Source organism: Actinacidiphila sp. DG2A-62, from assembly GCF_035825295.1.
Lineage (GTDB): Bacteria > Actinomycetota > Actinomycetes > Streptomycetales > Streptomycetaceae > Actinacidiphila.
On sequence record NZ_JAYMGI010000002.1, the window covers coordinates 4296271 to 4411613 of the forward strand.

The 115343-nt window shown below is 73.6% G+C and carries 87 protein-coding genes, 1 tRNA gene, 10 pseudogenes and 5 CRISPR repeat arrays (1 of these 103 running past the window's edge); of the genes and pseudogenes, 48 read left to right on the forward strand and 50 right to left on the reverse strand.

The genetic code is table 11. From position 1 onward, the window contains the following. Positions 1-726 precede the first annotated feature (726 nt). A complete protein-coding gene (locus VSR01_RS19245; protein ID WP_326450436.1) occupies positions 727-1710 on the forward strand; it encodes an LAETG motif-containing sortase-dependent surface protein in 984 nt (327 codons plus the stop codon). Between the two features lie 169 nt (positions 1711-1879). Here the strand turns inward: VSR01_RS19245 and msrA are convergent, their stop codons facing one another. Then, entirely contained in the window at positions 1880-2392 is a 513-nt protein-coding gene (msrA, locus tag VSR01_RS19250; protein WP_326450437.1) for a peptide-methionine (S)-S-oxide reductase MsrA, read from the reverse strand. A gap of 442 nt (positions 2393-2834) precedes the next feature. Here msrA and VSR01_RS19255 point away from each other — a divergent pair, with 442 nt between their 5' ends. From VSR01_RS19255 to VSR01_RS19270, 4 genes are all read left to right on the forward strand, one after another. Continuing rightward, a complete protein-coding gene (locus tag VSR01_RS19255; RefSeq protein ID WP_326453714.1) occupies positions 2835-3860 on the forward strand; it encodes a Dyp-type peroxidase in 1026 nt (341 codons plus the stop codon). A gap of 56 nt (positions 3861-3916) precedes the next feature. Continuing rightward, positions 3917-4711 carry a family 1 encapsulin nanocompartment shell protein gene (locus VSR01_RS19260; protein ID WP_326450438.1) on the forward strand — a complete coding sequence of 265 codons (795 nt, stop codon included), beginning with the start codon at positions 3917-3919 and terminating at the stop codon, positions 4709-4711. Positions 4712-4760: 49 nt separating this feature from the next. After that, on the forward strand, positions 4761-5747 hold the full coding sequence (locus tag VSR01_RS19265; RefSeq protein WP_326450439.1) for an NAD-dependent epimerase/dehydratase family protein: 987 nt from the start codon (positions 4761-4763) through the stop codon (positions 5745-5747). Between the two features lie 176 nt (positions 5748-5923). Further along, the gene (locus tag VSR01_RS19270; protein WP_326450440.1) at positions 5924-6826 is read left to right on the forward strand and encodes a hypothetical protein; all 903 of its coding nucleotides are present in this window, start codon (positions 5924-5926) and stop codon (positions 6824-6826) included. Between the two features lie 5 nt (positions 6827-6831). Here the strand turns inward: VSR01_RS19270 and VSR01_RS19275 are convergent, their stop codons facing one another. From VSR01_RS19275 to VSR01_RS19295, 5 genes are all read right to left on the reverse strand, one after another. Next, positions 6832-7281, reverse strand: coding sequence for a universal stress protein (locus tag VSR01_RS19275; RefSeq protein ID WP_326450441.1), 450 nt, complete (start codon positions 7279-7281; stop codon positions 6832-6834). Positions 7282-7288: 7 nt separating this feature from the next. Then, on the reverse strand, positions 7289-9076 hold the full coding sequence (locus VSR01_RS19280; RefSeq protein ID WP_326450442.1) for an MDR family MFS transporter: 1788 nt from the start codon (positions 9074-9076) through the stop codon (positions 7289-7291). A gap of 73 nt (positions 9077-9149) precedes the next feature. Next, the gene (locus tag VSR01_RS19285) at positions 9150-9638 is read right to left on the reverse strand and encodes an SCO0607 family lipoprotein (RefSeq protein ID WP_326450443.1); all 489 of its coding nucleotides are present in this window, start codon (positions 9636-9638) and stop codon (positions 9150-9152) included. Between the two features lie 305 nt (positions 9639-9943). After that, on the reverse strand, positions 9944-10186 hold the full coding sequence (locus VSR01_RS19290; RefSeq protein WP_326450444.1) for a hypothetical protein: 243 nt from the start codon (positions 10184-10186) through the stop codon (positions 9944-9946). Between the two features lie 340 nt (positions 10187-10526). Then, positions 10527-11609, reverse strand: coding sequence for a hypothetical protein (locus VSR01_RS19295; protein WP_326450445.1), 1083 nt, complete (start codon positions 11607-11609; stop codon positions 10527-10529). 383 nt (positions 11610-11992) lie between these two features. Here VSR01_RS19295 and VSR01_RS19300 point away from each other — a divergent pair, with 383 nt between their 5' ends. Then, positions 11993-12403, forward strand: a complete 411-nt coding sequence (locus tag VSR01_RS19300; RefSeq protein ID WP_326450446.1) for a RidA family protein — start codon at positions 11993-11995, stop codon at positions 12401-12403. A gap of 669 nt (positions 12404-13072) precedes the next feature. Beyond that, a CRISPR array of direct repeats spans positions 13073-15054; the repeat unit is 29 nt; unit sequence GGGAACAGCCCCGCGGGCGCGGGGAGCAC. A 373-nt stretch (positions 15055-15427) separates the two neighbouring features. Beyond that, positions 15428-15700: direct repeats of the CRISPR family, unit length 29 nt. Positions 15701-15845: 145 nt separating this feature from the next. Here the strand turns inward: VSR01_RS19300 and cas2e are convergent. The 8 genes from cas2e to VSR01_RS19340 all read right to left on the reverse strand — a co-directional run bounded on the left by cas2e (position 15846) and on the right by VSR01_RS19340 (position 29307). After that, positions 15846-16223, reverse strand: a complete 378-nt coding sequence (gene cas2e, locus VSR01_RS19305; protein WP_326450447.1) for a type I-E CRISPR-associated endoribonuclease Cas2e — start codon at positions 16221-16223, stop codon at positions 15846-15848. 13 nt (positions 16224-16236) lie between these two features. Further along, positions 16237-17280 (reverse strand): type I-E CRISPR-associated endonuclease Cas1e, encoded by a 1044-nt coding sequence (gene cas1e / locus VSR01_RS19310; RefSeq protein WP_326450448.1) that lies wholly within the window; start codon positions 17278-17280, stop codon positions 16237-16239. A gap of 7 nt (positions 17281-17287) precedes the next feature. Continuing rightward, positions 17288-17989 (reverse strand): type I-E CRISPR-associated protein Cas6/Cse3/CasE, encoded by a 702-nt coding sequence (cas6e, locus tag VSR01_RS19315; protein WP_326450449.1) that lies wholly within the window; start codon positions 17987-17989, stop codon positions 17288-17290. After that, positions 17989-18771: a type I-E CRISPR-associated protein Cas5/CasD gene (cas5e, locus tag VSR01_RS19320; protein ID WP_326450450.1), complete on the reverse strand. Its 783-nt coding sequence runs from the start codon at positions 18769-18771 to the stop codon at positions 17989-17991. Before cas5e ends, cas6e begins: the two co-directional genes overlap by 1 nt. Then, on the reverse strand, positions 18768-20009 hold the full coding sequence (cas7e, locus tag VSR01_RS19325) for a type I-E CRISPR-associated protein Cas7/Cse4/CasC (protein ID WP_326450451.1): 1242 nt from the start codon (positions 20007-20009) through the stop codon (positions 18768-18770). The genes cas5e and cas7e overlap by 4 nt, the downstream gene beginning before the upstream one ends. A 101-nt stretch (positions 20010-20110) precedes the next feature. After that, positions 20111-20800: a type I-E CRISPR-associated protein Cse2/CasB gene (casB, locus tag VSR01_RS19330; protein ID WP_326450452.1), complete on the reverse strand. Its 690-nt coding sequence runs from the start codon at positions 20798-20800 to the stop codon at positions 20111-20113. Positions 20801-20957: 157 nt separating this feature from the next. Then, positions 20958-25367, reverse strand: coding sequence for a type I-E CRISPR-associated protein Cse1/CasA (casA, locus tag VSR01_RS19335; protein WP_326450453.1), 4410 nt, complete (start codon positions 25365-25367; stop codon positions 20958-20960). Between the two features lie 1120 nt (positions 25368-26487). After that, positions 26488-28584: direct repeats of the CRISPR family, unit length 29 nt; unit sequence GGGAACAGCCCCGCTCGCGCGGGAAGCAC. Between the two features lie 351 nt (positions 28585-28935). Beyond that, positions 28936-29307, reverse strand: a complete 372-nt coding sequence (locus VSR01_RS19340) for a hypothetical protein (protein ID WP_326450454.1) — start codon at positions 29305-29307, stop codon at positions 28936-28938. 111 nt (positions 29308-29418) lie between these two features. Here VSR01_RS19340 and VSR01_RS19345 point away from each other — a divergent pair, with 111 nt between their 5' ends. Then, on the forward strand, positions 29419-30342 hold the full coding sequence (locus VSR01_RS19345) for an FkbM family methyltransferase (RefSeq protein ID WP_326450455.1): 924 nt from the start codon (positions 29419-29421) through the stop codon (positions 30340-30342). Positions 30343-30433: 91 nt separating this feature from the next. On the opposite strand, the gene VSR01_RS19350 is transcribed toward VSR01_RS19345, so the two are convergent. The 4 genes from VSR01_RS19350 to VSR01_RS19365 all read right to left on the reverse strand — a co-directional run bounded on the left by VSR01_RS19350 (position 30434) and on the right by VSR01_RS19365 (position 32911). Next, entirely contained in the window at positions 30434-31048 is a 615-nt protein-coding gene (locus VSR01_RS19350) for a DUF6907 domain-containing protein (protein WP_326450456.1), read from the reverse strand. Continuing rightward, complete coding sequence (locus VSR01_RS19355) at positions 31045-31425, reverse strand: ATP-binding protein (protein WP_326450457.1); 381 nt, start codon at positions 31423-31425, stop codon at positions 31045-31047. Before VSR01_RS19355 ends, VSR01_RS19350 begins: the two co-directional genes overlap by 4 nt. A gap of 125 nt (positions 31426-31550) precedes the next feature. Then, positions 31551-32321: a GntR family transcriptional regulator gene (locus tag VSR01_RS19360; protein WP_326450458.1), complete on the reverse strand. Its 771-nt coding sequence runs from the start codon at positions 32319-32321 to the stop codon at positions 31551-31553. A gap of 293 nt (positions 32322-32614) precedes the next feature. Further along, a complete protein-coding gene (locus VSR01_RS19365) occupies positions 32615-32911 on the reverse strand; it encodes a hypothetical protein (RefSeq protein WP_326450459.1) in 297 nt (98 codons plus the stop codon). An 80-nt stretch (positions 32912-32991) separates the two neighbouring features. Here VSR01_RS19365 and VSR01_RS19370 point away from each other — a divergent pair, with 80 nt between their 5' ends. Further along, positions 32992-33747 (forward strand): GntR family transcriptional regulator, encoded by a 756-nt coding sequence (locus VSR01_RS19370; protein WP_326450460.1) that lies wholly within the window; start codon positions 32992-32994, stop codon positions 33745-33747. 120 nt (positions 33748-33867) lie between these two features. Further along, positions 33868-34263: a CRISPR direct-repeat array (repeat unit 29 nt; unit sequence GGGAACAGCCCCGCTCGCGCGGGGAGCAC). Between the two features lie 87 nt (positions 34264-34350). After that, a CRISPR array of direct repeats spans positions 34351-34806; the repeat unit is 29 nt; unit sequence GGGAACAGCCCCGCTCGCGCGGGGAGCAC. A gap of 95 nt (positions 34807-34901) precedes the next feature. Here the strand turns inward: VSR01_RS19370 and VSR01_RS19375 are convergent. From VSR01_RS19375 to VSR01_RS19385, 3 genes are all read right to left on the reverse strand, one after another. After that, positions 34902-35243, reverse strand: coding sequence for a hypothetical protein (locus VSR01_RS19375; protein ID WP_326450461.1), 342 nt, complete (start codon positions 35241-35243; stop codon positions 34902-34904). Positions 35244-35335: 92 nt separating this feature from the next. Continuing rightward, positions 35336-35422, reverse strand: a tRNA-Ser gene (locus tag VSR01_RS19380). A 61-nt stretch (positions 35423-35483) separates the two neighbouring features. Then, entirely contained in the window at positions 35484-37319 is a 1836-nt protein-coding gene (locus VSR01_RS19385; protein ID WP_326450462.1) for a S1C family serine protease, read from the reverse strand. Between the two features lie 506 nt (positions 37320-37825). On the opposite strand from VSR01_RS19385, the pseudogene VSR01_RS19390 reads away from it, so the two are divergent. The 3 genes and pseudogenes from VSR01_RS19390 (at position 37826) to VSR01_RS19400 (ending at position 40864) form a co-directional block, all read left to right on the forward strand. Further along, positions 37826-38748 (forward strand): annotated as a pseudogene (locus VSR01_RS19390) (glycerophosphodiester phosphodiesterase). Positions 38749-38994: 246 nt separating this feature from the next. Then, positions 38995-39636 (forward strand): ATP-binding protein, encoded by a 642-nt coding sequence (locus tag VSR01_RS19395; RefSeq protein ID WP_326450463.1) that lies wholly within the window; start codon positions 38995-38997, stop codon positions 39634-39636. Between the two features lie 223 nt (positions 39637-39859). Beyond that, positions 39860-40864: a DUF5926 family protein gene (locus VSR01_RS19400; RefSeq protein ID WP_326450464.1), complete on the forward strand. Its 1005-nt coding sequence runs from the start codon at positions 39860-39862 to the stop codon at positions 40862-40864. An 865-nt stretch (positions 40865-41729) separates the two neighbouring features. Here the strand turns inward: VSR01_RS19400 and VSR01_RS19405 are convergent. Continuing rightward, positions 41730-42593 carry a bifunctional DNA primase/polymerase gene (locus tag VSR01_RS19405; protein ID WP_326450465.1) on the reverse strand — a complete coding sequence of 288 codons (864 nt, stop codon included), beginning with the start codon at positions 42591-42593 and terminating at the stop codon, positions 41730-41732. A 960-nt stretch (positions 42594-43553) separates the two neighbouring features. On the opposite strand from VSR01_RS19405, the gene VSR01_RS19410 reads away from it, so the two are divergent. Continuing rightward, positions 43554-45002 (forward strand): PP2C family protein-serine/threonine phosphatase, encoded by a 1449-nt coding sequence (locus tag VSR01_RS19410; protein ID WP_442785687.1) that lies wholly within the window; start codon positions 43554-43556, stop codon positions 45000-45002. A gap of 216 nt (positions 45003-45218) precedes the next feature. Continuing rightward, positions 45219-46775 (forward strand): aminopeptidase P family protein, encoded by a 1557-nt coding sequence (locus VSR01_RS19415; RefSeq protein ID WP_326450466.1) that lies wholly within the window; start codon positions 45219-45221, stop codon positions 46773-46775. 136 nt (positions 46776-46911) lie between these two features. Here the strand turns inward: VSR01_RS19415 and VSR01_RS19420 are convergent, their stop codons facing one another. Next, the gene (locus VSR01_RS19420; RefSeq protein WP_326450467.1) at positions 46912-47355 is read right to left on the reverse strand and encodes an ATP-binding protein; all 444 of its coding nucleotides are present in this window, start codon (positions 47353-47355) and stop codon (positions 46912-46914) included. Between the two features lie 266 nt (positions 47356-47621). Between VSR01_RS19420 and VSR01_RS19425 the strand changes: the two genes are divergently transcribed. From VSR01_RS19425 to VSR01_RS19465, 9 genes and pseudogenes are all read left to right on the forward strand, one after another. After that, the gene (locus VSR01_RS19425) at positions 47622-48566 is read left to right on the forward strand and encodes a hypothetical protein (RefSeq protein ID WP_326450468.1); all 945 of its coding nucleotides are present in this window, start codon (positions 47622-47624) and stop codon (positions 48564-48566) included. 329 nt (positions 48567-48895) lie between these two features. Further along, positions 48896-49717, forward strand: a complete 822-nt coding sequence (locus VSR01_RS19430; RefSeq protein WP_326450469.1) for a YcnI family copper-binding membrane protein — start codon at positions 48896-48898, stop codon at positions 49715-49717. A 172-nt stretch (positions 49718-49889) separates the two neighbouring features. Next, positions 49890-50555 carry an SCO family protein gene (locus tag VSR01_RS19435; RefSeq protein WP_326450470.1) on the forward strand — a complete coding sequence of 222 codons (666 nt, stop codon included), beginning with the start codon at positions 49890-49892 and terminating at the stop codon, positions 50553-50555. Further along, positions 50552-51091: a copper chaperone PCu(A)C gene (locus tag VSR01_RS19440; protein ID WP_326450471.1), complete on the forward strand. Its 540-nt coding sequence runs from the start codon at positions 50552-50554 to the stop codon at positions 51089-51091. Before VSR01_RS19435 ends, VSR01_RS19440 begins: the two co-directional genes overlap by 4 nt. A 7-nt stretch (positions 51092-51098) precedes the next feature. Next, positions 51099-53453, forward strand: a complete 2355-nt coding sequence (locus tag VSR01_RS19445) for a copper resistance CopC/CopD family protein (protein ID WP_326450472.1) — start codon at positions 51099-51101, stop codon at positions 53451-53453. A gap of 155 nt (positions 53454-53608) precedes the next feature. Beyond that, positions 53609-54822, forward strand: a pseudogene (efeB, locus tag VSR01_RS19450) (iron uptake transporter deferrochelatase/peroxidase subunit). Between the two features lie 47 nt (positions 54823-54869). Next, positions 54870-55797 (forward strand): annotated as a pseudogene (pheA, locus tag VSR01_RS19455) (prephenate dehydratase). A 578-nt stretch (positions 55798-56375) separates the two neighbouring features. Further along, a pseudogene (serS, locus tag VSR01_RS19460) lies at positions 56376-57673 on the forward strand (serine--tRNA ligase). A 110-nt stretch (positions 57674-57783) separates the two neighbouring features. Continuing rightward, on the forward strand, positions 57784-58587 hold the full coding sequence (locus tag VSR01_RS19465) for an HAD family hydrolase (RefSeq protein ID WP_326453716.1): 804 nt from the start codon (positions 57784-57786) through the stop codon (positions 58585-58587). On the opposite strand, the gene VSR01_RS19470 is transcribed toward VSR01_RS19465, so the two are convergent. From VSR01_RS19470 to VSR01_RS19490, 5 genes are all read right to left on the reverse strand, one after another. Further along, positions 58508-59275, reverse strand: coding sequence for a rhomboid-like protein (locus tag VSR01_RS19470; RefSeq protein ID WP_326450473.1), 768 nt, complete (start codon positions 59273-59275; stop codon positions 58508-58510). The genes VSR01_RS19465 and VSR01_RS19470 overlap by 80 nt on opposite strands. Positions 59276-59346: 71 nt before the next feature. Continuing rightward, positions 59347-60126, reverse strand: coding sequence for an ABC transporter permease subunit (locus tag VSR01_RS19475; RefSeq protein ID WP_326450474.1), 780 nt, complete (start codon positions 60124-60126; stop codon positions 59347-59349). Positions 60127-60141: 15 nt separating this feature from the next. Next, positions 60142-61113, reverse strand: coding sequence for an ABC transporter ATP-binding protein (locus VSR01_RS19480; RefSeq protein WP_326450475.1), 972 nt, complete (start codon positions 61111-61113; stop codon positions 60142-60144). After that, positions 61110-62030 carry an ABC transporter permease subunit gene (locus VSR01_RS19485; protein ID WP_326453717.1) on the reverse strand — a complete coding sequence of 307 codons (921 nt, stop codon included), beginning with the start codon at positions 62028-62030 and terminating at the stop codon, positions 61110-61112. The genes VSR01_RS19480 and VSR01_RS19485 overlap by 4 nt, the downstream gene beginning before the upstream one ends. A 1-nt stretch (position 62031) precedes the next feature. Further along, positions 62032-63081 carry an ABC transporter ATP-binding protein gene (locus VSR01_RS19490; protein ID WP_326450476.1) on the reverse strand — a complete coding sequence of 350 codons (1050 nt, stop codon included), beginning with the start codon at positions 63079-63081 and terminating at the stop codon, positions 62032-62034. A 396-nt stretch (positions 63082-63477) separates the two neighbouring features. On the opposite strand from VSR01_RS19490, the gene VSR01_RS19495 reads away from it, so the two are divergent. The 3 genes from VSR01_RS19495 to VSR01_RS19505 all read left to right on the forward strand — a co-directional run bounded on the left by VSR01_RS19495 (position 63478) and on the right by VSR01_RS19505 (position 67372). Further along, the gene (locus VSR01_RS19495) at positions 63478-65199 is read left to right on the forward strand and encodes an SDR family oxidoreductase (protein WP_442785490.1); all 1722 of its coding nucleotides are present in this window, start codon (positions 63478-63480) and stop codon (positions 65197-65199) included. A gap of 54 nt (positions 65200-65253) precedes the next feature. Next, a complete protein-coding gene (locus VSR01_RS19500) occupies positions 65254-66153 on the forward strand; it encodes a metal-dependent hydrolase (RefSeq protein ID WP_326450477.1) in 900 nt (299 codons plus the stop codon). A 142-nt stretch (positions 66154-66295) separates the two neighbouring features. Then, on the forward strand, positions 66296-67372 hold the full coding sequence (locus tag VSR01_RS19505; protein WP_326450478.1) for a MerR family transcriptional regulator: 1077 nt from the start codon (positions 66296-66298) through the stop codon (positions 67370-67372). On the opposite strand, the gene VSR01_RS19510 is transcribed toward VSR01_RS19505, so the two are convergent. The 3 genes and pseudogenes from VSR01_RS19510 to VSR01_RS37855 form a co-directional block, all read right to left on the reverse strand. Beyond that, positions 67365-68264: an LLM class flavin-dependent oxidoreductase gene (locus tag VSR01_RS19510; RefSeq protein WP_326450479.1), complete on the reverse strand. Its 900-nt coding sequence runs from the start codon at positions 68262-68264 to the stop codon at positions 67365-67367. The two genes, VSR01_RS19505 and VSR01_RS19510, sit on opposite strands and share 8 nt — an antisense overlap. A gap of 219 nt (positions 68265-68483) precedes the next feature. Then, complete coding sequence (locus VSR01_RS19515; RefSeq protein ID WP_326450480.1) at positions 68484-69524, reverse strand: FG-GAP repeat domain-containing protein; 1041 nt, start codon at positions 69522-69524, stop codon at positions 68484-68486. A 127-nt stretch (positions 69525-69651) separates the two neighbouring features. Beyond that, a pseudogene (locus VSR01_RS37855) lies at positions 69652-69744 on the reverse strand (LLM class flavin-dependent oxidoreductase); the annotation flags it as partial. A gap of 262 nt (positions 69745-70006) precedes the next feature. On the opposite strand from VSR01_RS37855, the gene VSR01_RS19520 reads away from it, so the two are divergent. From VSR01_RS19520 to VSR01_RS19535, 4 genes are all read left to right on the forward strand, one after another. Further along, positions 70007-70255 (forward strand): hypothetical protein, encoded by a 249-nt coding sequence (locus VSR01_RS19520; RefSeq protein WP_326450481.1) that lies wholly within the window; start codon positions 70007-70009, stop codon positions 70253-70255. Beyond that, entirely contained in the window at positions 70252-70653 is a 402-nt protein-coding gene (locus VSR01_RS19525) for a PIN domain-containing protein (RefSeq protein ID WP_326450482.1), read from the forward strand. Before VSR01_RS19520 ends, VSR01_RS19525 begins: the two co-directional genes overlap by 4 nt. Positions 70654-70943: 290 nt before the next feature. Further along, a complete protein-coding gene (locus tag VSR01_RS19530) occupies positions 70944-71492 on the forward strand; it encodes a DUF6344 domain-containing protein (protein WP_326450483.1) in 549 nt (182 codons plus the stop codon). Positions 71493-71866: 374 nt separating this feature from the next. Further along, complete coding sequence (locus VSR01_RS19535; RefSeq protein WP_442785491.1) at positions 71867-72742, forward strand: HAD-IIB family hydrolase; 876 nt, start codon at positions 71867-71869, stop codon at positions 72740-72742. 106 nt (positions 72743-72848) lie between these two features. Here the strand turns inward: VSR01_RS19535 and cydD are convergent, their stop codons facing one another. The 4 genes from cydD to hisC all read right to left on the reverse strand — a co-directional run bounded on the left by cydD (position 72849) and on the right by hisC (position 80655). Then, on the reverse strand, positions 72849-76589 hold the full coding sequence (gene cydD / locus VSR01_RS19540) for a thiol reductant ABC exporter subunit CydD (RefSeq protein WP_326450484.1): 3741 nt from the start codon (positions 76587-76589) through the stop codon (positions 72849-72851). Positions 76590-76812: 223 nt separating this feature from the next. Continuing rightward, positions 76813-77817 (reverse strand): cytochrome d ubiquinol oxidase subunit II, encoded by a 1005-nt coding sequence (gene cydB, locus VSR01_RS19545; RefSeq protein ID WP_326450485.1) that lies wholly within the window; start codon positions 77815-77817, stop codon positions 76813-76815. A gap of 19 nt (positions 77818-77836) precedes the next feature. After that, positions 77837-79348, reverse strand: a complete 1512-nt coding sequence (locus VSR01_RS19550; RefSeq protein WP_326450486.1) for a cytochrome ubiquinol oxidase subunit I — start codon at positions 79346-79348, stop codon at positions 77837-77839. A 215-nt stretch (positions 79349-79563) separates the two neighbouring features. Further along, positions 79564-80655 carry a histidinol-phosphate transaminase gene (hisC, locus tag VSR01_RS19555; RefSeq protein WP_442785492.1) on the reverse strand — a complete coding sequence of 364 codons (1092 nt, stop codon included), beginning with the start codon at positions 80653-80655 and terminating at the stop codon, positions 79564-79566. 313 nt (positions 80656-80968) lie between these two features. On the opposite strand from hisC, the gene VSR01_RS19560 reads away from it, so the two are divergent. From VSR01_RS19560 to VSR01_RS19575, 4 genes are all read left to right on the forward strand, one after another. Beyond that, complete coding sequence (locus VSR01_RS19560; RefSeq protein WP_326450488.1) at positions 80969-82069, forward strand: LacI family DNA-binding transcriptional regulator; 1101 nt, start codon at positions 80969-80971, stop codon at positions 82067-82069. Between the two features lie 135 nt (positions 82070-82204). Next, positions 82205-83266 carry a metallophosphoesterase gene (locus tag VSR01_RS19565; protein WP_442785493.1) on the forward strand — a complete coding sequence of 354 codons (1062 nt, stop codon included), beginning with the start codon at positions 82205-82207 and terminating at the stop codon, positions 83264-83266. A 313-nt stretch (positions 83267-83579) separates the two neighbouring features. Then, complete coding sequence (locus VSR01_RS19570) at positions 83580-84500, forward strand: hypothetical protein (protein ID WP_326450489.1); 921 nt, start codon at positions 83580-83582, stop codon at positions 84498-84500. 210 nt (positions 84501-84710) lie between these two features. After that, complete coding sequence (locus VSR01_RS19575; protein WP_326450490.1) at positions 84711-85067, forward strand: hypothetical protein; 357 nt, start codon at positions 84711-84713, stop codon at positions 85065-85067. A gap of 100 nt (positions 85068-85167) precedes the next feature. On the opposite strand, the gene thiC is transcribed toward VSR01_RS19575, so the two are convergent. Further along, a complete protein-coding gene (thiC, locus tag VSR01_RS19580) occupies positions 85168-86925 on the reverse strand; it encodes a phosphomethylpyrimidine synthase ThiC (protein ID WP_326450491.1) in 1758 nt (585 codons plus the stop codon). A 186-nt stretch (positions 86926-87111) separates the two neighbouring features. Between thiC and VSR01_RS19585 the strand changes: the two genes are divergently transcribed. Next, positions 87112-88464 (forward strand): YibE/F family protein, encoded by a 1353-nt coding sequence (locus tag VSR01_RS19585; protein ID WP_326450492.1) that lies wholly within the window; start codon positions 87112-87114, stop codon positions 88462-88464. A gap of 19 nt (positions 88465-88483) precedes the next feature. Here the strand turns inward: VSR01_RS19585 and VSR01_RS19590 are convergent, their stop codons facing one another. Next, positions 88484-88696 carry a DUF5326 family protein gene (locus VSR01_RS19590; RefSeq protein ID WP_326450493.1) on the reverse strand — a complete coding sequence of 71 codons (213 nt, stop codon included), beginning with the start codon at positions 88694-88696 and terminating at the stop codon, positions 88484-88486. Positions 88697-88927: 231 nt separating this feature from the next. Next, positions 88928-89245, reverse strand: a complete 318-nt coding sequence (locus tag VSR01_RS19595) for a cupin domain-containing protein (RefSeq protein WP_326450494.1) — start codon at positions 89243-89245, stop codon at positions 88928-88930. A 78-nt stretch (positions 89246-89323) separates the two neighbouring features. Between VSR01_RS19595 and VSR01_RS19600 the strand changes: the two genes are divergently transcribed. The 5 genes and pseudogenes from VSR01_RS19600 to VSR01_RS19620 all read left to right on the forward strand — a co-directional run bounded on the left by VSR01_RS19600 (position 89324) and on the right by VSR01_RS19620 (position 94303). Continuing rightward, entirely contained in the window at positions 89324-89701 is a 378-nt protein-coding gene (locus tag VSR01_RS19600; protein WP_326450495.1) for a phage holin family protein, read from the forward strand. Continuing rightward, complete coding sequence (locus VSR01_RS19605; RefSeq protein WP_326450496.1) at positions 89698-90909, forward strand: cystathionine gamma-lyase; 1212 nt, start codon at positions 89698-89700, stop codon at positions 90907-90909. The genes VSR01_RS19600 and VSR01_RS19605 overlap by 4 nt, the downstream gene beginning before the upstream one ends. Before the next feature lie 209 nt (positions 90910-91118). Beyond that, positions 91119-91706, forward strand: a complete 588-nt coding sequence (locus VSR01_RS19610) for an NUDIX hydrolase (protein ID WP_326450497.1) — start codon at positions 91119-91121, stop codon at positions 91704-91706. Positions 91707-91833: 127 nt separating this feature from the next. Then, positions 91834-92418 carry a MarR family winged helix-turn-helix transcriptional regulator gene (locus VSR01_RS19615; protein ID WP_326450498.1) on the forward strand — a complete coding sequence of 195 codons (585 nt, stop codon included), beginning with the start codon at positions 91834-91836 and terminating at the stop codon, positions 92416-92418. A gap of 134 nt (positions 92419-92552) precedes the next feature. After that, positions 92553-94303, forward strand: a pseudogene (locus VSR01_RS19620) (MFS transporter). Here the strand turns inward: VSR01_RS19620 and VSR01_RS19625 are convergent. Then, positions 94242-95567 carry a serine hydrolase domain-containing protein gene (locus tag VSR01_RS19625; protein WP_326453720.1) on the reverse strand — a complete coding sequence of 442 codons (1326 nt, stop codon included), beginning with the start codon at positions 95565-95567 and terminating at the stop codon, positions 94242-94244. The pseudogene VSR01_RS19620 and the gene VSR01_RS19625 overlap by 62 nt on opposite strands. Positions 95568-95858: 291 nt before the next feature. On the opposite strand from VSR01_RS19625, the gene VSR01_RS19630 reads away from it, so the two are divergent. Both VSR01_RS19630 and VSR01_RS19635 read left to right on the forward strand, forming a co-directional pair. Further along, complete coding sequence (locus tag VSR01_RS19630; RefSeq protein WP_326450500.1) at positions 95859-99197, forward strand: discoidin domain-containing protein; 3339 nt, start codon at positions 95859-95861, stop codon at positions 99195-99197. Positions 99198-99369: 172 nt separating this feature from the next. Further along, the gene (locus VSR01_RS19635; RefSeq protein ID WP_326450501.1) at positions 99370-100188 is read left to right on the forward strand and encodes a nucleotidyltransferase; all 819 of its coding nucleotides are present in this window, start codon (positions 99370-99372) and stop codon (positions 100186-100188) included. A 21-nt stretch (positions 100189-100209) separates the two neighbouring features. Here VSR01_RS19635 and VSR01_RS19640 read toward each other — a convergent pair whose 3' ends face one another. After that, positions 100210-100995 (reverse strand): hypothetical protein, encoded by a 786-nt coding sequence (locus VSR01_RS19640; RefSeq protein WP_326450502.1) that lies wholly within the window; start codon positions 100993-100995, stop codon positions 100210-100212. Further along, positions 100988-102537 (reverse strand): annotated as a pseudogene (locus tag VSR01_RS19645) (MFS transporter). The gene VSR01_RS19640 and the pseudogene VSR01_RS19645 overlap by 8 nt, the downstream one beginning before the upstream one ends. A 228-nt stretch (positions 102538-102765) precedes the next feature. Here VSR01_RS19645 and VSR01_RS19650 point away from each other — a divergent pair. The 4 genes from VSR01_RS19650 (at position 102766) to VSR01_RS19665 (ending at position 106089) form a co-directional block, all read left to right on the forward strand. Then, on the forward strand, positions 102766-103335 hold the full coding sequence (locus VSR01_RS19650) for an XRE family transcriptional regulator (protein ID WP_326450503.1): 570 nt from the start codon (positions 102766-102768) through the stop codon (positions 103333-103335). Positions 103336-103465: 130 nt separating this feature from the next. Continuing rightward, on the forward strand, positions 103466-104371 hold the full coding sequence (locus VSR01_RS19655) for a class I SAM-dependent methyltransferase (RefSeq protein WP_326450504.1): 906 nt from the start codon (positions 103466-103468) through the stop codon (positions 104369-104371). A 170-nt stretch (positions 104372-104541) separates the two neighbouring features. Continuing rightward, complete coding sequence (locus VSR01_RS19660; protein WP_326450505.1) at positions 104542-105081, forward strand: toxin-antitoxin system HicB family antitoxin; 540 nt, start codon at positions 104542-104544, stop codon at positions 105079-105081. 162 nt (positions 105082-105243) lie between these two features. Continuing rightward, complete coding sequence (locus tag VSR01_RS19665) at positions 105244-106089, forward strand: DUF4097 family beta strand repeat-containing protein (RefSeq protein ID WP_326450506.1); 846 nt, start codon at positions 105244-105246, stop codon at positions 106087-106089. Between the two features lie 181 nt (positions 106090-106270). On the opposite strand, the gene VSR01_RS19670 is transcribed toward VSR01_RS19665, so the two are convergent. After that, a complete protein-coding gene (locus tag VSR01_RS19670; protein ID WP_326450507.1) occupies positions 106271-107107 on the reverse strand; it encodes a helix-turn-helix transcriptional regulator in 837 nt (278 codons plus the stop codon). Between the two features lie 214 nt (positions 107108-107321). Here VSR01_RS19670 and VSR01_RS19675 point away from each other — a divergent pair, with 214 nt between their 5' ends. Next, positions 107322-108395 (forward strand): aldo/keto reductase, encoded by a 1074-nt coding sequence (locus VSR01_RS19675; RefSeq protein WP_326450508.1) that lies wholly within the window; start codon positions 107322-107324, stop codon positions 108393-108395. Between the two features lie 148 nt (positions 108396-108543). Here the strand turns inward: VSR01_RS19675 and VSR01_RS19680 are convergent, their stop codons facing one another. From VSR01_RS19680 to VSR01_RS19690, 3 genes are read right to left on the reverse strand one after another with little or no spacing between them, the layout of a single operon-like run. Then, the gene (locus VSR01_RS19680; RefSeq protein ID WP_326450509.1) at positions 108544-108858 is read right to left on the reverse strand and encodes a hypothetical protein; all 315 of its coding nucleotides are present in this window, start codon (positions 108856-108858) and stop codon (positions 108544-108546) included. 39 nt (positions 108859-108897) lie between these two features. Continuing rightward, the gene (locus VSR01_RS19685; RefSeq protein WP_411075432.1) at positions 108898-109200 is read right to left on the reverse strand and encodes a hypothetical protein; all 303 of its coding nucleotides are present in this window, start codon (positions 109198-109200) and stop codon (positions 108898-108900) included. Positions 109201-109258: 58 nt separating this feature from the next. Continuing rightward, on the reverse strand, positions 109259-109594 hold the full coding sequence (locus VSR01_RS19690) for a hypothetical protein (protein WP_326450511.1): 336 nt from the start codon (positions 109592-109594) through the stop codon (positions 109259-109261). Positions 109595-109738: 144 nt separating this feature from the next. Between VSR01_RS19690 and VSR01_RS19695 the strand changes: the two are divergent. Beyond that, positions 109739-110200: pseudogene (locus VSR01_RS19695) on the forward strand (hypothetical protein); the annotation flags it as partial. Here VSR01_RS19695 and VSR01_RS37860 read toward each other — a convergent pair. Both VSR01_RS37860 and dnaB read right to left on the reverse strand, forming a co-directional pair. Then, positions 110127-110408 carry a hypothetical protein gene (locus VSR01_RS37860; protein ID WP_442785688.1) on the reverse strand — a complete coding sequence of 94 codons (282 nt, stop codon included), beginning with the start codon at positions 110406-110408 and terminating at the stop codon, positions 110127-110129. The pseudogene VSR01_RS19695 and the gene VSR01_RS37860 overlap by 74 nt on opposite strands. Positions 110409-110858: 450 nt before the next feature. Next, positions 110859-112306: pseudogene (dnaB, locus tag VSR01_RS19700) on the reverse strand (replicative DNA helicase). Between the two features lie 586 nt (positions 112307-112892). Here dnaB and VSR01_RS19705 point away from each other — a divergent pair. Further along, a complete protein-coding gene (locus VSR01_RS19705; protein WP_326453721.1) occupies positions 112893-114293 on the forward strand; it encodes an MATE family efflux transporter in 1401 nt (466 codons plus the stop codon). A gap of 116 nt (positions 114294-114409) precedes the next feature. Here the strand turns inward: VSR01_RS19705 and rplI are convergent, their stop codons facing one another. From rplI to VSR01_RS19720, 3 genes and pseudogenes are all read right to left on the reverse strand, one after another. Then, positions 114410-114859 carry a 50S ribosomal protein L9 gene (rplI, locus tag VSR01_RS19710; protein ID WP_326450512.1) on the reverse strand — a complete coding sequence of 150 codons (450 nt, stop codon included), beginning with the start codon at positions 114857-114859 and terminating at the stop codon, positions 114410-114412. A gap of 18 nt (positions 114860-114877) precedes the next feature. Next, positions 114878-115112 (reverse strand): annotated as a pseudogene (gene rpsR / locus VSR01_RS19715) (30S ribosomal protein S18). Between the two features lie 50 nt (positions 115113-115162). Beyond that, positions 115163-115343: the 3' portion of a single-stranded DNA-binding protein gene (locus VSR01_RS19720; RefSeq protein ID WP_326450513.1), read on the reverse strand. 404 nt of this gene lie beyond the right edge of the window; only the last 181 of its 585 coding nucleotides appear in the window; its start codon lies beyond the right edge, outside the window — the gene reads right to left on this strand; the stop codon is at positions 115163-115165.

Consider the following 115343-nt stretch of genomic DNA (forward strand, 5'->3'; position numbering starts at 1 on the left):
CTCCCAGGGGACGAACTGTGCTGTGCGCGGCGGGCGGCCGGCCGACCGCTCCGCCGCTGTGAGGTATTTCCTCGGCGTCGCCAACGGAAGAATTGCCCGGCGCTCGGACCGGAATGCGCCCCCATGATCCTTTTCGCTCGGACGCGTGACGATTCGTCGATAAACCCATGCGCCGCCACGGGTTGAGGCATTTCCGGCGCGGCGCGATCCTGCGCGCGCCCGCCACATCGCTGCCCGGCACAGCCTTCTCACCCGTTCGGCCCCCGCCTTCGCGCCGCCGGCGGGATTCGGCGTGAATACGCACCCCGTCCCGTACAACCATCCGGCGGGCAGGCGAGTCTGCCTGGGTGCCGTCGACGCCGTATGCCCCCAGGTGTGCGCCGACTGCCGTACGCGTGCGCGGAACCGGTGGAACCAGACGCCTTCCGCGCGACGCCGATTCCTGTTGCGCACCCGCCCTTTGCAGCGGGGATCACACTCGGTGAAGCCGCGGACCCGCAGGGTGCGGCTTCAAGCCAGAAGACTGCAAACCCGACGTTTGCGGCTGTACAGAAGTGGGGAGCACGCGGCATACTCGGTCGCCTCGGCTCAACAAGCCGAACCCACACGACTTTTCGGCGGCGAGACGCCTCGCAGGCCACAGGGCACGTCTCCCGTCATACGTGGAACTCCGGCCCGTCCGCCTGCACCTGGCTGCCCGACCAGCATTCAGGGAGCAATACTCAAGTGCGAGCGATAACCAGACGAGCCATAGGCGTTGCAGCGGGCGTCGGCTCTTTCACGGCCGCCATCACTCTCGGCGGAATCGGCACCGCGTCCGCGTACGCGCCGGCCCACAACGGCGGCAGCGGCGGCAACAACGGCGGCGGCAGCGACTGCCGCACGATCGGCATCGAGTACTCCCTCGACGGCGGTCACACCTGGACCACCGACGGCCGCATCAACGGCGACACGCCGCCGACCACCGTCACGGTGAAGATCAGCGGCGCGTCCAAGGGCTGCGAGTACAACATCTCGCTCGCCTCCTACAGCACCGAGGGCCCGTCCTGGGAGAACTCAGGCCACCAGGACTTCCTGGGCTGGGACACCACCACGCTCAGCAAGAACAAGAAGACCGACACGCTGGACATCAGCGGTGTCGCGCCCACCTGCTTCGGCCAGGTCGACCTGTACGGCAACGGCACCAAGTTCGACGGCGGTTCGGGCAAGGGCCACGGCCCCCTCCCGCACTACCCGGACTCCGCCACGCCGACGAACCTGATCACGGCGTGGAACGGCGGCCACAAGTGCGACGAGACGCCGACCCCGACGCCGACGGACACCACGGACACGCCGACGCCCACCCCCACGGACACGACCGACACCCCGACGCCGACGCCGACCGACACCACGGACACGCCGACGCCCACCCCCAGCGACACCACGGACACCCCGACCCCGACGCCGACCGACACGGGCGACACCTCCTCGCCGTCCCCGTCGCCCTCGACGTCGACCGGCACCAGCGGTGGCGGCGGCAGCACCACGCCGCCCACCGGCACCCCGTCCGTGCCGCCGGCCACCTCGGGCAGCGGCAGCGGCAACCTCGCCGAGACCGGTAGCAACAGCTCGCAGAACACCGTGTTCCTCGGTGGCGGCGCGGCGCTGCTGGTCGCGGGCGGCGCGGCCGTCTACTTCACCCGCCGTCGCCGCAGCGGCGCGCACAGCTGATCCCGGCTGATCCCAGCCGCATCCCGCGCGGCCGGCCCGTCCGGCCCGCGGGCACCACGAAGCCCCGGCCTGTTCCCAGGCCGGGGCTTCCGGCTGTCCGGCACGGCGCGCGAGGGCCGTACGGCGCGGGTGTCCGCGCGGGGCGCGGGTGTCCGCGAAGGCGGGGGCGTCAGCCCTGGGTGCGGGCCGGCAGCCGCCAGCCGGGGCGCGGGAAGTGGCAGGTGTACCCGTCGGGGTACTTCACCAGGTAGTCCTGGTGCTCCGGCTCGGCCTCCCAGAAGGGCCCGACCGGCGCGACCTCGGTGACGACCTTGCCAGGCCACAGCCCGGACGCCTCGACGTCGGCGATGGTGTCCTCGGCGACGCGCTTCTGCTCGTCGTCGACGTAGTAGATCGCCGAGCGGTAGCTGGTGCCGATGTCGTTGCCCTGGCGATTCAGCGTGGTCGGGTCGTGGATCTGGAAGAAGAACTCCAGCAGCGCGCGGTAGTCGGTGCGCTCCGGGTCGTACAGGATCTCGACCGCCTCGGCGTGGGTGCCGTGGTTGCGGTAGGTGGCGTTCGGGACGTCCCCGCCGCTGTAGCCGACGCGGGTCGCGACCACGCCCGGCTGCTTCCTGATCAGGTCCTGCATGCCCCAGAAGCAGCCGCCTGCCAGCACGGCCCTCTGCGTCTGCGTGGCCATCTCTCATCGCTCCTTCGTCTACGGCTACGGGACCCCGGCCAACGGCTGGGGACCCCGGCCGGTACAGCGTCCGCGCGCCTCCCAGTCTTCCCCCGGGCGGGGCCGCGCGGCGTGAGATGGGCCGCATCCGTCACGAACCCGTCACATCCGACCCATACCCGGCTCGTATGCCGGCCCCTACCCCTGGTAGCCCTGGCTGGCCGGGCCGTACCCCGCCGCCCCGCCCGCGTCGCGGTGGCCGGGCCCGCCGGGTGTCCGGCAGACTCCAAGGGGAAGATCTTCAGGCAGATCGTCACACCGGGAGGACCGCTTGACCTCCGCAGAACCGTTCACCGGCGCCACGGGCCCCACCGGGGCGCCCGGACCCGCGGCGTCCGCCGGACCCACCGGGCCGTCCGGACCCGCCGGGCCGGCGACCGCCGGCGGCGCCGAGCCGCAGCCCGTGCTCAGCCCGCTGACCACCGCGGCAATCTTCCTGGTGGTGACCGTCGACCCGGGCGGCGAGGACACCGTGCGCGACCTGCTCGCCGACCTCCCCGGGCTGGTCAGGGCGTACGGCTTCGGCGCCCCCGACGGCACGCTGAGCTGCGTGGCCGGCGTCGGCTCACAGGCGTGGGACCGGCTGTTCGCGGCTCCGCGCCCGGCGCTGCTGCACCCGTTCACGCCGCTGGACGGCCCCCGGCACCGGGCCCCGGCCACGCCCGGCGACCTGCTGCTGCACCTGCGCGCCTCGCGGCTGGACCTGTGCTTCGGGCTGGCCACCGAGATCATGACCCGGCTGCGGCCCGCGGTCACCCTCCAGGACGAGACGCAGGGCTTCAAGTACCTCGACGTCCGCGACCTGCTCGGCTTCGTGGACGGCACCGAGAACCCGGTCGGCGCGGCGGCCCGCGAGGCCGTGCTGATCGGCGCGGAGGACCCGGAGCACGCCGGCGGCTCGTACGTGATCGTGCAGAAGTACGTGCACGACCTCGACGCGTGGAACGCGCTGCCGGTCGAGGCGCAGGAGCGGATCATCGGGCGGACCAAGGCGACCAACGTCGAGCGCGACGACGAGGGCTCGCACGTCGCGCTCACCACGATCACCGGGCCGGACGGCGAGGAGCGGCAGATCCTGCGGGACAACATGCCGTTCGGCAGCCCCGGCCACGGCGAGTTCGGCACGTACTTCATCGGATACGCGCGCGACCCCGGGGTGATCGAGGAGATGCTCCGGAACATGTTCCTGGGCGTCCCGGCGGCCTCCCACGACCGCATCCTCGACTTCTCCACCGCGCTGACCGGCACGCTCTTCTACGTACCGGCCGCGGACTTCCTCGACGACCTGCCGCCGCGGCCGGCCGCGGCGGTCCCCGCGCCTGACCGCGTACCGGAACCCGCGCCGGAACCCGCCCCGGAACCCGCGGCCGTGCCCGAGCCGTCCCGGCCCGCCGACGGGAGCCTCGGCATCGGCGGCCTGTCCGGCTGAGACACCCCCTCCCGGCCCCGCCCCACCCACCCACCAGAACGAGGAGCACGCCCGACGTGAACAACCTGCACCGCGAACTCGCTCCGCTGTCCGCCGCCGCCTGGGCCGATCTGGAGGCCGAGGCGCGGCGCACCTTCAAGCGCCACGTCGCCGCGCGCCGCGTGGTCGACGTGCCGGAGCCGGCCGGCCCGCAGTTCGCCGCGGTGCCGACCGGCCACCTGGAACCGGTGGCCCCGCCCGCGGACGGCGTCACCGCGCACCTGCGCCGCTCGCAGCCGGTGGTCGAGCTGCGGGTGCCGTTCACCGTGGACCGGCGGCAGGCCGACGACGTCGAGCGCGGCGCCCAGGACGCGGACTGGCAGCCGGTGAAGGACGCGGCCCGCGCGCTGGCGTACGCCGAGGACCGCGCGGTCTTCGAGGGGTACGCGGCGGCGGGCATCACCGGCATCCGCGCGGCGTCGTCCAACCCGGTGATCGCCCTGCCGGAGGACGTGCGGGCGTACCCGGACGCGGTGAGCCAGGCGATCACCGCGCTGCGCCTGGCCGGCGTGGACGGCGCGTACAGCCTCGCGCTCAGCGCCGACGCGTACACGGCGGTCAGCGAGACCTCGGACCACGGGTACCCGATCCACGAGCATCTCGCGCGGCTGCTGGACGGGGAGATCGTCTGGGCGCCGGCGATCGACGGGGCGTTCCTGGTCGCCACGCGCGGCGGGGACTTCGAGCTGCGGCTCGGGCAGGACGTGTCCATCGGCTACCTCAGCCACGACGCGACGTCCGTCGAGCTGTACTTCCAGGAGACCCTCACCTTCCTCGTCCACACCCCCGAGGCGGCGGTGGCCCTGACCTAGGGCCACAGGCCCGCGCCCCAACGCCCGGCGTTGCGCCTAGAGTTGGGGCGTGGACGTACTCGTGCTGGGTGGGACGCGGTTCGTGGGGCGCGCGATCGTCGCGGAGGCGCTCCGGCACGGCATGGACGTCACCCTCTTCACCCGGGGCCGCACCAATCCCGGTCTCTTCCCCGGCGTCCCCCGCCTGACCGGCGACCGCGACACCGGCGACTACACCGCCCTCCGGGGCCGCACCTGGGACGCCGTCGTCGACGTCACCGCCTTCGTCCCCCGCCACGTCGCCCAGGCGACCGCCGCCCTCACCACCGGCCCCGGCCGCACCGCGCCCCACCGCTACCTGCTGATCTCCAGCCACGCCGTCTACGACGACACCCGCGTCACCCCCGGCCACGACGAGGACGCCCCGCGCCGCGAACCCGTCCGCGACACCGAGGAGTTGGACCAGGAGACGTACGGCCGGCTGAAGGTCGCCTGCGAGGACGACGCCCTCGCGCTGTGGGGCGAGCGCGCCACGATCGTGCGGCCGGGCAAGGTCGCCGGACCGCACGACGCGTCCGACACGTTCACGTACTGGACGCGGCGGGCGTCGCGCGGCGGCCGGATCGCGCTGCCGGGCGACCCCGAACAGCCCGTGCAGGTCGTGGACGCGCGCGACCTCGCCGCGCTGGTGGTGCGGCTGATCGCCGACGACCGGGCCGGCGCGTTCCACGCGGTGGGCCCCGAACAGCCCGTCACACTGCGGACGTTGATCGAGACGTGCGCGCAGGCGGCCGGCACCGCGGACGCCGTCGAGATCGTGCCGGTCGACGTGCCCGCGGCCGAGCTCCCGCCGCTGTTCCCGCTGATCCGGCCCAACCGGGCGTCGCAGCAACGCGGAACGGCGCGGGCGCGGGCCGCGGGGATGCCGGCGACGCCGCTCGCGGTCACGGCCGCGGACGTCCTGGCGTGGGACCGCGACCGCGGCCTGCCCCCGCTGACGAAGGGCTGGACGCCCGAGCAGGAGGCCGCGGTCCTCGCCGCGTACGCGCCGAACTGACGCTCCGCGCCCCACTCTTCCCGGCCTCCCCGGCGCCCCCGCCCGCCTCCTCCGTCTCACCATCCGGGCAACTGCGAAGAACCGCCGCCCGCCGCGGAGGAGTTGGCTGGGCCACGCCGCAGGGCCGCACCCGGCGGACCGGACGGGACACCACGGGGACGAGAAGGGGCAGCCGGATGGTCACGTACGAGCGGTGGCAGGCGATCAGGGCCTCGCTGCAGAAGGCGGGCGGCGACTTCGCCGCGCTGATGCGGGCCGCCGACCCGGACCGGATGGTCACCGAGCACTGGACCGGCGCCGACACCGCCGCCCATGTCGCCGCGATCGCCGCGATGTACACCTCGCTCTGCTACGGGAAGCTCGCCCAGGACACCTTCCCCGAGGTCGGGGACACCTGGCGCGGGTCGACCGTGGACACCGTCCACGACTTCAACGCCGTGACCCTGCGCGTCTACCGCGAGCGGCGCGTCCCGCACGTGCTGGACCGGCTGGACGCCGAGATCCAGGAGATGACGGCGGCGACCGCCATGCCCGGCACGGACTTCAACCACACGGTGGTGCCCTGGCTCGGCGACTCACGGGTGCCGCTGGCGGGCCTGTTCGCGCACCTGATGAACGAACTCCACATCCACGGCTGGGACATCGCGCGCGCCAACGCGCTGCCGTGGACCATCGACCCGGCCGACGCCGCGCACTTCCCCGAGGCGTTCCTCACCGGCGTGATCAGCAACGGCTACGGCCACCTGGTCGACGGCGGCGGCCGGCCCAGCCGGCGCCGCATCGCCGTGCAGTTCCGCTCCCCGCACACCACGACCACGACGTTCGCGCTGCACCACGGCAAGGTCACCGTCGAGGCCCCGCGGCACGACGACGACGTGCGGCTGGCGTTCGACCCGGTGACGCTGAACCTCATGCTGTTCGGCCGGGTCAGCCACCTGCGCGCCGCCCTCACGCGAGGCGTGCGGGTCAGCGGCCCGCGCCCGTGGCTGCTGCCGCGCTTCATGCGCACGGTACGGCTGCCGGCGGGCCCCGGCCGGCACACCTGGGGCCCGGGCAGCAGGGACGGCCGGCAGCCGTAACGGGCTCACGGCACGACCAGGACCGGCCAGCGGTTGGCGCGCAGCAGCCGCGCGCCGACCGAGCCGGTCAGCCGGTGCCAGCGGCGCGACGCGCCGACCACCAGCATGTCGGCGCGGCGCTCGGCGGCCACACGGGACAGTCCCGCGACCGGGTCGCCGGCCACCACGACGCAGAACTCCCAGCGCAGCACGCCGAGTTCGGCCATGCACGCCAGTCCCGCCGAGATCCGCCGGCGCATCGCCCGCGCCGCCTCCTGGTCGGTGTCGGCCAGCATCCACGAGACGCCCGCCAGCATCGCGACCGTGTGCACCGGCAGCACGTGGACGGCCACCAGCCGCGCCTCCTGCCGCCTCGCCAGGCCCACCGCGTACGCGGTCGCGCGCCAGGAGGCGTCGGAGCCGTCCACCCCGACGACGACCACTCTGTCGCCGTCGGCTCCGTGATCGAAGCCCACCGCCGCACTACACCTCTGAGTCGTCGCCCTCCGGCGAACCCGTGCCCGTAGCCGTACCCGTACCTGAACTCGTACCCGTGCCCGAACTCGTACCCGTACCCGAACTCGTACCCGTGCCCGCGCCCGGCGCGGGCTCCTTCGCCGCGAAGGCCGCCGCCGTCGTCCGCAGCGGGACCTCCTTGATCATCAGCGACAGGACCAGCGCGATCACCAGCACGCACGCGCCGACCAGGAAGGCCACGCTGATCGCGTCGGTGAAGCCGACCTTGAAGGGGTGCGCCAGGGTGTGGTCGATGCGGCTGAGGAAGGACGTGTCGTTGAGCGAGCCGGACGAGGTGCCGCTGCCGGACGAGGCGTCGGTCAGCGTCTTCAGCTGGTCCGGGTGCGCCTTCGCCGCCGCCTGGAAGGCCGCGTCGCCGCGCGCGTGCGCGTACGCCGAGCCGATCTTGCCGCCGACCACCGAGTAGACGATGGACAGGAAGACCGCGACGCCGAGGGTGCCGCCCATCTGCCGGAAGAAGGTGGTGGAGGAGGTGGCCACGCCGATGTCGCGCGGCGGGACGGCGTTCTGCATCGCCAGCACGATCGTCTGCATGTTCAGGCCGAGGCCGGCGCCGACCACGAACATCGAGATGTCCACGTAGAACAGGCTGCTGTCCGCGGACATCTGCCAGAGCATGAGCATGCCGCCGACCAGCAGCACACAGCCGATCACCGGGAAGATCTTGTAGCGGCCGGTGCGCGAGGTGACCTGGCCGGAGACCATCGACAGCACCATGATGCCGAGCACCAGCGGCAGCGTGAGCAGACCGGCCTTGGTCGGCGAGTTGCCCTTCACCAGCTGGAGGTAGAGCGGCAGCAGCGTGATGCCGCCGAACATGCCGATGCCGATGATCGCGGACTGCGCCGAGCCGACCGCGAAGACGCCGTTGCGGAACAGCCGCATCGGCAGCAACGCCTCGTCGCCCGCCTTGCGTTCGGCGAACAGGAACGCCGCGACGCCGACCGCGCCGATCACGTAGCAGGTGAGCGAGGTGGCGCTGCCCCAGCCCCACTCCCGGCCCTGCTCGGCGACGATCAGCAGCGGCACGAGCGCGATGACCAGCGCGAGCGCGCCCGGGTAGTCGATGCGGTGCGGCCTGCGTTCCTGCTTGACGTGCAGCACGCGGGCCACCACCAGCAGCGCGGCGATGCCGATCGGCACGTTGAGCAGGAAGATCCAGCGCCAGCCGTCGATGCCGAGCAGCTGGTCCTGGCCGGCCAGCGCGCCGCCGACCACCGGGCCGAGCACGCTGGAGGTGCCGAAGACGGCCATGAAGTAGCCCTGGTAGCGGGCCCGTTCACGCGGCGGGATGATGTCGCCGATGATCGCCAGGGCGAGCGAGAACAGCCCGCCCGCGCCTATGCCCTGGAACGCGCGGAACGCGGCCAGCATGTACATCGACGTCGACAGCATGCACAGCGCCGAGCCGACGATGAACACGGCGATCGCGAACAGGAAGAACGGCTTGCGGCCGTACTGGTCGCCGAGCTTGCCGTAGAGCGGGGTGGCGATCGTCGACGTGATCAGGAACGCGGTGGTCACCCACGCCTGCGCGGTGAGCCCGTTCAGGCTCTCGCCGATCTTGTAGATGGCCGTCGACACGACGGTCTGGTCCAGCGCGGCGAGGAACATGCCGAGCAGCAGACCGGACAGGATCACCAGGATCTGCCGGTGCGTGTACCCCGACGGCTGGGCCGCCTCGGTGCTGCTGTCTGCGCTGCCCGCCGAGGCGGCTTCTGCTTGAGCGGTCATCGAGCTGCGTCCTCTTCCTCCCGTGCGGCCGTGCGGCCCGGCGGCCGTGCGGCCATGCTTGCCCAGGGCAACGTTACGCCGAGTTGCGCTCAGGGGGGCGGGGGAGTGGGGTGCGGGGGGACGGGGACGCTGCGGGGGCGGGGGCGCGGGGCGCTGCGGGGACGGAGGCGCGGGCGCGCGGGCCGGGCGGGAGCGGGGGCCGGGGGACGCGGGCCGGGCGGCGGCGGGGGCCGGGCGGGGGACGCGGGCCGGTGCCCGCGGCTCCGGTGGCCCGCGCGCCGGCTGAGTTCTTGATGAGGTGGCCCTCGGCGTCGAGCCCGTGGGTCTGCCAGTACACGTCCCACTTGTCGCCGACCCGCTGCGGCACCTGGCCGGCCGGATACCGTACGTACCCGGCCGGCGGCTCCTCCCCCTTCGTCGCGCACGCGCCGCCGCCCTCGGCCCCCACGGCCTGCACCGGATACTCGCCCGACGAGCACTCGTAGTCGCGCAGGTCCATCGAGCACCCCGCGGTGACGGCCGCGACGCCCACGACGCCGACCAGGCTCGCCGCGGCGAGCACGCCCCGGGCCCACCCGGACCGGCCGCGCCCGCCGGGCCGCGCCTGCCGCCCCCACCGTGCCTGACGCGCCTGCTGCTCCCACCGTGCCTGACGCCCCTGACGTATGCGCTCCACCACGCCACCGCCTCTCCGCTCGCGCTCCTGCTGCTGCTCTGGTGCCTTCAGCCTGGCGGTGGCCGGGGGTGCGGCCCATCGGCGCGGGTACTCAAAGAGCGGGTGAGTAGGCGACTCGGGTACGGGGCGCCGCGGGCGGGCGGGCGTATGCGGACCGGGAGCGCGGGCCGGGCGGGTCCGGGCGCGCGGGCTCAGACCGCGGAGGCGACGCTCGCCGGCACGATGAGGTGCCGCGCCCGGTGCTCCAGGACCGGCTGGGACGGCGCCCGGCGGTTCCCCGCGTCGTCCGCGCACCGCGGGCACCCCGCCTCGGGCCCGGGAACGCTCCGCTCGTGCCGCCGCACGATGTGCCGCGCGAGCCGGAGCTGCGCGAGGCCCCCCGCGCCGGACGGATCGCCGCCCGGCGCGGCGTCGCCGCCCGTCTCCGCCCCCACCCGCGTCTCCGTCCCCGTCTCCGTCCCCGTCTCCGTCTCCGTCCCCGTCTCCGTCTCCGCCCCGGCCGGCGTCCGCATCCCCTCGACGGCTTCCGGAGCCCTCCTCATCGCCTGATACAGGCGGAAACACACCCCACAGTCGAACATCCACGCGGGAGGCGACGGCCACTCGTCAGAAGGCTCAGCACCCTCGGTGTCATCCATGCCCCCAACCGTACTTCGCGCTAGCTCCCCACGAGGCCCACTTCCCCAACTCGCCCGGCCGGCTTCTCGCGCGGCTGACCTCTGCCCCGGCCGACTCCTCCCCCGGCCCGCGACGCCGCCGACGACGTCGTCCGGCTCAGCAAGCCTCGGACTCGGCGGTGCCGGCGACCGACGCGGCCTGCGCGGCGAGTTGGTTGGCGTGGGCGAGGTATCCGTTGCCCTTGGAGGTCATCGTGGCCATCGCCGTGGCCGCGCGCGCCTCCAGGGCGTTCACGTCGGCGGCGGAGGCCACCAGGGGAACGTAGGAGCTGGTCTGCGCCTGCGCGGTCCGGTAGGCGCCGTAGGCGTCCTTGAGCGCGGCCAGCAGGGTCGACAGGCTGTCGACCGCACCGGTCAGCGTGTCGAGATCGCCCTGCACGGTGTCGGCGTCGCCCTGCACGGTGTCCGCGTCGCCCTGAGCGGTGTCGGCCTGACCGCACGCTTCGGGATCGTCCTTGTCCATGGCCCGGGCCTGCGCCGCGTCGGTCCTGGTGGTGGCCAGGTCCTGCTCCGCCGTGGCGATGTCGCTCTCGAACGAGGAGTAGTCCGGGGCCTGGTCAAGCGCGTCGCTCAGATCGCCGTAGGCCGTGCTGACGGCGCCGGCCGCGCTGTCGATCTGCGCGCGGACCTGCGCCGCCGCCTCCTCGGACGCCTGTGCCTGCGCCTGCTCCTGCGCTTCCCGCGTCGCCTGTGCCGCCGCGGCGGCCGCGCGGCCGGTCACGGAGCGCACCGCCCGGTTGTACTGATCGACGGTGCCGGGCCGCAGTTCGGCGGCCTGGATCGTGCCCGTCCCCCGGTCCGGGACCAGGAGCTGCATCCGGCCGGCGCTCACCGTGCCCGTGAACGTCGTCCGGGTGAGCACGTCACCGCGGACGTTCATGGTGAAGGCCGAACCGTCCAGCGTCCCGGTGAAACCCCAGTGCGCGGTCGTGGACCTGGTCGGGTCACCGTCGACGAGGGCGGTGGAGTCGAGCGAGCCGCTGAGCGCGCGGCCGTCGCGCGTCATCTGCACCATGAGGGCGCCGGTCGCCGACGTCCCGACCCAGGTGTGCGGGAGCGCCGCGGCACCGGGCGCCTTCCCCCACGCCGCCGCACCGCCGTCGGTCTGCCTCCCCGACGCGCACGCCGTCAGCGCCAGGACCAACACCCCTGCCGCGACGCCCCCCTTGAAGACCCGCACAAGCGCCCCCTGAACCCCCACACGCCCGCCACCGCACCCCCGGCGGTTCCGGGAGCGTACCGACCGGGACGCCAACGCGTGAGCGGGTCAATCGAGTTGGCCACGCGAGCGGCTCAAGTGACGGGTGGTCGCGGGGCGAGGGGGCCGGGGGGGCGGGGGCGGGGAGCGGCGGGCGCGGGGGGGCGGTACCTGGCCCGGGAGCGGGAGCCCGGCGGCGGGGGTGCGGGGCGGGAGGCGCAGGAAATCGGGAGGCGGTACCGAGGAACCGTTGGCAGAATGTCCGCGCCGCCCGCCCGTTCCCTCGACCGACCGCCCCCTCGACCGACCACCCCCTCGACCGACCACCCCACGCCGACTCCCCGACGGACAAGGACTCGACGACCATGGCCCGTGCCGTAACCCTCATCCGGTCCACCGACCTGTCCGACGTGGCCGAGTACGCGTACGCGGCCACCGCGCCCGCCGACGCCCGCCTGATCTTCCTCGCCGGGGCGTGCCCCCTGAACGAGGACGGCTCCACCGCGGCGATCGGGGACTACGCCGGCCAGGCGCGGAAAGCGGTCGCGAACATGCGGACCGCTCTGGCCGCGGCCGGCGCCTCCCTCCAGGACGTCATCAAGACGAGGGTCCTCGTGGCGTCGACCCGCCGCGAGGACCTGGTGACCGCCTGGCAGGTGGTCCGCGACGCCTTCGCCGACCACGACGTCCCGAGCACCCTGATCGGCGTGACGGTCCTCGGCTACGACAACCAGCTCGTAGAGATCGAGGCAGTGGCAGCGGTACTGGACGCATAAGCCCTCGTGCCCGCACGGCTTCGACCGGGCACGGCGAACAGCCTTACCCCTGCATGCCGGGATTCTGCTTCGGCTCGAACGGGAAGAGGGGGTAGCCCTCCGTACACGTGCCGCCGGGGTGAGCGACCACTGCACTGCACGCTCCGCAGAGCGGGCAACGGGAGCGCGAGGCCCCACAGCGACAGCTGACAGAACAGCGGCGCGGCCGTCATGGCGAGCCAGACGAGCGGGGTCGTGCCGACAATGAGATAGGTGCTCCCCGCGGCATCGTTCCCCAGAGGACAGCCGGTCCACGCCCGCGCGGTCAGACACGTCCCGACACCGGCCCCGACAGCCGACAAAACCGGTGCCCGCGCGAGGAGCTGCCAAGGAGGCAGGACGATTCGCGGCTGCGCGCCCCGGGCAGAGCGGACCTCCTCAACTTCCACGGTGAGCACCACGTGCCCACGCCCGGAACAGTTCCTTCCACCAACCCCCGCCACCCGCGGCCGGTGCACCGGCCGACCCCAGAACACAGGCCCTCCGCCGGGGCCCCGCTCACCGACCGTCCCCGCCGAAACCTCCGGCGCTTCGCCGCCCTGCCCCCGCCCGTCCCCGGCGGCAACTCGCGTTCGCCGAAAACGGTGCGGCGAGCACCGGTGGCCCAGTGCAGCCCGGTGGTGAGCGAGTGGGAACAGCCCCGCGGGCGCGGGGAGCACGCGCGGTCGCGCTGCCGCCCTGCGGCTGCCACGGGAACAGCCCCGCGGGCGCGGGGAGCACCCGTACACGGCCTCCTGGCCGCCTTTGGTGCAGGGAACAGCCCGGCGGGCGCGTGGAGCACGCGGCGGAGTCGATGTCACCGCTGTCCACGGCGGGAACAGCCCCGCGGGCGCAGGGAGCACATCTGGGCGAATCCGATGGCTCCCGTCGTGCCGGGGAACAGCCCCGCGGGCGCGGGGAGCGCTAGAGGCGATCGTCGGCCGGATCGCCGCTGCGGGGAACAGCCCCGCGCGCGCGGGGAGCACCCGCACGTCGCGCTCGCGACCATGCGGGGGTTGGGAACAGCCCCGCAGGCGCGGGGAGCACGCCGCGGCATCATCCGACGAGGGCCGGTTCCGGGGAACAGCCCCGCAGGCGCGGGGAGCACCACGCCTCCTTCATGCGCCGAGCCTGATCCCGGGGAACAGCCCCGCAGGCGCGGGGAGCACGTGCGCAGTCTGAGTGTCGCCCAAGCCCGCGAGGGAACAGCCCCGCGGGCGCGGGGAGCACCCCGACGAGATCTACACCGTGCCCGACAGCCGGGGAACAGCCCCGCGGGCGCGGGGAGCACCGCCAGTGCGCCACCAAGTGCGACACGTGCGTGGGAACAGCCCCGCGGGCGCGGGGAGCACTCGCCGGTGAGCGTGGTGATGTGATGTCCGGCGGGAACAGCCCCGCGGGCGCGGGGAGCACGGCGCCGACGCCGGGACCACGTATCTCCTCCTGGGAACAGCCCCGCGGGCGCGGGGAGCACAACATGACGATCGAGCGGGTGCTGCACGCCAGGGGAACAGCCCCGCGGGCGCGGGGAGCACTCGAACGCACCCGTCGACCACACCACGGGCTCGGGAACGGCCCCGCGGGCGCGGGGAGCACCGTTCACCTTCGACCAAGCAGGAGAACCCCATGGGAACAGCCCCGCGGGCGCGGGGAGCACACACCCCCAGCAAGGTCACGAACGCGCAGCGTGGGAACAGCCCCGCGGGCGCGGGGAGCACACGAACCGCAGATCGGCGGTGGCGCCGGTGGCGGGAACAGCCCCGCGGGCGCGGGGAGCACTCGTCCTTCAATACCTCCGGCCTCGCCTTCGTGGGAACAGCCCCGCGGGCGCGGGGAGCACCGTCGAGGTCGAGAACCGCCTCGGGGCCGACCGGGAACAGCCCCGCGGGCGCGGTGAGCACAGCGACCTCTTCCACGCTCGTGTGCCGTGGGAGGGAACAGCCCCGCGGGCGCGGGGAGCACGCGTGCCCGATCGGCCACCTCGTCAGTAGTGAGGGAACAGCCCCGCGGGCGCGGGGAGCACAGCAGGGCGACGTGGTTCGCGGACCGGAGGATGGGAACAGCCCCGCGGGCGCGGGGAGCACATGAGCATCGCCGCCCCGGCCGTGCCGGTCACGGGAACAGCCCCGCGGGCGCGGGGAGCACTTGATCCACTTGCCGTCCGCGCCGGGGACCGCGGGAACAGCCCCGCGGGCGCGGGGAGCACGTCGGCCCCGACGTCGACGTGCTCCTGGTGGTGGGAACAGCCCCGCGGGCGCGGGGAGCACGGACTGCTGGCCAGCTACTACACCGACGGCTCGGGAACAGCCCCGCGGGCGCGGGGAGCACATCAAGGGCACCGTCGTCGACATGCTCGAGCAGGGAACAGCCCCGCGGGCGCGGGGAGCACGGCGGTGCCGGGCTTGGCGTCGAGGTCGGCGAGGGAACAGCCCCGCGGGCGCGGGGAGCACCTCAAGGGCCTCGGCTACGTGCCCGTGATCGCGGGAACAGCCCCGCGGGCGCGGGGAGCACAGTCCGAACATGTTGCTGGTCCCCCCGGGACGGGAACAGCCCCGCGGGCGCGGGGAGCACTTCGGCAGCGTGGTGGGCACGGTGCCGTAGACGGGAACAGCCCCGCGGGCGCGGGGAGCACACTCATTGACCTGCGGCGTTAGAGCGGTGCTAGGCGGATTTTACTCAGCTTGAGAGATTCCGACAAAGCCCCTGAAAAGTTCATAACGGCGCAACTTCCTTAGCGCTGCCAGTCCATACGCCTTCCTACCATCGGTATCTGCTCAATGTCCGCTCAACCTCTCACGCGGAGAGGGTCTGCGCCTCGGTTGGGAAGTCCGACCGGTGCCGCTGGTGACGGCAGGACGAGCCCCAGACTGACGCTCGACGGCAGCCAGCGGGGGCTTGGCGGTGGGCTGGCTGGGCCATTTGCGGTAGAGGAGAGAGAGTGGCCGCGGGTGAAGTAGCCGCGGGAAACGGCGTTGAGTTTTTCGCGTTCGGGTTCCGGCTACCTGCGGGTCCAGCCCCGCCTGCGCGGGGGGCACGCGGCTGCGGTTCTCGCGCTGCTGCTCCATCCGGGACCAGCCCCGCCTGCGCGGGGAGCACCGACCTCGGCATGGCGTGGACTCCGAGACGGAGGGTCCAGCCCCGCCTGCGCGGGGAGCACTGCCCGCCGGGCACGAGGCCGCCGGGCGGCACGGGTCCAGCCCCGCCTGCGCGGGGAGCACGAGACCGCAGTGCCGCTGGGGAAGCTCCAGTTGGGTCCAGCCCCGCCTGCGCGGGGAGCACGCTCATTGACCTGCGGCGTTAGCGCGACTCTCGGCGGACTTTGCTCCGCTTGAGAGATTCGGACATCTCGCCTCCTCCACTGCGTCGGCCGCGCCCCGGGAACACGAACCGCCCGCCGGGTTCGCGCCCCGCCGGGCGGTCCGGATCAGCGGCTGCCGCCGCCGAACCTGCGGCGCTTCGCCGCCTTGCTCCAGCCCGTCGCCGGCGGCGACCCCGCCGCCGGGGAACGCGAGGGGCCGCCCGGACCGCCGGGCGCAGGGCGGTGGATGAGGGTGAGGCCCTCGTGGTCGACGGGGTGCCACGCGTGGTCGTGGGTGCGGAAGGTGTACCCCTGCTCCGTGTCGGTCTGGTACGTGAGCAGCGCGCGGCCCTGGTGGGCGTACTGGCGGACCTCGGCCCAGATCACCTCGCGCAGCCGCGCGGACGGCGTGCCGATGAAGACGCCCGGCGAGATCTCCTGAAGCCAGCGGGTCAGGAACCCGCGTAGCCCGGAGGGGCAGTTGGTGAGGATCAGAACGGTCACACGCCCACGCCCCTCACCAGATGATCTCCGCGTCGGGATCGGCCGCGTCACCGTCCGCGTCATCACCCGGGCCGCCCGGACCGACCGGTCCGACCCCGCCGAACCCGCCCAACCCGCCGCCCCCGTGGTTGCGCCCGCTCTCGACCCGGACCCCGCGGTCGGACTGGAGCGTCACCCGATCCCCGCCCGCCGCGTCCGCCGCCTCGCGCGCCGCGTCGTAGCCGAGCAGGTCCTTGATGTCCCGCACGCAACGGTCCAGCAGCCGCGTCTTGTTGACGCGGTCGCGTACGGCCCGCCGCGTGCGCGACGCGATGTCGTCCGGGCCGTCCGCCGCCGCGTCGAAGGCCGCCGGGATGGCCACCGACGTCTTGTAGAGGTCGGCGATGTCGAGGACGAACGACCGCTCGTGGCCCGAGTGCACGAAGCCGAGCCCCGGCGAGCAGCCGAGCGCGACGACGACCGCGTGCGCGATCCCGTACATGCACTGGGCCGCCGCGGTGATGCCCTGGTTGGGCGGGTCGCCCGCCAGGAAGTCGTCACGGTTGAACTCCCGCCGCCGCCACGGCACTCCGGTGCGCGCGGACTCCGCCCGGTAGCAGTCCTGGAGGCGGCGCCCTTCCATGCCGAGGAGTTGCTGCCGCGTCTTGCCCGCCGGGTCGGCGTCGGGGAACCGCAGCCGGTACATCGCGCGGGCGACGTCGAGCCGGCGCCGCGGGTTCGCCCAGGCCGTCGCCTGCGCCTCGACCAGTCCCGACGATCGGGTCAGCGCGCGCCCGCCCGCGTAGAACCGCACGCCGTGCTCGCCGACCCACACCACACCGGCGCCGCAGTCCCCGAGGACGCTCATCGCCTGGTGGGTGATGCGGGTGCCGGGGCCGAGCAGCAGCACGCCGATCGTCGCGGACGGGATGTGCCGTACGCCGTCGGAGTCCGTCGCGGTGATGGCGTTCTGGTCGCGGTGGACGACGCATCGTTCCAGGTAGACGAACGACAACCGGTCGCCGACCCGCGTGAGTTCGCGTGGCGTCGCCGCCCCGCGCCTGCCGACCGTGCTCACCGCGCGCTCACCGTACGGGCGCCAGCGTCATCAGCCCGCACCCGTACGCCTTCGCCTTGCCCAGCCCCTGCGTGAGCGTGCGGCGCAGCGCGGCCGGGTCGGTGACGGTCAGGCGGCCGTCGTACGTGACCGAGGTGAGCGAGACGGTGCGGCGCTCGACGGCCTTGGCGAAGCGCAGCTCGCGCTTGTCCCGTACGACGAGCTGGAGTTCGTCGCCGTGCTCCAACAGCCGTGCGGACGGCGGCTTCTCGGCGACGGCGAACCCCGAGGCCGCCTGCCGGTCCAGCAACCACCCTTTCTGATGACGGGCCGTGAGGTGCGCGGTGCGCTTCCTCGGCTCGTCGTCGGTGCGGCGGATGGTGTGCACCGGGTTGGCGGTGAGGCGGAACGTCCACGTGCTGCCGGCGGTCAGCCCGTCGAGGAACGAGCCGTAGCCGAAGGTCTGCCAGCCCGGCGTGTCCGTCGCAGCCGGCCAACCGGCCTGTTCCACCAGGTGGGTGAGGTCCGGACGCGTCGGGCTGACGACGAACAGCACGACCTCGGCGGCGGAGTTGCGGTCGACGCGCCACAGCACGCGCGGTCCGGCGCCGTCCCGCGTGGGAAGTTCGGGGAAGGACATCGCGACGGCCGCGTGCATGCGGTGCGGCGATCCGAGGAGCGCGCGTCCCTCGCGGCGTGCGGTGTTGAGGCGGAAACGGGTCAGGTACATCACACGGCTCCCAGGGCCGAGGTCGGGTCGTGGTCGGCGGCGGTGCCCGGCCGCTGATCCGGAACGCCGGCCGGTTCGCCGGCCTCCGGTACGTCGCCCGGTACGTCTCCCGGTACGCCGCCCGGCGCGCGGTCCGCGGACGGGTTGGGGACGCGGGACGCCACCACACCGCGCAGCGCATAGCGCCGGTGCCGCGGGTCGAACGTGATCGGCGCGTCGCGGAAGCTCTGGTCGGGAGCCTCGCCCGGCGCGCTGTCGAGCAGCAGCGGGAGTTCACGCGGCGTCCCGTAGCGGGCGCGGTACCACTCGGACGCCTGCCACGGGACCTCGGCGAGCGCCGTGGCGAGGTCGGCGTCCTCCCGCACACCGAGGTCGAGCGGCGCGGACGGCGGGCAGGAACGGCGGCCCAGGTACGGCAGCCAGACGGGAGCGCGTACAGCCGCGTCGAGCCGCTCGACGATCTCCGGCTCCCCTTCCACGGCCGCCACGAACACCGCGTCGGCCAGGTAGAACCGCTCCGACAGCGGCATCGCCTTGTCCGTGTCGAAGTGGTGGGCGGTCTGGAAGTCCCGCATCCGCGTGCCGGGTTGGTCGATCCGCACGCCGTAGCGCAGCGCGGCGAGGTCGGAGAGGTCGGCGTCGCGCTCGCGGCCCTGCGCGGCGGCCAGCAGGCCGAGCACGCCGCTCTTGGTGGGGGCGTTCTCGGTGGTGCGGCGGACGAACCGCGCGGCCGAACCCCACGCCTGCAGCGGGCCGGCCAGCCGCAGCAGGAGCACGCTCACGCGATCGGCTCCCGCGCATCGGAACCCGCCTCGGCGGCACTGATCAGGCGGCCCGCCACCGTTTCGCCGACGGCGGTGACGAGTTCGGGGATGCTGAGGCTCTCGCCCAGGGCGGCGAGCGGCTCGGTCTCCTCCCCGACGCGTACCAGCCAGGTGCCGGTGCCGTCGCCGTCCGCGACGCCGTACGCCGCCTCCAACTCCGGTACGTGGCGGGCCAGTCGGCGGCACGCCTCCGTGACGAAGCCGTCCTCGCGGCGCTGCGGCGCGACGGCGCGCTCGAAGGCCGCCACGAAGCTGATGGGCCGCTTGGAGCGGAGCTTGACCAGGACGACGCACGGCAGGGTGTGGTTGCCGAAGGTGTTGACCTTGCCAGTGGGCAGCGAGGTGATGAACCCCTCCAGGAACGCTTCCACGGCCCGCCGCGTCGGTGCCGCCGCGTGCTCGTCCTCGCGCAGGCCCGCGCCGAGGTTGGCGTGCAGGCGGTCCACGTCGAGCGCGGCATAGCGGTACAGCGTCGCGGAGTTGAAGTCGACCACGCCGATCATGCCCGCGCCCGGCTCGGCGTCGGAGTTCCGGTCGTCCACGGCCGTGTAGTAGTCGGACTCGTTGTCGACGGCGTGCACGCTGAGCGCGTGCGCGACCTGGGTGGCCGCCTCGACGTTGAGGTCCGGGCCGTCGGCGACCATCCGGCCGAAGAGGGCGATGTCGACGGAGTGCCGGGTGTCGACCAGCCGCTTCGCCAGCGCCTTGTTCTCCTTGTCCTTGAAGAAGTCCTTGAGGACCGCGACGTCGCCCTTGCCCTCACTGCCCTTGACCGCCAACTCGGCGAGCGCGTCGAGCTGGCGCGCGCCGAGGAACATCAAGTACGAGGATTCCGGGGCCGGTTCGGGCTCCCCCTCCTTGGCCTTGCGCTTGGGCGGGTCGATCTTCGAGCCGGTCGCGGTGCGCAGCGTCTCCGCCGCCAGCCCCAGAGCGGCCGCGGTGTCGAGGGCCGGCTCGCGGGCGGTGATCCGCTCGGCGAGCGCTTCGGCGACCTTCTTGGTGCGCACACCCAGGTCCGCGGGGTCCACGAGGTCGTCGAACGCCTTGCGGGTCGCGCGCTTCCATGCCTGGCTGGAGACCCGGGCGCGGCGCACACCTCCGTAGACCGCGGTCTTGGGCGAGCCGGTGTCGTCCCGGTTGATGTTGCTGGGCGGGACGGTCTGGAGGATGTGGATGTCGAGGATGGTTCGGGTCACGGTGGTGGGTCCTGTCGCGTAAGGGTGTGGAGAGCAGCGAAGTCGGCGTGAGCGGGGTCGCCTGCGAGGCGTCGGCGAGTGGCCCGTCCGGGCGGGCGGGCTCAGTCCTGCGGCGGGCGCGTGGCGGGCACCACGCCCGCCGTATGGAAGTCCCGGCCCCAGGTGCGCCGGACGGTGGCCTGCGTGGACGGCCGCTGCCAGCGGTAGAGCTGGTCGGCCAGGAGTGCGTAGTCGAGCGGGATCGCGTCCTTGCGGAGCAGCAAAACGATCTCGCGCAGCCGCTGGGCGAGGACGTCGAGCGTGCTCGCGGTGCCGACGCGTACGAACCGCCGGCGCACCGCCTCGTCGATCTCCGGCTCGGCGGCGGCCCTGGCCTGTGGCGTCGCGCCGGCCTCCGGCGCCACCGCCCCGGACGCCGTCAACAGCCGCACGGAGCGCCCGAGTCCGTAGCCGCGGACGTGGGTGTCGGTGTCGCGATGGGACTGCTGGTGCAGTGCCCAGAGCGTGATCGCCAGGTGGAGGGCCTCGTCCGCCCGCACCTCATCTGGCCGTTGCGAAGGGTCGGACGCGGACTCGGCAACGACGAGGGCGAGTTCCTCCGTGCCGGTCAGACCCCACAGGTCCTGGAGGTCGTATGCGGGCCGTCCGACGCCACGCCGCAGCCGGGCGACGGTCGCCACCGCGGACGGGCGGTCGGCGCGGTAGCCGTACTGAAGTCTACGGATGCAGCGGTCGGCGGCGGTGCCCACGAGGTCGTAACCACTGGTGCTCGTCCCGGTGTTCGTGGTCATCGCGCTAGCTCCGTCGCTGCGTCGTGTGCGGTGGTGTCGTGAGCGGTCGAGTCGTGTGGGGTGGCGGGGGCGTCGAGCGGTTCGGCGGCCGGTCGCGGCGCCAGCGGGAGCACCTTCTTCAGCCCTGCCAGGAACCACAGTTCGGCCTGGGCGTCGTTCAGCCAGCGCCGGCCGTCCCCGTCCGGCAGGTCCACGTACCGGCCTTCGGCCGCTGCCGGACCCGCGCCGTCCAGGAGCCTGCGGCCCAGCGCCCGGACCTGGGCGCCGACCGTCTCCTGCCACTGCGCGCGGTGCGCCTGCGGGTCGGACGTCTCCCCCAGCCCGGCCAGCCACTGCCGGTACGGGCCGTCGAGCGTCGCGTAGCCCACGTCACGGGCTGTAGCGAAGGCCGGCTGGGGTCGGAGCCGACGGCCCGCGCGAGATTGCCGGCGAGCCGGCCGAGCGCCCGCACCGCCTCGTCCGCGTCGGCGACGGCATCGACCGCGGCACGGCCGTACGCCGGTCGTTCCTCGTGCAGCACGACCACAGGGAGCAGGATCTGGTCGTCCGTGATCTCGTCGACGACCGACTGCTGTGTGCCGTAGGCGGCCCCGACGATGCGGGTGCGCAGCAGGCGGCGCTGCGGCAGATAGTCCTCGTACGCCAGCCGTGCGAGCCACCGGACGATCCCCGGGGGGAGGGTCGTCGCCGCGCCCTGCCGCTGCTCGGCTCCGTCGCGTGCCTGGCCCTTGTCGACGAGGAGGGCCGCCAGGCCGCGCCACGCGGCCCGGTTCGGATCGTGCTGGCGCGGCATGTAGACCTGGGTGCGCCCCAGCTTCTTCGCCTGCGCGGGGCTGTCGCGCCAGCCCGTCATCGGCTCCCGGGTGTGCCGGTCGTGCGGTGCGAGCGGGTCGCCGTAGCACAGGACGACGCCGGTCACCTCGCCGTCGCTGTGGTGCAGGCGGATGCGCCGGCTCTGCCAGGTGTAGAGGTCGCGCGGGCCGGACGGACGCGGGTCGTCGGGGTCGGACACCAACGGGCGGGCGTCGGGGGCCGGTCGGCGCCAGGCCGGCCTGTCGTCCTTCTCGACCTGGAGGAGTTCGTCGTCGGCGGAGACCAGGTTGAGCAACAGGGTCTCCCTGAGCGTGTCCCCCTCGGCGAAGACGCCGCCGAGGTTGCCCGCCCAACCCGTGCCCAGCGGGTAGCCCTTGCCGCCCTTGACCCGCGGGTCGCCGACCGCACCGGACTTGATCCCGGAGACGTCGAAAGCGTGGGCGTGCACCAGCCAGCGCGCGGCCTCGGCAAACCCCAGCCGCTCGGGGCCGGGTTGGCGCATGCTGAAGAACGGATCGCCGTTGGGGACGTCGGCGACGATCCTGCTCAGCGGGCCGATGTCGTTCTTCTCGGTGTGCAGGTCCGCGACTTGGAGGAACGGCTCGCTCGGGTGGAGCAGGTCGAACCGGTCCCGGTGCCGGTCGAGGTAGTCCGGCACGGCGGCGAAGGGGTCGCCGGACTCCCACAGTTCGCCCCAGTCCTCGATGTCGGCCGGGCCGTCGACGGCGTCGTGAAGTACCGCGAGCAGCAGCCGCAGCAGGGCGAACTCCTGCGTGGGCACGTCGCCCACGAGCCGCCGCAGTCCGTGGGCCTGTGCGAAGACGTCCCGCAGCGAGAGTTCGACGGTCGTCCCGTCCAGCCGCTGTACGGGAATCCACGGCCGGGAGACCAGGTCGAAGGAGGGCACACCGTCCACCATTCTCACGTCGCCGGCACCCTCGGGTGCCACGAGGAGCCCGTCGGTCGGGCTGTAACGGATGTCGTGGCCGCCCAGCCGGGCGCGGCCGTCCTCGTCGAGGACCAGGAACAACTCCCCGGCCAACCACGGGCTTTCCTTGACCTGCCAAGCCCCGGGACCGAATGCCTCCAGTTCCCGGATCGTCCGGTCGACCGCCCACGGCTTGGAGAAGTGCCAGGGCAGGTTGAGCGCGCTCGCGGCGGCGGCGCGTGCCGCCGCCGGCGTCGGCACGGCGTGTTCCGGCAGGTCGAGGCCCCCTCGGCCCTTGTCCAGCCAGGGGAGCGTCCGGAGTGTGCCGTCGCTCCGCCGCTGGACCACCAGGACCTCGAGGGTGTCGTCGGTGTCCCGCACCTGGGCGCGCCCCGCCGCGGTGTCGTCGGCGTCGCCCACGCCCGCGTCGATCCAGCCGATGATCGGCCGGCCCTCGCGGCGTACCGGACCGAGCCGGAAGACCTCGGCGCGCTGACGCTTGTCTGCGAGCAGCGTCCGGTACGCCTGCCGGGCCTCGTCCAGGTCCGCAGCCCAGGCGCCGGGGCCGAGCGGCTCGTCGCCGTACGCCGCCTGCACGAGCGGGCTGATGTCGTCGGGCAGGCGCAGCGGCCGGCCGTCCAGGTGCGGGCGCAGGACCGCGAGGGAGCGCAACAGCAGGTGGCGGCCCTCGTAGACCTTGACCGAGCCGGGCGCGGGTGTCGGCGGGCTCGCGGCCCAGTCGGTCACGCCGGTGACCAGGCAGCGGGCCGTACGCAGCCGGGGCGGCCGGGCCCGGCGGTGGCGGTGCACGCGACCCATCCGCTGCAACACCAGGTCGACCGGGGCGAGATCGGTGACCAGCAGGTCGAAGTCGAGGTCCAGCGACTGCTCGACGACCTGGCTGGCGACGACGATGTGCGGGCCGCTCGGCCGGTCGCCGTTGGGGCCGAAACGGGCGAGGAGTTCGGCGTCCTTGCGTGCGCGGTCGGCGGCCACGAAACGGGAGTGGGCCACGGTCACCCGGTCCTCGCCGAAGCGCTCGCGCAGCCGCTCGGCCGCCTCCTGCACGCGGTCGACGGTGTTCCGGACCACCAAGGCGCAGCCGCCCTCGGCGAGTTCGGACTCCAGGCGGTCGACCAGGCACGCCACGTCGTCGTCCAACGGCTCGACACGGACTTCGGTGCGCCGGCCCGACGCGGCCTGCGGCTGCGCGACGACGGTACGCCCCTGCGGGGAGACCGCGGTGAGCAGCGGATACGCGTCGGCCGGCGCGTCCGCCTCCGGCACCGGATGCCCGGCGTACGCCTCGGCGAGCGCGCGGCGCCGGCCCGCGGGCAGCGTCGCCGACAGCAGCACGACGGGCACGCGGTAGGCGGCGAGCCACTCCAGCACGCGCTCCAGGTACGTGCTCATGTAGGCGTCGTACGCGTGGACTTCGTCGATCACGACGACCTTGCCCGCGAGCGCGAGGTGGCGCAGCGCGAGATGCCGGCTCTTCAGCGAGCCGAACAGCACCTGGTCGATCGTCCCCACCGCGAAGGACGCGAGCAGCCCCTTCTTGCGGCCGCGCAGCCACTGGTGGGCCTGGAGGCCGGAGGGACGACGGCGGTTCTTCGCCTGCGGGCCGTCGAAGTCGTCGCCGCCGTCCAGGTCGACGGCGGCGATCGTACGGCTGCTCCTACGAGCGAGGCCCGCCCAGGCGTCGTTGAGCGCGGACTTGGCGTGCGCCAGGAACACCGAGCGCGGCCCGTCGGCGGGGAGGTGGTCCAGCCAGTCGATCAGTCGCGTGAACATCGCGTCGCCGGTGGCGCGGGTGGGCAGGGCGATCATGCAGCCGCCCGCCTGGGTGCGGGCCGCGAGGATCTCCGCCGCGGCGAGCGCGGCCTCCGTCTTGCCTTCGCCCATGGGCGCTTCGATGACCAGGAGGCCGTGCGGGTCCATTGCGCGCGCGATCGCTACCGCGTTCTCCTGAACGGGCCTGATCGCAGCGTCCTTCGGCAGGTCGAAGCGGGCGGCGAACAACTCGGCGGCGGTGCCGGGCGGTTCGTCCGGCGCCCAGGGGGCGGGCAGGTCCAGCCCGCGCCAGGCCGCCTCCAGCCGCTCCTCCTGCGGGCGTACGGTGCCTTCCGCGGTGACGTACGGGAACAGCTCGGCGGAGCTGGCGATCCAGTCGGCCAGGATGACGATCGCGGTCAGCGTGACCTGCACCGGCTGGGGCAGCTTCACGTCCTTCCAGCTCACGTCCTTCCAGCTCACGTCCTTCCGGCTCACGTCCTTCCAGCTCACGTCCTTCCAGCGCTTCGACGCGCCGAGGTCGTCGGTGGCGCCGGCCATCCGCGCGCAGGCGTCCATCAGCTCGAACTGCACGCTCTTCCACAGGGATTCGCTCTCGCCCGGGGTACGTATCAGCTCCGGGTGCAGGGTGAGGTCGTGGATGCGCTGGTGGCCCGGCGGCACGCCGTGGTGACCGCCGACGACGACCGCGAGCTGCCCGGCGGTCCGGCTCGGCCAGCCGTGCCGTTCGCTCAGCCACTCGGCGAGGAGGAGCTGGCCGGCCAGCCCGTGGGGCGCCAACTTGCGGTCCTCGCGGAGCCGTTCGAAGGAGGCCATGGCGAGGCCGTGGCGCCGCATGGTGTTGGCCAGCGTGTCGACCTGGCAGGCGAAGGCGGGGGTGGCCTTGCCGATGTCGTGCACCCCGGCCAGCCACACGGCCAACCGCCGCCCGTCCGCGGTCCCGCCGGGCAGCGCGTCCCCCACCAGCGCCTTCACGTTCCCCGGCAGCCACGCGTCCCACAACCGCCCGGCCACGGCGGCAGTGTCGGCCATGTGCTGCCACAGCGGCAGCCACCCCTCCGTGTCCCGGTCATGCTTCCCCCACGCACTGCGCGCGGCCCCCGAAACCCCCTCGAACACCCGCGCCCCTGCGGGTGACGTGCCGTTCATGGCAGCACTTGACCACAGCGCGTGTGCTGACAGTGAGCGAAGTCCATACATGACGTCAATCGATCGTTTCTGATCACTACGAGCGGACGGCGGCGCCTTTTGCCATCTCCCGGCGGCGATCGGGGCCAGGCAGCCCCGCCGTCCGAAGAAGGGCCTTTACGCCGCAGACGAAGGCCGCACGAGGAGCCTGGGACTCATGGCCGCAACACCGTGCGGCCGCCCTGCGCCTCGGTCAGCACTGTGTAGACGCTGGCTCCAGCGATCCCCAGTTCGACCAAAGAACGCGTCGATCCTTGTGGCGGCGTGGTGACAAGCAAAATCATGAAGATCAGCCAAGGCCACGGGGAGCCATGCCGGCCCCATTGATACGAACCGCTTGATAGCATGGCGGAGCTCCTGTCGACTTTCAACGGTGGCAGGGTCATCGGGCCGGACCCAGCAGCTTTCCTCTCCTGGCGCGGAGAGGCGCTGGGGTCGGCCCGATTTTGTTGTTCTGACCTGTCAACGGCGCGGGTCGCCCCCGGATGCGCTCAGGAGGGCTGAACCACCCGAAGGGGTGAAGCGCCTTGTTCAGTAGCAGTCCGCTGATATCGCACTGCATCCAGTTCGCCTTCTGGGTCCAAGCCGCCTAAAGCGGCCGAATGAGCGGGAGGGCGAAGATTGCGCGGGTCAGCAAACCAACATGTCAACCCCGCGCTAGCGGGGAGCAACTTTCATCTCGATAAATATCCCCCTGAATCCAGGGGTCAGCTCCTGTCGTCCAGGAGAGCAACGTCTATCAGCGGTCACGACCGGATTCGCACAAGTTGACGCGAGTGCGGCAACACCTCCGCGGGGCGCGGAGAGTTCAGCTCAGTGGCAGAGAACCCGCCGAAGCCGTTGAGGGCAGCCCCACCCGCGTGGGGACCACATCAACAACGTCAAAGTAGGCCGGAGCGTTACGGGGCAGGCCCCGCGGGCGCGGGGAGCACACCCGGCCCGACGGCGCGCCGACCCTCAACGAGGGAAAAGCCCCGCTCGCGCGGGGAGCACGCGTTGATCGACCAGAGGGCCACTACGTATCCGGGAACAGCCCCGCTCGCGCGGGGAGCACGTGCACCGCCATGGCGGCCCCCTCCTACGCGCGGCAACAGCCCCGCTCGCGCGGGGAGCACACGAGCATCCGCTCCCCGCCGAGCTGGATGACGGGAACAGCCCCGCTCGCGCGGGGAGCACGGCGGCCGCGGCGGTGGTGCGGGTGTGCATGGGGGAACAGCCCCGCTCGCGCGGGGAGCAAAGCCTGTGTGAGACCACCGCGCTCGAGGTGACGGGACCAGCCCCGCTCGCGCGGGGAGCACTTGTCTGGCGCCTTCGCCTTGTCCGGCTTGACGGGAACAGCCCCGCTCGCGCGGGGAGCACGGACCCGGGGCGGCCGGTACAGCTGGCAGGCGGGGAACAGCCCCGCTCGCGCGGGGAGCACCGCATCCGGTCCGACCCGATGTCGCCGCGCGGGGAACAGCCCCGCTCGCGCGGGGAGCACTGCAGGGCCGTCCACCGCTCGGGCTCCACGTCGGGAACAGCCCCGCTCGCGCGGGGAGCACGAGCCGCACGACGACCTGATCGACGCCGACGCGGGAACAACCCCGCTCGCGCGGGGAGCACGACGCAAGCCGCAGGTAGTCGTTCCACAGCTCGGGAACAGCCCCGCTCGCGCGGGGAGCACCGCGCGAACGCTTCCACGCTCACGTCACCAGGGGGAACAGCCCCGCTCGCGCGGGGAGCACCTCGCCGCGGCGCCGCCGGTGGTGCCGCCGACGGGAACAGCCCCGCTCGCGCGGGAAGCACACTCGTACCGGTGACCCCGCGCTGACCTGCGAGGGAACAGCCCCGCTCGCGCGGGAAGCACATCGCGCTGCCGACGCTCAACAGCTTGTCCATGGGAACAGCCCCGCTCGCGCGGGAAGCACGCAGCGTCGCAGGCCGCCGCCGGTGACCTCGTGGGAACAGCCCCGCTCGCGCGGGAAGCACCCCTGCGCGCGGCCATGGGGAAGTGACCCCGTGGGAACAGCCCCGCTCGCGCGGGAAGCACGGCGCGGCATGGGTGGCCAACCCGCACAACTGGGGAACAGCCCCGCTCGCGCGGGAAGCACAGACCGCGATCGTCGGCAGTGAGGAGACGGCCGGGAACAGCCCCGCTCGCGCGGGAAGCACGCATTGTCGCCGTGGTAGGCCACGTAGAGCCGGGGAACAGCCCCGCTCGCGCGGGAAGCACTGCTTGAGGTGTATTGGACGCAAGGCCGCTCCGGGAACAGCCCCGCTCGCGCGGGAAGCACGATCGCGCACACGTAGTCGCGCAGGGGCAGCAGGGAACAGCCCCGCTCGCGCGGGAAGCACAGAACCCCCCGACGCCTGGCAGGGAGCGGGGGAACAGCCCCGCTCGCGCGGGAAGCACGTGGAGCCGTTGAACCCCGTGCTGGGGCCCCAGGGAACAGCCCCGCTCGCGCGGGAAGCACATAAGGGTGTCCTCCCAAGACTTAGCCGCCCGGGGAACAGCCCCGCTCGCGCGGGAAGCACGGGCAGTCGAAGCAGGCGGTTTCGCTGGTGCCGGGAACAGCCCCGCTCGCGCGGGAAGCACGAACGAAGGCGACGAAGGCGCGCATGCCAGCGGGGAACAGCCCCGCTCGCGCGGGAAGCACAGAACCCCCCGACGCCTGGCAGGGAGCGGGGGGAACAGCCCCGCTCGCGCGGGAAGCACTGCTTGAGGTGTATTGGACGCAAGGCCGCTCCGGGAACAGCCCCGCTCGCGCGGGAAGCACATTTCCGCTCAACCCCCACACATTCGTAACCGGGGAACAGCCCCGCTCGCGCGGGAAGCACGCCCCCGGGCCCGCCCCCCGAGCCGGGGGCGCGGGAACAGCCCCGCTCGCGCGGGAAGCACGCCCCTGCTGCGCCGGGGCGCCGCGCGGTACGGGGAACAGCCCCGCTCGCGCGGGAAGCACGACAGCGGCCTGATGCCCGTGCAGATCGGCGTGGGAACAGCCCCGCTCGCGCGGGAAGCACATTTCCGCTCAACCCCCACACATTCGTAACCGGGGAACAGCCCCGCTCGCGCGGGAAGCACACTCATTGACCTGGCACTTTATCCGGGCAGACTCTGGATTTTACTTACTTTCAGAGAATCGGGCGCAACATAACAAAAGACACTAACCGCTCGGCTCACGCCAATCCCTTCGCCCGCACTCGCGTTCGCGAGCCCGTCCCCTTCTCCGCTGATCGTCGGCACGATCTACTCACCCTCCCGCCTCGCCTCCGGCAGGAGCAGGTCCCGCTCCGGATGTGCCTCTCTGCTCACGGAGCCGCTGACGCCGAGGTCGACACGGGCGGCCTCGTGGAAGGCGTTGATCGCGCGGAAGACCGCGCGGTTGCGCTCGCGCCGGTCGGTCAGGGTGCCCGCCTGCTTTCCCGTCGCTTGTCAGTCGACCGCGCGCGACGCCGCGTTGAGGTCGTGCGCCGCCTCGATCACCTCGTCGCCGGCCAGCAGCATGATCCGCTCGAACGCCCGGCCCTGTAAGCGGATCGCGTCCGCGAGCTGGCCGCGGAGCTGCGGCTCGGGATCGTCGCTCGCGCGGATGCCCTCGCGGTGCTCGTACAGCTCGACCGCGAAGAAGACGGCGGCGCGCACGCGGTCGACGTAGTTCTCGTAGGCGTCGAGCTTCTTGTCGTCCCAGCGCGTGAGCAGCTCGCGGCGGATGCGCTGCCGCTCGGTCCAGTAGTTCGTCACGTACGTCATCAGCGCGCCCAGCAGCACGGCGACGATCGTCAGGACCTGCTCGGACGTGTCCACGCGGCGCCCCCACCCCCATGAGGTCATCAAGACGTCTTGAGGATCTTAGGGGCCCGGCGGCGTGCAGGGCAGTGTTACGGTGCCCGTGGCCCCCGGCGGAGAGGCGTACGAATGAGCGGCCCGACGAGAGAAGTCCTGGTCACCCTCGGGCGGCGGTACGTACGCAGCGCGCCGGGCACGTACGGCAAGGCGCGGCTCGCCGACCGCTGGCTGAACCCGCACCTGCGCGACCAGCCGCGCCGCAGGGTGACCGAGACCGCGGTCGGCGCGCGGTTCGCCGTCGACACACAAGACCTCATCCAGCGGTACCTGTACCTGTTCGGGGTGTGGGAGCCGCGGATGACGCAGTGGCTACGGAACCGGCTCGCGTCCGGCGACACCTTCGTCGATGTCGGCGCGAACATCGGGTACTTCAGCGTGCTGGCGTCCCAACTCGTCGGCCCGCGCGGGCGGGTGGCCGCGATCGAGGCATCCGAGGCGTTCACCGCGCGGCTCGTGCAGAACGCGCGCCTCAACCGCTGCCGCAACATCCGCACTGTGCACACCGCGGTCTCCGACCGGCAGCAGACGCTCACGTTCATACTGGCCAGCTCCGCGAACATGGGCGCGAACAGCATCGTCCCCTACGACGGGCCGGCCGAGTCGACGTTCGACATCGAGGCGTACCCGCTGCCCGAGATCCTCGATGCGGACGAGATCACAACGGCGCGCGTCATCAAGGTCGACGTCGAGGGCGCCGAGGGCAGCGTCGTCCGCGGCATGGCCCCGATGCTCGGCCGGCTCCGCCCCGACGCCGAGATCACTGTCGAGGTCACCCCCGAGCGCATGGGCCAACTGGGCGACGACGTCGAAGAGTTGCTCGACACCATGCGCGGCGCCGGCTTCCACGTCTACCGCCTGGCCAACGAGTACGCCGCCGCGTCGTACCCGACTGCCCTGCGCGGGGCGTCCGCTGTGCCCGTACGCTGGCGCGGCCCGGTGACCGGCGAGAGCGATCTGATCTTCTCGCGGGTGGACGCCGAGACCTTGCCCTGAACCTCCGGCTCCATCAGGTGCGAACCGCGCGAAGCCCCGCCCGCGCGCCGGAGTCTGGCGTGCGGGCGGGGCCGACTGCTGCGAGGGGACCTCAGCTCAGCGCGTGGTGCTCCGTCCAGTCCTCGCGGTACGCGACCAGGCGGGGCAGGACCTCGTGTTCGAGGCGGTCGGCCTGGGCGCGGAGGGTCGCGGCGAAGTCGGCCAGGGCAACCGGGTCGAGGGCCGGCGCCCACACGTCGTGGATCAGGTGGACGTGGGCGACGGGGAGCGCGGGGCGGCCCTCGTCGGGGTCGGGGCGGCACTCGATGTGGCCGGCGAAGACGGGCGTCTCCTCCCCCAGACCGTAGCCGCCGGGCGCCAGGCGGAGGGTCTGGCCCTCGAAGGGCGCGCGGTGGCAGATGTCGTCCAGGCGGACGGCGAGCCGGTCGAGCGGGACGCTGCTCGCGCTCGGGTCCTCCTCGGCCCAACCGGGCAGGTAGCCGCTGGTGACATGGCCGCCGACCGTGGTCAGCGTCCACTGCCGGCCCGGCGGCACGATCGCGCCGGACGCGGGGGTCACGGTCGACGCGCTCAGCGCCTCCCCTTCGGCGCAGCCCTCGCTCGCGGCAAGTGCCCCCGGGGCCGCAGCCCCCTCGGGCACGGCACGGGCAGCCGGAGCACGTACGGTCTGCTGCTCCGTGGTCTCTGCGGCCTGTGTGATCTTCACTGTTCCTTCTCCTCCTTCGATTCCGGCGTGGTTTCCGCGGCAACGACCGCCCACACCAGCTTTCCGATGCCGTCGCGTTCGCTGACGCCCCAGCGCGCGCCGGTCAGCGCGTCGACCAGAGCGAGCCCGCGTCCGGACTCCTCGTTGCCCTCGGTCTGCTTCAGCGCAGGCCAGGTCGCGCACGCGTCGTGCACCTCGACGCGCACGCCGCCGGGCACCCGCTGGTAGCGCGTCGCGATACGGCGGTCGCGCGGACCGCGGGCGTGCCGTACGGCGTTGGTGAACAGCTCGCACAGCACCAGCTCCGCGACGTCCGCGAGTTCGGCCAGGCCCCATGCCTCCAACTCGCGCCGCAAGTGGCGTCGGGCACGCGGCACGCAGCGCGGACTTCGCTGCCAACTCCAGCTCACGGCAACCCAATCGGGCGGCGACGCCGGCGGGTCCAATGTCGCCGCGGCGGCGGTCCCCAGGGCCGGGGACGCCGTGCGGAGGGATGTGTCGATCATCGCGCCGCGCCTTTCTGGTCCGGTTCGCAGTGGTGGTCGGGGTCGGGGTGTCGGGTGGCGAAGGCGATGCGAGCGCGGTCTCCGGGCAGGACGACGAGGGCGTACGCGAGAACGCGCGCCTCCTGCGTGTCGGGCTCGGACCGCTCGGCGACGACTCGGCGCTCGATCGCAAGGACCGGCGTACGTACGGCGATGCGCAGCGACTGTGCTTCCGCGTCGGTGGGAAACCGTGCGGTGACCTGGTGCGTTGCACGTGCCGCAGGCCCGGCGGCCCGGTCGGCGAACTGTTCGAGGAGGTCGTCGCCCCACGGGGAGAGCGGGACGGATGGGGGCTCCAACTCATGTGCCGCGTGCGGTACGTACAGGTGCGTGAGGCTGTGCGGAGTGTCGCCACGGTGGGCGAGGCAGACGTACCGCGTGACCGTGGTGTCGGGCGGTACGCCGAGTCGCGCGGCCACCTCGCCGGCTGCCGCGACCTCGCTGAAGCTGGACACGACGTGCAGGTCGGCGACTTCAGCGGCGCCCGGGTGGCGGCCCGGGTACGTGAGCCGGGGAGCGGGTTCGCGGACGAAGTTGCCGCGACCCTGGACCTTTTCGACCAGCCCCTCCGCCTGGAGGACGCCAAGCGCGTCACGAAGCGTCGGCGTGCTGACCCGATAGTGCGCGGACAGCTGCCGTTCGGACGGCAGCCGCTCCCCCGTGGTCAGCGCGCCCGAGACGATACGCCGCCGGAGATCGTCGGCCACCTGTTGATGCCGGGCGCTCACGCGACGGCTCCCGCCAACTCGTAGCCGTACAGGGTCCGTTCCTCGGCGGTGAGGACATACGGCCGGACGAGCGGTATGTCGTCACCAGACAGCGGTACGAGCGGTGGTGCGGGCGAAAATGCGGGCTGCTCGTACGGCCTCGTACGCCGTAAGGGACGTGCGGCGAGGGCACCCGCGGGGCCCAAACTCGCCGATTGGAACGGACGTTGGCGGTGACATCCCGCTGGACGTGCCGGCTGCCGCCTCAACAGGCGTAGTGCTCGGCGGAATCGGACGTACACGTGGATCAGCTCCTACGGCTGAATGCGCGGCGGCTCGCCCGGGGCGTCGCCGGCCGTGGCCGGGCCCGTGGGGCCGCTGGTACGGATGGCGGCCCAGAGGACGCGGCCGCGCGCGGAGTTGTCGGTGAGGCCGAACCAGTCGGCGGACTCCAGCGCCGCCAGGACGCCGGGCCAGGACTCGTCGGGGAACGAGGCCGGGACGATCGCCTCGACCGTGACGTGCCTCGGGTGCTGCTTGCGCTGTGGTCGGAGTCCGGCGGCGGCGAGGCGCGTGGTGATGTCGGCGATGCGTGCTTCTGGTGGCGGCACAAGGGTGTCCTCCGTTGCCGTGCGAGCACTCTCAGTGAAGCTAGTTAACTAGATTAGAGCTAGTGGACTAGATTGTCCACATGCCTGATCAGCCGCCGTATCTCCGCATCGCCGACGTGCTCCGCGAGCGCATCGCGAACCGGGAGTGGGCGCCCGGCGACCGCCTCCCGTCACGCGCCGAGCTGGCGCAGCAGTACGGGGTCGGCGACAACGTGATCCGGCGCGCGCAGGAGCTGCTCATCTCGCTCGGCACGCTGGAGGGGCGGGCGGGCTCGGGTACGTACGTGGCCGCGCCACGAGAGCGTCTGCGGATCGTGCGGTCCATCTACCGCGAGCAGACCGGGGGTTCGCCGTTCTCCGCGGACATGGCGGCGCTCGGCAAGCGGGGTACGTGGGAGAGCCGGACCGACGCGAAGGTCCCGGCCCCGGCCGACATCGCGGCCCGACTCGGCATTGCCGAGGGCGACTTGACCGTCCGAACGGCCTACGAGTTCCTCGCGGACGGCAAACCCGTCCAGCTCTCGACCAGTTGGGAGCCCTACGCCCTCACGGCCGGCACCTTGATCGTCCTCCCCGAGGGCGGCCCCCACGCCGGCCTCGGCGTCGTCCGCCGCATGGCCGAGATCGGCATCACCGTCACCCGCGCGGTCGAGCAGCCCTCACCCCGCGCGGTGACCGCCGAGGAAGCCACCCTCCTGGGCGTCCAGAAGTCCACGCTGGCGACGCACATCGTGCGCACCTACTACGCGGAGGACGGCCGCCCGGTCGAGACGGCGGACATCGTGGTCCCCGCGCCGACCTGCGACATCGTCTACGAGGTCCCGGTCACGCCGTAGGGCCACGCGGCGGGCGTGGGGAGCACCGGCGTGATGCACTATGTAGAGTTTTGGAATCTGCGGGGGGTGCCGCAGGCACGGGGAGCACGACTCCAGCCAGTGCAGCCGATGCGGCGGCTAGGGAACAGCCCCGCGGTCGCGGGGAGCACGTCACCTCCGCCTACCCCGCCTCCGGTGCACTGGGAACAGCCCCGCTCGCGCGGGGAGCACGGCGTCGCCGAAATCAAGCTCGGCACATTCGGGGGAACAGCCCCGCTCGCGCGGGGAGCACGTAGGTCGTCCACGCGCCCAGACCCTGTTGGCGGGAACAGCCCCGCTCGCGCGGGGAGCACTGGAGCGAAGGCGGTCTCGACACGGCGCTGCAGGGAACAGCCCCGCTCGCGCGGGGAGCACTAGCGGGTGGCGTACTCGAGAAGCGGGACGTCGGGAACAGCCCCGCTCGCGCGGGGAGCACCACGGCCGGCACAGCGGGCACTCCAGCGGCGAGGGAACAGCCCCGCTCGCGCGGGGAGCACGCGAGCGACCAGTGGCGTGCCCGCGCGGGCGTGGGAACAGCTCGCGCGGGGAGCACGTGCCGACGCCAGCCGTCGGCGCAACCGTGCCGGGAACAGCCGCGCTCGCGCGGGGAGCACATCAGCAGGGCCTCGACGCACTCGGCCAGGTCGGGAACAGCCCCGCTCGCGCGGGGAGCACCGGTCGAGGCGGAGCGGGTACTGGGGGAGCGCGGGAACAGCCCCGCTCGCGCGGGGAGCACATCAACTGGCCGAGGTCGGCGACGGACTGGGCGGGAACAGCCCCGCTCGCGCGGGGAGCACTGGCACGGGGCGCAGACGCACGACCCGGGCGGGGGAACAGCCCCGCTCGCGCGGGGAGCACGGCGGCCAGCACATGGTGATTTACGAGTGCCGGGGAACAGCCCCGCTCGCGCGGGGAGCACGTGCACACCCCGAAGGCGTTCGTGAAGGTGACGGGAACAGCCCCGCTTGCGCGGGGAGCACATCCCCAGCGGCTTGGCCGGCGCGGCGAGTCGGGGAACAGCCCCGCTTGCGCGGGGAGCACACTTATTGACCTGGCACTTTATCCGGGCAGACTCGGGATTCTACTTACTTTCAGGGGATCAGGCATAGCAGCTCACAAGCCGCTTAACGCTCGACTCACGCCAATCCCTTCGTCCGCGCTCCGCGAGCGCCGGCCCGCCCCCCGTGTCCGCTGATCGTCGGCACGGTCCACTCGCCGTCCCGCCTCGCCTCCGGCAGGAGCAGGTCCCGCCCCGGGTGGGCCTCTCCGCTCACGCCGACGTCGCCCCGGGCGGCCTCGTGAAAGGCGTCGATCAAGACCGCCCGGTTGCGCTCGCGCCCGTCGGCCAGGGTGCCGGGAGTCCTGCCGGTGGCGTGTCGGTCGACCGCGCGCGACGCCGCGTTGAGGTTGTGCGCCGCCTCGATCGCCGGTGTGTGGTCGCGGGACCTGGCCGGTGAATCCGATCGCAGGCTGACCACACGAACTGGTCCGCGGCGGTCTCCAGGGGCACACACGTGGGGCGGCTCCCGGAAGTCCGGGGGCCGCCCCACCTGCACGTCTACCGCTACCGCGGAGGCTGTGGGATTTGAACCCACGGTGACATCGCTGCCACGACGGTTTTCAAGACCGTTCCCTTCGGCCGCTCGGGCAAGCCTCCCCGCGCAGGCGCCGCCGGGGGAGGCGGGGTGCGCGGGGGACAGCGTAACGCGGGGTGGGGGTCAGTTGGAGTCGCCGGTGCGGCTGCCGAGGGTGACGGTCGTGGTGTGGGAGGAGCCGTCGCGGGTGTAGGTGATGGTCGCCTTGTCGCCGGGCTGGTGCTGCCAGATCTCCCCGATCAGGGTCTGGCCGCTGTCGATGATCTGGTCGTCGAACTTGGTGATCACGTCCCCGGCCTTCAGGCCCGCCTTGGCGCCGGGGCCGCCCGCGGTGACCGCGTCGGAACCGCTCGCGATCTGCGCGCCCTCGCCCTGGTACTGCGTGTTCAGGCTGACGCCGATCACCGGGTAGACCGGCACGCCGGTCTTGATCAGCTGGTCGGCCACCCGGCGGGCCTGGTTGATCGGGATCGCGAAGCCGAGGCCCACGCTGCCGCCCTGCTCACCGGGCTGGCTGGTGCCGCCGGGCTGGATCGCGGAGTTGATGCCGATCACCGCGCCCTGCGCGTTCAGCAGCGGGCCGCCGGAGTTGCCCGGGTTGATCGACGCGTCGGTCTGGATCGCGCTCATGTACGACGCGCTGCTGCCCTGCTCGTCGCTGGACGCGACCGGGCGGTGCATCGCGCTCACGATGCCGGTGGTGACCGTGCCGGACAGGCCGTACGGCGCGCCGATCGCGATCGTGGCGTCGCCCACCTGCGTCTGGTCGGAGTTGCCCAGCGGCAGCGGCGTGAGCTTCGCGCTCGACGCGTTCTTCAGCTTCACCACGGCCACGTCGTAGCCCTGGGCGCGGCCGACGACCGAGGCGTCGTAGGTGGTGCCGTTGGAGAACGTGACGGTGAGCTTGCCGCCGTTCGCCGCCGGGGCGACCACGTGGTTGTTGGTCAGGATGTGGCCCTGGGTGTCGAAGACGAACCCGGTGCCGGTGCCGCTCTCCTGGCTGCCGCTCGCCTTGATGGTCACGACGCTCGGCAGCGCCTTGTTGGCGATGCCCGCGACCGACGTGGGGGCGCGGTTGAGTGCCTTGGTGTCGGCCGGCGCGGAGACGGTCGTCGAGCCGTTGTCGTTGTCGTTGTTCGCGATCCCGTAGCCGATGCCGCCGCCGACGCCGCCCGCGACCAGCGCGGCCACCACGACCGCGGCGATCAGGCCGCCGACGCGCCGCCGCTTGCCCTCCGGGGGCGTCGGCACCGGCGCGCCCCACACCGGTCCGCCGGGCCCGCCGGGACCCCCGGCGCCGGGCTGGGCGGGCGGGGCGTCGTAGACCGGGCCGCCCGCCGCGTACGCCGGGGTGGTCGGCACGGCGTACGGGTCGGAGGTCCCGTGCCCCGAGCCCCCCTCGTGCGAGGGCTGCTGGGAGTGCTGGGACGGCTGGGGCTGCCCGGCCTGCCCGGCCTGGGTGGGCGCCGCGTGGGGCTGCGGCGGCTCGTAGGGCTGCTGCGGCTGGTGGGCCGGCGGCTGGTGCGGCTGGTGCGGCGGCGGCTGCTCCGAGGCGAAGCCGACCGGCGGCGGCGCGTCGTGCGGCACCGGCGTCCTGCCGTAGCCCTCGTGCGGACGGTCGTACGGGTCGTGGCCGCCCGGCCGGCCGTACGGGTCGTGGCGGTCGTACGCGGACGAGGCGGCGCCCGGCTGAGTCCCCGACTGAGCAACCGGCTGAGCGCCCGCCTGACCGCCCGCGGTGGCCGCGCCGACGCCCGCGGGCACCGGCTCCGGCTCGGAGGTGCCGCCGGCGACGCCGCCGGACAGCGCGGCGGGCGGCGGGCCGTACGGCGACGGCGGGCCCACCGGCGGCGGCGCCTGGAGCGGCGATCCGGCGGCCGGGGGAGCGGCGGGGGCGGGCGGGGCCGGAGGCGCGGACGGCGTCGCGGGAGCAGCGGGCGCGGACTGCGTCGGCAGCACCGCCGTGCGCGGGTCCTCCGCGGCGGCGGTCGACGCGGAAGCGGAAGACGCCGCGGGAGAGGCGGACGACGCGGACGGCGCCGCCTCCGACGATGCCTCCGATGCCCCCTCGGCCGCCGAAGGAGCGGACGTGGAGGATGCGGATGCGGAAGAAGCAGAAGAAGCAGAAGAAGCAGAAGAAGGCGCCGCGGAAGACGCGGCGGCCGCGGCCCCGGTGCTGTCAGCCGCGGCACCCTCGTGCCCGGCCGCCGCCGGCTCCACGGCCGGAGCCGGCACGGAGGACCCGGACCCGGCTTCGTTCTCGGTGCTCACAGCAGTTCTCCTCTGGAGGTTCAGGACAAGGACACCCACGGTCCAACGTTTACGTGGACACAGCATTTCCCACGGCGTGTCGGACCGCCGTAAGCGGTAGCTGTGCGCCCATGTGTGGGCCTCCTGTGCTTCCGCGTCACGGTCGCCACGCCGCGCGGCCGCCGCTTCCGGGGCCCGGGTGGCACGATGGCCCGGTGACGTTTGCGCGTGTTGCCCCCGATGCGTACCGGGAGGGACGGCCGGTCCAGGTCGTCGCCCACAGGGGCGCCTCCGAGGACGTACCAGAACATACGCTCGCCGCGTACCGGAAGGCCATCGAGGACGGCGCCGACGCGCTGGAATGCGATGTGCGGCTGACCGCCGACGGCGAGCTGGTGTGCGTGCACGACTGGCGGGTCAACCGCACCTCCAACGGGCGCGGCGCGGTGTCCTCGCTGGAGCTCGCCGACCTCGCGGCGCTGGACTTCGGCTCCTGGAAGGGCCAGAGCGCCGACGCGGAGGCCCCGGAGCGCTCCGACGAACGCACCGGCGCAAGCAGCGGGGAACGCGCCGGCGACCCCGCTCACGGCCCCGCCCACGGCCCCGCCCACGACAGCGCCGAGGGGCGTTACGGCGACGCCAACCGCGTCCTCACCCTCCACCGCCTCCTCGAACTCGTCGCCGACACCGACCGCAGGGTCGAGCTGGCCATCGAGACCAAGCACCCCACCCGCTGGGCCGGCCAGGTGGAGGAGCGCCTGCTGCAGCTGCTGCGGCGGTTCGGGCTCGACTCCCCGGCGCCCGGCACGCGCTCGGCCGTCCGGGTGATGAGCTTCTCGGCGCGCTCGCTGCGCAGGATCCAGGTGGCGGCGCCCGCGCTGCCGACCGTCTACCTGATGCAGTACGTGTCGCCGCGCCACCGCGACGGACGGCTGCCGGCCGGCGCGGCCATCGCCAGCCGAGCCTGCGGATCGTGCGGGCCAACCCCGGCTACGTGGACCGGCTGCACCGCGCCGGCCACGCCGTGCACGTGTGGACCGTCGACCGGCCCGAGGACGTGGAGCTGTGCGTGCGCGCCGGCGTCGACGCGGTCATCACCAACCGCCCGGCGCAGGTGCTGGCGCAGCTCGGCCGCTGAGGCGGCGCCGGGGCGACACCCCGCCCAGTGGTGGTCGCGGGCCGTCGTGGCCGGAAAACATGGTTGCCCCGCTCACAGTGTGTGCCCCGGCGCACGCGGAGCGCCGTTCACACGCCGGATCGTGTCGGTGGCATAGGCGCAAAGCACCCCGGATCGTATGCGCCGCAAGAGATCGCCGTTGGCTTGTTTCCGGTCGAGGCACAGGGGGCATCCCCTCTGTGGCGTGGGGTGAAGGAGGTCTCGGGGGTGTCGTTGATGGTCGCGCAAGAAGTGCCGACGTCCACGACCATGGCCCTGCCCCATGGTCCGACGGGTGTCGCGGACGCACGGCGCCGGCTGCGTGCGGATCTGGACGCGCACGAGGTGCCGGACACCGTCGTCGACGACGCGGTCCTCATCCTCTCCGAGCTGCTCAGCAACTCGTGCCGGCATGCCAGGCCCCTGGCGGCGGCCGATGTTGAGCTCCGCGGGCGGACGGGTCGGGTGGGCGCTCAGGCGCCCGCCGGTCGTTTCGGCGTCCGCGAGGACGGCGACGGCGGCGGTGACGAGGAGGCGGGCCCCGGCATACGCGCCGCGTGGTCGGTCGAGGCGGACGGGCTGCTGGTCCTGGAGGTCACCGACGGCGGCGGGCCCACCCGGCCGCGCCCGGCCAGTCCCTCCCTGACCGCGCACGGCGGCCGGGGGCTGGGGATCGTCGCGAGCCTCGCGCTGCGCTGGGGCGTGCGGGACGCGCCCGGCCAGGTCACGGTCTGGGCGGTGCTCGCGGTCCGCGGCCGGCACGCCCGGCGCGATGAACCGCTCGGCGCCGGCGGCGGCATGGGGCTGCCCCGCGGCATCCCCCTCGACCTGCCGCTCGACCTCGCCGAGTCGCTGGAGGACCTCGCCTGAGCACGGCGGGGACGCTCCCTGCGCCCGGGTGACGCGCATGCCCGAGTCACCAGCATGCCCGGGTGACGCGCGTGCCCGAGTGACCCGCACGCCCGGATGACGCGCGCGCCCGGGTCACCGCACGCCCGGGTGACCCGCCGCGCGACGCGGAACGCCGCGCCCCGGCGGGCGCTAGGCTCGCGGCCGTACCGACGCCGTAAGCCGTAACGGGAGAGACCGAGCCATGGCCAAGAAGCGCGCGACCGCCGTCAGGAGCAAGGGCCGGCAGGCCGGGAGCGGGGACGGACGCGGGAACGGGAGCAGTCCGGCCGACGGCGCCGTGCCGGTGGTCGGCGCCCGCGAGCCCTGCCCGTGCGGGTCGGGCCGCCGCTACAAGGCGTGCCACGGCCGGGAGGCGGCGCACGCGGTGACCGAGCTGGTCCGCCGGCCGTTCGAGGGCCTGCCCGGCGAGTGCGACTGGATCGCGCTGCGCGAGCTGGTCCCCGCGGCCACGGTCGACCTGACGCTGAAGGGCGGGCTGCCCGAGGGCGTGCCCGCGGTGACGCTCGGGACCGTGCTGCCGATGGCCTGGCCGGCGCTGCGCCGCGACACCGGCGTGGTGCTGCTGGGCCTGCAGAACGACGCGGCCTCCGGCGACATCAGCCGGGACCTCGCCGACACGCTGTCGCGCGCGCTGACCGCCGAGCCGGGCAAGCCGGTGGAGAGCCGCCGCCCGGCTCCGGACGGCCCGCGGCTGCAGGACCTGCTGGACCTCGACGCGGCGTTCGAGCCGGTCGTGCACTCGGGGTTCGAGTTCTGGCTGGAGGAGGCGGACGCCGCCACCGGCGACGTGGCCGCGTCCCTGGAGCGGGCCAACCAGGCGGCGATCCCGACCGTCCGGCTGTCCGGCGTGGACGCCGCGTACTGGTGCGAGACCCCGGAGAAGAACCACCTGCGCTGGGTCATGCCGCACCCGGAGGAGGAACTGCTCGACGCGCTCGCCCGGCTGCACGCGGCCGGCGCGTCCTCGCTCGGCGAGGGCACCCGGCTGGTGGGGTCGTTCCGCGCGCACGGCCTGCTGGTGCCGGTGTGGGACCTGCCGGTCGGGATGCCGGCCGACGAGGTCGAGAAGCCGGCGGCGGCGTTCGGCGAGCGGCTGGCCGAGACGCTCGGGCGCGGTGAGCCGCTGACGGCGGAGGAGCGCAGGGCCCGCAGCGGACTCATGAACCGCCAGATCACCCTCAGCTGAGGCGACCGGGACGCCCCTGCCCCCGCCGCGGTCGGTGCCACCGCGCGTGCGGGGCCGGGGCCCCCTTTCGGGGGTGCCGACTGAGCGGTCGGTCAGTGATTCCGATCACAACTCCCATGTATACGCTGGTAAATCGCCTCAGGCATCCGATCTGTGAATTTGCGATCGGCTGAAGTCTTGTTACCGTTTGAACAGCCCGGTCGCTGATGCATCCCCCGTCGTCAGCGACCGGGCGTTGCCATGTGTGGCCCCGGAGTCACCGGCTTCGGCCACCGCGAGCGGGAGCACCACGGCCAGCGCGGCGACGCTCGCGAAGGCCACGCGCCGCAACCCCTCCGCCCGCATACGGGCCTGGTCGTCGGAGGTCTGCCGCGATCCGCCCTCGGGTGCGCGCCGCGCCCGTGACGCGCCCTCGGGCACTCGCCGCCGTGACGCGGCCTCGGGCGTCCGCCGCCCGCGTGTCCCGTCCGCCACCGATCCGCCCGTCACATCGCTCGCCCGCCGCACATCCCACGACCATAGCCCCGGGCGCGCCACCGGACGCCGTCAGCGCCGCGGACACGGGCGTCGCGTAGCGGAGGTGGCCGAACGGCTCGGGACGCCTCGGACGACCCGGACGACCCGGACGACCCGGACGACCCGGACGACCCGGACGACCCGGACGGCCGGAGCAGCCGGAACAGCCGAAACAGCAGGGCCTGCCCGAACAGCGCGATCAGCCCGAACAGCCGAAAGCCGCCGGAGGCGGCGACGCGGCCCCGGCGGCGGTCAGGCGTGGAACGTGGACGACGAGTGGAGGACTTCTGGACGTACTGGACGGGCGAGCTCGCGCGAAGAGCGAGGACGGGCGGAACGCGAGAGCGACTCAGTAACGCAGCCGGTCGATGTCCGGCGCGGTGCGGCCGGCCCGGACCAGCGCGTCGACGAGCGTGCCGATCCGCGGCAGCCACAGCAGTCCGTCCTCGTCGACGCCGCCCGCGCGGACCACCGCGCCGCCGGCGCCCTCGGTGTCCTCCCCGTCGGCCGCGCCGCCCGCGCCGTCCCCCGAGGGCATCGGCTCGCGCACCCAGTACGGCTCGCCCGGCGCTCCCGGCGCGTCCTCCGCGCCGCCGGCCGGACCGGAGGGCGGCAGCGGCACATAGCCCCCGTCGCCGTGGTAGCGCAGCGAGGTGGGCACCCACTCCTGGCTGTCGAGGAGTTCGCCGAGTTCGTCCAGGGAGTAGGGCGCGACCAGGAAGACGTACCGGGTCGGCGTGGCGATGACCGGGCCGAGCCGGATGCCGAGGTGCTCGATCACCGACAGGGCGCGCTCGCCCGCCACCGCCGGCAGGCTGGCCGCGGACACGCCGTCGCCGGTGGCCAGCACGATCGGCGCGTCGGGCGTACGGGACCACCACCAGCCGACCATCCGCGGGTCGCGGGTCGCGGCGAGCAGGCCCGGATCGAGCGGATGGCCGCCCGGCACCGGGCAGTTGGGACGCGGACACGCGCACGCCGGCGGCTGTTCGCGGGCCGGCCCGCCGGGCTGCCGCGCGGACTGCCCGGAGAGCGCCGAGAGCCCGCCGCGCACGGACAACGGGCGCCGGCCGATGCGACGGGGGTCGAACCCGACGCCCGGCACCACGCGCCAATTCCACTGACCGGCGTACGCCAGCGCGGCATCCCGCACCGCGGTACGCGCCTTCCGCCGGCCTGAGATCTTGCGTCGCCTTCCGAGGATCTCGCGCATCAGCGCTCGTTCCTTTCCGTTAACGCCCAGGGATCTGCCCATGACACAACGTAACTGTGGAGCACACCGCGTACGAGGCAGCACATCACGCTGCCAGCCGAGCGTGGAACATGGCGGAGGGTGGCGCTCGTGTGGCGCTCGTTGCACTCAAGCCCTGGTCAGGAACCATGTCCACGGCTCCTGCGGGCGCAGCACCCCTCACCACTCGGCGCTGGGTCGGCCGTCACCTGTTCACGTACTACGACGCTGCAACCGGACTCCGGGTTCCTACCCATCACCCGCAATATGACGCGCTGTTGGCTGGGATCAGTCGACAGCGCGCATGAAGCGGGGGTATCGCTTTTCGGCCAACGTACGGGGTGGGCACCGGATGCCGCAAGACTCCGACACCTTTTCCGGTACCGGGACAATCCTGGACACCCCATGGCCGTGCGTGTAGAAGTGGGTTCCTTGGTAGCGGCGCAGCACGACATGGGGGTTTGCGATGCTATTCATGCAGATGCTCCGCTCACAGCGGACGAAAAGCGCTGATTGCCCCACCTACCGGTCGCTGGCCGGAAGTTCCCGGCCATGACTCCCGCCCACCTCAGAAAAGTGGCCGGAACAGAGCCGCCTCCTCCCGTACAGGCGGAAACTGACGCCGCGCAGGCGGCACCGGTCTCCGGACCGGCCGCCGGGTCCGTCGGCGCGCCCGTGGCACCGACCTGCGGCGCGGGTCCGGCGGCCGCGATCGCCGCCGTCGCCGCGAGCACCGCTCCGCAGGGTCCGACCCCGCCGGACGCCAGGGGCGTTCCGCGTCCGGCGGAGGGACCGCCGGACGCCGGTCCCCCGGCTCCGGGCCCCGACATCTCTCCCGCCCCTCCCCTTTCTGCGCCCGCTGCTTCCACTTCCCTCACTGCTTCCGCCCATTCGGCGCCGTCCGGCTCCGCCGCCGCGAGCGGACCGGGCGGCGGCGCGGCGATCGCGCCGGCCGTGCAGGACCGGCTCGCCTCCTGGGTCTGCGACCTGTCGCTGCTGCACGAGCTGACCGAGCGGCTGGGCCGTACCTCCGTCCTCGACGACGTGCTGCACGAGGTGCTGCAGGCCGGCGCGACGCTGGTCGGCGCGCACCGCGGCGCGATCACGCTCGCCCCGGCCGACGGCCTCGGCCCCGACCTGACCGTCGGCCTCGGTCTGCGCCACCACGACCTCGGCGCGCTGGAGACCGTCCGCTACGACACGGGCGGGACCGGCGCGGGCGGGACCGAAGCGGGCCGGGTCCGAGCGGGCGAGACGGGTGCGGGCGAGACGGGCGTAGGCGGGGCGGGTGCGGCCGGGACGGGCGCGGGCGAGACGGGCGCGGGCGGAGCCGAGGACGCGGCTTGCGAGTCCGTGCACCGCGACCTGCTCCACGACGCCGCGCTCGGCGCCCGGCACCGCGAGGTCGCCGCGCAGCTCGGCATCGGCGCGGCCTACGCGCTGCGGCTCGCCTCGGAGACCGACGGCCGGCTCGGCACCGCGGTGTGGTTCTACGACGAGCCGGCCGAGCCCGCCGAGGCCCGGCGCCGGCTGGTCGGGCTCTATCTGCGGCACGCCGCCGAGCACCTGGCCCGCTGTCTGGGCCTGGCCCGCGCCGAGCGCGCCGCCGCGGCCCTCACCGCCGAGCTGCTGCCGGCCCGGCTGCCGCGGGTGCCCGGCGTGCGGATGGCGGTGCGGCACGCGACGGGACCGCGGGGCGGCGGCGACTGGTTCGACGCGCTGCCGCTGCCCGAGGGCGCGCTCGGCCTCGCGGTCGGCGGGGTCACCGGCGCGGGGCCGGGCGCGGTGGCCGCGATGGGCCGGCTGCGCGCGTCGCTGCGGGCGTACGCGGTGATGGAGGGCGAGGACCCGGTCGCGGTGCTCTCCGACCTGGAGCTGCTGTTGCGGCTCACCGAGCCGGCCCGCGCGGCCACGGCGCTCTTCGCGTACACCTCGGCCCCCGTGCCGGCCGGCGGAGGCGGCGGCCCGAGCGGCGGGGCGGTCGTCGGCGCGGGCGGGAGCGCGGGCGGCGACCACGGCCGGAGGGTGACGCTCGCCGGGGCCGGCCACTGCCCGCCGCTGCTGGTCGGCGACCGGCGCTGCGAGTACGTCGAGACGTCGCTGTCCGCGCCGCTGAACATGCTGAGCTGCTGGGAGGCGCCCAGCGTGGAGCTGATCGCGCGCCCCGGCGAGAGCCTGCTGCTCTACACCGACGGGCTGCTGCACCGTACCGGGGAGTCCACCGACCGCGCGTTCGCACGGCTGCACGCGGCGGCCCAGGGAGCGCCGCGCGCGGTCCGCGAGGACCCGGAGCGGCTGGCCGACCACGTGGTCGACGCGGTGCTGCCGGACGGCCTCGACGCGACGGACGGCGCGGAGGACCTGGTGCTGCTGGTGGCGCGCTTCGACTGAGCGCGGCGAAGGCGCCGGGCGCCGCCCCGGCACGGCCGACGGGCGCCGCCCGCCCAGCCGGGTGCACCCGGCCGCGTGCACCCGGCCGCCGTCCCCAGGCCGCGTGCCCCCGAACCGCCCCTCCCCGGCCCCGGCCCCTGACCCGCCCGCGCCGTCGTCCCTCCCCCGCCCCGCACATACGATGGGACGAAAGGTTCATACGCGAGGAGGCAGGACGTGGCGGAGGCCGAGGGCCAGCAGGCCGTCGAGGAGCAGCGGGCCGGGGACGCGGCCGAAGGCGCGGCCGGGGACGCGGCCCCGAGCGCGGCCGAGGACGCGCGGGAGCGGTCCGGCGAGCAGGGCGACGCCGACAAGCCGCCCGTCAAGCAGCGCAAGAACGGCCTCTACCCCGCGGTCTCCGACGAGCTGGCCGCCGCCATGAAGACCGGCTGGGCCGACACCGAGCGGCACGGCCTGGAGCCGATCCCGCAGGCCGCGCAGACCGCCGCCCGCCGCGCCGCGCTCTCCGCGCGCTTCCCCGGCGAGCGCATCGTGGTCCCCGCGGGCAACCTGCGCACCCGCTCCAACGACACGAACTACCTCTTCCGCGCCGCCACCGAGTACGTCCACCTCACCGGCGACCAGACCGAGGACGCCGTGCTGGTCCTCGAACCCCTCGCCGACGGCGGCCACGAGGCCGTCGCCTACCTGCTGCCGCGTTCGGACCGGGAGAACGGCGAGTTCTGGCTGTCCGGCCAGGGCGAGCTGTGGGTCGGCCGGCGCACCAGCCTCACCGAGGCCGAGCAGCTGCTCGGGCTGCCCTGCCGCGACGTCCGCGAGGTCGCCGACCTGCTGCGCGAGGCCACCGGCCCGGTCCGCGTGGTGCGCGGCCACGACGCCGGCGTCGAGGCGGCGCTCACCGACAAGGTGACCGCCGAGCGCGACGCCGAGTTGACGGTGTTCCTGTCCGAGCTGCGCCTGGTCAAGGACGAGTTCGAGATCGGCGAGCTGGAGAAGGCGTGCGAGTCCACCGTGCGCGGCTTCGAGGACGTGGTGAAGGTCCTGGACCGGGCGGAGGCCACCTCGGAGCGGTACATCGACGGGACGTTTTTCCTGCGCGCCCGCGTCGAGGGCAACGACGTCGGCTACAACTCCATCTGCGCCGCGGGCCCGCACGCCACCACCCTGCACTGGGAGCGCAACGACGGCCCGGTCCGCTCCGGCGAACTGCTGCTGCTGGACGCCGGCGTGGAGACCACCACCCTCTACACCGCCGACGTGACGCGCACCCTGCCGATCAGCGGTCGCTACACCCCGCTCCAGCGCATGATCTACGACGCGGTGTACGACGCGCAGCAGGCCGGCATCGACGCGGTCAAGCCGGGCGCGGCCTACCGCGACTTCCACGACGCGGCGCAGCGGGTGCTGGCCGAGCGCCTGGTCGCGTGGGGGCTGTTGGAGGGCCCGGTGGAGCGGGTGCTCGAACTCGGCCTGCAGCGCCGCTGGACGCTGCACGGCACCGGCCACATGCTCGGCCTGGACGTGCACGACTGCGCGCACGCGCGCACCGAGGCGTACGTGGACTGCACGCTGGAGCCCGGCATGGTGCTCACCGTGGAGCCGGGGCTGTACTTCCAGACCGACGACCTGACGGTGCCCGAGGAGTACCGCGGGATCGGCGTGCGTATCGAGGACGACATCCTCGTGACCGCGGACGGCAACCGGAACCTCTCCGCCGGCCTGCCGCGGCAGGCGGACGAGGTCGAGTCGTGGATGGCGGCGCTGCGCGGCTGACGCGGCGCCGGGAGGGCGAAGGGTCCGAGGGCGGCCGGCGGCCGGGCGGCCGGTAGGCGGAGCCAGGGTGGTCCCAGGGTGGTCCCAGGGGGCCCCAGGGGCCCCAGGGCGGTCCCAGGGGCGAAGGGAAGCGGCGCTACGACGCCTTGAGCAGCGCGTCGTCGCGCCACTTCAGGACCTTGTCGAAGGCGACGACGGTGCCGTGGCCCGGCCGGTCGTCGAAGTGGACGTGGTCCACCAGCGCTTCGATCAGGAAGAGTCCGCGTCCGTGCTCGGCCTGCCGGCCCCTTCGGGTCAGCGGCCGGGCCGTGCGCAGGACGCGGTCGCGGGGAAGTCCGGGCCCGGAGTCGGCCACCTCGATACGGCAGTGGTCGCCGTCGATGTGTGCGGTGACGCTGTACCCCGCGGCGGAATCGGCGTGTTCCACGGCGTTCGCACAGGCCTCGGAGAGGGCCACCGAGAGATCGAAGGAGATGTCGGGGTCGACCCCGACGGTCTCCATGGTCCCCAGCAGGAGCCTCCGCGCCAGCGGAACGCTCGCAGCCTCGCGCCGCAAATGGAGTGACCACCAGATGCTCATGCTCCAGCCTCCTGGCTGCGGCTCGACATACGGATACGTATTGCCGCGAAGACCACTTCCTAAGCGCGGTGTTGGCGTGATACCGCTCGTTCGGCCGATGCGGGGAGCGGACGCGTCGGTGTATGCGACGGCATGAACGCGGGGCGATTCGCCCCTTTCTGCGCATTCGTTCCTGGTGGGCGTCCTGCTCGAACTGCCGCACACCGGCGCGAGCCGGACACCCGCTGTTCCCCGGTGTGGCGCGTGGTGAGACACTGACGGCCGTCATGTCCCCTGTCGCTGATGGCGCCGATGCCGCCGTTCCCGCAGACCGCGCCGCCGTGCGCCGCGCGGGCGCGGGCGTGCGGCTGCTCAGGGCCGCGCTGTTCGCCGCGGCCTGCGTCGTGCTGGCCGGCGCGGGACACACGCTCGCCTCGGCGCGCCCGGTCCCGGCGTGGTCGCTGGTGCTGGGATGGCTCGCGGTGTTCGCCTTCACCGCTCCCCTGGCCGGCCGGGAGCGCACCCTGCCGGGCATCGCGGGGCTGCTGGCCGCCGGCGAGCTGGCACTGCACGCGGTCTTCAGCACCGGCCAGATGTGCGGGCAGGCGGCGGCCTCGCGCGCCGCGGGCGCCGCGGGCGCCGACAACGGGCTGACGTCGCTCGCCGCGCGGCTGCTGTGCGGCGGCGCGGGACACGCGGCGCCCACCCCGACGGCCGCGCAGGCCGTCCTCGCGCGGGCCGGCCTCGACCCGCTGTCGCTCGCCCGCACCGCCGCGGCCGGCCACCCGTACGCGGCGGACACGCACGGCGGCGTGCCGACCGCGATGGCGGGCATGCCCGGCATGGGCGGCGCCGGCGGCGGCACGACGGGCCTGGCCCACGCGCCGGCCGCGGGCCTCACCGCGTTCGTGACGATGTTCTCGCTGCCGATGCTGCTCGGGCACCTGCTCGCCGCGGTGGTGGCGGGCTGGCTGCTGCGGCGCGGCGAGGCGGCGCTGTGGCGGCTGCTGCGGCTGTCGGTGCGCGGCGCGGCCGGGCTGGCCGCGCTCTCCCCCGCCGCGCTGCGCCGCGCCTTCGCGCTGCTGGCCGCGCTCGCGGGGACGGCGCCCGGCACGCGGCTGCGGCAAGCCCGCAGGTACGGCGCACTCGGCCGCGCGCGGCGGCCGCGCACGGTCCTGCTCCGGCACAGCCTGGCCCGGCGCGGGCCACCGGCGGGGCTCGCGGCGGTCTGACGCGCCTCCCGCCCTCCCGGGTGGGGCGGCCCGCGGTCCCGCCGCGCCCGCGCCCACAGCACACCGAAGCCGTACGCGGTCCGTCCGCGGATGCCGTACGCGGGCCGTACGCCGATCCCGTACGCGGTCCGTACGCCGATCCCGTACGCGGTTCGCCGCGCTCCGGCCCGGCGCCGGGACGGCGACGCGAACGACGACGCGAACGGCGACGCGAACGGCGACGCGAACGGCGACGCGAACGGCGACGCGAGGACGCGTCGGCGGCCGGTGTGTCCCGTGGGCGGCTCGCCTGTGCCCCATCCGCCCCTCACGTGGAGACGACCTCTGCCATGAGCAGCTTCCGTACGCCCGGCACGACCAGCCGATCCCTCACCTCCCGCGCCCCGCGGCTGACCGGACGGGCCGCGACCGTCGCGGCCCTCGCCGGCTCCGCGGTCCTGCTGGCCGCCGTGCCGGCCTTCGCGCACGTCACCGTCCAGCCGAACACGGCGCCCAAGGGCAGCTACAGCACCGTTGCCTTCAAGGTCCCCAACGAGGAGGACAGCGCCTCCACGGTCAAGCTGGAGGTGAACCTGCCCGCCGACCACCCGATCGCCTCGGTGTCCATCCAGCCGGTGCCCGGGTGGACCGCGCAGATCACCAAGTCGAAGCTGACCACGCCGCTGAAGACGGACGACGGCACGGTGACCGAGGCGGTCACCAAGATCACCTGGAGCGGCGGGAAGATCGAGCCGGGGCAGTTCCAGCAGTTCCCGGTCTCCTTCGGGCCGCTGCCCGACGACGCGGACGCGCTGTCCTTCAAGGCCCTGCAGACGTACAGCAACGGCGACATCGTGCGCTGGATCGACCTCGCCCAGGCGGGCCAGCCCGAGCCCGACCACCCCGCGCCGACGCTGAAGCTGACCGCCGCCGCGGACGAGGGCGGCGCGCCCGCGCCGACCGGCAGCCCGGCCGCGGCCCCGGCCTCCGACACCTCCAAGGGCGCGGCCACCGAGAAGGCGTCCGGCGACAGCAGCGACGGCACCGCCCGGGGCCTGGGCATCGCGGGCATCGTCGTCGGCGCGATCGGCGTCGGCTTCGGCGTGCTCGCCGGGCGGCGCAGGAACGGCGGGGCGGGCGCGGCGGGCGGCTCGGACGGCGCGTCCGCCTGACGTGTCGGCCGACGTGCTCGCCTGACCCGCTGTTCTGATCTGCCGTTCTGATCTGCCGTTCGCGTGGCGGTGCGGTCGCCCGACCGCGACCGCACCGCCACCGCACCGCCACCGCACCCCGCCACCGATGACGACGCACCACGTACGGAACCACCCGAAGAGGACCACCTTCATGCGCACCACCTTCAAGCTCGGCGCCGTCGCGCTGACCGCCGCCTGCGCGCTGGCGCTGGCCGGCTGTGGCTCCGACGGCTCCGGCGGCGGCTCCGACGCCGGCAACGCCGCGGCGGAGGTCTCCGCCGCCGCCCAGCAGGCCGGCACCGTGCTGGACACGCCGTTCGCCAAGCCGAACCTCGTGCTGACCGACAACCACGGCAAGCCGTACGACCTGGTGAAGCAGACCGCGGGCCACCCGGTGCTGCTCTACTTCGGCTACACCCACTGCCCCGACGTCTGTCCGACCACCATGAGCGACATCGCCCTCGCCAAGTCCAAGCTGTCCGCCGCCGACCAGGCGGCGCTGCGGGTGGTCTTCGTCAGCTCCGACCCCGAGCGCGACACCCCGGCGCGGCTGAACGCCTGGCTGGGCGCGATGGACAAGAGCTTCATCGGCCTGACGGGGAAGTTCGCGACCATCCAGGCCGCCGCCCGGTCGGTCGGCGTCGGCATCTCGCCGCCGGTGAAGGAGAAGGACGGCAGCGTCACCGTGCAGCACGGCGCCGAGGTGCTGGCGTTCTGGCCCAAGGACGACAAGGCGCACGTGCTGTACCTGTCGGGGACCACGGCCGCGCAGTACCAGCACGACCTGCCGCGGCTGATCAGGAGCCAGACCCCGTGAGGCGGCACACCGCGACCCTCGCGCTGACCGGCGGCGCGGCCGGCGCCGTCGCCGTCGCCGCCACCTGCGCCGTGCTGCTGGCCGGCTGCGGCTCCGATGCCGGGTCGTCGTGGGCGGGCGCGGGCCCGCGGGCGGCGGCCGACGCCGCCGACGCCGGGCGGCCCGCGCACCTGACGGTCAGCGGCGGCTACATCCCCCAGCCGCTGCTGACCGACATGGCCGCCGCGTACTTCACGGTGACCAGCACCAACGGCGGCGCGGCCCGGCTCACCTCGGTGACCACGCCGCTGGCCGAGCACGTCACCCTGCACACCACGGTCGGCACGACCATGCGGCAGGTGTCGTCGTTCACCGTCCCCGCGGGCGGCAGCCTGCGGCTCGGCACCGGCGGCAACCACCTCATGCTGGAGAACCTGGCGCGCCGGCCGGCCGTCGGCGACAAGGTCACGCTCGTCCTGCACTTCGCCCATGCCACGCCCGCCACGCTGTCGGTCACCGTGCCGGTGCGCCCGACGACGTACACCCCGAAGGGCTGAGTCGAAGATGAACCCACGGTCGTACCCGTCCCAGAAGCCGGCGGCGCGGGCGTCCCGGGCGCAGCCGTCGCGGGGCCACCGCGAGGCGTCGCGGGGCCACCGCGAAGCGGTGTCGCGGTGGTCGCCGCGGTCCGCCCGCGGCAGGGCCGTCGCGCTCGCGGTGCTGCTGCTCGGGCTGCTGCTCGGCACCGCGGCGCCCGCGTCCGCGCACGCGGCGCTGATCCGCACCGATCCGGCCGACGGGTCGGTCGTGAAGACGGCGCCGCAACGGGTGGTACTGACCTTCTCCGAGGGCGTGCTGCTCTCCGACGACTCGCTGCGCGTGCTCGACCCGCACGGCACGAACGTCGCGACGGGCACGCCCGGCCACGCGGACGGCCCGGACTCCGGCGCGACCTCGACCGTCACCCTGCGCCCGGGGCTGGCCGACGGCACGTACACCGTCGCCTGGCGGGCCATCTCGCAGGACAGCCATCCGGTGGCCGGCGCGTTCACCTTCTCCGTCGGCGCGCCGTCCAAGACCACCGTCGACCCGACCTCGCTCACCGGCGGCGGCGGCCCGGCGGGCGACCTCTACGGGATCGGGCGGTACGTCGCCTACGGCGGCTTCGCGCTGCTGGTCGGCGTCTCGGTGTTCCTCGGCGTGTGCTGGCCGCGCGGCGCGCTGCTGCGCCCGCTGCAGATGCTCGCGGCGACCGGCTGGGTGGCGATGGTGCTGGCGACCATCGCGCTGATCATGCTGCGCGGGCCCTACGTCAGCGGCGGCGGCCCCGGCCAGATGGTCGATCTGGACGTCATCAGGGACCAGTTGGAGACCCGGCCGGGCGCGGCGCTGCTGTCCCGGCTGCTGCTGCTCGCCGCCGCCGCGGTCTTCCTCGCGGTGCTCTTCGGCAGCTACGCCAAGCGCGAGGACCCCGAGGAGCGCGCGGACCTCGCCTGGGGGCTCGGCATCGGCGGCACCGTGGTCGCGGTGGGCATCGCGGCGACCTGGGCGATGGCCGAGCACGCCTCGGTCGGCATCCAGCACCAGGTGGCGATGCCGGTCGACATCGTCCACCTGCTGTCCATGGCGGTCTGGCTGGGCGGTCTGGTCGCGCTGCTGACCGCGCTGTGGGCGCCCTCGCTCGCCGGCCGCCCGGTGCCCGCGTTCGCGATACGCCGCTTCTCCGCGCTCGCGCTGACCGCCGTCACCCTGCTGATCGGCACCGGGATCTACCAGGCGTGGCGGCAGATGGGCAGTTGGGGCGCGTTCACCGACACGCACTACGGCAAGCTGCTGCTGATCAAGATCGGGCTGGTGTGCGCGCTGGTGGTCGTCGCGTGGTTCTCGCGGCGGTGGACCGCGGCGCTGGGCAGGCCGGCGCAGGCGGGGGCGGGGGCGGGGGCGACGGGGGCGCGGGCGACGGGGGCCGCGAAGACCTCGGCGTCCTCCGCGTCCGCGGGGGCTGCGAAGTCCGCGGGAACCGCGACGTCCCCGGCGTCCCCGGCGTCCCCGGGAGCGTCCGCGGGCTCCTCCGCGAGCGGCGCGAAAGCGGCGGCGGGGGCGGGCGTCGGCGCGGACGCGGGGGCAGGTGCCGCGGCCGGGACCGGCGGCGACGCGGACGCGGGCGGCGCGAAGGGCGGCGCAAAGGGCGGTGCGGCGGGCTCCTCGGCCTCCTCCGTGAGCGCAGACGCCGCGGGCCGAGGCTCCGCGAGCGCCGACGTTGCGGGCCGAGACGCCGCGGGCGGCGACGACCCCGCGCGGGCCGCGCAGTTGCGGCGCCAGCAGGCCGCGCGCAGCGCCGCGCGGGCGCGCAAGGCGCTCGGCGCGGACCCGGCGCGCGGTGCGCTGCGCCGCTCGGTGCTGGCCGAGGCGGGCATCGCCGTGGTACTGCTCGGCGTGACCACGATGCTGTCCGGCTCGCAGCCCGGCCGCGCCGCCGAGGAGCAGAAGGCGCTGCCGGACGCGCCGTCCTCCTCTTCGTCGGGGTCGGCGGGTGCGTCGGGCGGGTCCGCGCCCGCCACCACCGCCCCCGCGCCGCAGTCGCTCAGCATCCCGTACGACACCGGCGGCCCCGGCGGCAAGGGCACCGCGGCCGTCACGCTGACCCCGGCGAGCGCCGGCGCGGCGAACGACGTGCGGGTGGTGCTGACCGGCCCGGACCAGAAGCCCGTCGACGCGCCCGAGGTACGGATGGCGTTCACGCTGACCGCCCAGCACCTCGGTCCCATCCCGGTGACGCTGCGCCGCACCGCGGCCGGCGACTGGTCCGCCTCCGCCGTCCGGCTCCCGCTGGCCGGCACCTGGCAGATGTCCGTAACCGTCCGCACCTCGGACATCGACGAGGTGACGGAGTACAGGAACATGAAGGTCGCACCGTGAGCACCGTGCACGACAACGACAAGGCGAACGAGAACGGCACGTCGGGCGGCACCGGCACAGGCACAGGCACAAGCGCCGGCACTGGCACAGGCACAAGTACCGGCACCGGCACCGGCGCCGCCGGCGGGGAGGAGCGCACGGCCGGCCGGCGCGGGGTGACGCGGCGGCTGCTGCTCGGCGGCGCGGGCGCGGCCGGGCTGGTCGTCGGCGGCGGCGCGGGCGCCGGGATCGCGGTCGCCGCGCAGGACCGGCCGACCCCGCTGACCAGCGTCGGCGCCGCGCACATCCCGTTCGAGGGGGTGCACCAGGCGGGCATCGCCGACCCCGCGCAGGCCCGCGGCCACCTCGTGGCCTTCGACCTGGCGTCCGGCGCCGACCGCCGGTCGGCCGCCGCGCTGCTGCGCCGCTGGTCCGACGCGGTGCGGGAGATGACCCGGCCCGGCCGGCGGCCACCCCCTCGCCGTACGACGACCAGGTGGCCGACGACGCCGGGCCCTCCTCGCTGACCGTCACCTTCGGCTTCGGACGCAGCTTCTTCGCGCGTACCGGCCTGACCGCGCAGCTCCCCGAGGCGCTCGCGCCGCTGCCGGACTTCCCGGCCGACGCGCTGGACCGGGGGCGCAGCGACGGCGACCTGTTCGTGCAGGTCGGCGCGGACGACGCGCTGGTGGCCTTCCACGCGCTGCGGGTGATCCAGAAGGCCGCGCGGGACACCGCCACCGTCCGCTGGCAGATGAACGGCTTCAACCGGACGCCGGGCGCGACGTCGAGGCCGCGGACCGTGCGCAACCTGATGGGCCAGATCGACGGCACCAACAACCCGCGCCCGGACCAGCCGGACTTCGCCGCCAAGGTGTTCGTGCCGGCGAACGGCTCGCCGGCCTGGATGGCCGGCGGCTCGTACGCGGTGTTCCGGCGGATCAGGATGCTGCTGGACTCCTGGGACCACCTGTCGGTGGAGCGGCAGGAGAAGGTGATCGGGCGGCGCAAGTCCGACGGCGCCCCGCTGTCCGGCGGGACCGAGACGACGCCGGTCGACCTGGAGAAGTTCAACCCGGACGGGTCGCTGGCGATCGCCGGCGACGCGCACATCAGGGTCGCGGCCGCCGCCTCCAACGGCGGCGCGGCGATGCTGCGGCGCGCGTTCTCGTACCACGACGGGATCGGTTCGGACGGGACGCCGGACGCGGGGCTGCTCTTCGTCGCCTGGCAGGCCGACCCGATGCGCGGGTTCGTGCCGGTGCAGCGCAAGCTCGACGGCGGCGACGGGCTCTCGCGCTTCCTGCGGCACGAGGCCAGCGGCCTGTTCGCGGTCCCGGGCGGCGCGGGTCCCGGCGAGTACGTGGGGCAGCGGCTGCTGGAGGGGTGAGGCGGCGCGCGTACGGGCGGCGGCGGGCGGACCGTTAGGCTGACCGTATGTCTCCGGCGAGTCGCTACACGTATCTGGGACCTGAGGGCACGTTCACCGAGGCGGCGCTGCGCACGCTGCCCGAGGCGGCGACGCGCGAGCTGACGCCGATGGTGTCGGTGCCGGCCGCGCTGGACGCGGTGCGCAAGGGCGAGGCCGGCGGCGCGCTGGTGCCGATCGAGAACTCCGTCGAGGGCGGCATCACCGCGACCCTCGACCAGCTGGCCTTCGGCGAGCCGCTGATGATCTACCGCGAGGTGCTGCTGCCGATCGCGTTCGCGCTGCTGGTGCGGCCGGGCACCACCCTCGCCGACGTCAAGACGGTCACCGGGCACCCGGCCGCGCAGGTCCAGGTGCGCAACTGGATGGCCGAGCACCTGCCGGACGCGCTGTGGGAGTCGGCCGCCTCCAACGCCGACGGCGCGCGGCTGGTCCAGGAGGGGCGCTTCGACGGTGCGTTCGCCGGCGAGTTCGCGGCGCCCACCTACGGTCTGGAGCCGCTGGCCACCGACATCCACGACGCGCAGAACGCCACCACGCGCTTCGTGCTGGTGGGCCTGGCGCCGGCTGGCCGCGCCGACCGGCGCCGACAAGACCTCCGCGGTCTTCTGGCTGCGCGACGACCACCCGGGCGCGCTGCTCGACCTGCTCCAGGAGTTCGCGATCCGCGGGGTGAACCTGATGCGGATCGAGTCCCGCCCGACCGGCCAGGGGCTCGGCCAGTACTGCTTCTCGGTGGACTGCGAGGGGCACCTGAGCGACCGGCGGGTCGGCGAGACGCTGATGGGGTTGCGGCGGCGTTGTCTGAACGTACGATTCCTCGGTTCGTATCCCCGGGCCGACGAGCAGCCGCCGTCGGTGGCGCGGGGCGCGACGGACGACGCGTTCACCGAGGCCGTGGACTGGCTGAACAGGGCGCTCGACGGCCGCGCCTGAGTTATCCACCGGGTTATCCACAGGCCGGCCCGGCGGGGCTGTGGGTAACTTGCTGACTTGTCGACACAGCGCGCGGGTCGAAACGGACATGGTCGACAAATAGCTACACAGGCAGCGGACGCGTCCACAGTGACTCAGGTCACCCCGCGTCACCCCAATTCCCCCACTGAATCCTTGCGGGGGAACACTTCTCACTCCAAAGAGAGTGTGGAGCGGGTTTGAACGGGGAATCCATAGCCGACCACCGGGCCCGTGGAATTGATCTCCGCACTTCTCCACAGATCTTCCCCACACCCTGTGGACAAGGTGCGGAAATCTCCGCCCGGCCTGTGGATAACTCTGCTCCGGACGACCTTGCCGAGCCGCCGCCGGCCCGCCGGGGAGCCGCCGCCGGGCCGCGTACGACCCGGTTCTCCACAGGACGGGAGGCCCGGAGGAGGGATCGTCAGAATAGCGTTGACGCGGGGTTTTCTCCTGACGTTCGCGGCTTTTCTCGCTTTTCCGCCGAACCGGACATAAGCCTTCATTTGGTCTCTTAAGTTGTCGCGGCGGGGCCCGCGCCCCGGTAGCCTTGTGCCGTGATCGACCTACGCCTGCTCCGTGAGGACCCCGACCGTGTGCGCGCCTCGCAGCGCGCCCGTGGAGAGGACGTCGCACTCGTCGACTCCCTCCTCGCCGCCGACGAGCGCCGCAGGTCCTCCAGTACCCGCTTCGACGAACTGCGCGCCGAGCAGAAGCAGCTGGGCAAGCTGATCCCGAAGGCGTCCGGCGAGGAGAAGGCGGAGCTGCTGGCCCGCACCAAGGAGCTGGCCGACGCGGTCAAGGCGGCCGACGCCGCGCAGCACGAGGCGGCCGAGCAGGCCCACGAGCTGCTGCTCAAACTCGGCAACGTGGTGCACCCCGACGTGCCCGTCGGCGGCGAGGAGGACTTCGTCGTCCTGGAGCAGCACGGCACGCCGCGCGACTTCGCCGCCGAGGGCTTCGCGCCCAGGGACCACCTGGAGCTGGGCGAGCTGCTCGGCGCCATCGACACCGAGCGCGGCGCCAAGGTGTCCGGGTCGCGCTTCTACTACCTGACCGGCGTCGGCGCGCTGCTGGAGCTGGCCCTGGTCAACGCGGCGATCGCGCAGGCCACCGAGGCCGGCTTCACCCCGGTGCTCACCCCGAACCTGGTCAAGCCCGCCGCCATGGCCGGCACCGGCTACCTCGGGCAGGTCGCGGACGACGTCTACCACCTCGACAGCGACGACCTCTACCTGGTCGGCACCTCCGAGGTCCCGCTCGCCGCGTACCACATGGACGAGATCATCGACGCCGGCCGGCTGCCGCTGCGCTACGCCGGCTACTCCTCGTGCTACCGCCGCGAGGCGGGTTCGTACGGCAAGGACACCCGCGGCATCTTCCGGGTCCACCAGTTCGAGAAGGTGGAGATGTTCGTCTACACGACGCCGGAGGAGTCCGAGGCCGAGCACCAGCGGCTGCTGGCCTGGGAGAAGCAGTGGCTCAGCTCGCTGGAGCTGCCGTTCCAGGTGATCGAGCTGGCGTCGGGCGACCTCGGCTCGTCGGCGTCGCGGAAGTTCGACTGCGAGGCGTGGATCCCCACCCAGGGCAAGTACCGCGAGCTGACCTCGACGTCGAACACCACGGCGTTCCAGGCCCGCCGGCGAACATCCGACAGCGCGACGCCGACGGCACCCGGCCGCTGCACACCCTCAACGGCACACTGTGCGCGGTGTCCCGGACCATCGTCGCGATCCTGGAGAACCACCAGCTCGCCGACGGCTCGGTCCGGGTGCCCGAGCTGCTCCGCCCCTACCTGGGCGGTCGCGAGGTGCTGGAGCCGGTCGCGGGCGCGGCGCCGGTCGCGGCGAAGTGACGCGGGGGGCGTCGGAGTCGACGGGGACGGCGGACGCGGCGGACGCGGTGACGGGCGTCGCCGAGGCGGCCGACGTGGCGGCGCCGGTCGCGGTTCCGGTGGCGTACCGGATGGTCGCGACCGACCTGGACGGCACGCTGCTGCGCAGCGACGGCACGATCTCGCAGGCCTCGCGCGACGCGCTGGCCGCGGCGACGGCCGCGGGCGCCGCGCACATCGTGGTCACCGGCCGCTCGGTGCCGTGGACCCGGCACGTGCTGGACGACCTCGGCTACCGGGGCCTGGCGGTGTGCGGGCAGGGCGCGCAGTTGTACGACGCCGCGGCCGGCCGCCTGCTCACCTCGGTGACGCTGGACCGCAGGACCGCCGTGCTGGCGCTGGCCAAGATCGAGGCGGAGGTCGGCCCGCTCGCGGTGGCCGCCAGCCGGGACGGCCTGACCGGCGAGGTCGTGGTCGGCGAGGGCTACGTCTACCACCCGGAGCTTCCGGTGCTGCACCTGCGGGACGCCGCGGACCTGTGGGCCGAGCCGATCACCAAGCTCTACATCCAGCACCCGGGCGGCCTGGACGACGACGCCCTCGCGCGGGCCGCGCACGCCGCGGCCGGCGACCTGGTGGGGGTGATGGTGGCCGGCGAGCGCATCGTGGAACTGCTGCCGCTCGGGCTGACCAAGGCCACCGGCCTGTCGCTGGCCGCCCGCCGGCTCGGCGTCACCGCGGCGCAGACCATCGCCTTCGGCGACATGCCCAACGACGTGCCGATGCTCCGCTGGGCCGGCCGCGGCGTGGCCATGGCCAACGCCCATCCGGAACTGAAGGCAGTCGCCGACGAGGTCACCGCGTCCAACGACGAGGACGGGATCGCGGCGGTGCTGCACCGGCTGTTCGGGCCGCCGCGGGGGTCGGCGGCGTGACGCCGTAGCAGCACAGCCCGATCAGCACCGCGCTGAGGTGACCGAGGTCGGTGAAACTGCCGTCGTCCAGCACCGGCACGGCGAAGAACGGCAGCACCACGGCCAGATAGCCCCAGCGCCACGGGCGCGGCACCCGGTAGGCCAGGACGCCGACCACGCCCGCCAGGCCGTAGCTGACCCCTATGTCGACGGTGTGCGCGAGCGAGCCGGGCAGCCGGTCGTCGCGGATGCCGAAGAACACCGCCTTCTGGCTGACCAGCGTCGCGCCGATGTGCGCCACCGCCGCGACCAGCAGCCAGCGCGCGGTGCCCAGCCAGCGCTCGGCGGTCGCGTGCACCAGCTCGAACAGCACCGCGTAGAAGAGGAAGCCAGACGGCGGCTCGATCCACAGCGCACTGGCCACCAGTACGCGGATCGGGTGACGGTGCAGCTCGACGAGGTTGGTGCTGACGCTGTGCAGCAGGTACGAGCGAAGGTGCGGGGACATGCCGGCCGCGGTCACGCTGGTGACGGCCAGGATCAGCAGCCATATGTGGGTGCCGGGCGTGGCCCGCACCCGTGCCGCGGCCAGGCGGACCGACTCGCCCCGCGCCCGCGCGCCGTCCGGGCCCGGGGCGAGCAGCCGCAGCGCCGGCAGGAGCACGCGGCCCTGCGGCGGCTGCGGGGTCTGCTCGGCGTCGTGGACCACGCTTCAGTTGTAACCGCCCGGCCGCGCCGGCGCCGGGCGGGCGGTTGTCCGGCGCCTTTCTCCGCTCCTCCTCACTCCTCGCCGGCCAGCTTCAGCGTGCGCAGCTTGGCGGTGGCGAACCAGGTGGCCGCCGCGGTGGCCGCCACCAGCAGCACGATCGCGGTGGGCAGCGACACGTCCGAGGTCACCGTGGAGTTCTCCGCGATCTTCTGCGCGACGGCCAGCGACCACTGCTGGACGCTCAGCGTGCGCGCGCCCGGCACCAGATTCCCGATCACGCCCTCCCAGACCAGCGCGTAGACCAGGCCGACGACCACCGCGTGCCGGGTGATCACCCCGAGCATCAGGAAGATCGCCGCGTAGGCGACCGACGCGACGGCCGCGGCGACCGCGAACGCGACGGCGAGCCGCTGCCCGTTGCCGTTCAGCACGACTCCGGCGATCAGCGTGGGGATCGCGCAGAACGCGGCCGTCACGCCTATCGCGACCAGCAGTTTCGTGGCGATGATCGTGGAACGCCGGATCGGCTTGGCCAGCAGGTAGACGATCGAGCCGTCGTCGATCTCCGGACCGATCGCGCCGGTGCCGGCGATCACCCCGATCAGCGGCACCATCGCGGCCAGCGCGAAGCTGCGCAGCAGGTCGGCGGTGGTGCCGTCGTCCTGCCCCGCCAGCGCGCGGACCGCGGCGACGATGACCAGCAGGAGCAGCGGCAGCGCGAGCAGCAGCAGGGCACGGCGGCGGCCGAGCAGGCCGCGCTGAGTGAGCCGGGCGACGGTCGGGTGGAAGAGCGCGGGGCCCGCGGGCGGCGCGGTGCGTCCGGGCCGGGGACGCGCGGTGGTGGTGGTCATGGTGGGTGCGCTCCTTTACGCCGTGACCAGGTAGGAGAAGACGCTCTCCAGGGATTCGTCGGACGGCGAGACCGCGTAGAGCCTGATGCCGTGGTCGCGGGCGATTCGCGGCAGGAACTCGGTGAACCCGGCGAAGTCGATCGCCTGGACGCGCAACGCCCGCCCGTCTCCCGCCGCCGCCCCTCCAGCGAGGCGCTGCGCGCCACCCCTCCCGTCCTCGGCCCAGTCCAGCTCGATGCCGGCGGTCGAGGCGTGGGCGATGAGCAGGGAGGCCAGCTTGCGGTCGTCGCTGGAGCGGACCAGGTAGCGGTGCGGGCGGTCGGTCATCAGCCGGCGGATCTTGCGGAAGTCGCCGGACGCGGCGTGCCGTCCGGCCACCACCACCTCGATGTGGTGGGCGAGCTGCTCGACCTCCTCCAGGATGTGCGAGGAGAACAGCACGGTCCTGCCGTCCGCGCCCATCCGCCGCAGCAGCTCCATCAGCTGCAGCCGCTGCCGCGGGTCCATGCCGTTGAACGGCTCGTCCAGCAGCAGCACCGACGGCTCGTGGACCAGCGCGGAGGCCATCTTGGCGCGCTGCCGCATGCCCTTGCTGTACGTCTCGATCCTGCGGTCCTGCGCGTACTCCATCTCGACGGTGGCCAGCGCCCGGCGCGCCGCGGCCTCGGGGTCGGGCAGCCCGTGCAGCTCGGCGTTGGCGACGACGAACTCGCGCGCGGTCAGGAAGTCGTACATCGCCTCCCGCTCGGGCACGATGCCGATCTCGCGGTACGCCTGCTCGTTGCGCCAGATGGGGACGCCGTCGAGGGTGACCGCGCCGGTGGACGGGGCGAGGAAGCCCGCCATCATGTTGATCAGGGTGGACTTGCCCGCGCCGTTGGGCCCCAGCAGCCCGGTGACGCCGGGGCCGATGGTCATGGAGACGTCGTTGACCGCCACCACGTTGCCGAACCAGCGGGACACCTTGTCGATGCCGATCGTCGTCACGACAGGCCCACCTTCCGGTAACGGCGCATCAGCAGGCCGAAGCAGCCGGCCACGATGGCGAGGATCACGAGCAGGTACGCGACGCCGGCCGCCGCGTTCGGCGGACCCGAGGCGTGCGGGAAGGCCGAGGTCGCGCCGAGGAACCAGGTCTGGAAGCCGTCGATCAGCGTGATCGGCGAGAACAGGCCGAGCCAGCCGATGACGTCGTAGTTCTCCTGGCTCTGGGCGACGCCCTGGACGCTGGAGACCGCGCCGTAGGTGATCACGAACAGGGCGATGATCGCGGCGACCCCGAAGCCGCGGCGGGGCGTGACGGCCGCGACGACCAGACCTATCCCGGCGAACAGCAGCGACAGCAGCAGGACGGACACCAGGCCCTTCGCGAACCCGGCGGTCTGGTCGGTGAAGTCGAGCTTCGCCAGCAGCGCGCCGACATAGAGGATGAGCAGGGGCAGCGCGGTCAGCATGAACAGCGCGGTGGCCAGCGCGGCGAACTTGGCGACCACGTAGTCGACGCGTTCGATGGGCCGGGAGAAGTACAGCGGCGTGGTCTTGAAGCGCAGGTCGCGCGAGACCGACTGCGGCGCCTGCGCGGCCACGAAGAGCGTGATCACCGCCTGCAGCAGCACCGCGTAGCGGGTGTAGTCGACCGGCAGTTTGTCCATGTGGGTGAAGACCGCCACCGCCACCATGATCAGGGCGGGCGCGCACATCACGCCCAGCAGGATCATCGGCAGCACCTTGGACTTGGCGCTGCGGCCCAGGCCGTACGCGCCGCGCAGGCTCTGGCTGAACAGCGACTGCCGTGCGTAGCCGCGGCCGAGCCGCGCGCCGGTGTACTCGCGGTAGCCGATGTTGTGGATGACGTCGGTGGGTGCGGGCGGCGGGCCCGGCGGCGGTCCCGCCGGATTCGCCACGTCAGGCTGCGTCACGGCCTTCTCCTTCCTTCTTCTCCGCCTTCGCTGGCTTCTCTGGCTTCTCTGGTCTCTCTGTCTTCTCTGTCTTCGCCGCGCTCTCCTCGTGCTCTTCCTGCCGCGCGTCCTTCTGCGCGCCCGTGAAGAGCTCGGCGATGCGGTGGCGGCGCTGCTCCATCCGGATCAGACCGACCCCGAGCTGCGCCACCGCGTCGCGCACCACGTCGTAGGTCTCGTCGTCCGCTATGTCGATGTGCAGCAGGTGGCCCTCGGCTTGCGCGGTCAGGCCGGCGGCGGTCAGCGCGGCGGCCAGCTCCTGCTCGCGGTCGGTCACCTCGACCGCGAGCGAGGCGGTGGCCTGGGTGAAGTCGCTGGTGGTGGAGGCCCGCAGCAGCCGGCCGCCGTCGATGACGACGATGTGGTCGCTGGTCCGCTCCAGCTCGCCGAGCAGGTGCGAGGTGACGAGCACCGAGATGCCGAAGTCGCTGTGCACGCGGCGGATCAGGCCCAGCATCTCGTCCCGGCCCACCGGGTCCAGGCCGTTGGTCGGCTCGTCGAGCAGCACCAGCTTCGGGTCGTGGACCAGGGCCTGGGCGAGCTTGACGCGCTGTTTCATGCCCGTGGAGTAGCCGCCCATCGGGCGGTACCGTTCCTCGTACAGACCGACGTGGCGCAGTGTGTCGGCGGTCCGCTCGCGGGCCGCGGTCGGCGGCAGCCCGGACATCCGGGCCATGTGCACGACGAACTCGGTGGCCGACACGTCGGGCGGCAGGCAGTCGTGCTCGGGCATGTAGCCGACGAGGCCGCGGATCTCGGCGCCGTCGGTGGCCACGTCGAGTCCGAGCACGGCGGCACGACCCTCGGTCGCCGGGGACAGGCCCAGCAGGATCTTGATGAGCGTCGATTTTCCGGCGCCGTTGGCCCCCACCAGTCCGGTCACGCCGGTGGTGACGTCCACGGTCAGCCGGTCCAGAGCGGTCACCCGCGGGTACCGCTTGCTCAGGCTTTCGGTAGCGATCACATTCACGTCCCCGACGCTAGTGGCCTGCGCCACACCGGCACGTCAGCCCGGGGGAGTCAATCCGAGTAGTTCTGGGGTCTGACGACCCGTAGGGGTAGGTCATCCGTTCGAGTGGCGGATGTCAGGGTCAGGGTTTTCCACAGGCTGCGAGGGGGTCTTGACCCTCTCATCGACTGCTGTCACATTGATCGATGTCATCGTGTGCGTGAGGGAGCGGAAGCAGGGGGTGAGGGGCATGAGCGCCGAGGAGCACGGCCCGCGCGAGCATGTCGTCACGGGCGCGGACGGCGTCCGGCTGTGCGTCGCGGAGTACGGACTCGCGGGCGCGGACGCGGGCGCGGATACGGGCGCGGGCGTGCGCACGGGCGCGGGCGCGGATACGGAGGACGCGGATGTCGGGCCGGCGGCGCGGGGGCCGACCGGCCGACGGTGCTGCTGCTGCACGGCTATCCGGACAGCAAGGAGGTCTGGTCCGAGGTCGCCGCGCGGCTCGCCGACCGCTTCCACGTGGTCGTCTACGACGTGCGCGGCCACGGCCGGTCCGGCGCGCCGTCACCGCTGAAGGGCGGCTTCACGCTGGAGAAGCTGACCGCCGACTTCCTCGCCGTGGCCGACGCCGTCAGTCCCGGACGTCCGCTGCACCTGGTCGGGCACGACTGGGGCTCGGTGCAGGGCTGGGAGTTCGCGACCGTGCCCGCCACCCGCGGCAGGATCGCCTCCTTCACCTCGATCTCCGGGCCGAGCCTCGACCACTTCGGCCACTGGATCCGCCGCCGGGCCCGCCGTCCCACCCCGCGGCACGCCGCCCAGCTGATCGGCCAGGGCGCGAAGTCCTGGTACGTCTACGCCCTGCACACTCCCGTGCTGCCCGAACTGGCCTGGCGCGGCGCCCTCGGCAGAGCGTGGCCCAGGATGCTCGCCCGAGCAGAGAAAGTCCCCTCCGAGGGCTACCCGACCGCCTCCCTCGGGGACGACGCCGCACACGGCGCGTGGCTGTACCGGGACAACGTCCGCCGCCGGCTGGGCAGTCCGCGCGAGGACGCGTACGCCCACGTGCCGGTGCAGCTCATCACCCCGACCGGTGACGCCTTCCTGTCCGAGCACCTCTACGACGACCTGGAGCGCTGGGCGCCGCGGCTGACCCGGCGCACCCTGCCGGCCAAGCACTGGGTGCCGCGCTCCCGCCCGGACCAGGTCTCGCGATGGATCGCCGACTTCGTGACCGGTGTGGAGGCGGGTACGGAGTCCGCAGCGCGAGCCGGCGGGCGCGGCAAGGCCGCCGCAGCCGCCGGTTCCCAGATCCTCGGGCGGGGGCTGGAGGCGGCCCGGCAGCGGTTCGCCGGGCAGCTCGTGCTGGTGACCGGCGCGGCCAGCGGCATCGGCCGGGCCACCGCGCTGGCGTTCGCCGAGGCCGGGGCGCGCGTGATCGCGGTCGACCGGAACGGCGAGGGCGCGGCCCGCACCGCCGCGCTGGCCCGCGGCAGGGGCGCGGCCGACGCCTGGCCGGAGACCGTCGACGTCTCGGACGCCGAGGCGATGGAGAAGCTCGCCGCCCGCACCCGCGACGCGCACGGCGTGCCCGACGTAGTGGTGAACAACGCGGGCATCGGGCTGGCCGGCCGCTTCCTCGACACCACGCCGGAGGACTGGAAACAGGTCCTCGACGTCAACCTGTGGGGCGTCATCCACGGCTGCCGGCTCTTCGGCCGGCAGATGACCGACCGCGGCCAGGGCGGCCACATCGTCAACACCGCCTCGGCCGCGGCCTTCCAGCCGTCCCGCGCCCTGCCCGCGTACAGCACCTCCAAGGCCGCGGTGCTGATGCTCAGCGAGTGCCTGCGCGCGGAGCTGGCGCCGCACGCGATCGGCGTCACCGCGGTCTGCCCCGGCCTGGTCGACACCGCGATCACCGGCAGCGCCCGGCACGTCGGGGTCGACGAGGCCGAGCAGGAGCGGCGCAGGGCCGGCAGCGCGAAGCTCTACGCCCGCCGCAACTACCCGCCGGAGAAGGTCGCCCGCGCGATCGTCAGGGCGGTGCTGCAGGACACCGCGGTCGTCCCGGTGACACCCGAGGCGCGCGGCGCCCGCCTGCTGTCCCGGCTGTCCCCCGGCGCACTGAGAGCGCTGGCCCGCGTCGAACCACCGCTGTGACGCACCCGCCCGCCCGCAGAAACCCGCCCACCCCGCCGTGAAGGAGACCGTCCCATGAACCACGCGATCAGACCGCGCCGGGTCTCGTTCGACTGGCAGCGGACACCGCTGCACTGGATTCCCGGCGAGCCGACCGCGACGCATGTCATCAACGTGCTGCATCTCCTGCTGCCCGCGGGGGAGCGGTGGTTCGTGAAGGTGTTCAAGGAAGCGCTGCCGATGGTCACCGACGAGCAGCTGCTCAAGGACGTCAAGGGGTTCATGGGCCAGGAGGCCACGCACAGCGTGCAGCACGCCTACGTCCTGGAACACCTCGCCGAGCAGGACCTCGACACCTCCGCTTACACCCGGCACGTGGAGTGGATGTTCGACGTGCTGCTGGGCGAGAAGCCCCCGCTGCGGCTGCCGGTCACACCGCGCGAATGGCTGCGCTTCCGGCTGTCCCTGATCGCCGCGATCGAGCACTTCACCGCCGTGCTCGGCGACTGGATACTGGACGCCGACGCCCTGGACGAGGCCGGCACCGACGAGGTGATGCTCGACCTGCTGCGCTGGCACGGCGCGGAGGAGGTCGAACACCGCTCGGTCGCGTTCGACATGTACCAGCACGCGGGCGGCAAGGGCCTGCCGCGCTACCTCCGGCGGGCCGAGGGAATGGCGTTCGCGTGGCCCGCCCTGCTCTACCTGTGGATCGCCGGCGCGCGGTATCTGATCCGCAACGACCCGCGGCTGTCCGGCGCGAGGTACCGCCTGAAGGACCACCGCGCCGCCGCCCGCCGGGGTCTGCTCCCCAGCTGGGCCTCGCTGAACGCCGCGATGCCGCGCTACCTGCGGCGGTCGTACCATCCGTCCCAGGAGGGGTCGATGCGCAAGGCCGTGGAGTATCTGGCGATATCCCCGGCGGCCCGGGCCGCGACGCAGGGGGCGTCGGCCGGACCCGCGGCCGCGTCCTGACCCCCGTCCGGACCACCGCCTGAACCGCCCGCTGAACCGCCGCTTGAACCGCCACCGGAACCACTGTCTGAACCGCCACGTGAACCACCGCCTGACGAGGGCCGGCCGCCCCGCCGAGGGCACAGCACCGAGGAGTCGAGGCGTGAGCACCGCCGACGCGCAGCCCGCGTACCGGATCGAGGACCTGTCCCGGCTCAGCGGGACGACCGTCCGCACGATCCGCGCCTACACCGACCGCGGGCTGCTGCCGAAACCGGACCGCAGCGGCCGGGCCAACGTCTACGGGGACACCCACCTGGCCCGGCTGCGGCAGATCGCCGAACTGCTGGAGCGCGGCTACACCCTGGCCAGCATCAAGGAGCTGCTGGCCGCCTGGGATGCGGGGACGGGCCTGGGCGGTGTGCTCGGGCTGGTCGGAGAGGTGGACCGGCCGTGGTCGGACGAGCGGCCGGCCCGGGTGGGACGGGAGGAGCTGGCCTGGGCGTTCGGCGGCTTCGAGGACCCGGCCGCGGTCCAGCAGGCCGTCGAGGAGGCGGTGCAGCTCGGCGTGCTCGAACCGGTGCCGGGCAGCGACGGGGAGTTCCTGGTCCCCAGCCCCCAGGAGCTGGCCGTGGCGGTCGAACTGCACGCCGCGGGCGTCCCCCTCACCGCGATCACCGGCCACCTGCGGGAGCTGCGGGCCCAGGTCGAGCACATCTCGGAGCGCTTCCTGGAGTTCACCACCGAGTACGTCTTCGAGCGGTTCCTCCACCACCCGCCGTCCGACGCCGAGGCCGCCGAAGCGACCGAACTGGTCCGCCGCCTGCGCCCGCTGGCCCAGCAGACGGTCGACGCGGAGCTGGCCCGGGCGATGGGCTTGCGGGCGACGGCGCGCATCCGCCACCACCTGGCCGAGGTGACCGGTGCGGCCCCGCTCCCGGGCACGGCCCCCGCCTCGCCCCCGGGCACCGCCCCGGCCTCGCCCCCGCCACGCCCGACCGCGCCCCCGGCACCGGACGCGGACCCGGGAGCCGCGGCAGCCGGGGCAGCGGACACGGCAGCCGGCACCGCGGAGGTGACGCTGCCGGCCGCGACCGTGGCAGCCGTACGGGAGCTGGTCGGCGCCCCCCACGTCGCGGAGTTCATCGCGGCAGCCGCCGACCGCGAGGTGGCCGCCCGCCGCATGGACGCCCTCACCCGGCCGCCCCGATCCCCCGGTCGGGCCCAGCCGCTCAGCTGAGCTGCGCCGGGGCCTCGACGGCGATGCGCTCGAAGGTCGCGTGGTCGTAGGCGAAGTCTGGTGAGTCGGGGATCGGCCAGTGCAGGACGATCTCGGTGATGCCGGCTTCGGCGTGGCGGCCGGCGAAGTCGACGAAGGCGTCCAGGGACTCGAAGGGGGCGGCGCGGTCAGGAGTGAAGCCGGTGAGGAGGATCTTCGGCACGGACTCGGGGTCGCGGGCGGCGTCGCGCAGGGCGTCCGAGAGGCGGTCGACCTGGCCGCGGATGGCGTCCAGGGACTCCTTGGGGGTGCCGGTCTCGTACAGGGCGGGGTCGCCGGTGGTCACCCAGGACTGCCCGAACTTCGCGGCCAGCCGCATCCCGCGCGGCCCGGTGGCGGCGACGGCGAACGGCAGCCGCGGACTCTGCACGCATCCGGGCACGTCGCGCGCCTCGACCGCGGAGTAGAAGCGGCCGCCGAACGTGATGTCCCCTTGCGTGAGCAGCCGGTCCAGCAGCTCCACGAACTCCTCGAACCGGTCCGCCCGCTCCCGCGCCGACCAAGGCTCCTGTCCCAGCACCACCGCGTCGAACCCGGTCCCCCCGGCCCCGATCCCCAGCACCACCCGCCCGGAGCTGACGTCGTCCAGCGTCATCAACTCCTTCGCCAACGGCACGGGATGGCGGAAGTTGGGGGACGTCACGAGGGTGCCGAGCCGGATGGTGTCGGTCACGGCGGCCGCGGCGGTCAGGGTGGGGATCGCGCCGAACCAGGTGCGGTCGCGGAACGGCTCCCGCCACGACAGATGGTCGTAGGTGTAGGCGGCGTGGAAGCCCAGCTCCTCGGCCCCCGCCCACACCTTCCGGCCCTCGGCCCAACGGTAGATCGGAAGAATCACAGTGCTCAGGCGCATGAGGACGACGATACGGCCCCGCCCTCGGACCGCCTCCGCGCCCGGCGGGGCCGAAGGGGCGGCGGGCGAATCAACGCCGTCGGCGCCGGGGCGGTTCCGGTAACCCAGGATTCGGGTACCGGGACCGCCCCGGTGTCAGCGTTCGGAAGCCGCGAGGTCCGCGGGGCCTGGAAGACCGGCCTCGTCACGCGGCACAGAGGGTGAAGGTGGTGCCTGCGGTCACTGGTGGTGCGGGCGGTGCTTGCTGCCGCTGATGGGGAACGCCCCGCCCGTCCCCGTCCAGTCGCCGCCGCTCACCACGCCCGGCCAGCCGGTCACGGTGTCGTTGGCCGCCCGGCCCCACAGGTCCGGGATGCCGTCCCCCGTGATGTCGCCGGACGACGCGAGGACCGGATAGACGGCGGCCGTCGGCCCGGTGCCGACCGCCACCCGCGCGTCCGAGGCGCCCCAGGACGTCGGGTCGAGGACGCCCGCGACGGCGCCCGGCGCTCCGTAGACCCGCGACAGGCCGCCGGTGGCGTCGTCCCGCAGCAGCAGGTCAGGCAGCCCGTCGCCGTTGAGGTCGCCGGGTGCGACGACGGTCACGCCATTCCAACCGCTCGCGCTGACGAGTACGGGCGCACCGTGCTGGTCGAGTCGCTTGGTGGCGCGGTCGCCGTAGTACACCCACAGCGAGCTGCCCTCTTTGACCAGGAGGTCGGGTGCATCGTCCCCGTTCAGGTCGCCGGGCGCGACGACCTGGTCCGCGTCGTACCAGTGGTCGTCCGCTACGGCGCAGCCGTCGGGGTTGTCATCCGTGGGGTCGGAGACGGCCGGGCAGAGCACGCTCAGCCGCTGCGCGCCGCCGTCGACACCGGTCGGGACGACCACGCCGGTGCCGTCGTTGGGATAGACCCACAGCTGCTTGTCTCCCTGCGGACCGGGTTCGAGGGCCACCAGGTCGTTGTGCCCGTCCTGGCCCCAGTCGCCGCGAGTGGTGACCGAGGCGTCGGTGAACGTCCCGCCGCCCGGCGCCGCGGCGGCGAACCGCCCGTCGCCCAGTCCCGCGTACGTCAGCAGCTGGCCGCTGCTGTCCGTGGTCCAGATGTCGTTCGTGCCGTCGCCGTTCAGATCGCCGGGGAGGTCTCGGCCGGTGGTGCCGACGGACGCCGCTGCCGTCGCCGCCGGCGAGGTCAGACCGACCACGCCCAGAGCTGCGGCAGTGGCGACCGCTGCGCCGATGGAACGCCATGGACCCGGGTCGCGGGAAATACGGAACATGTAACTCCCTTTATTCGTAAAGATTTTCGATTGGCCACCTTATGCGCGAGGGCACCACTCGCAGCAAGGGAGTTTCCCCAGAACCGGACGATGACCGGGGCCTGCGACATTTTCACGCGGCCCAGGCCGTGATGCGTGAACGCGGCCTGTCTGACGTCACGAGGGTGCCGAGCCGCACCCGCTCGGTGACGGCGGCGGCCGCCGTCAGGGTCGGCGCGGCCGTGCCGGCGGTCCTGTGTCGGCCCCCTCCGCGCTTCAGCTTGCCCGCAAGGCGTCGGCGCACGAAACAGTCGGCCGCTGTCCGAGGAACGCGGCCCACCGAACGCGCACCGCCGCCTCCGGACGGGGCGCAGTGGGTCGAGGCGTACCGACGCTGGGCCGGCTGCTGAGGAAGCGGAAGCGCACGCCGGTTGCTTCACAGGCTGCACACCCGGTGACCGGGAAGGAAGGCTCTGGCGTGCATACTGCGGTATGCTCGCCGTATGGCTGATACGACCCGGATCACGGTCACGCTGCCGACCGAGCAGGTGGCAGAGCTGAAGAAGCTCACGGACAACGTCTCCGGCTATGTAGCCGAGGCAGTCGCCCGTCAGATCAGACACCAACTGCTCGGGGCCGACCTGCGGAGCTACGAGGACGAGCACGGCTCCTTCAGCGAAGAGGAGCTGGCCGAGGCCCGAGCGCGTATCGCGGGTGCGACGGGGACCGAGGGTGGCGCGAGCGCCGCGTGAATCGGCACATCGAATCTGTTGTTCTGGACAGTGAGGGGCTGTCAGCCTGGGTCGCCCAGGACCGGAAGGTTCTCAGCCTGCTGAAGGTGTTCCACGAGATGGGCGCGGATTTCGTCATCAGCGCGAACACCATCGTGGAGGTCAGCCACTCCCGCGTGAACATGCCACGGCTCCAGTGGACCCTGTCCCGGGTCAAGGTGGAGCCGGTCACCGAGCAGACGGCCAAGGAGGCGGCGCGGCTGCTCAAGGCGGCCGGCCTGCACGGTCACAAGTACGCCATCGACGCGACTGTCGCGGAGGTGGCGCTACGGCAGACCGGACCCGTGGTCCTCCTGACGTCGGACATGGACGACATGGCCCGCCTGTGCGGCAAGCGGATCGGGCTCATCGGCCTCTGAGCCTTGAAATCGCAGGTCAGGCCGTGATGCATGAAAGAGGCTTGACCGACGTCACGAGGGTGCCGAGCCGGATGGTGTCGGTCACGGCGGCCGGGGTGCCCGGGGTGCCCGGGGTGCCTGGGATGGGGTGGTTTGGGCCGGACGGGTGGCGTTCGTCTGAAAATCGGGGATCTCGGGGTGCGGCTGCTGGCAATCTGTGCTCGCGTCCGCATGATCGGATTTGTCAGCTCAGCGGATCACGGAACAACCGTATCCGCGTCCGATCACCGGAAGTGAGAGGTCGAGAAGTCATGGCTGTTGCCGTCGACGTGAAGTCGTTCTGGGGCGCGCTGCTCAGCGTGCTGCTCAAGTGCATCGCCGCGCTGGGGTTCACCACCCCGGCGCGTACCACGACCGGCACCGTGGCCGGCGCGGAGGTCCTGCCGGCCGGGACCGCCGGCACCGGAGCGGACGTGCCGCAGCGCCGCGCGGCGGGCGGGCGCGCGGGAGGAGGGGCAGGGGTGCGGACGGCGGCGCGGCGCGCGACCGTGCCGGCGCCTCGCGGCTACGACCCGCACCAGCGCAGGCTCGACCTCGGGCGCAAGCGCACCCTGCCGCCCACGATGAAGCAGCGCATCGGCGCCGAGGCCCACGGATCGTCCCCGAGCGCCCGCAGCCTGCGGATCGACGACCTGCTGGGCGCGGACTTCGCCGGTGCGGTGAGCGGCTCGGTCCCCGACCCCGGTTCGGGCTCCGGTCTCGGCTCCGGCGCTTCCGCTCCCGCCGCGTCCGCGGTCTCCCCTGCCGACGCCCCCGCTGCCGGTTCCGGCGCCGCCCCCGTCGCCACGCTCACCCGTTGACCGTCCGCGCATCCCGTCGGACGCCGATCCCGTCAGCTCTCCGACTCTCGGCTCACCAGCTCACCAACTCATCAGCTCGTTCCACCGCTCGACCCGTAGAAGGCCGTGCGTGAACGGCCCGCTCAAGCCGCAGGAAAACCCGGCAGTACCCGCATGACGACCCTCTGACTCTCGACGGCCGGCGCGTGACCGTTCCGCGCCACGTCCGTCACCCGCACCACCCGTCGTCATGCGGCGCACCGCCGGAACAGACCGCCCCGCCCGCAGACCCGCCCGTACGTCCGCCCCCTGTCCGTACGCCTCCCCGCCCGTCCCCGACGCGCACCGCTCCCAGGACCGCTCTCGGGACCGCTTCCGCGACCCTCGCCCGGGGCATGGGTGCAGTGGGGGAGGATGGTCGGGTGATCCCACCCGCTTCCGCAGACCCGCTGCTGCCCGCTCCCGCCGTCCGCCTGATCGCCACCGACCTCGACGGAACCCTGCTGCGCGACGCCAGGACGGTGTCGCAGCGCACGGTCGACGCGCTCGCCGCGGCCGAGGCCGCCGGCATCGACGTGTTCTTCGTCACCGGGCGGCCGGCGCGCTGGCTCGACGTGATCGCCGATGTGCTGGCCGGCCACGGGCTGGCGATCGTCGCCAACGGCGCCGGGCTGTACGAGGTGCGGACCGGCGCGCTCGTCGAGGCGTTCCCGCTGCCGGAGACCGACGCGCTCGAGGTCGCGAGGACGCTGCGCGAGGCGCTGCCCGGCACGGTGTTCGCGGTGGAGCGCGCGCACGTCTTCCGGCGCGAGCCCGGCTACACACCCGGTGAGCCGGACGGCGGCGCTCCCGCGCCGCTGGAGCAGCTGCTCGCCGAGGACCTCGACCAGCCGCTGCTGAAACTGCTCGCCAAGCACCCGGACCAGGACCCGGACGCTTTCCTGGCGGCGGCCCTGCGGGTGGCCGGCCGGCAGGCCGAGATCACCCGCTCCAGCGAGACCGCGCTGCTGGAGATCAGCGGGGTGGGAGTGAGCAAGGCGAGCACGCTCGCCAAGTGCTGCGCCGAGCGCGGGGTGACCGCCGCGGAGGTCGTCGCCTTCGGCGACATGCCCAACGACCTCGCGATGCTCGGCTGGGCGGGTACGTCCTACGCGGTCGCCAACGCGCACCCGGCCGTCCTCGCCGCCACCACCCACCGCACGGCGTCCAACGAGGAGGACGGCGTCGCCCAGGTCATCGAGCGGATCGTCGCGGCGCGACGCCAGGGCTGACCGGGGGCGGCACCAGCGCTAACCCGGCGCGGCGCCAGGACCGGCCGGCGCGGCCGGCGGCGCCGCTCCCCGCCTGCTCCCGGGCCGGCACCCCGGCCTCCGCCCCTCAGCGCGCGACGGCGGGGACCGCCTCCCGCGCCGCGTCGGGCGCGCCGGGCGCGTCGCCCACGCCCGCCCCGGCCGTCGCCGCCGTGTCCGCCGCGCGCTCGCGTTCCAGCGTGCGGCGGAACGGGCCGTCCGCCGCGGCCAGTTCCGCGTAGGTCCCGCGCTGGACCACGCGGCCCGCGTCCAGGACGAGAATCTCGTCGACGGCGTCCGGCGCCGCGAGGCCGGCCAGGCGGTGCGTGATGAGCAGCGTGGTGGTGCCGCGGGTCGCGGCCAGCAGGTCCGCGGTGAGCGCGTCCGCGGTCGGCACGTCGAGGTGCTCCGCGGGCTCGTCCAGGATCAGCACGGGGAAGCGGGCGAGCAGCGCGCGAGCCAGGGCGAGGCGCTGCCGCATGCCGCCGGAGAGCCGGGCGCCGTGCTCGCCGACCGCCACGTCGAGGTCGACGTCCAGCCGGGCCGCGGCCAGTGCCTCGCGCAGGTCGCCGTCGGTGGCGTCGGGCCGGGCGAGGCGCAGGTTCTCGCGGACCGTGCTGTCGAAGACGTGCGCGTCCTGCGCGCACAGGCCGACCAGGCGGCGTACCGCGTCCCCTTCGAGGTCCGCGGCGGGCCGGCCGCCCAGCGTGTAGGTGCCGGACTCCGCGTCCAGGAACCGCAGCAGGACGTGCGCGAGCGTGGTCTTGCCCGCGCCGGACGGCCCGACGACCGCCACCCTGCGGCCCGGGGTCAGGGTCAGGTCGACGCCGCGCAGCGCGGGTTCGGCCCGGCCGGGGTGGCGGGCCGTCAGTCCGCGCACAACCAGCGGGTACGGGCTCGCGGGCGGGTCCTGCGGCAGGTCCGGCTCGCGCACCGGGGCGGGCGCGGTCAGCACCTCCCGGACGCGTTCGGCCGCGCGGCGGCTGCGCCGGCGCTGCTGGGCGGCGAGCGGCATCCCCGCGACCGCCTCGAAGGCGGCGAGCGGCGTCAGCACGACCACCGCGAGCAGGACGCCGTCCAGCCGGTCCGCGGCGGCGGCCCGTACGCCCACCCAGGCGCAGGCCGTCACGGTCAGGCCGCTGACCAGGGCGGTCAGACCCGCCCCGAGCGCGGTCGCGGCGGCCGAGCGCGCGCCGATCCGGCGCAGGTTCTGGTCCGCGCGGACGGCGTCCCGCCGGCGGGCGGGCAGCGCGCCCGCCACGGTCAGTTCGGCGGTGCCGGTGAACAGCGCGAGCACGCGGGCGGAGAGTTCGCCGCGGGCCGGGGCCGTCCGGCTCTCGGTCCTCCGGGCCACGGTCGCGGACAGCGCGGGCACGGCGGCGCCCGCGAGGAGCAGGCCGGCGGCCAGGATCAGCCCGGCGGTCGGCAGCAGCCAGCCGGTGAACGCGGCGGCAGCGGTCGCCGTCACGCCCGCGGTCACGGCGGGCAGCAGCCAGCGCAGGTAGTGGTCCTGGACCGAGTCGACGTCGGCGACCAGGCGCGAGAGCAGGTCGCCGCGGCCGGTCAGGCCCAGGCCCGCGGGGGCGAGGCGTTCCAGCCGGGCGTAGACGCGTACCCGGACCTCGGCGAGGGCGCGGAAGACGGCGTCGTGGCCCATCAGCCGCTCGCCGTAGCGGAAGACGGCCCGCCCGATGCCGAAGGCGCGGGTCGCGGTCACGGCGACCATCAGGTACAGCACGGGCGGCTGCTGCGCGGCGCGGCTGATCAGCCACCCCGAGGTCGCCATCAGCCCGACCGCGGACACCAGCGCGAGGACCCCCAACCCGGCAGCGGCGGCGAACCGCCCCCGGAACCCCACCATGCCCCCGAGACCGAGGCCGTGCCCGCGCGCCGGGCCGCGGTCGTGACTACGCTCCCGGCGGCGTCGGGTTCCACGCCGGGCGTCGTCGTCGGCGGGCACCGCGCCGCGTACGGGCCCGGCCGCCCGCGCGTCGGACGCGCCCGCCCCGTCCGCCGCCGAAGTCGCCGCCGAAGCCCCCGCCGAAGTCGCCGCCGTGTCCCCCGCCGAGGCCGCTGTCTCGTTGTGGACCGGGGCCGTGGCCCCGTGCGCCCCGGCCGTCGTCGCGGCCGGGGGCGGGATCGTGTGGGTGCGGTCGGCCAGGGGGAGGAGGGCGGGGCGGTGGGCGGTCATCAGGACGGTGCGGCCACGGGCGAGGTCGCGGAGGGAGGCGATGACCGCGGCCTCGGTGTCGCCGTCGAGGTTGGCGGTCGGCTCGTCGAGCAGGACCAGCGGGCGGTCGGCCAGGAAGGCGCGGGCCAGGGCGATGCGTTGGCGCTGGCCCGCGGACAGGCCGGCGCCGTCCTCGCCGACCGGGTCGTCCGGGCGGGCGAAGTCGGCGGCGCCCGCGGCGGCCAGCGCGGCGACCACCTGCGCGTCGGTGGCGTCGGGCCTGGCCAGCCGTACGTTGTCGGCGATCGTGCCGGCGAACAGGTGGGGGCGCTGCGGCACCCAGGCGATCTGCCGGTGCCAGGAGGCCGGGTCGAGGGCGGCCAGGTCGACGCCGCCGACCAGGACACGGCCTTCGGCGGGCGGCGCGAAGCCGAGCAGCGCGGCCAGCAGCGTGGACTTGCCGGCTCCGCTCGGACCGGTCACCGCGACCGTCTCGCCCGGTGCGACCACCAGCGTGGTCGCGGGCAGCACGCCGCCCTCCCGTACCTCGACACCCTCGAACCAGATCACCGCCGTACGCAGGTCGGGCGCGGGCAACGGCGCACGCGCGGGAGCGTCCGCCACGGACGACGACGCGGACGACGCTGACGACACGGCCTCCGTGACGCCGTGCGCGCCCTGCGCTCCGTGCCCGGCGGACCCCAGCGGGGTCTGGAGGACCTCGAAGACCTCCTCCGCCGCCGCCAGGCCCTCCGCCGCCGCGTGGTACTGAGCGCCCACCTGCCGCAGCGGAAGGTACGCCTCGGGCGCGAGCACCAGCACCAGCAGCCCGGTGTGCAGGGAGAGCTCGCCGCGGACCAGCCGCATGCCGATGCCGACCGCGACGAGGGCCACGGAGATCGTGGCGAGCAGCTCCAGCACGAAGGAGGACAGGAACGCGATGCGCAGGGTGCGCAGCGTCGCCCTGCGGTAGTCGCCGGTGATGCGGCGGATGTTCTCCGCCTGGACCTTCGCGCGGCCGAAGACCTTGAGCGTGGGCAGGCCCGCGACGACATCCAGGAAGTGGCCCGACAGCCGGCCCAGCAGCCGCCACTGGCGGTCCATCCGCTCCCGGGTCGCCCAGCCGACGAGCACCATGAACACCGGGATCAGCGGCAGCGTGACCACGATGGTCAGCGCCGAGATCCAGTCGGCGGCGGCGATCCTGGCCAGCACCACCGCGGGCGCCACCGCGGCGAGCGCGAGTTGCGGCAGGTAGCGGGCGAAGTAGTCGTCGAGCGCGTCCACGCCGCGGGTCGCCAGCGTGGTCAGCTCGCCGCTGCGGCGGCCGGTCAGCCAGCCGGGGCCGAGGGCGGTGGCGTGCTCCAGCAGGCGGGCGCGCAGCTGCGACTTGACCACGGCTCCGGCACGGTACGCGCACAGCTCGGTCAGCCAGGCGACCAGCGCCCGGCCGACGGCGACGCCGGCCAGCGCCGTCAGGCGTCCGCCGAGCGCTCCGTCGCCCTCGCCGCGCTGGAAGCCGCCGACCACGATGTCCGCGATGAGGACGGCCTGCGCGACCACCAGCGCCGTGCCGAGCAGGCCCAGCAGGACCGAACCGGCGAGGAAGACCCGCGTGGTGCGCGCGTACCGCAGCAGCCGGGGATCGACCGGTTTCACACCCCTCGCCCCCCTTCGTGTTCCACGTGAAACATCGGCGCACCGCCTGCCGCCGCCCGCGCATCCCCCGCGCACCGCCGCACACCGCGTGCCGCCGCCCGCGCATCCCCCGCGCACCGCCGCGCACCGCCTGCCGCCGCCCGCGCATCCCCCGCGCACCGCCGCACACCGCCTCCCGGCGTCCGCGCACTCCCCGCGCGTCCCCGCACACCGCCCGCGGACATCAGTGCACCGCCCCCGCGATGTGCTGGGTGCCGATCCGCTTGCGGAAGACCCAGTAGGTCCAGCCCTGGTAGAGCAGCACCAGCGGGGTCGCGATGCCCGCGCACCAGGTCATGATCCGCAGCGTGTAGGGGGTCGCGGAGGCGTTGGAGACGGTCAGCGACCAGTCGCCGTTCAGCGTCGAGGGCATCACGTCGGGGAACAGCGTGAGGAAGAGCATCGCGACCGCCGCCGCGATGGTGACGCCGGAGAAGGCGAACGACCAGCCCTCGCGCCCGGCCAGGTTGGCGCCGAGCGCGGCGGCCAGCGCGACGACGGCCACGACCAGCGCGACCAGGCTGCGCGCGTTGCCGCTGTGCGCCTGCGTCCAGATCAGGAAGCCGGCCGCGAGCACGGCGGCGGCCGACCCGGTGCCGGTGGCGCACGCCCGGGCCCGCTCGCGGATCGGCCCGAGGGTCTTGAGCGAGGCGAACACCGCGCCGTGGAAGGTGAAGAGGGCCAGCGTGACCAGCCCGCCGAGCAGCGTGTACGGGTGCAGCAGGTTCCAGAAGCCGCCCACGTACTCCTTGTGCGCGTCGATCTTCACGCCCCAGGTGATGTTGGCGAAGGCCATGCCCCACAGGAACGCCGGCAGCAGCGAGGCCCAGAAGATCGCGTGCTCCCAGGCACGCTGCCAGCGCTCGCCCTCGCGCTTGGCGCGGTACTCGAAGGCCACGCCGCGCACGATCAGGCAGACCAGGATCAGCAGCACCGGCAGGTAGAAGCCGGAGAAGAGGGTGGCGTACCAGTCGGGGAAGGCGGCGAAGGTGCCGCCGACCGCGGTGAGCAGCCACACCTCGTTGCCGTCCCAGACCGGGCCGATGGTGTTGATCAGCACGCGCCGCTCGCTGCGGTCGCGGGCGAGCAGCCCGGTGAGGACGCCGATCCCGAAGTCGAAGCCCTCCAGGAAGAAGTAGCCGGTCCACAGGACGGCGATGAGGACGAACCAGACGTCGTACAGGTGCATCTCGCGCTCCTTTCCGGGCTCAGTACGAGAAGGCCATCGGCCGGTCGGCGTCGGCGTCGTGGTCGCCGCCGATCCGGGTGGGGGAGCGGCGGTCGTCGTCGGTCAGTTCCGGGGGCCCGGCCTTGACGTACGTGGCCAGCAGACGCACCTCCACGACCGCGAGCACGGCGTAGAGCGCGGTGAAGACGGTGAGCGAGGTGACCGCCTCGCCGGTGGAGACGCCGGGGGAGACCGCGGCGGAGGTGCGCAGCAGGCCGTAGACCACCCACGGCTGGCGGCCGGTCTCGGTGAAGATCCAGCCCCAGGAGTTGGCGAGCAGCGGGAAGACCATGGTCAGCAGCGCGATCCGCCAGTACCAGCGGGACAGTCCGTCGCCCAGGCGCAGCCGCGAGGTGACCATCAGGTGGGGCACCTCGTCCTCGCCGGTGCGGTGCTCGGGCGCGATCCAGACTCTGCGCCGGGTCAGCCACAGGCCGGCCGCGCCGACCGCGATGGAGACCACGCCGAAGCCGATCATCCAGCGGAAGCCCCAGTAGGCGACCGGGATGTTCGGCCGGTAGTCGCCGGGGCCGTACGTGTGCTGCTCGGCCTTGTTCACGTCGTTGATGCCGCCGACGTGGGAGTGGAAGTCGTCGGTGGCCAGGAAGGAGAGCAGGTCGGGGATGTCGACGGCGACCTTGTTGTGGCCCTTGTTGACGTCGCCGACGGCGAAGACGGAGAACGGCGCGCCCTTCTGTCCGTCCCACAGCGCCTCGGCGGCGGCCATCTTCATCGGCTGCTGCTTGAACATGACCTTGCCGAGGGTGTCGCCGCTGATCGCGGTGAGCGCGCCGGCGACGACCGCCACGACCAGGGCCGTCCGCAGCGAGGAGCGCATCACCGTGATGTGCTGCTTGCGGGCCAGGTGGTAGGCGCAGATGCCGATCATGAACGCGGCGCCGGTCAGGAAGGCGGCGGACATGGTGTGGAAGAACTGCGCGAGGGCGGTGTTCTGGGTGAGCACGGCCCAGAAGTCGGTCAGCTCGGCGCGCTTGGTCGCGGGGTTGTAGCGGTAGCCGACCGGGTGCTGCATCCAGGAGTTGGCGGCCAGGATGAAGTACGCCGACAGGATCGTGCCGATCGAGACCATCCAGATGCAGGCCAGGTGGATGCGGCGGGGCAGCCGGTCCCAGCCGAAGATCCACAGGCCGATGAAGGTTGACTCGAAGAAGAACGCGATGAGGGCCTCGAAGGCCAGCGGTGCGCCGAAGACGTCGCCGACGAAGCGCGAGTAGTCCGACCAGTTCATGCCGAACTGGAACTCCTGGACGATGCCCGTCACCACGCCCATGGCGATGTTGATCAGGAAGAGCTTGCCCCAGAACTTGGTGGCCCTGAGATAAGTGTCCTTGCCCGTGCGCACCCAGGCGGTCTGCATCCCCGCGGTCAGGGCGGACAGCGAGATCGTCAGGGGGACGAAGAGGAAGTGGTAGACGGTGGTGATCCCGAACTGCCACCTGGCGACGTTCACCGGCTCCAGCGCGAGCTGCACGGTACGCCTCCTTTGCTGCCGAAGGGGCGGTTGCCCCGGGTTCACCGGACATGCCCTGCCTTATGGGCACGACACGTCCGCTTGTGAACGTGAATACATTCACAAAGTAGTATCGCGCATACACCGAAGCCCCCTGACACCGGGGGTGGGTCAGGGGGCTCCAGGGCAGGTCAGAAGGGGTGGACAGCCCTCGGCGACGGTGGCGCGGCGGCTCGTCACAGCTCCTTGCGGAAGGCCTCCGCGGTCCGCAGCAGGATGTCGTTCGCCTCGGTCTCGCCGATGGTGATCCGCACGCCCTCGTCGCCGAACGGCCGGACCGTGGTGCCGGCCCGCTCGCACGCCGCGGCGAAGTCCGCGGTGCGCTCCCCCAGCCGCAGCCAGACGAAGTTCGCCTGCGTCTCGGGCACGGTCCAGCCCTGGCCGGTCAGCGCCCCGACCATCCGGGCGCGCTCGGCCACGAGGGCGGCGACCCGCTCCAGCAGCGCGGGCTCGGCGCGCAGGCTGGCCACCGCGGCGTCCTGGGCGAGCTGGCTGACGCCGAACGGCACCGCGGTCTTGCGCAGCGCGGCGGCCACCGGCTCGTGCGCGATCGCGAAGCCGACCCGCAGGCCGGCCAGGCCGTACGCCTTGGAGAAGGTGCGCAGCACCGCGACGTTCGGGCGGTCGCGGTACACGTCGACGCCGTCGGGCACCTCGGGGTCGGTGATGAACTCGCGGTACGCCTCGTCCAGCACCACCAGCACGTCGGAGGGCACCCGGTCGAGGAACCGTTCCAGCTCGGCCCTGCGCACCACCGTGCCGGTCGGGTTGTTGGGGTTGCAGACGAAGACCAGCCGGGTCCGCGGGGTGATCGCGTCGGCCATCGCGTCCAGGTCGTGGTGCTCGCCCGGGGTCAGCGGCACCCGCACCGAGGCGGCGCCGCTGATCTGGGTGATGATCGGGTACGCCTCGAAGGACCGCCAGGCGTAGATCACCTCGTCACCGGGGCCGGAGGTCGCCTGCAGCAACTGCTGGGCCACGCCGACCGATCCGGTGCCGGTCGCGATGTGCCCGGCCGGCACGCCGAAGCGGCCGGCCAGTTCCTCGGTGAGCGCCGAGCAGGCCAGGTCGGGGTAGCGGTTGAAGGCGGCCGCGGCGGCGGTGGCCGCCTCCAGCACGCCGGGCAGCGGAGGGTACGGGTTCTCGTTGGAGGACAGCTTGAAGGCCGGGCCCGCCGGGACCCCGCCCTCGTCGGCGGTCGCCGGAGGTCGTCCGGGCTTGTACGTCGGGATGCCGTCCAGTTCCGCGCGCAGCTTGGGGGTGCTCATGGCCACACCCTACGAGCGGCGGACGACGGCCGGGGAGGTGCCGTACGTCACCCGGTCGGGGGTTGTGCCCGGGTGGCGCGCGCGGTGGCGCGCGTCCCTCGTAGGAGTGAGTTGACCTGATCGCCACAGTCGGACCAATGGACGGGTGAGGGGGCGCGAGCCGGCCGGTATCGCCCTGTGCGGGGCGGCTGCCGCCTGCATATTCACTCCGCATACGGTTTTCGATCTTGCAGAAACCGTTCTTCTGCGGGGTCGGGCAGGTCCCCCGGCCCGGAAGCCGTACGGACCAGCGCCGCCCTACTATCGGCACGCCATGACAGCAGCAGGGAAACACCAGGCGAGCCGACCCGTCGGACGCCGGATGGAGCGGGCGGGGATCAGGGACGTCGCCGCTGCCGCCGGCGTCTCGATCACGACTGTCTCCGACGCGCTCAACGGCAAGGGCCGACTGCCCGACGCCACGCGGCGCCATGTCCGCGAGGTGGCCGACCGGCTGGGCTACCGCCCGTCCGCGGCCGCCCGCACCCTCCGCACCGGCAGGTCGGGCCTGATCGGCCTGACGGTGACGACCTACGGCGAAGAACCGTTCACCTTCACCGAGTTCGCCTACTTCGCCGAGATGGCCAGGGCCGCCACCTCCGCGGCGCTGGCCCGCGGCTACGCCCTGGTGATCCTGCCCGCCTCCTCCCGGCACGACGTGTGGGGCAACGTCGCGCTGGACGGCACCGTCGTCATCGACCCCTCCGACCAGGATCCGGTGGTCACCGAACTGGTCCGGCAGGGCGTGCCGGTGGTCAGCGACGGCCGCCCGGCCGGCAGCCTGCCGGTGCAGGCGTGGGTGGACAACGACCACGAGGAGGCCGTGCTCGGCATCCTCGACCACCTCGCCGACGCCGGCGCCCGCCGGATCGGGCTGCTCACCGGCACCAGCACCGACACGTACACCCGGCTGTCCACCACCGCGTACCTGGAGTGGTGCGAACGCGTCGGCCAGGAGCCGGTCTACGAGGCGTACCCGGCCCACGACCCGTGCGCGGGCGCCGTCGCCGCGGACCGCTTACTGGCCAGGCCGGACCGCCCCGACGCGGTCTACGGGCTGTTCGACCCCAACGGCACCGACCTGCTGGCCGCGGCGCGCCGCTACGGGTTACGCGTGCCGGACGACCTGCTGCTGGTGTGCTGCAGCGAGAGCGGCGGCTACGCGGGCACCGACCCGCCGATCACCACGCTGTCGCTGCAGCCGCGGCGGATCGGCACGGCGGTGGTCCAGTTGCTCATCGACGCGATCGAGGGGATCGCGCCCGCGCACCCGGTGCAGCAGGTGATGCCGACCGAGCTGATCGTCCGCGCCTCCTCCCAGCGCCGGCCGCACCGCACCACGGTGAGCGCGCCGCGCGGACCGGCCCGCGAGTAGCGGGGCGCGGGCCCGCGGGTCGCGGATAAGGGATGGTTTGTCTGGACCATCTGAAAACCAGGTGCCTGGGTATGTCACAACGCGCCAGCGTCATTCCTATGATGGGCGGATGGCGGCGCGATCGTGGAGGGGTCGATGACTCAGGGGGCAGGTCAGGGGTACGAACCCGGTTCCGGGTACGAGCCCGCGCCCGGCTATGCGACGGCGCCCGACTACCGGGAGGCGTACCCGCCGCCGCAGGCGCACGCGCCGGCCGCGTACGAGCCGACCCAGCCGGACATCCCGCTGGTCCCGCAGGACTACACGCCCACCGCCCGCGACCTGCCGGTGATCACCCCGACCCACGAGTCCGGCGACCGCCCGGGGCCGCTGTTCGTGGTCGGCGACGTGCACGGCTTCCTCGACGAACTCCTCGCCGCCCTGCGGGAGAACGGCCTGGTGGACGCGGAGGGCCACTGGTCGGCCGGCAGCGCGCGGCTGTGGTTCCTCGGCGACTTCACCGACCGCGGCCCGGACGGCATCGGGGTCATCGAGCTGGTCATGCAGCTGTCCGCTGAGGCGGCGGCGGCGGGCGGCTACTGCCGCGCGCTGATGGGCAATCACGAACTGCTGCTGCTGGGCGCGCACCGCTTCGGCGACACGCCCGTCAACTCCACCGGCGGCACCGCCTCGTTCCTGGCCGCCTGGCGGCTCAACGGCGGCCAGCCCTCGGACATGGAACGGCTGGAGGACCGCCATCTGACCTGGATCTCCCGGCTGGACGCGGCCCATCTCACCGACGGGCACCTGCTGCTGCACTCCGACACCACCGCGTATCTGGACTACGGCAGCAGCATCGAGGAGATGAACGACGCGGTCACCGGCGTGCTGCAGCGCGGGGACGCGGACGAGTGCTGGGACCTGTTCCGCAAGTTCACCAAGCGGTTCGCCTTCCGCGGCGACGGCGGGCCCGAGGCGGCACGCGAGCTGCTGGGCACCTACGGCGGCACCCGCGTGGTGCACGGCCACAGCCCGATCCCGTACCTGCTCGGCGAGGTCGGCGGCGAAGCGCCGGTCGACCCCGAGGAGCGCCCGCACCACGTGCCGGGCCCGATGGTCTACGCCGACAGCCTCGCGGTGGCGATGGACGGCGGCGTGACCATGGAGGGCCGGCTGCTGGTGGCCCAACTCCCCCTGGTGGGCCACCCGGTCGGCTGAGCCGCGGCGCGGAGCGGCTCAGCGGACGGCGCGGCCCACGACGCGTGGACGGCCGGGCGCGACGCGCGGACGGCTGGGCGCGACGCGCGGTCGGCCGGGCGCGGGGGTCGCCGACAGCGGTGCGGGGGACCCGGCAGGCTCGGGGCGTCCACATTTCCTGGTTGCACCCTGTCACGGCCCCCCGGACCGCCCTACCATCGGCTGTATCCGTAGGCACACCGCTCTCCAAGGCGTCCGACCGGACGAGCCGGTTCCACGTGGAACATCCGGCGTGGCACATCCGGCCGTGCACGGAGAGTCGGAGCATCGGGGGATGCACATGACCAGCGCTCCACATCTGCTCACCGAGGACCGTCCGGACTTCGAGCGCGTTCTCGACGAGGCGCTGCACCTGGTGCTCGGCGAACTGCCGCTCCAGGACGAGGACGCGGCGCCGCTGAACGCCGAGCAGTTGCGCACCATGGCGCTCGCCGCGTCCGACGTGATCGGCGCGACGGCGGGCGAGGAGTACGAGGCGTACCGCGCGCTGAGGGCCGAGGCCCGCGAGGCGGCGCGCGAGTCCGCGCGGCTGCGGGACAACCGGGCGTTCGGCTACGCGGCGATGGGGGTCGCCGAGGGCGCGGGCTCCGGCGCCGGCCTGGTCGCGGTCCTCGCGGTGCTCACCCCGCTGCTGGCCGGTGCGGCGGCGGTGATCTTCCTGCTCATCGGCTACGCGCTGCAGGCCGTCTCGCCGGAGCCGGGCATCGCCTCGCCGCTGCGGACCGCCGGGTGGTTCTTCGCCGCGGTGACCGCCGCGTCGATCCTGCTCGGCGCGATCGGACTGGTGCTGACCGCGCTGCGTGACGGCTCGTCGGCCATCCACGACACGCCCGACGCGATGCCGCCCGAGGTCGCCCGCGCGCGTGACGCCTGGCAGGACGCGCTGCTGGACCGCGGGATGCTGCCGTTCCTCTACGAGGCGCTGGCCGACGCGGGGGCGGCGGCCGGCAGGGGGCCGGGCACGACCGGACCGGGCCGGGGCCCGGCCGGCGGCCGGGGCGGGGGCCTGGAGGAGATTCTCGACGGTGAGCCGCTGGCCGCCGCGCCGCCCTCGCGGATGCCGGACCTGGGCTACTCCCGGCCCGACTTCTCCTCGCCGCAGGACCCGCAGGCGACGGCGCCGCGGTTCAGCTCGCCGGACTTCAGCAGTCCGGATTTCACGACCGGGGCGGACCGCCACGGCGATCCGCGGTGACGGGGCGGGGCGCCGTGCCCGCGGCGGCCGGGAGGCGCGGGCGGGGTGCCGTGCCTGCTGCCGCCGGGAGGGGCCGGCAAGGTACCGTGCCTGCCGCCGCCGGGACGCGCCGCCCGGTTGGAGGCGTCCGGCTCGCGGGGGAGCGCGGCGGTTGGTTCACTGCTGGGGAGTGAGGTCCAGCGCGGGGCCACCGCGGCACCGGGAGGAATCATGCGCGTCCGTCGTTCGCTGACCGTCCTGTGCGCGGTCGTCCCGCTCGCGTGGGCCGCGGCCGGCTGCTCGAACAACCCCGGCGGCACCGTCTCGGCGAGCGGGATCAAGGGCAGTCAGGAGATCCTCGACCCGGCGCCGGGCGGGTGCCACCGCTTCATGGCCGGCGGCGTGAACTCCGTGAACAACCAGACCGGCATGGACCTCCACCTCCACGTCGGCCCGGACTGCACCGACCCGGCCGGCCACCCCGCCTTCTACCTGCCCGCCACGCTGGCCACGACCACCGTCCCCGGCCGCGCCTTCTGGCACAGCTTCACGACGGTCAACGCCGAGGCCCCCGTCCCGGCGAACTGACGCGAACGGCGCCCCGTGGCCCGGCGTGTCCGGGGCGCGGGGCGCCGTCGCGCGCCGGGCCGGCCGGTGGGGCGCACCGGCCGGTCCGCGGCCCCGTTTCTCAGTCGGCCAGCGGCAGGTAGACGCGGTTGCCGGCCGCCGCGAACTCCTCGGACTTGCGGGCCATGCCCGCGGCGATCTCCTCCTGCGTGGCGCCCGCGTCGGCGCCGTGGGTGCGGCGGATGTCCTGGGAGATCTTCATCGAGCAGAACTTCGGGCCGCACATGGAGCAGAAGTGCGCGGTCTTCGCGGGCTCGGCAGGCAGCGTCTCGTCGTGGAAGGCGCGGGCGGTGTCCGGGTCGAGGGCCAGGTTGAACTGGTCCTCCCAGCGGAACTCGAAGCGCGCGTCGGACAGCGCGTCGTCCCACTCCTGCGCGCCGGGATGACCCTTGGCGAGGTCGGCGGCGTGCGCGGCGATCTTGTAGGTGATGACGCCGGTCTTCACGTCGTCGCGGTCGGGCAGCCCGAGGTGCTCCTTGGGCGTGACGTAGCAGAGCATCGCGGTGCCCCACCACGCGATCATCGCCGCGCCGATGCCCGAGGTGATGTGGTCGTAGCCGGGAGCGACATCGGTGGTCAGCGGCCCGAGCGTGTAGAACGGCGCCTCCTCGCACACCTCCTGCTGGAGGTCGATGTTCTCCTTGATCTTGTGCATCGGGACGTGCCCGGGCCCCTCGATCATGGTCTGGACGCCCATCCGCTTGGCGACCGCGTTCAGCTCGCCCAGCGTGCGCAGCTCGGCGAACTGCGCCTCGTCGTTGGCGTCGGCGATCGACCCCGGGCGCAGGCCGTCGCCGAGCGAGTAGGTGATGTCGTAGGCGGCCAGGATCTCGCACAGCTCCTCGAAGTGCTCGTAGAGGAAGCTCTCACGGTGGTGGGCCAGGCACCACGCGGCCATGATCGAGCCGCCGCGCGAGACGATGCCGGTCTTGCGGCGGGCGGTCAGCGGCACGTACCGCAGCAGCACGCCGGCGTGCACGGTCATGTAGTCCACGCCCTGCTCGGCCTGTTCGACGACGGTGTCCCGGTAGACCTCCCAGCTCAGCTCCTCGGCGCGGCCGTCGACCTTCTCCAGCGCCTGGTAGAGCGGCACGGTGCCGATCGGCACCGGCGAGTTGCGCAGCACCCACTCGCGGGTGGTGTGGATGTTGCGGCCGGTGGACAGGTCCATCACGGTGTCCGCGCCCCACCGCGTCGCCCACGTCATCTTCTCGACCTCCTCCTCGATCGAGGAGGTGACCGCGGAGTTGCCGATGTTGGCGTTGACCTTCACCAGGAACCGCTTGCCGATGACCATCGGCTCGATCTCCGGGTGGTTGACGTTCGCCGGCAGCACCGCCCGGCCGGCCGCGATCTCCTCGCGGACCACCTCGGGCGGGACGTTCTCGCGCAGCGCCGCGAACTCCATCTCCGCGGTGATCTCGCCCCGCCTGGCGTAGGCGAGTTGGGTCACCGGCGAGCCGTCGCGCGAGCGGCGCGGCAGCCGCGGGCGGCCGGGGAAGACCGCGTCGAGGTTGCGCAGCCCGCCGCGCGGCGCGGTGTGCTTCAGCCCGTCGTCCTCGGGCCGGACCGGCCGGCCGGGGTACTCCTCGGTGTCGCCGCGGCCGATGATCCAGTTCTCGCGCAGCGGCGCGAGCCCCCGCCGCACGTCGGTGTGCTCGTTGGGGTCGGTGTACGGGCCCGAGGTGTCGTACAGCGTCACGTCGCGGCCGTCGGTGAGGTGCACACGGCGGACCGGCACCCGCAGGTCGGGGCGCGAACCCTCCAGATACCCCTTGTGCCAGCCGATGTCGCGCGTGCGCGCGTCCTGCATGGTCATGTGAGACCCACTCCCTACGCCGGCATTACCCGGTAACAGGTTCAGCGGTCGGCGCAGCGCTCGCCCCTCACGGCGAAGTCAGCGCCCTCTCAGCCCGGTGCTCCGAGCTCCCGCGTTTGCAAAGGTGCTGCCAACCGTAGCCGTTGGGGGCGGACAGGCACCAGGGCCCCTTGCGATGATCGGCCGGTGGACATCCCCCCTGGATCAGACGCCCACGGGCACACGCACGCGCACACGCACGGCCCGGTGCCGCCGGTCTCCGCGCACCTGCGCAAGGTGATCGCCGCGGTGCTCGTGCCGTTCGCCGCGGCGGTGGTGGCCGGCCTGGTGCTGCTGTGGCCGGGCGGCGCGCCCGGCCACGCGCGCAGCGGCGTCGGCTTCGACCAGCAGACCCGGCCGGGCACGGTCGTGCGGCTCGTGGACGTGTCCTGCAAGGCGATCGGGGCCGCGCCCTCGTCCGCCGGGGTCGGGGACCACTGCCAGAAGGCGGTGATCGAGGTGGAGTCGGGCCCGGACCAGGGCACGACGTTCACCGAGGTCGTCCAGCCGGACCAGACCCGGCGCTACCACCAGGGGCAGGGCGTGGTGCTGGCGTACGCGCCCAACGCCCCGGCGGGGGAGCGCTATTCGGTCACCGACGTGACCCGCGGCGTCCCGCTGTCGCTGCTCGCGGGCGTCTTCGCGGTCGCGGTGATCGTCGTGGGCCGGATGCGCGGCGTCATGGCGCTGGTCGCGCTCGTGGTGTCGTTCGGGGTGCTGACGCTGTTCATCCTGCCGGCGATCCTGCGCGGCCACGACCCGCTGCTGGTCGCGGTGGTGGGCGGCAGCGCGATCATGCTCGCGGCGCTGTACATGTGCCACGGCGTCAACGCCCGTACGTCCGTGGCGGTGCTCGGCACGCTGTGCTCGCTGTTCCTGATCGGGGTGCTCGGCTCGGTCTTCGTCGACCGCGCGCACCTGACCGGCAACACCTCGGACGAGACCGGCGTGATCCACGCGCTCTACCCGCACATCGAGATCAAGGGCGTGCTGCTGGCCGGCATCATCATCGGCTCGCTCGGCGTGCTGGACGACGTGACGGTCACCCAGGTCGCCGCGGTGTGGGAGCTGAAGGACGCCGACCCCGGCATCAGCAGGCGCCGGCTCTACGCGGCGGGGATGCGGATCGGCAGGGACCACATCGCGTCGGTGGTCAACACGCTGGTCATGGCGTACGCCGGGGCCGCGCTGCCGCTGCTGCTGCTCTTCTCGATCGCGCGCAGCGGGGTGGCGCGGGTGGCGAGCAGCGAACTGGTCGCGGAGGAGATCGTCCGCACGCTGGTGGGGAGCATCGGGCTGGTGGCGTCCGTGCCGCTGACGACGGCGCTGGCGGCGCTCGTGGTGAGCGCGGACCGGCGGTCCCCCGCGGCGGCGGGCGCGACGGGGGCACGGGCGGCGGTGGCGGGTGCGGGGTCCGCCGGCGCGGGATCGGCGAACGCGGGGTCGACGGGTGCGCCCGCGGCGGGCGGCGGCGGTGGGAGCCACCGCCGCCGCAAGTGAGCTTCGGGGCCGGGGCCCGTCACCAGTCGCGCTTGGACCCCGAGCCCCCGGAGAAGCGCTTGACCACCAGGACCAGCGCGCCGACGAGGATCACGAAGACGATGACCTTGAAGAGCAGGCCGACCACGATGCTGATCAGGCTCGCGACGATCCCGCCGAAGATGACCAGCGCGATGACCGGGATGCCGATCCACTTCACCCACCAGGGCAGGTTCTTCAGCAGCTTGTCCATGACGCTCGTACGCTCCTATGTCACTGCGCGGGTCCCGCGGCGCGGTGTGCGCCACGAATCCTTCACGTACTGACGACTGTAGAGCCATCATCCCCGCCCGCGGGGGCCTGCGGGACCGGAGAGGACCCTGATCCGGCCCCTAGGGTCCGCAGGGGCCGGCGGGCCCGGACGAATCGGGGGCCGGGGGTCCGGCGGGGGTCCGGCGGGGGTCAGGCGGGGGTCAGGCGGGGGTCAGGGCTCCGGCGGGGAGAAGACCACCAGGACCCTGAGATCCTCGGTGATGTGGTGGAAGCGGTGCGGCGTCCGGGCCGGCACATGGACGACGCTGCCGCGGGCGACGGTCGTGGTCTCCTCACCGACCGTGATCGCGGCGCGCCCGCTCACCACGAAGTAGATCTCGTCCTGGGCGTGCGGCGTCTGCGGGTCGGTGTCGCCCGCCTTGAGCGCGTAGAGCCCGGCCGACATGGTGCGCTCCTTGAGGAAGCGCAGGTAGGCGCCCTGGTTCGCGTCCCGCTCCGCGTCCAGGTCGTCCAGCCGGAACACCTTCATGTCCACTCCTCGGTACCGGTGACGCTACGTCTGCGTCCGGAGTATTGCCCTGCTGATCGCTTCTGCGACGATCACACCATGAAGAATTTCGTCGTCAAGACCTTGGCGAACGCCGGGGCGCTCGGTGTGGCCGTCTGGCTCATCAAGGACATCACCCTCACCGGCGACTCGACCTGGCACAAGATCCTGGCCCTGATCCTCGTCGCCCTGGTCTTCGGCGTCGTCAACTGGCTGGTCAAGCCCATCGTCCAGGTGCTGTCCTTCCCGCTGTTCATCCTGACCCTCGGCCTGATCACGCTGGTGGTCAACGCCCTGATGCTGCTGCTGACCTCGTGGCTCGCGGGCAAGCTCAGCATCGACTTCCACGTGTCGGGCTTCTGGACCGCGGTGGTCGGCGGCCTGATCGTCAGCATCGTCTCGTGGGCGCTGCACGTCGTGCTCCCGGACGACGAGTGAGCGCGGGACACGCGAGCGCGGGGACCACCGGCGACAGCACCCGCAGCGTGCACGCCGGCCAGCCGCCGGCCAGGGCGTACGAGCCGTCGCTGCCCGGTCCGGTCTTCGTCTCGCACTACCACCTGCCCGGCGAGGCCGCCGGGCCGTATCTCTACGGCCGGGACGAGAACCCGACCTGGGAGCGGCTGGAGCAGGCGATCGCCGAGCTGGAACGGCCGGGGGGCGCGGGCGAGAGCGAGGGCGCCGGGGGCGGCGAGGGTGCCGGGGGCGGCGAAGGCGGCGAAGGCGGCGAGGCCGTCACGCTCGCGTTCGCCTCGGGGATGGCCGCGGTCTCCGCCGTGCTGCTGTCCCAGGTGCGCGCGGGCCAGGCGGTGGTGCTGCCGTCGGACTGCTACCAGACCACCCGCGCGCTGCGCGAGCGGCTGGAGTCGTACGGCGTCGAGGTGCGGCTGGCGCCCACCGCGGGCGACGCGCAGCTCGACGTGCTGGACGGCGCGGCGCTGCTGTGGCTGGAGACTCCGTCCAACCCCGAGCTGGACGTGTGCGACATCCGGCGGCTGAGCGAGGCGGCCCACGCGGCGGGCGCGCTGGTCGCGGTGGACAACACGCTGGCCACGCCGCTCGGACAGCGCCCGCTGGAGCTGGGCGCGGACTTCTCCGTCTCCAGCGGCACCAAGGCGCTGTCCGGCCACGGCGACCTGCTGCTCGGCTACGTGACCGTGCGCGACCCGCGCCTGGCCGCGGGCGTGCGGGCGTGGCGCAAGACGGTCGGCGCGATCCCCGGACCGATGGAGGCATGGCTCGCGCACCGCTCGCTGGCCACGCTCGCGCTACGGGTGGACCGGCAGTCGGCCAACGCGCTGGCGCTGGCGAACGCGCTGCTGGACCGCCCCGAGGTGACCGGCGTACGCCACCCCGGGCTGCCGACCGACCCCTCGCACGCGGTCGCCGCCGCGCAGATGCGCCGCTTCGGCAGCGTGGTGTCCTTCACGCTGCCCGACCAGGCGCACGCGGAACGCTTCCTGGGCGCGCTGCGGCTGACCGTGGAGGCGACCAGTTTCGGCAGCGTGCAGTCGACCGCCGAGCGGCGGGCCCGCTGGGGCGGCGACGCGGTCCCGCCGGGGTTCGTACGGTTCTCGGTCGGCATCGAGGATGCGGCCGACATCGTGGCGGACGTGCTCCAGGCGCTGGACGCGGCGGCGCGGTAGGCGCTTCGCAAGGCCCGGGGGCGGCGACCGGGCGCGGCGCGGACACGTGACGGGGATGCGGGGGGCGGCGGCCGGGCGCGGCGCGGGCACGTGGCGGGGATGCGGGGGCGCGGGCAGCGCGCGGGCCGGGCGCGGAAAGAGGAAGCCCGCGCTCCGATTCGCCGCGGCGGGCACGTTTGCCGCCGGTCCGCACGCGGCAGATGTCAGGCATGCCCCACCAGGACCTGCACCCCGGCCCCAGGAACGCCCGCGCCGGACGCGCCGCGGCGACCGCGACCGCTGCCGAGGCACGCGCGAGCGCCGGGCCCGGCTCCGCGTCCGGGACCCGCCCCGTGGTCAAGCGGACCGCCCGCGCGATCGTCCTCGACGGCGACCAGCTCCTGCTGATCAAGCGCACCAAGCCGGGCATGGCGCCGTACTGGCTCACCCCCGGCGGCGGCGTGGAGGACGACGACCCGAGCGTCCTGGCCGCGCTGCACCGGGAGATCGACGAGGAGTTGGGCGGCAAGGTCGTCGACACCGTCCCGGCCTTCGTGGACACCGTCGAGCACATCGCGGACGACGGCTCGCACGGCGTGAAGGTGCAGTACTTCTTCGCCTGCCGGTTGGAGTCGATGGACCTGGCCCGGCGGCACGGCCCGGAGGTCGAGGAGCCGGTCGGCACGTACGAGGTGGTGCGGGTGCCCTTCACCCGCGTCGGCATCGCCTCCGTGGACATCGTCCCGCTCACGCTGCGGCACTACCTCGACGCGAACATCGAGGGCGTGCTCGGGCTGCTCGGCCCGGACCTGGACTGACCAGGCGCGGGGCGCGGGGAGGCGCGTCGGCCGAGGCGGGTGCGGGGCGGGGTGCTTCCCGCGGCGGCCCGACATAGGTCCGCCGCGAAACGATCCCGTCGCGGACCTTTCTTGTTAGCCTCGTGCCATGAGCGAGAGCACCGACAGCGCAGCCGCCATGGCCACGGCGACCGCGGCAGCGACGGGGCCGGCGACCGCGACCGCCGCGACGACCGCGGCCGGGGCGACCGGGGCGACCGGCGTCACGGACGTCTCCTTCCTGCTCCAGCACACCGCGCACGTGCTCACCACGCGGATGACCACCGCACTCGCCGAGATCGGCATGTCGCCGCGCGCCCACTGCGTGCTCGCGCACGCCGCGGCGGCCGAGCGGACGCAGGCGCAGATCGCGGAGCTGTCCGACCTGGACAAGACGACGATGGTGGTCACCGTCGACCTGCTGGAGCGCGCCGGGCTGGCCGAGCGGGTGCCCTCGGCGACCGACCGCCGGGCCCGGATCATCCGGCTGACCGCCGCCGGCCGGGACGCCGTCGCCGCAGGTCAGCGGATTGTCGACCAGGTGCACGCGGACGTGCTCGGCGCCCTGCCGACCGAGGAGCGCGGTCCCTTCGTCGCGGCGCTGACCCGGCTGGCCGCCGGCCACCTCTCGACTCCCGTCGACTCCCCCGCGACCGCCCCCGGCGTGCGCCGCCCCCGCCAGGCCCGGGTCTGAGCTGTCCGCCAGGCCCGCGCCTGAGCCGCCGCCGCGCGGTGATCGATCCAAGTAAGCCCGTAAAAGATAGTCTCTAACGAAACCATCTGTTACGGTCACTCCTGGCATCCCCGTTCGCCAGGAGGCGACCTTCCATGTCCGTGCCATCCGACGTGCCGTCCGTCGTGCCGTCCGACGCCGTGCCGAGCCCCACGTCCGCCGCGCCCGCCCGCTCTCGCGGCGCCGCGCTCGCCGTGCTCAGCGCCGGCACCCTGATGATCATCCTGGACGGCACCATCGTGAACGTCGCGCTGCCGTCCATCCAGCACGATCTCGACTTCTCCCAGGCGGGTCTGGCCTGGATCGTCAACGCCTACCTCATCGCCTTCGGCGGCCTGCTGCTGCTCACCGGACGCCTCGGCGACCTGCTCGGCCGCCGCCGCGTCCTGGTCACCGGACTCGCCGCGTTCAGCGCGGCCTCCGTGCTGTGCGGGGTCGCGGACTCCGCGGGGCTGCTGGTCGCGGCGCGCTTCGCGCAGGGCGCGGCCGGTGCGATGGTCTCGGCCGTGGCGCTCGGCATGGTGATCGCGCTCTACCCCGACGCCCCGGGCCGGGCCCGCGCGATGGGCGTCTACAGCTTCACCCAGTCCGCCGGCGGCGTCCTCGGCCTGCTGGCCGGCGGGGTGCTCGTCCAGGCCCTCGACTGGCACTGGATCTTCTTCGTCAGTCTGCCGATCGGTGTCGGCGCGGCCCTGCTCAGCCTGCGCCTGCTGCCGGACGACCGGCCGGCCACCGCGCCGAGCGGGCATCCGGGCGCGGACGGCGGACCGGCGGCGCCGCGCGGGCCCGGCCTGGTGCGAGCGCCGCGCGGGCGCGGCCTGGTGGGAGCGCTGCGCGGCGCCGACGCCCCCGGCGCGGTCCTGGTCACCGCGGCGCTGATGCTGGGCGTCGCGACCATCGTCAGGACCGCCGACCACGGCTGGGCCTCCCCTGCCACCGCCTGGCCGGGCGCGCTGTCACTGCTGCTGCTCGCCGCGTTCCTGGCGCGGCAGGCCAGGGCGGCGCAGCCGCTGATGCCGCTGCGGATCTTCCGCTCGCGCATCGTGTCGGGGGCCAACGCGGTGCAGGCCCTGATGGTCGCGGGCGGCTTCGGCTTCCAGTTCCTCACCGTGCTCTACCTCCAGCGGGTGCTGGGCTACGACCCGCTGGAGGTCGGACTCGCCCTGGCGCCGACCGGGCTGGTCATCGGCGTGATGTCGCTGGGGCTGTCCGCGCGGCTCGGCGGACGGTTCGGGCCGCGGGCGGTGCTGCTGCCCAGCCTCGAGCTGTTCGCCGCCGGATTCCTGCTGCTCGCGCGGGCGCCGGCCGCCCATGCCTCGTACCCGGTGGACGTGCTGCCCGCGGTCTTGCTGCTCGGCGCCGGGTTCGGCCTGGCCATGCCCAGCCTGATGACGCTGGGCATGGCCGAAGCGACGCCCGCCGACTCCGGCCTGGTCTCCGGGGTGTTCAACACCGCGCAGCAGATCGGCGGCGCGCTGGGTCTGTCCGTGCTCGCCTCGCTCGCCGGCTCCGCACCGACCGCCGGCTCGCCGCGGGCGACCGGCTGCCGCAGGCCCTGACCAGCGGCTACCACCTGGCGTTCCTGACCGCCGCCGGCCTGCTCGCCGCCGCCACCGCCCTCGCCGCGGTGCTGCTGCGCCCGGGCGCGACCGCGCGCGGGACCGCGGTGGACGGCGGCGACGCGGACGGCGACGGCGACCGACACGGCGACGACGGCGGCCAGTCCGGCGACGAGTCTGGCGACGTCGGCCGCGGCGGTCAGCGGGACGCGCCCGCCGGAGCGGTCACGTCCAGCCGGGGAAGCCGCCGGGCACCGGGTCCGCCGGAGCGTAGGGCTCGCGTGTGAAGACGAACGAGCCGACGTCCAGGTGGCTCAGCGACCCGTCGGGGCGGCGCACCGCGCGCAGCGTCTCCCCGGCGTAGTAGCCCTCGCGACCGGTCCACGTACCGTCGTGTTCCACGTGGAACCTCGCTCCACGCCCCGCGCCGGTGAGCGGCCCGAGGTGCAGTTCGGAGCCGGACCGGACCCGTAGCGCGAAGGCGTTGGTGCCCCAGAACCACGGACCGGCCAGCTCCAGCAGCGCCGGGTCGATGTCCTCGGCCGGGCGCCACGGCGTGGGGAAGGCGGGCTCGGCGTCCACGGTGACCGCCAGCAGCTCGGCGGCGAGCGAGCCGACCGCGGGCCCCGAGGTGCAGTTGGCCAGCGTGACCGCTCCCGTCCGGTCCTGCGGGCTCACCCACAGCGCGGCGACGAACCCGGGCATCGAGCCGGTGTGCCCGGCCAGGTCGCGGCCGTCGCGCCGCAGCAATTGCATGCCCAGGCCGTAGCCGCCGCCGGGGTCGGTGGCCTCCGGCGGCGCGGCGGGCAGGCGCATCTCCTCGACCACCCGCGCGGGCAGCACCCCCTCGTGACCCGAGGTCAGGAAGGCGGCCCAGCGGGCCAGATCGGCCGCCGTGGACCACAGCTCGCCCGCGGGCGCCATCCGCCCGGTCTGCTGCACCGCCTCGGGGGCCAGCACCTCCGCCCAGGGGTGCACCGCGAAGCCGCCCGCGGCCGGAGCCTGCGGCTGCGGCGTGGTGCGGTCCATGCCCAGCGGACCGAGCACCTCGGCGGCCAGCACGTCGGTCCACCGCGCCCCGCGCAGCCGCTCCACCAGCGCGCCCAGCAGCGCGTACCCGGGGTTGGAGTAGTGGTGGCGGCGGCCCGGCAGGTGCTTGGCGGGCGCGTCGCCGAGCACGTCGGCGAGCTCGGGCCGCAGGTGGCCGGGGGTGCGCTCCCACCACGGCGACGGCGTCTCGGAGGCGATGCCCGAGGTGTGCGCGAGCAGGTGACCCACCGTCACCGCGTCGTCGAGCGCCCCCGCCGCCTCCGGCAGCAGCCGCGCCACCGGGTCGGTCAGCTCCAGCAGCCCTTCCTCGCGCAGCCGCATCGTCAGCACCGCGACGAAGGTCTTGGTGATCGACCCGATGCGGTACTGGGTGTCCGCGTCCGGCGCGTGGTCGTCGCGCATGCTCGCCGCGCCGTGCCACACCATCCGCCCGTCCCGCACCACCGCGCCCACCACCGAGGGCGCGCGGCCCTCCGCCTGCGCGAGGGCCACCCGGTGCATCAGCCGCCTGCGGGTCGCGGGCAGCAGGTCGCCGCCGAGATACGCCTGCGGGCGGTCGGTCCGCGGGCGGTCCGCGCGGTCTCTGCCGGACGTGCCTGTCGTCACTTGTCGTTCGCCTCCGGTCCGTTCACCTCGTCCATCGGGCCAAGGCTGCCAGAAGTGCCCGAGGCTGCCGGAAGTGTTGACACCCCCCGGGGCCGGGCGTAGACATCCTGACGGTCAGAGAGCGCTCTCTTGAGCGCGCCGGTTCCTCCCCCACGCACGAGCCGCATCCGACACGTAGGAGCAGACATGAGGGTCACCCCACGCAGGCTCTCCGGCGTCCGTAAACGTTTCCGACGCTCCCCGCAGGGCGTCGCCCTGCTGGCCCTGGCGCTGATCGCCTCGGCCTTCCTCTCGCTCGCCTCGAACGTCTCGCACGCCGCAGCGCCCACCCTGCTCTCCCAGGGCAGGCCGGCCACGGCCTCCTCGGTGCAGGACCCGTTCACGGCGAACGCCGCCGTCGACGGCGACCCCGGCACCCGCTGGTCCAGCGCCGCCGCCGACCCGCAGTGGCTCCAGGTCGACCTCGGCAGTTCCCAGCCGATCACCCAGGTGGTGCTGACCTGGGAGACGGCGTACGCCAAGGCGTTCCAGATCCAGGTCTCGGACAACGGTTCCACGTGGAACACCGTCTACTCCACGACCACCGGCACCGGCGGCACCCAGACCCTCGCCGTCACCGGCACCGGCCGCTACGTGCGGATGTACGGCACCGTCCGCGCCACCCAATGGGGCTACTCCCTGTGGGAGTTCCAGGTCTACGGCGGCTCCGGCGGCGGCACCCCGCCCGCCACATGCGCCACCACCACCGCCGCCCTCGGCAAGCCCGCCACCGCGTCGTCGACCGAGAACGCCGGCACCCCCGCCTCCGCGGCCTTCGACGGCAACGCCGGCACCCGCTGGTCCAGCGCCGCGTCTGACCCGCAGTGGGTGCAGGTCGACCTCGGCTCCTCGCAGAGCCTGTGCGGCGCCCAGCTGACCTGGGAGACCGCGTACGCCAAGGCGTACCAGATCCAGGTCTCCGACAACGGTTCCACGTGGAACACCGTCTACTCCACGACCACCGGCGCCGGCGGCGTGGAGAACCTCTCCTTCGACGCCACCGGCCGCTACGTGCGGATGTACGGCACGGTGCGCGCCACCCAGTACGGCTACTCCCTGTGGGAGTTCACCGTGCTGACCCCCGGTGGCACCGGCACCACCCCGCCTCCCACCGGAGGCGACGGCGACTGCCCGTGGGTGGGCTCCACCGCGCCGGTGGCCGACCGGGTGCAGCAGGTCATGGCGCAGATGACCGCCGCGCAGAAGGTGTCGATCCTGCACGGCAACAACAACGCCACGCCGTACATCGGCAACATCACCGGCATCCCGTCGCTGTGCATCCCCGACATCGGGCTGCAGGACGGCCCGCACGGTGTCGGCGACGGACTCGGCGGCGTCACCCAGATGCCGTCCGCCAACGCCTCCGCGGCGACCTGGGACAACGCGCTGGAGCAGCAGTACGGCGCGGCGATCGGCGCGGAGTTCGCCGGCAAGGGCGTGCGGGTGGCGCTCGGGCCGACGCTGAACATCGTCCGCGACCCGCGCTGGGGCCGGGCCTTCGAGACCTTCGGCGAGGACCCGTACCTCAACGGCCAGATGGCCGCGGCCGACATCCGCGGCATCCAGAGCCAGGGCGTGATGGCCGAGATGAAGCACGTGGCCGTCTACAACATCGAGAACCCGGCGGGCACCGTCGTGGTGGACAAGCGGACCCTGCAGGAGCTGTACCTGCCGGCCTTCCAGGCCGCCGTGCAGCAGGGCTCGCCGGCCGCCGCGATGTGCGCGTACAGCGTGGTCAACAGCGTGCCCGCGTGCCAGAACCCGGACCTGATGAACACCGGGCTCTACCAGCAGGCGAACTTCGGCGGCTTCATCACCAGCGACTGGGGCGGCACCCACTCCACGGTGGAGTCCGCCAACGCGGGCCTGACGGTGGAGATGCCCAACGGCTATTTCTACGCCGACTTCCTCGCCCAGGCGGTGGCCAACGGCACGGTCAGCCAGACCACCCTCAACACGATGGTGAGCCGGCTGCTGACGCAGTTCTTCGCCTTCGGCCTCTTCGACAAGGCGCCCAGCGGGTCGAAGGACGCCGTCGTGACCACCCCGGCGCACGCGCAGGTCGCCCTCCAGGGCGCGGAGGAGGGCACCGTCCTGCTGAAGAACAACGGCATCCTGCCGCTGTCGACCGCCACCACCCACTCGATCGCGGTGATCGGCTGGGACGGCGGCGCCGGCGTGCAGACCATCGGCGGCGGCAGCGCCACGGTCACCAGCCCCGGCACGGTCTGGCCGATCACCGGCATCCAGAACCGGGTCGCCGGCACCGGCACCACCGTGCAGTACAACGACGCGACGAACCTCGCCTCCGCGGTGACCCTGGCCCGCAGCTCCGACGTCGCGATCGTCTTCGCCTCCGACAACTACGGCAACGAGGAGCACGACACCACGACGCTCGACCTGCCGAACAACGGCGGCGGCAGCGTCCCGCAGAACGACATGATCGCCCAGGTCGCGGCGGCCAACCCGCACACGATCGTGGTGCTCAACACCAACTCGGCGATCACCATGCCGTGGCTGAACCAGGTCGCGGCGGTCTTCGAGGGCTTCTACCCGGGCCAGCAGATCGGCACCGCGATGGCCGCGCTGATCTTCGGTGACGTCAACCCGTCGGGCAAGCTGCCGGTCACCTTCCCCACGTCGCTGGCCGACGTGCCGGCGAACACCCCCGCGCAGTGGCCGGGGACCAACGGACAGGTGCAGTACAGCGAGGGCCTGGACGTCGGCTACCGCTGGTACGACGCGAAGAACATCGCGCCGCTCTTCCCCTTCGGCTTCGGCCTGTCGTACACGACCTTCGGCTTCTCCGGGCTCCAGGTCGGGGCGCTGTCCGGCGGCAGCGCGACGGCGCGCGTGACCGTCACCAACACCGGGTCGCGGGCCGGCACCGAGGTCGCGCAGCTCTACGTCGGCGATCCGGCGTCCACCGGCGAACCGGTCCACCAGCTGCGCGGCTATCAGCGCGTCACGCTCAACCCCGGCCAGTCGCAGCAGCTGACGTTCACCGTCGGCACGCACGACCTGGCGTACTGGAACACCGCGTCCAGCACCTGGACGACGGCGGCCGGCACGTACCAGGTGCTGGTCGGCGACTCGTCGCGGAACCTGCCGGTGAGCGGGACGCTGACGGTGCCGACGACGGTGAACGCGGCGGCGGCGTCGGGCTCAGTGTCGGGTGCGGTGTCGGGGTCGGCGTCCGCGAAGGCTGCGTCGGGCTCGACGCCCGCTGCCCCCGCCACGCTCGCCCTGCCGAACCCGTACGGCATGAGCAGCCCGGTCGGCAAGCAGGTCGGGTGGACCTTCGACCCGAACGCCGCGGCCGGCACCACGTACACCGCGACGGGGCTGCCGCCGGGCATCTCGCTCGGCGCGTCCGGGCGGTTCACCGGGGCCGCGACCAGGGCCGGGACGTACACCGTGACGGTCACCGCGCGGAACACGGCCGGTGCCAGCGGCTCCGCGGTGTTCGTCTGGACCGCCACGTGAACCGCCGCGGCCGGTCGTCCATGACCTCCGCCCAGATCACTCCCCAGGGCACCGCCTAGCCCACTGCGCGCTGACGACGTCCCCCGTGCCGGACCCGGCCCGGGGGACGTCCCCTTCCCGCCCTCGCCACCGCCGTGCGACAGTCGCGGTACTCGACGAGGGGGTGTGCGGGGTGGACGAGGCGGTGGGCGCGCTGCTCGACCGGTTCCTGGCCGGGCTGCGGGCGGTGGAGCCCGCGGTGGGACTGGTCGCGCTGTGGCTGCACGGGTCGCTCGCGCTGGGCGACTTCCAGGCGGGACGCAGCGACCTCGACCTGATCGCGGTGGTCGATCCGGCGGCAGCGGGGGCCGACCCGCGAGGACCGGGCGCCGAGCCCCGGTCCGCCCGGCAGGGGCTGGACGCCGCGCAGAAGCGCGCGCTGGCCGCGATGCACGCCCGGTTCGACGCCGAGGAGCCGCTTGCCGCCAAGCTGCACTGCTCGTACGTGGCCACCGGCGTGATCGGCGAGCAGGAGATCGGCCACCCGACCTGGGCGCACCGCTCGTGGTTCAGCCGCCCGGTGACCGCGGTGACCCGGCGCGAGCTGCTCACCGGCGACCGCTCGCTCTACGGGCCGCCGCCCGGCGCGCTGCTGCCGGCCGTGTCCGACGCGGAGCTGGCCGCCTTCGTCCGCGCCGACCTGCGGACGTTCTGGCTGCCCGCGACCCGACGACCGGTGCGCTGGCTCCAGGACGTGTGGGCGGACGCCGGACCGCTCACCGTCGCCCGCGCGACCGTCACGCTGCAGGACGGCCGCCTGATCACCAAGGGCGAGGCCCTGGACGTCCTGCTGCGGATCGGCGCGCCGCCGCGGCTGGTCGCCGACATCCGTGGCCGCCGCTACGGACGGCCGCTGCCGCTGTCCGCCGCGGGGCGCGTGCGCCGTGCCCAGACGGTCCGGACCTTCACGCGGTCGCGCATCCGGGCGGCCCTCGCGCTCGGCGAGGCGTAACGCGTCGCGGGGGTCGGCTGTCTACGCGCGGGTGGGTCGCGTCACCGTGCGCGCGGGCGGGTCGGTCCGCTGCGGGCGGAGCAGGACCTCGCTGCCGATGGGGACGAAACCGCAGGCCAGGAAGGCGCGCAGGGAGCGGGCGTTACCCGGCGCGACGGCCGCGAAGACGGGTTCGCCCTCGGGGACCAGGGAGAGGGCGTCGGCGAGGAGCGCGCGGCCGTGCCCGCGACCGGGACCGGGACCGGGTGAGGAGGAGGTGCCGGGACCGGGACCGGGGCGCGGGTCGTGGAGTTCGATGCTCAGCTCGCGGCGTCCCGCGAGGCCGTCCGCCAGGGTGACCAGGCCGCGTTCGTCGCCGTGGACGCGGACGTTCGTCCGTACCCGCCGGGCGTGGCGGACCCGGGGGTGGTCGTGCGCGCCGGCCAGTTCCGCCAGGCGCGGCGGGCCGCCCGTACCGCGTGCGGCGAGCGTCGCGTCGACCACGTCGATCCACCCCCGCGGCCCGGCCAGGGCGCGCAGGAAGTCCGGAGCGAGCGAGCCGCCGAACCCGTCGGGGCCCAGCGCCGCCACCTCGCGCGAACTCAGCGCGGTCGCGACGACGGCGTGACCGGTGAACGCCACCGAGCACTCGATGCCGCCGCCCGGCGGGGGCAGCACGGTCACCCCGCCGTCGACGGGCGGGAAGCGGCCCTCGGCCGCGTCCAGGAACAGGGCGAGCAGAGGGTGGGGGTCCGGGCGCGCCGGGTTGTCCGGGCGCTTGGGGGTCCAGCCCATTTGGCCAGGGCGCTGCGGATCGGGGTCAGGCACGGTCGGCCGCCTCGGGGGTCGTCGTGGAAGGCGCCTGGGGGGTCGTCGCGGAAGGCGTCTCGGGGATCGTCGCGGGTTCGGCGCCGGGGTCGGCCGCCGGGGTGGCCGGGGCCTGCGGGCCACGGGCGAGAATGTAGACGAAGAGCGCGGCCATGACCGCGACGCCCGCCCACATCGCGTGCTGCCAGCCGTCGACGAAGGACTGCCGGGCGGCGTCGACCAGCGCCTGCGCGCGGGGCCGGCCGCGGGCGCGGCCTCGACGGCGTTGGCCACTCCCTCGCGGGCGCTGCGGGCGGCGCCCGGCGGCACGCCGTCGAGCCGGGAGCCGATCGCGCCGCGGTAACCCGCGGACAGCAGCGCGCCGAGCAGGGCGACGCCGAGCGCGGTGCCGAACTCGCGGGTGACGTCGTTGAGCGCGGAGGCCACGCCCTGGCGCTCACGCGGCAGGGCGCCGGTGATCGCCTCGGTCGAGGGCGTCATCGACAGCCCCATGCCGACGCCCATCGCGAGCATCCCGGGCAGCACGGACGGGTAGCCGCCGCCGACCGAGACGAACAGCGCCATCAGCGCCAGCCCGGCGCCGGCCAGCAGCACGCCCACCGCCATGGTGGCCCGCGGCCCGACCCGCGCCGCCAGCTTCGGCGCGACGCCCGACGCCGCCATCATCAGCACGGCCATCGGCATCAGCGCCAGCGTCGACAGCAGCCCGGACCAGCCCAGGACCGCCTGGAAGAACGGGAACAGGACGACGAAGATGCCGGCCTGCACGCCGAAGACGATCAGCAGGGTGAGGGAGCCGCCGGCCAGCCGCCGCTCGCCGAACAGCCGCACGTCCAGCAGCGCGGCCTCCCGGCGGCGCAGTTCCCAGGCGGTGAAGACGACCGCGGCCAGGACGCCGGCGACCAGGGCGGCCAGCGTGGGGGCGGCCGTCCAGCCGTGTTCCGGCCCCTCCTGCAGCACGAAGATCAGCCCCACCACGGCGACCGCCGAGGCCAGCGCGCCGATGGCGTCGAAGCGGTGCCCCGGCGCCTCGCGGGAGTCGGGCACGGCCCGCAGCGTCATAGCGAGCGCGACCGCGACGAGCACGACCGGCAGCACGAACAGCCACCGCCAGCTCGCCAGGTCGACCAGCGCGGCGGACAGGAACATGCCCAGGATGCCGCCGCCGCCCGCCACGCCCGTCCACACCCCGATCGCCCGCCCGCGCTCCTCGGCGGGGAAGGTGGAGGTGATGACGGCCAGGGTGATCGGCATGATCATCGCCGCGCCCACGCCGCCGAGCACCCGGGCGGCGAGCATCACCCCGGCCGACGGCGCAAGCCCGGCGGTCGCGCTCGCCGCGCCGAAGACCACCAGACCGGCCAGCAGCGACGGCTTGCGCCCGAGGCGGTCGCCGAGCGCGCCGAGCGGCAGCAGCAGGGCGGCCAGCGCGAGGGTGTAGACGTTGATGATCCACAGCACGGTGGTCTGCGAGGCGCCGAACGCGACGGCCAGGTCGGGCTGGGCGACGCTGAGCCCGGACACCGAGGCGATGACGGCCATCAGCGCGACGCACACGGCGATCAGGATCGTACGGCGCTGCCGGGCGTCGGGCACGGGCGCAGACGCGGACAGGGGCGCGGACAGGGGCGCGGAAACGGGCGCGGGTGCCTGCGTGCGTCCCGCGGTGGGGTCCGGGGCGGATTCCGGGGCGGGCTCGGGGGTGGCTTCTGGAGGGGACATGGGTGCGACGCTAAGCGGCCCTTGCGGTTCGGTCATACGATGTTGCCTATGACGCAAGACGACGGTGATCTGGACGGCCTGGTGCGCAAGCGCATCCGCGCGCTGCGGGTGGCGCAGGGCTGGTCCCTGGAGGAGCTGGCCGCGCGGGCCCGGATCAGCCAGTCGACGCTGAGCCGGATCGAGAACGGGCAGCGCCGCCTCGCGCTGGACCAACTGGTCACGCTGGCCCGGGCGCTGGACACCTCCCTGGACCAGCTGGTCGAGACCGCCGCGGACGACGTGGTCTCGTACCCGACCGTCGACGCGGCCCACGGGCAGCTGCGCTGGCTGATGAAGGCCGAGCCCGGCATGAGCGTCGTCCGCCAGCGGATGACGAACCCGCCCCCCGACAAGCTCTCGCGGATGCGCGCGCATCCCGGCCGCGAATGGCTCGTGGTGCTGTCCGGCACCGCGATCCTGCTGCTGGGCAACCGCCGCTTCAGGATCGAGACCAACCAGGCGGCCGAGTTCCCGACGATGCTGCCGCACGCGATCGGCACGGAGAGCGGGCCGTGCGAGATCCTCGGCATCTTCGACCGGGACGCGCGCAGGGGCCACCAGCGCGGCGCCACCGGCTGAGCCCGCCGCGGGCGGCCGAGTCCTCACGCTCCGCCGGGATTCTTGCGCGTACGGCAGCCCGCGCGGCCGTCGTCTTGCGGATACCGGAACCCGTACGGCCGCGGGCGGGCGCCGCGCCTAGCGTGGCCGCATGACCCACTCCCCGCGGCACGGCGCGCACCCGTCCCACCAGCACAGCCACGGCGACCTGCCCGGCGGGCCCAGCGGACCCGGCGAGGTCGATCAGGGCGACCTCACCGACCTCGCCGACCTCCTCGACCTGGACGCCGACGTGCTCGGCGGCCACATCGCGGGCGTCGTCGCGTCGCTGCCCGTGCGGTCGGCCCCCCGCGCCGTCGTGGACCTGGGCTGCGGGACCGGCGCGGGCGCCTTCGCGCTGCTGCGGCGCTTCCCCGCCACGACCGTGACCGCCGTCGACTCCTCGCCCGCGCACCTGGACCGGCTGCGCGAGAAGGCCGCCGCCCGAGGGGTGGCCGGGCAGGTGCGGATCATACGGGCCGACCTCGACGCGCCGCGGTGGCCCGACCTCGGCGCGCCCGACCTCGTCTGGGCGTCGGCCTCGCTGCACCACGTCGCCGAGCCGGAGCGGGCGCTGCGCCGGGTCAGGGACCTGCTGGCGCCCGGCGGTCTGCTCGCCGTGCTGGAGCTGGCCGGCTTCCCGCGCTTCCTGCCGCCGGACGCGCCCGAGGAGCGGCCCGGCCTGGAGGAGCGCTGCCACGCCGCGCTGGACCACCACCACGCCGGGCAGACGCCCCACCGCGGCGCCGACTGGGGTCCGATGCTGGCCGCCGCCGGCTTCACCGTCGAGGACGCGCGCACCCTGGACGTCGACATTCCCGCGTCCGCCGATCCCGCGGTCGGCCGCTACGCCCTGCACAGCCTGGCCCGGGTGCGCGCGGCCGCTGCCCCGCTGGTGTCCGCGGAGGACCTCGCCGCCCTGGACGCGCTGCTCGACACGGACGGTCCGCGCGGCCTGCTCAGCCGCCGCGACCTGGGCGTTCGTACCACCCGCTCGCTGTGGGCGGCCCGGGCCTGAGCCGACGGCTGAGCCTGCGCCCGAGCCGACGCCGGGGCGAACGCGGGGGCCGACGCGGGGGCCGCCCCACCCGCGTGACACTCGTACCGCGCCATCGGTGGCACCACGTGATGCCATGTGGCGCCACTAAGCGCTTGCGCATGGTACCACAGTGATGCCACTATGGCGCTATGGACCTCACGCCGTATGTCGAGAACCTCCACCGCGAACTCGCCGTGGCCGCCGAAGCCGGCGGGGACGACGCCCGCGCGCTGGCCGAGCGCCTCACCGCACCGCTGGAGTCGGCGACCCGCCTGACCCTGCTCACCGTGCTCTCCGCCGCGATGGCCGAGGTCACCAGCGAACTGGCCCCCGGCTCGGTGGACGTACGGCTGCGCGGGCTCGACCCCGACTTCGTGGTGACGCCGCCGCCCGTCGAGGAAGCAACCGCCGCGCCCGCCGGACCCCCCACATCCGCCGGACCCGCCGCGCCTGCGGAGCCGTTCGCCGCGCAGCACCCCGCCGACGGCGACGACGGCGGCACCGCCCGCGTCAACCTGCGGCTGCCCACCCAGCTCAAGGCCCGCGCCGAGGAGGCCGCCGCGCGCGAGGGCCTGTCGGTCAACGCCTGGCTGGTGCGGGCCGTGTCGGCCGCGGTCGACGGCGGCGCGCGACCGCGTACGGAGAAGACCCGCGGCGTCGGCCAGAGCTTCACGGGATGGGTGCGCTAGCCGAGCCGTCCCGTTCCGGCGCTCCGCGCGCTCCGGACACCCCGCGGCTCCGCGCCGCCACCCCGTCCGTCACACCACGCTCAGCGCACCCTCCTTCACGTCTCCCGCGCACCACACCTGACCTGCGGGGACGATCCGACGACCCAAGAGGACGCCACAGCCATGCCTACTTTCGACACCCCCGAGCCCATCTCCGCCACCGCCCACGTCGGCGCCGGCTCCCTCCGCTTCACCGCGGGCGACCGCCCCGAGACCGTCGTCGAGGTGCGGCCCCGCGACCCGAAGCGGACCAAGGACGTACGGGCCGCCGAGCAGACCGAGGTCGCGTACGCCGGCGGTGTGCTGACCATCAGGACCCGCGAGCGCTCCTTCATCGGCCCGACCGGCGCCGTGGACGTCACCGTCGACCTGCCCGCGGGCTCGCGCGTCGAGGCGACCGGCTCCTGGACCGACGTGTCCGGCGAGGGCCGGCTCGGCGAGGTCCGGGTGAAGACCTCGGGCGGCGAGGTCCGGCTCGACACCACGGGCCCGCTGCATCTGAAGGCCTCGCACAGCGCGGTCGTCGTCGAGCGGATCGAGGGCGCCGCCGAGGTCACCACCAGTTTCGCCGGCCTGCGGATCGGCAGCGTCGAGGGCACCGCGGTGCTGAAGAACTCGCACGGCACCACGAGCGTCGGCGCCGTCACCGGCGACCTGCGGGTCAGCGGCGCGCACGGCGACATCGACATCGCGCGCGCCGAGGGCTCGGTCACCGCCACCACGGCGTACGGCGCGCTCCGGCTCGCCGATGTCGCCCGCGGCAGCGTCCGGTTGGAGACCGACTACGGCGCGATCGAGGTCGGCATCCGGGAGGGCACCGCCGCGTGGGTCGACGCCGAGTCGGGGTACGGGCAGGTGCGCAACGCGCTGGACGCGGCCGGGGCGCCGGGCGCCGGCGAGGACACCGTGGAGGTCCGGGCCAGGACCCGGCACGGCAACATCGACCTGCTGCGGGCGGCGCGCGGCTGATCCGCCTCCGCGCGGCGGCCGGGCCCGGTGGCGGAGCGAGTCGTTCCGGCACCGGGCCGCGCACTGCCTCGGCGGGCCGCGCGTGCTCCGCCGCACATGCGTGCCCCGCCGGCCGCGCGTGCTCCGCCGCACATGCGTACCCCGCCGGACGCCCGCGCCCCTCGCGGGGGCCGGCGTTCCGTCACCGGCGCGCGGTCAGCCGGTCCAGGGCGCTCTGGCTCTCGTCGTCCGCGGCGCGGTAGACCAGCAGCCGCTGGTCGGGGTCCTGGAGCGGCACGAGCACCTCGAAGGTCACGGCCAGCGTCCCGGCCTCGGGGTGCCGCAGCACCTTGCGCCCGCGGCCGTTGACCTTGATGTCCCCCTCCGTCCACAGCCGCGCGAACTGGTCGTCGTGGGTGGTGAACTCGGCGATGAGGTCGATCAGCGCCTCGTCCTGCGGATGCGCGGCCCACGCGGCGCGCAGGTGGGCGATCCCCTCGCGCACGACGCGCTCACGGTCCACGTAGAACCGCTGGATCTCCGGATGCATCAGGCACAGCCACATCGCGTTGCGCCGCTGCGGCGGCAGGGTGCCGAAGTCCAGCAGCAGCCGCGCCATCTCCGCGTTCCACGCCAGGATGTCGTAGCGGTGGTTCATCAGCATGGCCGGCAGCGGTGACAGGTCCGCGACCAGCCCGGCCAGCGGCGGCGGTGCGACGGTGGCCGGCTCGTCGGCGGTGGGCGGGCGCTGCCCGGCCAGGTTGAAGAGGTACGCGCGCTCGCCCGGGGCCAGGCGCAGCGCCCGGGCCAGCGCCTCCACCACGTCCGCCGACGGCCGCAGCCCGCGGCCCTGTTCCAGCCGCACGATGTAGTCGGTGCTGACCCCGGCCAGCTCGGCGACTTCCTCGCGGCGCAGTCCCGGGGTGCGCCGGGGCTGCCGGCGCGACGGCAGGCCGAAGTCGTCCGGGTCCAGGCGCTCGCGCCGGTCCCGCAGGAAGACGGCCATCTCCTGCGTCGCGTCCACGGTGCGGGTGGTCATGCCTGATCCAACTGCCGGGGTCGGGCGGGTGTTCCCGGACGCGCCGGGCGGTGCGGGTGGGACCGGTAATCCCAGGAACGCTCCTCCCTTACCCGCGGCGCGGCGCCGTCGCAGAGTCGTTCCGTGCGGCGGCCGACCACCCAGGGCGGCCGGACGCAAGGCGCCCTGACACAGGCCGCACGCCCGGCACCACCGCAACCCCCTGGAGGACACGATGCCCGTCACCACCCTCGACACCTACCGGCTGCTGGGCCGCTCGGGACTGCGCGTCTCGCCGCTGGCGCTGGGCGCGGCGACCTTCGGCACCGAGTGGGGCTGGGGCGCGGAGCGAGACCAGGCCCGCGCGCTGTTCGACCGCTACGTCGAGCGCGGCGGCAACTTCGTCGACACCGCCGACACGTACACCGGCGGCAGCTCCGAGCGCCTGCTGGGCGAGTTCACCCGGGACGGCCGGGAGAGCCTGGTGCTGGCCACGAAGTACTCGACGCTGCGCCGCCCCGGCGACCCCAACGCCACGGGCGCCGGCCGCAAGAACCTGTTCGCCTCGGTGGAGGCGAGCCTGCGACGGCTGCGGACGGACTACCTCGACCTGCTCTACCTGCACGTGTGGGACGACGCGACGCCGGTCGAGGAGATCCTGCGCGGCATGGACGACCTGGTCCGCCAGGGCAAGGTGCTCCACGTGGCGATCTGCAACACGCCCGCCTGGCAGGCGTCGCGCATGCAGGCGATCGCCCAGCTGCGCGGATGGGCGCCGCTGATCGCGCTGCAGACCGAGTACAACCTGGTCGAGCGCGGCGCGGAGCGCGACCTGATCCCCATGGCGCGCGAGATGGGGCTCGGCGTGGTCCCGTTCTCGCCGCTGGCCGGCGGGGTGCTGACCGGGAAGTACAGCCGGGCCGACCTGACCGCGACGGCGGCGGACCTCGCGTCGGGCGACAGCGCCCGCAAGGGGTTCAACGTCGCGCTGGGAGCGGTCACCGAACGCAGCCTCGCCGTCGCGGACGCCGTCAAGGAGGTGGCGGCGGAGCTGGGCCGGACCCCGGCGCAGGTCGGCCTGGCCTGGACGCTGCACAACCCCGACGTGACGGCGCCGATCATCGGCGCCCGCACCCCCGCCCAGCTGGACGACAACCTCGGCGCCCTCGACGTCGACCTCTCCGCCGACCACCTGGCCCGCTTGGACACGGCGAGCGCGATCCCCCTCGGCCTCCCGCACGACCTGCTGGCCGGCGACCACATCCGCCAGGTCACCCGCGGCACCCTGAAACTCACCCCCCGCCGGTGAGCCGTGCGCGGGCCACGGCGTCGCGCCGCCCCGCCGCAGGAGTACCGCCGTGCGGTCCGCCGCCCGCCGCCGAGCCGGTGGGGCCGGCGGCGGCGCCCGGTCACCAGGTGGCCGCCCCGCCTGGTCACGAGGTGGCCGCCCCGGCTGGTCACCAGGTGGCCGCCCCGGTCTCCGGGATTTTGTCGAAGGTGTCAGGAAGGACGTCGAGCAGACCCCAGATGTGCTCGCCGGTGCTGACGGTCAGCAGTTGCTGGCACCTCCACTGCAGCGGCACCTCGGGACGGTGCGTGAGCCGCTGCACGAGTGTCGGGAACAGATAGTGCGTCGCTTCTGCGGCGAGGTGCTCTCGTAGCCAGTCGACCGGGAGCCGCTGGCTGAAGCCATGCAGGGTGGCCTCCTGGGCCAGGCCCAGGAGCTGAGCGGTGTCGACGGCTCGGACGGTACGGGGAAGGGTCGGGGTCATGTCGCGATGATGCCAAGAAGCCAGTGCGGCGCCGAGAGGTCAGCTGGTCCGGGATGCGATCTGCTGACGGGCAGGGCCCCAGACGTCCTCGAACTCCTCGAAGGTGAGTTGTTCGGGGTCGTGGCCTTCCCATTCCGAGACGGGCAGCTCGGCGGTGATCCCGAATCTGCTGTCGTACTCATCGAGGTGCCCTGCGTCGCGGGCCCGCTGCCACTCGGCGAGGGAAGCAGCCGCGATCGGGATCAGCTCTGGCCCTTCGAGTTCGACCTGCCGGATCACCCAGCCTTCGGCGTCGACCTCGAAGTAGAACCAGGTGTCTTCTTCGTCCCAGTAGCAGCGCATCCAGGTGGTCACCAGGCCATGATGCCGGGCCAGATGCGCCGCCGTACTCCGCTCTACCTCATGACTGGGCGATGAATCCTGCGGATCGGTCGAGCTGGAAAGGAGAGCCGACCCGGGTCGGATCCCAGCCTTGATGTCGTGCCTCTCGAATGCTGGCAGCAACGTGAGCCGGACGAATGGGCTCCGTCTCGACGCCCACCCAGTTGCTGGGATGGGCCTGACCGCTGGTGACGATCAACGTCGTGCCTGGCTCGCTGCCGCTGGCCGCCTCAACAGCACAGGTCATCGGTGACCAGCAGAGTCCCTGCATGTAGGGGGGCTTCCTGCGGATCCGCCAGCGGTACTCGATCCCGTCAACGGTTATGCGCCGGGAGCCCTTCTTGTTCAGCGCCATCTTCGCCTCCTCCGCTGTTGGACTCTAGGGCCGTGCAATAGGTCCGTCTCAGCCGGAATCTTCCGGGCCGCCGGGCAGCACGCCAAAACCAGAGTGCCGTGCAGGCTGTGGTCGCCGTAGTGTCCCAGGCGAAAGGCGGTTCCAGTGGAGACCACGGTTCAGTGGATCAGGACGTCCTGGACGAAGCACTCCAGGGGCGGTGACGCTGCTGCCCGTAGGAACTCAGCGCCAACGGGGTTCCTGGTGTCACCAGTGCCGTCTTCCTTCGCCCAGGTCATCCAGATGTCCGAGCGTAACGGTTTCGAGCCGCACGAGAGTGAGAAAGACCTGCGCCAGGTCGGACTCAGCTTGCGAGACGAGGGCGATCGGCTCCGCGTGCTGGCGCGTGTGGAGCCGTTGTTCGGATTGCCGCCGCGCCCGCGGCGGCCGCCGGCGGTGCGTCTGGTCCCGGGGCAGTGGGTCCGTTGGCAGTTGAACTATCGGTTCAGTAGCGCCGCCGGAATACGGGACTGGTCGTACTGGCTCGACACGTTCAACGTTGCCTATGGGCCCGTCGACCCGAACGTCTTCCTGTCGGAGCCGACCATTCTGGTCGATGAGTGCGGGTCCTGTTCGATAGCCGACCGCCGACGATCGGCTGGTCATGGGTTCTGCGGGAGGCGGGAGGAATGCCGGTCTCGATGGTGTTGCCGCCTGGTCGGGCGCCTTCACTGTCGGTCAGCGCGTCCATCACGGCTTGTCCGGCCTTGGTGGGGCGGAGTGATCCGCCCCGACGGGGGCGGATGTAGAGCTGGACGCCCAAATCACCTTCCAGAGCAGCAAATTGGGTGTAAAGGACCGAGCGAGTTGTGCCGAGCTGGCGTGGTCACGCATGGTCGAGGACCAGGAGGTGCCCGAGTAGTGCTTCTGGCCGTCGTACCACCGGAATGTCCGCCATGGAGACGCTGTCGCTGACGTCGCGCTGCTGACGCTCTCCCACGGCTCGTCTTCGAACCCCCGGCCCGATGTACGGAAACACACCATTGCCGACTCACCTGGCACGAGCACCCCCACTCCCGCAGCATCAGGTTCGATGCGATCAAGCAGTCGGTGACAGCCTGGGACGTACGGCAGAACGTGCACCAAGACAGCTTGGAACGTCCACACGTTTGAGCGAATTCGGCCTCAAAGGTCTGGCCAATCTCACGACGATGTCGTATCCCACATCCATCCGACATCGATCGTGAGATTCCGACACGGAAAGTGAGGCCCTACATCACCGGCGTCAGGTCTGGGCCATGTCGACGAAGCGGGAGTAGTGGCCCTGGAAGGCCACGGTGATCGTGGCGGTGGGGCCGTTGCGGTGTTTGGCGACGATGAGGTCGGCCTCGCCGGCGCGGGGGACTCCTTTTCGTAGGCGTCCTCGCGGTGGAGCAGGATGACCATGTCGGCGTCCTGCTCGATGGAGCCGGACTCGCGCAGGTCGGAGACCATCGGCTTCTTGTCGGTGCGCTGCTCGGGGCCGCGGTTGAGCTGGGACAGCGCGATGACCGGGACCTCCAGCTCCTTGGCCAGGAGCTTGAGGTTGCGGGACATGTCCGAGACCTCCTGCTGACGGCTCTCGGGGCGCCGGGAGCCGCCGGACTGCATCAGCTGGAGGTAGTCGATGACCACCAGCCGCAGGTCGTTGCGCTGTTTCAGGCGGCGGCACTTGGCCCGGATCTCCATCATCGACAGGTTCGGCGAGTCGTCGATGTAGAGCGGCGCCTCCGTGACGTCGGCCATCCGCCGCGCCACCTTGGTCCAGTCGTCGTCGGTCATCGTGCCGGACCGCATGTGGTGCAGCGCCACCCGTGCCTCGGCGGACAGCAGCCGCATCGCGATCTCGTTGCGGCCCATTTCGAGGGAGAAGATGACGCTGGGCATCTTGTTGGCGATCGAGCAGGTGCGGGCGAAGTCCAGCGCGAGCGTCGACTTGCCCATCGCCGGGCGGGCCGCGATGACGATCATCTGACCGGGGTGCAGGCCGTTGGTGAGCGAGTCGAGGTCGGCGAAGCCGGTGGGGACGCCGGACATCTGGCCGCTGCGGGAGCCGATCGCCTCGATCTCGTCGAGGGCGCCCTCCATGATGTCGCCGAGCGGCAGGTAGTCCTCGGAGGTGCGCTGCTCGGTGACCGCGTAGATCTCGGCCTGCGCGTTGTTGACGATCTCGTCCACGTCGCCGTCGGCGGCGTAGCCCATCTGCGTGATGCGGGTGCCGGCCTCGACCAGGCGGCGCAGGACCGCCCGCTCGTGGACGATCTCGGCGTAGAACTCCGCGTTGGCCGCGGTGGGCACCGCGTTGACGAGGGTGTGCAGGTACGGGGTGCCGCCGACCCGGGCGATCTCGCCGCGCTTGGTCAGCTCGGCCGCGGTGGTGATGGGGTCGGCGGGCTCGCCGCGGGCGTAGAGGTCGAGGATCGCGTTGTAGATCGTCTCGTGCGCCGGGCGGTAGAAGTCGGCGCCCTTGAGCACCTCGACCACGTCGGCGATCGCGTCCTTGGACAGCAGCATGCCGCCCAGCACGGACTGCTCGGCGTCCAGGTCCTGCGGCGGGACGCGCTCGAAGCCGCCGGAGTCGGCGAAGCGGCCGGCGGAGTCGTCCTGGCCCTTCTTGCGGAAGGGGCTGACGGCGGGGCGGCCGTCCTGCGGGAGGTCGGACCAGCGGTCGTCCGCGGGCTCGGGCTGGGTCATCCCCGCCACCTCCCTCCCGTCCGGCCGGTCGAGCCGGGTCCCCGCGTGCGTGTGCCACTCTTTCACGCCGCGGCAGCAGATTATTGACCCACCCGGCTTCGCGTTCGGCGCGTCGGGGAGGCTCCACCGTAGGCCCCCCGGCCGGTCCGACCAAGACGGTTATCCACAGGGGGTGTGGACAGCGGCGGCATACCTGTGGAGAACTGCCCCCAACCTGTGTACAGCCCGGGGGACAGACCTGTGGACAACTCTGCGCCCGACCGTCGACACCCCGCCCGACCTGCGCTTTCTTCGTCCATAGCCTGTGCAGGAGAAAAACTTTTCACCGCGGCCCAAGATCGCCACAAACGACGCGGAGGAGATCACTCTGCGCAGTCACACGTAATGACTGGACTCACACTTCACCTCTTACTTGTGGACGGTTACGCTGGCACGCGTGAACCAGGTCGTCCCACCCGCCGAACCGCCGGCCGAGAGCCCGGCGAGTCCTGCGCGCAGCCCTGCGGCGAACCCCGCCGCGCGCACCGCAGGGCGCCGCACCAGGAGCCCTGCCGCGCGCACCGGCGTCCGCCGGCACGACCGGGAGATCCTGGCCCTCGCGCTGCCCGCCTTCGGCGCCCTGGTCGCCGAACCGCTCTTCGTCATGGTCGACAGCGCGGTGGTCGGCCACCTCGGCACCGCCCGGCTGGCCGGCCTCGGCGTCGCCGCCGCGCTGCTCACCACCGCGGTCAACGTCTTCGTCTTCCTCGCCTACGCCACCACCGCCGCCGTCGCCCGCCGGATCGGCGCCGGCGACCCGGCCGCGGCCCTGCGCCAGGGCATCGACGGCATCTGGCTGGCGCTGCTGCTCGGCGCGGCGGTGACCGCCGCGGTGCTGCCCGGCGCCCACGCCCTGGTGCGGCTGTTCGGCGCCTCGCCCACCGCCGCGCCGTACGCCGCCGAGTACCTGCGGATCAGCGCGCTCGGCATCCCCGCGATGCTGGTCGTCCTGGCCGCCACCGGAGTGCTGCGCGGCCTCCAGGACACCCGCACCCCGCTCTACGTGGCGGTGGCCGGCTTCTCCGCCAACGCCGGTCTCAACGCCGCGCTCGTCTACGGCGCCGGGCTCGGCATCGCCGGCTCCGCGTGGGGCACGGTCATCGCGCAGAACGGCATGGCCGCGGCGTACCTGTGGGTCGTGGTCCGCGGGGTACGCCGCCAGGCGGCGCAGGCGCAGGCGCGGGCGCGGGCGCGGGCCGAGGCCGCCGCACGGGCCGAAACTGCCGCACCCGCCGACACCGCCGCACAAGCACACGCCGACGCCGCCGCGCAGAGCGTCCGGGCCATGCTGCGCCCCGACGCCGCCGGCATCCGCGCCTGCGCCCGCGCGGGCGTCCCCCTGCTGGTCCGCACGGTCAGCCTGCGCGCCGTGCTGATGATCGCGACCGCCGTCGCGGCCCGCCTCGGCGACAGCGAGATCGCCGCCCACCAGATCACCCTCACCGTCTGGTCGCTGCTGGCCTTCGCGCTCGACGCGATCGCCATCGCCGGACAGGCGGTGATCGGACGCTACCTCGGCGCGGACGACCCGGAGGGCGCGCGGGCCGCCTGCCGCAGGATGATCCAGTGGGGCGTGGCCTGCGGCATCGTCCTGGGACTGCTGGTGGTGCTCGCCCGCCCGCTGATCGGGCCGCTGTTCAGCTCCGACCCGGAGGTGCGCCACGCGCTGTCCGCCGCGCTGCTGGTGGTCGCGCTGACCCAACCGGTGTGCGGCGTGGTCTTCGTCCTCGACGGAGTGCTGATGGGCGCGGGCGACGGGCCGTACCTCGCCTGGTCGATGCTGGTGACGCTGGCGGTCTTCGCACCCGCCGCGCTGGCCGTCCCGGCCCTCGGCGCGGGCCTGACCGCGCTGTGGGGCGCCATGGCGCTGATGATGCTGACCCGGCTGGCCGCGCTGTGGCTGCGTGCGCGGTCCGGCCGCTGGATCGTCACCGGCGCGGCGCGCTGAGACCGTCGCCCGGTACGCGCGAGGGCCGGTCGCCCCTTCCGGGTGACCGGCCCTCGATGTTCCACGTGGAACATTCCACGCACAACGGGACGCTCAGGGCGTCACGTCACACCACGTCACGCGGCGACGACCTCGACGTCGAGAACGGCCTCGACCTCGGGGTGCAGCCGCACCGACACCTTGTGCGCGCCCAGCGTCTTGATGGGCGCGGCCACCTCGACGCGGCGCTTGTCCACCGCCGGCCCGCCCGCGGACTTGATCGCCGAGGCGATGTCGGCCGGGGTGATCGACCCGAAGAGGCGGCCGGTGTCGCCGGCCCGGGTGCTCAGCTTGACCTTGACGGCCTGCAGCTGGGCCTTGACGGCGTTCGCGTCCTCCAGCGAGTGGATCTCGCGGATGCGGCGGGCGCGGCGGATCTGCTCGACGTCCTTCTCGCCACCCTTGGTCCACGCGATGGCGAAGCCCCGCGGGATCAGGTAGTTGCGGGCGTAGCCCGGCTTGACGTCGACGATGTCGCCGGCCGCGCCGAGGCCGCTGACCTCGTTGGTGAGGATGATCTTGGACATGCTTCGGTCACCCTCTCTTTAGCGCGCGGTCGAGGTGTACGGCAGCAGCGCCATCTCACGACTGTTTTTCACGGCCGTGGCGACGTCACGCTGGTGCTGGGTGCAGTTGCCGGTCACGCGGCGGGCACGGATCTTGCCGCGGTCGGAAATGAACTTCCGCAGCATGTTGGTGTCCTTGTAGTCCACGTACACGGTCTTGTCCTTGCAGAACGCGCAGACCTTCTTCTTCGGCTTGCGCGGGCGGCTTCGCCATGGTTCTTTCTCTCCTGTGCGATCAACGATCAAGAAGTGAGTGCGTCCGCCCTAGAAGGGCGGCTCGTCCGAGTAGCCGCCGCCGGAGGAGCCGGAGCCGCCGCCCCAACCGCCTCCGCCGCCCTGCCCGCCGCCGGCCGGCGCGCTGGTGGCCCAGGGGTCGTCGGCGGGAGCACCGCCGCCGCCCTGCTGGCCGCCGGAGCCGCCGCCCCAGCTGCCGCCACCGCCCTGG

What these genes read in the sequence shown, in the direction of transcription:
- VSR01_RS19515 (WP_326450480.1), bottom strand. Translation starts at nt 69,524, where the DNA reads ATGTTCCGTATTTCCCGCGACCCGGGTCCATGGCGTTCCATCGGCGCA.
- VSR01_RS19300 (WP_326450446.1), top strand. Translation starts at nt 11,993, where the DNA reads ATGGCCCGTGCCGTAACCCTCATCCGGTCCACCGACCTGTCCGACGTG.
- VSR01_RS19595 (WP_326450494.1), bottom strand. Translation starts at nt 89,245, where the DNA reads ATGAAGGTGTTCCGGCTGGACGACCTGGACGCGGAGCGGGACGCGAAC.
- VSR01_RS19590 (WP_326450493.1), bottom strand. Translation starts at nt 88,696, where the DNA reads ATGGACAAGCTGCTGAAGAACCTGCCCTGGTGGGTGAAGTGGATCGGC.
- VSR01_RS19615 (WP_326450498.1), top strand. Translation starts at nt 91,834, where the DNA reads ATGAGCGAGAGCACCGACAGCGCAGCCGCCATGGCCACGGCGACCGCG.
- VSR01_RS19420 (WP_326450467.1), bottom strand. Translation starts at nt 47,355, where the DNA reads ATGAGCATCTGGTGGTCACTCCATTTGCGGCGCGAGGCTGCGAGCGTT.
- VSR01_RS19500 (WP_326450477.1), top strand. Translation starts at nt 65,254, where the DNA reads ATGAACCACGCGATCAGACCGCGCCGGGTCTCGTTCGACTGGCAGCGG.
- VSR01_RS19675 (WP_326450508.1), top strand. Translation starts at nt 107,322, where the DNA reads ATGCCCGTCACCACCCTCGACACCTACCGGCTGCTGGGCCGCTCGGGA.
- VSR01_RS19570 (WP_326450489.1), top strand. Translation starts at nt 83,580, where the DNA reads ATGCACATGACCAGCGCTCCACATCTGCTCACCGAGGACCGTCCGGAC.
- VSR01_RS19425 (WP_326450468.1), top strand. Translation starts at nt 47,622, where the DNA reads ATGTCCCCTGTCGCTGATGGCGCCGATGCCGCCGTTCCCGCAGACCGC.
- VSR01_RS19445 (WP_326450472.1), top strand. Translation starts at nt 51,099, where the DNA reads ATGAACCCACGGTCGTACCCGTCCCAGAAGCCGGCGGCGCGGGCGTCC.
- VSR01_RS19405 (WP_326450465.1), bottom strand. Translation starts at nt 42,593, where the DNA reads ATGCGCGAGATCCTCGGAAGGCGACGCAAGATCTCAGGCCGGCGGAAG.
- VSR01_RS19690 (WP_326450511.1), bottom strand. Translation starts at nt 109,594, where the DNA reads ATGGCGCTGAACAAGAAGGGCTCCCGGCGCATAACCGTTGACGGGATC.
- VSR01_RS19520 (WP_326450481.1), top strand. Translation starts at nt 70,007, where the DNA reads ATGGCTGATACGACCCGGATCACGGTCACGCTGCCGACCGAGCAGGTG.
- VSR01_RS19370 (WP_326450460.1), top strand. Translation starts at nt 32,992, where the DNA reads ATGCCTGATCAGCCGCCGTATCTCCGCATCGCCGACGTGCTCCGCGAG.
- VSR01_RS19670 (WP_326450507.1), bottom strand. Translation starts at nt 107,107, where the DNA reads ATGACCACCCGCACCGTGGACGCGACGCAGGAGATGGCCGTCTTCCTG.
- VSR01_RS19660 (WP_326450505.1), top strand. Translation starts at nt 104,542, where the DNA reads ATGGACCTCACGCCGTATGTCGAGAACCTCCACCGCGAACTCGCCGTG.
- VSR01_RS19575 (WP_326450490.1), top strand. Translation starts at nt 84,711, where the DNA reads ATGCGCGTCCGTCGTTCGCTGACCGTCCTGTGCGCGGTCGTCCCGCTC.
- VSR01_RS19270 (WP_326450440.1), top strand. Translation starts at nt 5,924, where the DNA reads ATGGTCACGTACGAGCGGTGGCAGGCGATCAGGGCCTCGCTGCAGAAG.
- hisC (WP_442785492.1), bottom strand. Translation starts at nt 80,655, where the DNA reads ATGAGCACCCCCAAGCTGCGCGCGGAACTGGACGGCATCCCGACGTAC.
- casB (WP_326450452.1), bottom strand. Translation starts at nt 20,800, where the DNA reads ATGACCACGAACACCGGGACGAGCACCAGTGGTTACGACCTCGTGGGC.
- casA (WP_326450453.1), bottom strand. Translation starts at nt 25,367, where the DNA reads ATGGCCGACACTGCCGCCGTGGCCGGGCGGTTGTGGGACGCGTGGCTG.
- VSR01_RS19625 (WP_326453720.1), bottom strand. Translation starts at nt 95,567, where the DNA reads ATGCACCGGGTGGCCCTCGCGCAGGCGGAGGGCCGCGCGCCCTCGGTG.
- VSR01_RS19560 (WP_326450488.1), top strand. Translation starts at nt 80,969, where the DNA reads ATGACAGCAGCAGGGAAACACCAGGCGAGCCGACCCGTCGGACGCCGG.
- VSR01_RS19430 (WP_326450469.1), top strand. Translation starts at nt 48,896, where the DNA reads ATGAGCAGCTTCCGTACGCCCGGCACGACCAGCCGATCCCTCACCTCC.
- VSR01_RS19530 (WP_326450483.1), top strand. Translation starts at nt 70,944, where the DNA reads ATGGCTGTTGCCGTCGACGTGAAGTCGTTCTGGGGCGCGCTGCTCAGC.
- cydB (WP_326450485.1), bottom strand. Translation starts at nt 77,817, where the DNA reads ATGCACCTGTACGACGTCTGGTTCGTCCTCATCGCCGTCCTGTGGACC.
- msrA (WP_326450437.1), bottom strand. Translation starts at nt 2,392, where the DNA reads ATGGCCACGCAGACGCAGAGGGCCGTGCTGGCAGGCGGCTGCTTCTGG.
- VSR01_RS19465 (WP_326453716.1), top strand. Translation starts at nt 57,784, where the DNA reads ATGGTCGCGACCGACCTGGACGGCACGCTGCTGCGCAGCGACGGCACG.
- VSR01_RS19435 (WP_326450470.1), top strand. Translation starts at nt 49,890, where the DNA reads ATGCGCACCACCTTCAAGCTCGGCGCCGTCGCGCTGACCGCCGCCTGC.
- VSR01_RS19610 (WP_326450497.1), top strand. Translation starts at nt 91,119, where the DNA reads ATGCCCCACCAGGACCTGCACCCCGGCCCCAGGAACGCCCGCGCCGGA.
- VSR01_RS19680 (WP_326450509.1), bottom strand. Translation starts at nt 108,858, where the DNA reads ATGACCCCGACCCTTCCCCGTACCGTCCGAGCCGTCGACACCGCTCAG.
- VSR01_RS19650 (WP_326450503.1), top strand. Translation starts at nt 102,766, where the DNA reads ATGACGCAAGACGACGGTGATCTGGACGGCCTGGTGCGCAAGCGCATC.
- thiC (WP_326450491.1), bottom strand. Translation starts at nt 86,925, where the DNA reads ATGACCATGCAGGACGCGCGCACGCGCGACATCGGCTGGCACAAGGGG.
- VSR01_RS19400 (WP_326450464.1), top strand. Translation starts at nt 39,860, where the DNA reads ATGGCCAAGAAGCGCGCGACCGCCGTCAGGAGCAAGGGCCGGCAGGCC.
- VSR01_RS19510 (WP_326450479.1), bottom strand. Translation starts at nt 68,264, where the DNA reads ATGCGCCTGAGCACTGTGATTCTTCCGATCTACCGTTGGGCCGAGGGC.
- VSR01_RS19630 (WP_326450500.1), top strand. Translation starts at nt 95,859, where the DNA reads ATGAGGGTCACCCCACGCAGGCTCTCCGGCGTCCGTAAACGTTTCCGA.
- VSR01_RS19665 (WP_326450506.1), top strand. Translation starts at nt 105,244, where the DNA reads ATGCCTACTTTCGACACCCCCGAGCCCATCTCCGCCACCGCCCACGTC.
- VSR01_RS19685 (WP_411075432.1), bottom strand. Translation starts at nt 109,200, where the DNA reads ATGCGCTGCTACTGGGACGAAGAAGACACCTGGTTCTACTTCGAGGTC.
- VSR01_RS19475 (WP_326450474.1), bottom strand. Translation starts at nt 60,126, where the DNA reads ATGACCACCACCACCGCGCGTCCCCGGCCCGGACGCACCGCGCCGCCC.
- rplI (WP_326450512.1), bottom strand. Translation starts at nt 114,859, where the DNA reads ATGTCCAAGATCATCCTCACCAACGAGGTCAGCGGCCTCGGCGCGGCC.
- VSR01_RS19565 (WP_442785493.1), top strand. Translation starts at nt 82,205, where the DNA reads ATGACTCAGGGGGCAGGTCAGGGGTACGAACCCGGTTCCGGGTACGAG.
- VSR01_RS19345 (WP_326450455.1), top strand. Translation starts at nt 29,419, where the DNA reads ATGAGCGGCCCGACGAGAGAAGTCCTGGTCACCCTCGGGCGGCGGTAC.
- VSR01_RS19280 (WP_326450442.1), bottom strand. Translation starts at nt 9,076, where the DNA reads ATGACCGCTCAAGCAGAAGCCGCCTCGGCGGGCAGCGCAGACAGCAGC.
- VSR01_RS19535 (WP_442785491.1), top strand. Translation starts at nt 71,867, where the DNA reads ATGGGTGCAGTGGGGGAGGATGGTCGGGTGATCCCACCCGCTTCCGCA.
- VSR01_RS19655 (WP_326450504.1), top strand. Translation starts at nt 103,466, where the DNA reads ATGACCCACTCCCCGCGGCACGGCGCGCACCCGTCCCACCAGCACAGC.
- cas6e (WP_326450449.1), bottom strand. Translation starts at nt 17,989, where the DNA reads ATGTACCTGACCCGTTTCCGCCTCAACACCGCACGCCGCGAGGGACGC.
- VSR01_RS19600 (WP_326450495.1), top strand. Translation starts at nt 89,324, where the DNA reads ATGAAGAATTTCGTCGTCAAGACCTTGGCGAACGCCGGGGCGCTCGGT.